The following is a 113,742-nucleotide window of genomic DNA, read 5'->3' as shown; positions in this document are numbered from 1 at the left end:
AGCAGCAACACCTCGGCATGCTCCACGGCGCGGCCGGCGCGGCCGACCTGCTGGTAGTACGCGATCGGCGAGGGCGGTGCGCCGAGGTGGACGACGAAGCCCAGGTCGGGTTTGTCGAAGCCCATGCCGAGCGCGCTGGTGGCGACCAGCGCCTTGATCTTGTTGTCGAGCAGGTCCTGCTCGGCGGCCCGCCGGTCGGCGTCCTCCACCTGCCCGGTGTACGACGCCACCGGGTAGCCGCGCGAGCGCAGGAACTCGGCAGTCTCCCCCGCTGCCGCCACGGTGAGCGTGTAGACGATGCCCGAGCCGGGCAACTGGTCCAGGTGGTCGGCGAGCCAGGCCAGCCGGTGCGCCGGGCTGGGCAGGTCGAGCACGCCGAGGCGCAGCGACTCGCGGTCCAGGGTGCCGCGCAGCACGAGGGCGTCACCCAACTGCTCGGCCACGTCCTGGGTGACCCGGGTGTTGGCGGTGGCGGTGGTGGCCAGCACGGGCGTGCGCTCGGGCAGCTCGGCGAGGAACGTGCGCAGCCGCCGGTAGTCCGGCCGGAAGTCGTGCCCCCAGTCGGAGACGCAGTGCGCCTCGTCGACCACGAGCAGCCCGGTGGTCGCGGCCAGCTTCGGCAGCACACCGTCGCGGAAGTCCGGGTTGTTGAGCCGCTCCGGGCTGATCAGCAGCACGTCCACCGCACCGGTCTGGATCTCCGCGGTGATCTCGTCCCACTCGTCGAGGTTCGCCGAGTTGATCGTGCGGGCCCGGATGCCGGCCCGGGCCGCCGCCTCGACCTGGTTGCGCATGAGCGCCAGCAGCGGAGACACGATGACGGTGGGGCCAGCCTGGTCGACCTGCCCGCTGTCGCGCAGCAGCGCGGTAGCCACGAAGTAGACAGCCGACTTGCCCCAACCGGTGCGCTGCACGCAGAGCACCCGACGCCGGTCGACGACCAGGGCTTCGATCGCCCGCCACTGATCCTCACGCAGCCGGGCATGGTCGCCGGCCAGCCGACGCAGCACCGCCTCGGCCCGCTCCCGTACCGCTGCTCGATCGTGGCTCATCCGACATTTCTACCAGCAACGGCAGACGTCCCGGCCCGTCGCGGTCGGTGCCGATTGCCTCACTCGACCCGGCCGGGTGCGGCTGCGGGTGGGGCGGGCACGGCCGGTGGGGGTAGGAAGATGAGCCGCTCGCGCAGGGCATCAGTGAGCACCGGCGGGAGGAGGCACCGGGCGGCCAGGTCCTCCATCGAGCCGAACGGCCCACGGAGCCACCGGTCCATCACCACCTGGCGTGCCTGCCCGGCGGTGATCCCGGGCAGCTCGGCGATCGTCCGCTCCTGGACCGCGTTGACATCCACCAGGCCACCGTCATCGAAGGTGCGGGGCAGGTCGGGCCGGCCGATGTGCAACTCATGCCGCGCCGCCGGGTAGTGATAGAGCAGGTAGCGGGCCTGTTCACGACGAACCCGACGGTCGTCGACGGTCGTCTCGGACGTGCCAGCGGTCCGGTGGGTGAGGGCCGACCAGATCGCGCCGTTGAGCAGGATCGTGTGCAGCACGCCGAGCAGCCAGCCGAGCAGCCAGGCCACGATCAGGACACCTTCGGCGTCCGTCACCTCCTCCGTGTCGCCGCTACCGAGCACCGCGATGAACGCGACAGACAGCGACAGGTAACCCACTGCGGCCAGCCCGGTGCGCCAACTCCGTCGCCAACTGGCGTAGAGCAGCACCACCAGCCAGGTGAGCAGACCGAACGAGAGCATCGCGGTAAGCGTGCCGACGACAGTCGCGCTGATGCTCAGCCAGCGCGGCACTGCGTGCGCCCGGATGTCCCGCGCCGAATGCCGGTCCGGGGGCGTGCCCCAGACCGGGAACGGGACGGGCTGCGGGGTGGCCGCCACGCCAATCGGCCCGATCGGCGTAGGCGGCGCGGGCGGACCTGTCGGGGCGGGCGGGCCTGTCGGCGCGGGCGGCGCGGGCGGGCCTGTCGGGGCGGGCGGGCCTGTCGGCGCGGGCGGACCTGTCGGGGCGGGCGGTACGCGAGGGTTGGGGGCCGGTGTGGGGTGGGGCGGTTGCGGCTCGGTCGGCTCTGCCAGAGCGAGCGTCGGGTCGGAGCAGAGGATGCGCCGGTGCAGCTCCTGAAGCACCTCGCCCGGGCCGATGCCGTACTCCTCCCGGAGCAGGTCACCGAACTCCCGGTAGGCCGCGAGCGCCTCCGCCTGCCGCCCACTGCGGTAGAGCGCCAGCATGAGCTGGTGCCGTAGCCGTTCCCGGACCGGGAACTCGGCCACCAACTCCACAAGCTCCCCGACCATCTCCCGGTGCCGGCCGAGGTCCAGCATCAGATCGGCCCGGGTCTCCAACGCCACGGCCCGCAGCTCGACCAACCGTTGCCGGGCGGCCTCCAGGAACGGCCCGGTGAAGCCGGTGAACGGCTCGCCCTGCCAGAGCGCCAGGGCGGTGGCCAGCTCGGTAAGCGCCTCGGCGGCCCGACCCTCGGCCCGCCGCTGCCGGGCGCGGTGGATGCCCCGTTGGAAGCGGACCGCGTCGAGCGCGTCCGGATCGACGCGGAGCAGGTAGCCGGCATCGGTGAGGCTCAACACCTGCCCCGGCGTACGCGGCGACCGGTCCGGCTCCAGCACCCGGCGCAACCCGGCTACGTACTTCTGCACCACGTTGGGGCCGTTCGCGGGCGGATCCTCCGGCCAGACCGCCTCGACGATCTGCCCGGTGGACACCGGTCGGCCCGCCGAGAGCAGCAGCACCGTAAGCACAGCACGCTGTTTGCCGGGACCAATGTCGATCTCGCGGTCGCCGTACCAGGCCCGCTGAGGCCCGAGGATCTCGAAACGCAGCGTTGCTGACATGCGAATTCCCGCTCCTGACACCTGCGGCAGCGCCGGACGGCAGTGCCCGGCAGCCGGACGGCAGCATATCGGCAGCCGAACCGCCGTGCCCGCCGACAACATGGTCACCGGCACCAGCCACACAGCGAGAAAGAGAAATGCGATGACACAGGCAACGGGCAGCGCGAGCACCACCCGACGTACGGCCGGCGTGATCGCGGCCCTGCTGGCCACGACCAGCCTGCTCGCGGGTTGCGGGTCGAAGGACGAGCCCGCCGCGGCGCCGCAGGACAGCCCGGCCGCCAGCCCGAGCGTCAGTCCGAAGGACGCGCTCCTGGACGCCGTACCGGACGGCTCCGAGGGGGCGTTCCGGTTCAGCGGCAAGGACGCGACGAGCACGATCGACGGTCGGATCGACCCAACGGCGAAGGCAGTCGAACTCAACCTGGACATGCCGCCCAACGACGGCGTCGTGGTGAAGATGTCGTTCCTGGTGATCGACGAGCAGAACTGGGTGAAGGCGAAGTTCAGCGGCCGTCCCGGTCTGCCGAAGCTCCCCGACAAGTGGATGAAGTTGGACCCCACGAAGCTGACCGATGCCGCGGGCATCCCGACCTACGACGGCGCGGACCAGGGCAACGCCGGTCCGCTGATCCAGGCGGCCACCTCGGTGGAGGAGAAGATCCCCGGTCAGTACGTCGGGTTCATCGACGTGAGCGCCGGGGAGGCGGCGGAGGCGCTGGAGGAGGGTGAGGCGGCGGCCCTCGGGGAGGCAGCCAAGAAGGTGCCGTTCACCGCGGTCGTCGGCGCGGACAAGCACCTGGCCTCGCTGACGTTGAAGATGCCGGCCGCCGGCAAGGCGAAGGCGTACGACTACGTCGTCAACTACGCCGACTACGGCAGCGCGCCGACGATCAGCGTGCCGACCGGCGCCGCCGCGACGAACGCGCCGAAGACGGTGTACGAGCTGTTGAACGGCTGACCCACGACGTAGGAGGGCGGCGGCCACACGGGGGGCCGCCGCCCTTGCGTCGTTCATCGGCGTGTGGATGGTCAGCGGCCGAGGACCGAGCCTCCGTTGACGCCGAGGACCTGGCCCGTCACGTAACCGGCGGCGGGGCTGGCGAGATAACGGACCGCCTCGGCGATGTCGTCGGGTACCCCGGCCCGCCCGACCAGGGTCGCCGCGACCCGCTGCGCGTGCCCCTCGGCGGTCATCCGGTCGCCGAAGAACTCGGTCTCGGCAACGTAGCCAGGGCTCACCACGTTGACAGTGATCTGCTCCGGGCCGAGCTGAGCCGCCAGGTCGTACGCCCAGCCGTGCAGGGCCGCCTTCGCCGCCGAGTACGGCCCGCCGCCGCCGCGCTGGGCGGCGACCGAGCTGACCAGGATCACCCGCCCGCCGGGGCGACGCAGTGCCGGCCGCAACGCCTCGGTCAGCAGGACGGCGGTGAGCACGTTGGCGTCCAGGTTGGCCCGCCAGTGCGCGGCGGTCCCGGCCAGGGTGCCGGTGTCCCCACCCAGGTAGCCGCCGGCGTTGTTGACGACCACGTCGACCGGCCGGTCACCGACCGCTGAGAGGACCGCGTCGACCTGCTCCGGGTCGGTCAGGTCGGCGGTCACCGCGTTGGCCGCGTCCGGTCGCCCGCAGTCGGCGGAGATCCGTTCTGCGGCGGCCGTCAACACGTCCACCCGCCGCCCGACGATCAGCACGTCGTACCCGTCCCGGGCGAGCGCCCCCGCAACGGCCGCCCCAATCCCGGTCCCACCCCCACTGACAACCGCAACCCGCTGCCCCATCTGCCTGCCTCCCCATCCACAGAACCCCGTCGATCATGAAGTTATCGCCATCCGCCACGGCGTGTCGTGGCAATAACTTCATGATCGACGGGGTCAACCCCCGGGGGGTCAGCGTGGGGGGCGGGGGCGGAGGGATCGGGTTAGAGCGGTTAGGCGGGGGGCGAGGCTTGTCAGGCCTCCGGGGAAGAAGTAGACGGCCAGGATGAACACCGTGCCCAGGACGAAGAGGGGCTGGCTCAGCGGGTGGCTGAGGACGGCCGGCAGGTTGTCTACCGCGTCGCTCGTGCCGAAAGCGGTGAGCCGGTGGTCCAGGTACATGTAGAGGACGCCGCCGAGCACCGGCCCCCAGCGGGTGCCTGGGCCGCCGAGCACCACCATGACCAGCAGCGACAGGGTCAGCTCGGAGGACGTGATGTGCGGCGACGCACCGCCGACGATCAGGACGTAGACCACCCCACCGGCCGAGGCCAGCCCGCCGGCCAGGGTGAACGCCACAAGCTTGTAGCGGTACGGGTCCAGCCCGAGCACGCCGATCCGCCGCTCGTCGTCGCGCAGCCCGGCGAGCACCCGCCCGGTCGGCGACCCGCTGACCCGGTGCACCACGAAGACCACCACGGTCAGGTACGCCAGCGCCAGCCAGTACAGGTTGACGGTGTTGGTCACCCCGACCAGCCCGGCGGGCAGCCCGGACACGTCAAGCGGCAGGCCCTCCTCGCCACCGGTGAGCCCGCCGAAGTCCCGGGCCACCAGGATCGCCCCGACCTGCGCGAAAGCGAGGGTCACCATGGCGAACGCGATGCCCACGGTCCGCAGCGCCACAGCGCCGAGCAGCGCCGCGAGGATCGTGCCGCCGGTGACGGTCAACAGGGCTGCCTGCCACAGCGGCAGACCGGCCCGGGTGATCAGGATGTCGGTGCCGTAGACCCCGGCGGCGAAGTACAGGGCGTGCCCGAAGGAGAGCATCCCGGTCCGGCCGAAGAGCAGGTCGTACCCGGCGGCCAGGCCGCCGAAGATCAGGCAGATGGCGAGCAGTTGCAGGGTGCCCGGCGAGTTGACCGGCCCCTCGAAGATCCCCGGCAGGGAGACCGTCGAGTACGGCAGGATCGCCAGCACGACGAGCGCGACAAGCGGCAGGAACGGGCGTACCCGGTGCCACCGCCCGCGCTGCGGGGTCAGCTCGTCGGGCACCTGCGCGGGAGGAGCGTCGATCACCGTCATGCCGTTGCCACCTTTCCGGCGATGCCCTGCGGGCGCAGCAGCAGCACCACGGCCAGCAGCCCGACCACGCAGATGTCGCCCAGCCCGGACGTGCCGTAGTAGTTGACGAACTGCTGCACCAGCCCGACCACGACCGCCGCGTACGCGGAGCCGACCACCGAACCCATCCCACCGATCACCACCACGATGAACGCGAAGATCAGCAGTGAGCTGCCCTGACCGGGCGAGACGGTGCCGAAGTAGACCCCGCCGAGCGCCCCGGCGAGCGCCGCAGCGGCCCCACCGATCGCGAAGACCAACGTGAACGCCTTGCGCACGTCGATGCCGAGCGCTGTCACCATCTCCCGGTTCTCCACCCCGGCCCGGATCACCAGGCCGTACCGGGTCCAGCGCAGGAACGCCAGGATCGCGCCGAGCACCAGCACCGCCGCGACGATCAGCAGCAGTCCCCCGTTCGGCACCTGCGCCCCGAGGATCCCGGTCACCTGCCGGGTCCACTCCGGACGCGGGAACGGCCGAGCGTCCGCGCCCCAGGTGGCCTGCAACAACGCCACGCCGGCCAGGGACAGGCCGACGGTGACGAGCACCTGCTCGATGGTGCGGGAGTAGAGCGGACGGATCAGCACCAGCTCGACCAGGATCGCGACAAGCGTGCCGGCGGCCACTCCGAAGGCGACAGCGAGCACGAAACCGAACCCGTCGGAGCCCGCGCCCGGCAGGTTGCCCGCCGCCCACCAGGTGCCGTACGCGCCGACGCCGAGGAACAGCCCGTGCGCGAAGTTGAGCACGTCGGCCAGGCCGAAGACCAGGGACAGGCCGGACGCGACGAGGAAGTACAGCGCCGCCAGGCCCAGCCCGGTCAACGTCAACAGGATCACGGTGCCCATCAGTGGTTCACCTCCGCCGAGCCGACACCGAGCAGCGACTTGGTGAGCGCCGTCTCCAACAACAGCTCGTGGGCGTCGCCGGTCCAGGCCACCTTGCCGGCGGCCAGCACCACAGCGTCGCGGGCCAGTCGGCGGACCACTGCCAGGTTCTGCTCGACGAGCAGCACCGGCACCGACTCCGCGACCCGTTCCAGCACCTCGGCCACCTCGGTCACCACCTTCGGCGCCAACCCCTTGGTCGGCTCGTCGATCAGCAGCAGCCGGTTGTCGTTGAGCAGCACCCGGCCGATCGCGAGCATCTGCTGCTGCCCGCCGGAGAGCGAGCCGGCCCGTTGCCGTCCGCGCCGGTCCAGCTCTGGGAAGAGCGCGAAAACCTTGTCGTACGCCGGGGTGGTGCCGCGCCGCTCGGCGAGCCGCAGGTTCTCGGCGACGGTGAGGCCGGCGAACACGCAGCGGTCCTCCGGCACGTAGCCGAGCCCACCGCGGACCAGCCGGTGCGTGGGCCGGGCCAGCAGGCTCTGCGCGCCCATCCGGATGCTGCCGCGGACCTCGCCGGCGGGCGGGGTGAGGCCGACGATCGCGCGCAGCGTGGTGGTCTTGCCGACGCCGTTGCGCCCGAGCAGGACTGTCACGCCGGTCGGCGCGACGGTGAAGGACACCCCTTGCAGGATGTGCAGCCCGGAGATCCGGACCGACAGGTCCTCCACACTGAGGATCGGTTCCATCAGAGCGACTCCCCCAGGTAGGCCTCTTGCACAGTGGGGTTCGCCATCACCGTCTCCGGGGTGTCGCAGGCCAGCAGCGCGCCGTGGTGCATGACGGCGATCCGGTCGGCCAGCTCCAGGATGACGTCCATGTGGTGTTCGACCATCAGCACCGCCCGGCCGCTGTCGCCGGTCAACGACTTGATGACGGCCACCAGTTCGGGCACGTCCTCGGCGCTGACCCCGGCCATCGGCTCGTCGAGCAGCATCACCCGCGGTTCACCGGCGAGCAGCAGCGCGATCTCCAACTTGCGCTTCTCCCCGTGGGCCAGGGTGCCGGCGAGTGCCGTACCCCGGTGGGCGAGGCCGACCCGGTCGAGCGCCGCGTCGGCGGCGGCGGCGACCTGCCGGTCGGCCGCCGCCCGCCGCCACAGTGCCATCGAGCCCCCGCGGTGCGCCTGCACGGCGAGCCGGACGTTCTCCCGCACGCTGAGCGAGCCGAAGACCGAGGAAGCCTGGAAGGTACGGCCCAGCCCGAGGCGGGCCCGCCGATGCGGCGGAAGCGCCCCGATGTCCTGCCCGTCCAGGACGACCCGGCCCTCCGTGGCCCGACGCAGGCCGGTGATCAGGTTGAACAGTGAGGTCTTGCCGGCGCCGTTCGGTCCGATCACGCCCAGGAACTCCCCGGGCGCGAGGTCGAGGTAGACGCTGTCGACGATGGCGACCTCACCGATCCGCCAGGTCAGACCGCGGGTGGCGAGCATCGGTCAGCCCTTCATCGCCACGGCCGGTGGCGCCGACTCGTCACCGGTGAGGCTCTTCTGTGCGGTCGCCGTGAACGCGGTGCCGCTGCCGGTCAGCTTTGCCTGGAACATCGGCTGGAGCAGTGCGTGGTCGGCGGCCCGGATGGTCATCTTGCCCTTGACCCCGTCGAAGCTCCAGCCCTCCAGTGCGGTGACCATCTTGTCGACGTCGTCCCCACCCTCCTGCACCGCGCGGACCACCATCTGGGCGGCGGCGAAGCCGTCCGGGTGGAACAGGTCGATGGTGCTGACCTTGGCCTTCAGCGCCTTGCTGGCCTCGGTGTCGGACGCACCGTCGAAGTAGTGCGACAGGAAGGAGATCTTCGTGCCGGCGGCACCGAAGGTCGGCCAGGACGAACGGATGTCCAGGCCCGTGACGACGGTGGTCGACGAGAGCACGCCCTGCTGGTCGAGGCTCTGCCACATGGCCGGGGCGGTGGTGCCCGCCCACGCCACGAAGAGCAGGTCCGGCTTGGCCGCCTTGATCTGGCTGGCGAACGGGGTGAACTCGGTGGCGCTGGCCGGGGCCCGGACGCTGCTCACCGTCGCGCCAGCTCCACCGATGACGGCTTTGACGGCGGCCTCGTTGGCGTCGCCGAACGCGCCGTCCTGGGCGAAGACCACCACCTTCTTGCCGGCCGGGTCGCCGATGAACGACTTGGCGGTCACCACGTCCTGGTAGGACTGCCGGCCGGAGCGGAACGTGTACTTGTTCGCGCCGGTCACCGCGTCGGTAGCAGCGGGTCCGCTGATGAACAGGACCTTGTTCTGCGCCGCGATCGGCGCGACCTGGAGCGCCACCCCGGAAGCGGTGGAACCGGCGATGATCTTCGTGCCCTTGCCGATCAGGTCCTTCGCGGCGGAGACCGCCTTGGCCGGGTCACCCGCGTCGTCGACCTCGGTCAGCTCGATCTTCCGGTCACCGACCTTGCCGGTGCCCTGGGTGGCGAAGTCCAACCCCGCCTTGAACCCTTCGATGTACTGCTTTCCGTAGCTGGCCAGGGCTCCCGACTGGGAGTACACCAGGCCGACCTTGACCGGCGCGGCCTTGTCGCCGCCGCCGGTGGCGGTGTCCTGCGGGCTACCACAGGCCGTGGCGGCCAACGCCGCAGCCATCATCGTGGCGGCGGAGAGGAACGCCCGCCGCGTGTGCCGGACCGTCATCGCGACTCCAGGTGAGGACAGGATGCTGTGTTGTCGGCTCACGCTAGAAGTGACGTCACCCACGGGCTATGTGGCCGAAACACACAAGTAACCGGAAGAGGGTGGCCCGGGGTTACAGCGGACCGCACTACCATCCTCTGCCCCGGCCTCCCGATGGCCGCAAGCGCCGCGGGTGGATCGACGGGTGTGTCGCCCTGAGCTATCCACCACCAGCAGCCGCAGGCCGTCGTGGTCCGCCGGCTGCGGGCACCGCCGCCGGCCCGCCGCCCCTCGCGGGTCGAGCAGGCGAAGATCGTCGCAACTTCCCTGATGGTGCTGCCTCGAGCCGCGCTTCGCCCCGTCGAGATCGTGCTCGATCGTGGATGTAGTGGCCTCCGGGGCGCGGCGAGGCCACTACTTCCTTGATCCAGCACGATCTTGCGGGTGGTCCCGTGGGGAGGGGGGCGGTCCGGCCCCAGCGTCGCAGACGCCGCTGGCCCGGCGTCCGGGGTGACGGACGCCGGGCCAGCGTGTGGGCCGGGCGTGATCGGCCCGGTGGGTCGACTCGGAGCGGGTCAGCTCCGCATCGCCGTCTCCTGTCGTCGGGGGAAAGCCGCTTCAGCGGACCGCCCCGGGTTGACCGGCAGTTGGTCGATGGCTGGCCGGGAGGTGAATCTCCGGAATGCGCGTTCCCCCTCCAGTGGGCGGGCGGAAAAGGAAGATTGTCTGGTGCGCCGGTTCTTCCGCAACCCCGTGCGGCTGGTGCCGTTCGCCTTCCTGGTGCCGATCCTGCTGGGCACCGGGCTGCTGATGACCCGCTGGTCGACCGTGGAGTACCAGCGCCCACCGCTGGTCGCGGCGCTCTTCACCGCCACCTCGGCCGTGTCGGTCACCGGTATGGCCGTCACCGACACCCCCAACTACTGGTCCGGCTGGGGCCTGCTGGTGATCACCCTGCTCACCCAGCTCGGCGGTCTCGGCATCCTCAGCGTCGCGGCGCTCGTCATCCTCGTGGTCTCGCGTCAGCTGGGGCTGCGCAACCGGCTGCTGGTGCAGGCCGAGACGGCGGAGTTCGGTGTCGGTGACGTGGCCCGGCTGCTACGCCGGATCGCCATCACCGTCTTCGCCTGCGAGGCGGTGATGACCGCGATTGTCGCCGGCCGGCTCTGGTGGGCGTACGACTACCCACCCGGCCGGGCGCTCTGGTCGGGCGTGTTCCATGCCATCCAGGCGTTCAACAACGGCGGTTTCGCGCTCTACACGGACGGGTTGCTCGCCTTCGACCGCGACCCGTGGGTGTCGCTGCCGCTGGCGTTCGGTGCCATCGTCGGCGGACTGGGGTTTCCCGCCCTGTTCGAGGCCGTGCGGGAGTGGCGCCGGCCGACGGGGTGGACGGTGGCCACCAAGCTGACCATCTGGGGCAGCGTCGCCCTGCTGCTGCTCGGCTTCGTCGGCCTGCTCGCCGCCGAGTGGACGAACGTCAGCACCATCGGCTCGTACGACCCGGGCGGCAAAATGCTCGCGTCGTTCACCCAGATCGCGTTGAGCCGTACCGGTGGCTTCAGCGTCCTGAACGTCGCCGACCTGCAGGAGGAGAGCTACCCGCTGTTGATCGTGTTGATGTTCATCGGCGGCGGCAGCGCCAGCACGGCCGGTGGGATCAAGGTGTCCACGTTCTTCCTGCTGGGGTTCACCATCTGGGCCGAACTGCGCGGCGAGCCCGACGTGACGGTCGGGCACCGCCGGGTGGCCACCGCCAGCCAGCGGCAGGCCGTCACCGTGGCGCTGCTCAGCGTCGCGCTGGTCACCGCCGGGACGATGCTCCTGCTGCTGCTCACCGAGGGCGTCCGGTTCGTCGCGGTCCTGTTCGAGGTGACATCCGCGTTCAGCACCACCGGGCTGACCATCGGTCTGGCCGGCGAACTGCCGGCCAGCGGCCAGGTGGTGCTGACGGTGCTGATGTTCATCGGCCGGGTCGGACCGCTCACCCTCGGGTCGGCGATCGCCCTGAACACCCGACACCGGCTCTACCGCTACCCGCAGGAACAACCAATTGTCGGCTGACGAGAAGGAGGGCCGAGGTGTCGGCGAAACGATCGGACGGCAGCGGCGTCGTGGTGATCGGACTGGGCCGGTTCGGCTGCCACCTGGCCGATGCTCTCACCCGGATGGACCGCGAGGTGTTGGCCATCGACCGCAACCCGGATCAGGTGCAGCGCTTCTCGGCCCAGCTCGACCGGGTGGTCCAGGCCGACGCGACCGAGGAGGGGTCGTTACGGCAACTCGGGATCACCGGCTTCGGGCGGGCGGTGGTGGCCATCGGAGCGTCGGTGGAGGCGAGCGTCCTCACCGTGCTGGCGTTGGTCGAGCTGGGGGTGCCGCAGATCTGGGCCCGGGCCACCTCGCAGAAACACGCCAAGATCCTGTCGTCGGTGGGGGCGCACCACGTGATCTTTCCCGAGGCGGAGGCCGGCGACCGGGTGGCGCACCTGATCGTCAGCCGGCTGCTCGACTTCATCGAGTTCGACGACGACTTCGCGATCGCCACCGTCCGGGTGCCGGAGTCGTTCGTCGGCCGCACCCTGCGCGACCTGCGCCCAGACGAGCGGGAGGGGGTCCGGGTGATCGGGGCGAAGGTGCCCGGCGAGCGGTTCCGGTACGCCTCGGACGACACCGCGCTGGCCGAGGGTGGGCTGCTGGTGGTGGAGGGTGGCATCAACCAGGTGCAACGGTTCGCGGGACGACGCTGACAGTCATCTCCTCGGCCCACCGTGGCGCGCCGCGGGGGCCGTCACCCTTTTCCCGGACCACCCGGCCCCTTGGCCTGGCCGGGCTTCGCGGGGCCCTTCGGCGGCTTCGGGGGCTTAGCCTTCGGTGCGCCACCGCCGGAGCCGCCGGGTGCTGTCGCCTTCTTCGGCGGGGTCTTCGTCGTGGTGGCCGCCGCCGTGCTCGGCGGGGCCGCGGCCGGCGTGCTGCCGGCGACCCCGGAGACCCGCACCCCGCAGGTCGCCTCGCCGAGCCGGAACTCCACAGGCAGCGGGTTCGCCCCGCTGTACGTCCCGCTGAGGGTGAGCTTCTCGACGGCACCGGGTGCCAGCACGGTGCCCTGCGCCACCGGCCGGATCACCACTGTGCTGCCCTGCTGGTACACCGGCGCGGGTTCCGACTTCGTCACCGTCTGCTGACCCGGGAAGCTGAAGCTCATCGCCCAGTCCCGCAACTCCCGGTCACCGGTGTTGGTGAGCGTGAGGTCCGCGGCGAAGTCGGTGCCGGAGTCCGTGCGCAGCGCGTACGCCACCTCGCACGGCACCTTCGTCGGCAGACCCATCCGCGCCTCGGTGGTCGGCCGGCCCTCGCCGCTGGCCGGCGTACGTGAGGTGAACCCCCACATGGCCCCGGTGACCGCGATCAGCCCCACGGCGGCCACCCCGGCCTCCACGCGCCGACGCCGGGTCACCCGCTGCCGGGCTCGCCGGTCCCGATTGCGGGTACGCGACAACGGCAACGCGTCGGTCGCCGCCGACCAGGGCAGGATGGTGGTCCGCGCACTGCCCAGCAGGGCCGGGTCCAGCGGTCCACCGGCCGGAGAAACCGGCACCGGCGCGAGCAGGCCGGCCGCGTCGGCGAGGATCCGGGTCAGCTCGGCGGTGGCCGGTCGGTCGGCGGGCCGCTTCGCCAGGCAGCGCCCCACCAGGTCGGTCACCTCGTCGGGCAGCCCTGCGACGGTGGGCATCGGCTCCGGTTCGTTGTACATGTGTGCGCGCAGCATCTGGGTGGTCGTGGTGGCCCGCCACGGCAGCCGGCCGGTGAGCATCCGGTAGAGCAGCAGCCCGACGGCGTACACGTCGGTGGCCGGGGACACCTGGCCGTTGTCCAACCGTTCCGGGGCGAGGTACGCGGGGGTGCCCAACAGCGCACCGTCCGGCCCCTTCTCGCTCTCCCCCACCAGCGCGGAGATGCCGAAGTCGACCACCTTGACCCCGGTGGACGTGAGCATGACGTTGCCCGGGGTCACGTCGCGGTGCACCACGCCCCGGGCGTGCGCGGTGGTGAGCGCCGAGCTGACCTCCGCGCCGATCGTCACCGCCTCCCGCCAGGGCAGCTGGCTCTCCCGGCCCAGTCGACTGGCCAGCGAGGTGCCGTCGACAAGCTCCATCACCACGTACGGCACGGTCAGCCCTACCTGCTCGGACTCGCCGTAGTCGTACACGTTGGTGATGTTGGGATGGCAGAGCCGGGCGGCGGCCTGCGCCTCGATCCGGATCCGGTGGCGGAACGCCCGGTCGCTGGCCAGCCTGGAGGCCAGCACCTTCACCGCGACCTGACGGCCGAGCACCTCGTCGTAGCCGCGCCACACCACCGACATGCCGCCCGCGCCGAGCTGCTCGATCAGTCGGTACCGCTCATCGAGGAGCTGCGCGCCGTTTCGGTCCCCACCACCCATGGTGACCGTTGTTGCCCAGGATCAACCGCCCTACACCTCAACGATCGGAATCGGTCAGGGCAGTCACCCGTTCAGGCGGTGGCCAGCAGTTGGTCCACCGGGGCGTAGTCGTCGGTGAGTATCAGGGCCGTGCCGACGAAGTCCGTCAACGCCGCGCCGGACAGCAGGCTGACCTTGGGATCCACCTCGCCCAGCCGGGTCCGGACCGCGTCCAGCGGCAGCGGCGCGTCGGAGCCGACGATGAGGAAGTTGGAGCCCTGCTCCTCGGCGAGCGCCTCCGGCGGCGCGATCAACGCGACGTACCGGAACTCGGCGGCCACGGTGGCCAGCTCGGCGCGGATGAACCGCAGCGGCGGGTAGTCGATGACGTTCTGCACGTACACCCCGCCGGGGCGGGTGACCCGGCGGACCTCGGCCACCATCTCCCGGGTGGCCAGGTGCCAGGGCACCACCAGGTGACCGAACGCGTCACCGACCACCAGGTCACGGCTGTCCGTCGGCTCGCCGCCGACGAGCATCCGGGCGTCGCCCACCACCGCCCGCAGCTCCGGCCCGGTCCGTACGCCCAGCTCCTTCTCGCCCAGCTCGACAAGCCCGCCGTCGATCTCGAACACCACGTTGTCGGTGCCCGGCCGGGTGGCGGTCAGGTAACGCGGCACGGTGAACCCGCCGCCGCCCAGGTGTAGTGCGTCGAGCCGTTGACCGGCCGGCGCGGCGACGTCGGCGACCGCGCCGATCCACTTCGTGTACGCGTACTCCAGGTGTTTCGGGTCGGCGAGGTCCACGTACGAGTGATGGGCCGAGTTGAGCAGCAGCGACCGGCCGGTGGGCCGGGCCGGATCGGTGGTGACCCGGGCGCAGTGGTACGCGGTTTCGATGTCGCACGGGTTCGGGGCAACGGTGCTGAGGCCGGCGCCGACCAGGCCGAGGACGGCCAGCGCGGCCCGGGTCCGGGCCGGACCGGGCAGTTCGGCGGGCTCCTGCCGGCGCAGGTACCAACCCAGACCGATGCCGACCAACCCGAGCGCCACCGCCAGGGCCAGCAGGATGACAGTGGTGCGCAGCGCGGCGACCAGCACGAAGCCGGTGAGCAGGGTGGCGGTGATGCCGCCCAGGGTGCCGATGCTGGAGAGCCGACCGACCACCTGGCCGGTGCGCCGCAGGTCGGCCAACTGGAGCTTCATCACCAACGGGGTGACCGCTGCCAACAGCGCGGCCGGTACGAACACGGCAAGCGCCACCAGCAGCAGGATCCCGCTGGCCGCGCCACCGCGCAGCACCTCACCGGCGTACCGGACGACGGGCAGGGTGACGGCGGTGGCGATGCCGGCCAGCACCAACGCCGGGGCCAGCAGGCCGCGCGGGTTACGCCGGTCGGCCAGCCAGCCGCCGGTCCACGCCCCGTAGGCGATAGCGGCGAGCGCGACACCGATCACCGAGCTGGTCACCTGGAGCGTCACCCCGACGTACGGGCCGACCAGGCGCAGCGCGACGGTCTCCAGCACCAGCACGGCACCACTGGAGAAGAAGACAAGGAAGGCGGCCAGGCCGTTGGGCAGCGCCCGGCCGGTGACCGGCACGGGCGGGGTCGCGGCGGCCGGCGGGGCAGCGACGTCGGGCGTTGGGGAACTCATCGTCGCGATGGTACGCAGCGAAGCTGGTGCCGAGGGTCAGTACAGCGATAGATGAACATGGTTCGTGTGGGACGCGGCCGGACTGCCGCTGCCGCTGTACGAACGCCACCCGGTGCCGGGATGCCAGATCTGCCGGTACCAGATCACGTAGAGCACGCCCAGCCGGTCGGCGTTGCGCACGTGCCAGGCGGCCAGGCTGTCGCCGTACGCCTTGTCGCCGCCTGTCGCGTTGCGATCCTCGAAGCCGTTGGTGGCCGCGGCGAAGTCGCAGGCCCGGCCCTTCGGGTGCTCGCCACCGCCACCCTCGCGCTTGCAGGAGACGTGCCGCTTGTAGCCGGCCGCCTGGGTCTGCTTGAGCGCGTTGAGGGTGCGCGGGGTGATGCAGCCGGAGGTGGTCGGGTCCTTCACTGAGCAGGACTCCGACGGCCAGGATCCGTCGGAGTTACGCGGGGCGGGCTTCGCCGAGGCGGAACTGCCCCCGCTGAAACCGTTGCTGCTGCCCGAGCTGACCTCGGCGAGCGCCGCCTCGGCCTCCTTCTTCTTCTTCGCCATCACGGCGAGCTGCTTCTGCTGCTCGCGGACCTCGGTGTCGATTGCCACCTTGGCCTGTTGGGCCTGCTGCCGGGCTTCGACGAGATCGCGCAACCGCTTGCTGTCCCGCTGGGCCATCAGGTCGAGGTCGCTTGCGCGTTCCAGGAACGCCTGCGGCGTGGCGGTGTTGAGCAGCATCGACGCCGGGCCGAGCCGGCCGATCCGGTAGGACTGTGCGGCGACCTCGCCAACCTGGGCGGTGAGCCCACCCAGGCGACCCTCGATCGCCGTCAACTCGCCGGTCAACGCGGTCTGGCGGCGCTTGGAGTTGTCGAGTTTTGCCTTGGCCTCGATGTGCCCCTTGGCTGTCGACTCCAACGCGTCCTGCAGCTTCTTGCTGCCACCCTCACCGGGCTCGGCGTACGCGGGCACTGCGGCACCGCCGAGCACCAGGGCGACGGCGGCGAGCAGAGTGAGCAGGGTGCGGCGACCGAGCCGCAGGTCGAGTCTGGTGCTGGGCACGAAAGCGTCCTTCCGTCGACCGCCGGCCCCCGCTTGACAACTGTGCGGCGGCGTCCCCGCCGGCGCCGGTCGGCGGCCTGCTGGCGGAGACCGCCGTCACGATACCGGACTGCGCGCCGGTGACCAGCCCTCTGCGACCCGGGACGCCCGGATGTCGACGGAGCGTCCCGGCACCGTCGCACAACGCCTGGATCAGGGGGCCAGCAGGGCGTCCCGCACCTCGGTCCAGACCTGCTCGTTCGCCGCGACGAGCAGCCCGCGGCCGTCGTCGGCGGGGTGGTAGTCGACGCCGTCGAAGCGGCGGGCGACGCCACCGGCCGCCCGGACCAGCACGCTGCCCGGGGCATGATCCCAGGGCAGGGTGCGCCAGAAGAGGGCGAACTGCTGCTCACCGGTGAGGATGTCCAGATATTCCCGACCGGCGCAGTGCTGACCGGGTAGCAACTCGCCGATCCGCCGACCACCGGCGCGGACCTGGTCGCGGGTTTCCGGTGGCAGGAACCGGGTCATCGCCGCGCCGCGTAGCCCGCCGCGCGGCGGCACCGGGATGGTGCCGTCCACCGGCTGGCCGTTGAGCAGGGTGCCGTCGTCCGCCCAGCCCGCGGCGAGGGTGTCGGCGAGCGGGTCGAGGATCCAGCCGGCTACCTGTCGTCCGTCGGTCAGCAACGACACCATCAGGGCGAACGGCCGGCGACCCGCGGCGAAGTTGGCGGTGCCGTCGACCGGGTCGACGAGCCAGACGTCACCGGCGTCGCGCAGGTGCCGCAGCAAGCCGGGGTCGTCGGCGACCCCCTCCTCACCTACCACCTCTGAGCCGGGTCGCAGTCGGCGCAACCCGGCCGAGAGCAGCTCCTCGGCCCGGCGGTCGGCGACGGTGACCACCTCACCGGGCGCCTTCTCCGACACGTCGGCGTCGTCGAGCTTGCGGAACAACGGCAGCACGACCTGGTCGGCGGCCTCCCGCAGCAGGTCGCCGACATCGTCGAGCAGGGTGTCAGCCACGCGGCGGCAGCTTGACCACGCTGACGAAGAACTCGTCGATCTGGCGGACCACCGAGATGAACCGCTCGAAGTCCACCGGCTTGGTCACGTAGGCGTTGGCGTGCAGCTGGTAGCTGCGCAGGATGTCCTCGTCAGCCTGCGAGGTGGTGAGCACCACCACCGGGATCCGGCGCAGCTCCGGGTCGTTCTTTATCTCCTCGAGCACCTCCCGGCCGTCGCGCCGGGGCAGGTTGAGGTCGAGCAGGATCAGGTCGGGCACCACCGCGTCCGCGTACTGGCCCTCCCGCCGCAGGTAGGCGAGCGCCTCGGCGCCGTCGGAGACGACGGTCAGCCGGTTGCGCAGCTTGTGCTCCTCGAACGCCTCCTGGGTCATCAGCACATCACCCGGATCGTCCTCGACCAGCAGGACCTCGATCGGGCTCTTGCCATCCGCAGGCGCGGTCATCCCACCGTCTCCCTCATGTCACCCGTTCTACCGCTTTCCGGCGACTCGTCGGCCCGGTCCGGCCGGTCCGACCCGTCGGACTGCTCGGCCGGCGCTGCCGCGGTCTCGTTCGAGGGCGTGGCGTCGCCCGCCGGCAGGTCCGGCGGCTGCTCCGACGAGTCGACGGCGGCAGTCGCCTCCAGGTCCGCCGGAAGCGCCGGCAGGGTGAACCGGATCGCCGTGCCCTCCGGCACGTCGGTGTCCACCCAGACCCGGCCCCCGTGATATTCGACGATCTTCTTGACGATTGCCAACCCGATGCCGGTGCCCGGGTACGCGTCCTTCGAGTGCAGCCGCTGGAAGATCACGAAGATCTTGTCGGCGAACTCCGGTTCGATTCCGATGCCGTTGTCCTGGCAGGTGATCTCCCACTCGCCGTCCACCAACCGGGCCGAGACGTGCACCTTGGGCGGCACCTCCGCCCGCCGGAACTTGATCGAGTTGCTGACCAGGTTGGCCAGCAGGTTGGTGAGCAGCGGTTCCTCACCGGAGATCACCGGCAGATCGGTCCAGGTCAGCTCGGCGTCGGCGTACTGCCGGGCGGCCTCGGTCTGGCCGGCCACGTCGCTCATCACCTTGTTGAGGTCGACCTCGACGAAGCCGGTGGTGAGCCGGCCGATCCGGGAGAACGCGAGCAGGTCGTTGATCAGACGTTGCATCCGCTGTGCGCCGTCCACCGCGAAGGCGATGTACTGGTCGGCCCGCTCGTCGAGCTGCCCGGCGTAGCGACGCTGGAGCAACTGGCAGAAGCTCGCCACCTTGCGCAACGGCTCCTGCAGGTCGTGCGAGGCCACGTACGCGAACTGCTCCAGATCCCGGTTGGACCGGGTCAACTCCTCGGCCTGCTTCTGCAACTGGCTGTTGACCCACTCGATCCGCTCGCGGGCAGCCCGCACCTCGGCCAGGTCGGCGGCGATCTTCTGGCGCATCGCGTCCACGTCGTCGCCGAGCTGGATGAACTCCGGCGGGCCGGTGGTGGCGATGCGGTGCTGGTAGTCACCCTCGGCGACCTCGCGAACCTGGACGGCCAGGCCGGTAAGCGGTCGGACCACCATCCGGTCCAGCGAGAGCAGCAGCACCGCGCCGGCCACGACCACCACCAGGGCGGCGACGATCAGCAGCACGACAAGCACGTTGCTGCTGGTGCGCACGTTGTCGGCGGTCTGCTCCCGGGCGGCCAGGACCTCCTCCTGGAGATCGTTCACCGCCATCCGCACCTCGTCGAACTGCTGCCGGGCCTGCTCGGTGACGAGTGCCTGGCCGGCGCTGGTGCCGTTGCGCTCGGTGGTGGTGATCACCGGCTCGGCCACCGACTGCCGCCACTGCGTGATGCGCTCCTCGACGGTCCGCAGCTCCTGGCTGATCTGTGGATAGTCGCCGAGCAGCGCCCGCATCGAGACGATGACGCTCTGTTCCTGGGCGAGCCCCTCCCGATAGGGGTTCAGGTCGTCCTGGTCACCGCTCACCGCGTACCCACGGATCGCCGTCTCCTGGTCAAGCAGCGCGTTGAGCAGCTCCTGGGACTGCACCCGCAGGGGGCCGGTCTCGTTCAGGACGGCGTCGATCTGGGTGCGGTTGCGGGCGGCCATCGCCGCCTCCGCGCCGGCCAGGGCGATCAGCAGCACCCCCACGACGGTGAGCAGCGTGATGACCCGGCGGCGCAGACTCCAGCCGCCGGCCACCGGCTTCACCGGCCACCACCCCGGCTCACCAGCAGCATGGCCACGTCGTCGGCCAGTGGACCACCGTTGAGCCGTTCGGCCCGGCCGACCAGCCAGGCCGGCAGCTCGGGCAGCGCCACCGAACGGTTGGCCGGCTCGTCGAGCAGGCCACTGAGCCCCGGCACGTCGAGGCGGTCGTTGCCCGCGTCCACCCGCCCCTCGATGAGGCCGTCGGTATACATCAGCAGGGACCAGTCATCGGTGTCGAACTCCAGGTCGTAGGCGATCGGCCGGCGGGGTCGTACGCCCAGCAGTCGGCCGCCGGGCGCGGGCACCGGGACGACCCGGCCGCCGGCGAGCAGCAGTGGTGGCGGGTGCCCGGCGAGTCGGACGGTGGCGCGGTTGGCGTCCAGGTCGAGCCTGGTGGTGGCCACCGTCGCGAAGATCTCCTGCAGGCGGCGCTCACTCATCAGCACCTGCTCGAGCGCGGGCAGCACCTCGTCGTCCGGCACTCCGGCGAGCACCAGGGCCCGCCAGGCCACCCGCAGCTCGACGCCGAGCGCGGCCTCGTCCACCCCGTGCCCGCAGACGTCGCCGACGATCAGGTCGAGACGGTCCGGACGGGTCTGCACGACGTCGAAGAAATCCCCGCCGATAAGCGCGGCGTGCCGGCCGGGCCGGTAGAAGGTGTGCACCGCCACCTGGTCGGTGGTCATCAGCGGTTGGGGCAGCAGGCCGCGCTCGAGGCGGGCCGACTCGGCCTGGCGCAGCTCGACCTCCCGCAGCCGGCGCGCGTTCTCGTCGGCGCGCTTGCGCTCCACCGCGTACCGCAGCGCCCGGGTCAGCAGCACCCCGTCGACCTGGCCCTTGACCAGGTAGTCCTGTGCGCCCTCGGCGACCGCCACGACACCCAGGTGCTCATCCGAGCGGCCGGTGAGCACGCACACCGCGGCGCCGCTGGACATCTCCAGCACCTGACGCAGCCCGTCCAGCCCCTGCGCGTCGGGCAGGCCCAGGTCGAGCAGGACGCAGTCGACGTCGTTGATCCGCTGCCGCGCCTCGCGCAGGCTGGTGGCGACCAGCAGGTCGATCATCGAGTTGGTCTCGGCGAGCAGCTCACCGACCAGGAAGGCGTCGCCCTCGTCGTCCTCCACCAGCAGCACCCGCAACCGTTCGCCAGGTGGCAGGTTGGCGTGCCGCGCCAGGCCACCGTGCGGGTACGGCACAACTGGGGATCCGGCCGAGCCGGACCCCCGGTGCGGCCGGGTCACCGCCGCGAGGCGCGGGAGTTCGCTGGTGATGTCGGCCTCCTTCCGAGTGCCCTGCTGATCCTGTATTAGACAACGGTCGCACACAACACGATGCCCACGGCACGGGCGGGCATGGGCCGCATCACTGCCCGCCCCGGGACAGACCAGGTGGGTGATCGACACCGGGCCGTACCGGCCATGCCGGCCGGGACGGCTGGGGGGCAGGATGATGCCACCCCAGGCCCCACCACCCCGAGGAGTTCCCGTGGGCGCACCCCCCACCCCGGCCACGACGGGCACACCGCCCCGTCCGACTCCCGGCGTACCCCCCGCGGATCGTGCGCTGACCCGGCCGCACCGGCGGCTCGTGGCCGCCGCGGCGGCGCTTGTGGCGCTTGCCGCCGTCGGCGCCGGCAGCCTGCTCGACCTGCGCACCCCGACACCGAAGCCGGCTGACTCGCCGGCGGGTGAGTTCAGCGCCGGCCGGGCGTACGAGGACGTCCAGATTATCGCCGCCCGGTCGCACGTCGCCGGCAGCGCGGCAAACGACCAGGTTCGCGCGCACCTTGAGCAGCAGTTGCGCGGGTTGGGCCTGGAGACCGAGGTGCAGGACACCGTGGCGCCGGAGGCCGGTCAGCTCAGCGGCGCGGCGGGCGGGGCGACACTGGCCCGCGTCCGCAACGTGGTGGCCCGGCTGCCCGGCACCGACTCGACCGGCCGGGTCTTCCTGGTCGCCCATTACGACTCGGTGCAGACCGGGCCGGGCGGCAACGACGACGCGGCCGGCACCTCGACCATCCTCGAGGTGGCCCGCGCGCTGACCACCGGCCCACGGCCCCGCAACGACATCGTCTTCGTGCTCACCGACGCGGAGGAGGCGTGCCTCTGCGGCGCGTCCGCGTTCGCCGCCAGCCATCCGCTGGCCGCCGACGGCGGGGTGGTGCTCAACCTGGAGGCGCGGGGCTCCACCGGCCCGGTGATCATGTTTGAGACGTCCCGGAACAACGCGAAGCTCGTGGACGTCTTCGGCCGGGCCGCGCCGCACCCGGTCGGCACCTCGTTCGCTGTGGAGATCTACCGGGCACTGCCCAACGACACCGACTTCACCGCGTTCCTGGACCAGAAGTTCGTCGGGCTGAACTCGGCGTACATCGACGGCGGGGCGATCTACCACACGCCGTTGGACACGCCTTCGGCGATGGACCGGGGCAGCCTCCAGCAGCACGGGGACAACGCGCTGGGCCTGGCCCGGGAGTTCGGCCGCACCGACCTGACCGACCTGCGTTCGGGGCACGACGCTACCTACTTCCCGGTCCCCGGCGGCCTGGTCCGCTACCCGGGCACGCTCACCCTGCCGCTGGCCCTGCTCGCGGTGGCCGCGGTGGTCGCGCTGGGCTGGCTGGTCCGTCGGCGGGGTCGGGCCAGCACCGGCCGGCTGGCCGCCGGCTTCGGGCTGGCCCTGCTGCCGATCGTGGTCGCGCCGGTCGCCGCGCAACTGCTCTGGCTGGCGATCACCACGATCCGACCGGGGTACGCGGAACTACTCGACCCGTACCGGCCGGTCTGGTACCGGTTGGCCATCGTGGCGCTGGCCGCTGCCGTCGTATTCGCCTGGTACGCGCTGCTGCGCCGCCGGATCGGCCCGGCCGCGCTGGCCGTGGGCGGGTTGGCCTGGCTGGCGCTGCTCGGGGTGCTGCTGGCCGTGGCGGTGCCCGGCGGGGCGTACCTCACCACGGTGCCGGCGCTCGCCGGCGCCCTCGGTGGGCTGGTCGCGCTGCGGACCCGGCAGACCGGGCCGTGGCCGGTGGTGGCGGTGACCGCCGCCGCGGCGGTCGGCGTGGTCATCCTCCTCCCCACTGTGGTGCTGCTCTTCCCCGCGCTGGGCATGGGCATGGGTGGGGTGGCCGCGCTCGTCGCGGTGCTGCTCGGGCTGACCGCGCTGCCGGTGGTCGACCTGCTGCACCCGCAGGCCGGCGGCCAGCGCGGCCTGCGGGCGTTGCGGGCCCGCCGGCTCGGCGTGCTGCCGGCGGCAGCCGCCGCCGTGGCGACGGTGGTGCTCGCCGGGGTCGGGCTGGGCGTCGACCGGTTCGACGCCGCCCATCCCGCGCCCACCCACCTGATGTACGCCCTGGACACCGACACGGGCGACGCGCAGTGGGTCACCCACGAGGAGAAGCTGCAACCGTGGACGGCCGAGCACGTCGACCCGGTCGCGCGGGAGTCGCTCCGCGAGCGGTTCCCCGTCCTGGGCGACGAGTCACTGCGGGTCGGCACGGCCCCGAACGCCAACCTGCCGGCACCGACAGTGCAACTGGTGTCGGACAGCACCTCCGGCGGTGAGCGCACGCTGCGGGTCCGGGTGGTGCCGCAGCGGACGGTACGCCTCGTGTCGTTGCACGTGGACGCGAAGACCGCCGAGGTGAAGCGGGCGGAGGTCGCCGGTCGGGCCGTACCGGTGGAGCGGCAGCCGACGGTCGAGGAGGCCGCGCTGGACCGGTGGGGGTTCGGGGTGGTCTTCCACGCCCCACCGCCCGAGGGCATCGAGGTGACCCTGACCGTGGTACCGCGGGCACCTCAGGTGTCGCTGCGGGTGCTGGACGCCAGCGACGGGCTGGACGGGTTGCCCGGATTCCGCCCCCGGCCGCCGGGCGTCGGTGTCGTCGGGTCGCACAGTTCCGAGATGCTCGCTGTCGCCCGCACGTATCCCTTCTGACCGGCCGGATGCTGGTTCGGCGGAGTGATTCCTCCGCCGAACCGGTCAGGTACGCAGAGATGTGCAAGCCGGTGCGGGATGGATACCCTTGCGCGTGACGTGGTGCGGGAACGATCCCTCCGACTGATGCCGAAACGACAGGAAGCTTCCGCAGGCCACCGCGATTTCGCCACCGAAGGGGGACCGCATTGACTGCGGACGCTCCACCCGAGGATGCCGGCGGACCCTGGCCACCCGCGTACGACCGGCCGGGTCGCGTCTCTGTCGACCCACCGCTCGGCCGGCTCGACAGCCCACTGCGCGGGCGTGACGACCTGCTCGACGAACTCATGCGGGCACCCGGAGCCGGTGCGGACCGGGCCTCGGTGCACGTGCTGTGGGGCATGGGTGGCTCCGGCAAGAGCCGGGTCGCGCTGGAGATCGCCCGCCGGGCCCGGGCTGACGGCCGGATGGTCTGGTGGGTGCCGGCGGGCCGGCTCAACTCCGGGATGCGGGAGGTGGCCAGCCAACTCGGCGCGTCGGAGACTCAGATCGACCGGGCCTGGGCCGGGATGTCAAGCGCGCCCGACCTGGTGTGGCGCTACCTCGACCAGGCCAGGCAACCCTGGTTGTTGATCCTCGACAGTGCGGATGAGCCGGCCACACTGGGGCCCGCCGACGGAGTGCTCGCCGACGGCACCGGCTGGCTGCGCCGCCCCGCGACCGAGGACGGCATGGTCGTCGTGACCACCCGGGACGGCAACCCGGCCACCTGGGGCACCTGGTCGACGCTGCACCAGGTGGCCGCGCTCGACGACGAGGCCGGCGCGCAGGTGTTGCTCGACCGGGCCGGGACGCCGGCCGGTGACCTGACCGACGCCCGGGAACTGGCCCGGAAACTGGGCGGGCTGCCGCTGGCGTTGCGGGCCGCCGGCGACTACCTGCGGTGGGTGCACGCCAGCCCGGTCTGGCGCGGCTCGTCCGCCATCACCACCTTCGCTGAGTACGGGGCCGCTGTGCGGCGGCCGCTGCTCGCCCCACTCGACGCCACCGACGTCGATCTCGACGAGTTGCTCGGCCTGGAGATCGTCCGCAACAACTACGACATCTCACTCGATCTGTTGGCTCGCCACGGCCTACACCACAGCCGGCCGCTGCTCAACGTGTTGGCCTGCCTGAGCCTCTCCCCGGTGCCCTACGAGGCGGTGCGCAAGCCGGCCATCCTGGCCGGGTCGCCGCTGTTCAAGGGGTTCACCGCTCCCGAGTCGGTCAAGACGCTGGAGGGCTTCGGCGACCTCGCCCTTGTCGACTTCGACGTCCGGCAGGACGTCCGCGACCCGACCTTCGCGCACGTGCTGTCGATGCAACCCATGGTGCGCGCCATGGTCCGCGACCGCGACGAGTTCCGTGAGCAGATCGCCGAGTACCACGGCCTGGTCGTGAAGCTGCTGCTCGCCGCCACCGAGGGGCAGGACCCGGACGACGGGGAGAGCTGGCCCAACTGGAACGTGCTGGCGCCACACGTGGTCGAGGTCGTCCGGGGATACCTGGTGCCACAGCGACACAAACACGACCCCGAGACGGTACGCCGCGCACTGGAGTTGACCCGGCTCGCCGCCCGCTACCTCATCGCGAACGGCCTCCCCGGATCCGCCTTCGACCTCCTGGAACCGGTGGTGCGGGATTGTGCCGCGTACGACCACGACCGGGACCATCCACAGGTGTTGGCGCTGCGCCACGAGTTGGGTCGTACCTGGCTGGAACGCAACCAGTCGGAGATGGCCGACCGGATGCTCAGCGACGTGATCACGGCCCGCACCCGGGTGCTGGGCAGTGGCGACGCCGACACCCTCGACAGCCGGCACCGGTTCGCAACGGCGATCTTGGCACAGCGGCGGTGGTCGGAGGCCGAGGCGGAGTTGCGGCAGATCGTCGCCGCTGAGGACCAGGTCCGCGGTCCGGAACACTGGGACACCATGTTCATGCGGCACAGCCTGGCGCTCGCGGTGCTCGCTCAGGACCGGGTGCCCGAGGCCGAGGCGATGATGCACACCCTCCTGGAGGTCTACTACCGGCGCTGGCCGCTCAACCAACCCGAAACCTGGCAGGCCCGGCACACGCTGGCCCGCTGCATGCAGGCGCAGGGCCGGCTCGTCGAGGCGGAAGCGGAACTGCGGGCCACCCTGGCCACCGTCGAGCCCCGGTACGCCGACCGCAACGAAGTGCTCGCCATCCGGGCCACCCTGGCCGTGGTGCTCCTGCTCGACGGACGGGTCGACCCGGCGATCGAGGCGTTCGACGAACTGCTGGCCGACCGACGACGGCTGCTCGGGGACACCCACCTGGACACCCTCCAGATCGAACACGCGCTGCGCCGGCTGCGCAGCGGCTGACGGGTAGGTGCGCTCCGCCGAGGAGCGATCGAGCGTCCTGGCGGCCAGAGTCTGAGTACCGGGACGGATGCGCGCCTGCGGGATCGACGATGTGCTTGCCGCATGCCGCGACACACAATCGACAGGCGACGGGCGCCCGATCCGGCCCGCTGGGGTCGGACAGGCATCAGGGCACTGCTTACCTGCCTCGCCGTGCTGCCTTGCACGGGATGCGCCCTCTCGGGCCACGAGAGAGCTCGGGATTCGGTAGTGGCGAGGGCCGAACAGATCGCCCACGAGACCGAGCCGTGGGCGACCGACTCACTCGGTCTGAGGGGCTGGAAAAGCAATCAGTCGGTGCTCGACCGCCTCGTCGCCGAAAGCGGAGGCGAACGGCTCACCGCCTCGGTGCACGATCCGGATGAGCACGGGGTGGGTCTGCTGGCCACGGTAGAGGTCACGATGGTGGGCCGCGCATCCGACGGCTGGCTGGCCGACGAAGAGATGTCCTACCAGATCTGCGTACGCTTCGAAGTTCGCCGGGAGACCAGTGGCCCCCGTGAGATCACTCCCACGCCCATCGACTGCCCAGCCGGGGTTCGATAAGCCCCGTCAACTCACGAAGGCGGGATTCGCCAAAGGGTCCAGGAGAGGGACCCATTCCGGATGTCGGCGGTGAACACGTCAGTTGCGACACCGAACACGGCCGCTGGCGACACCCGCGTTGTCGACACCTCCACGTCGCTCGTTTCAGCGGGCGGGTTCAGGCTGACCCATGCCACCGGGCTGAGCTCGCCGGAGCACAGCAACAGCCCGTGTTCGTAGGTGTCGAGCAGCACCCGCCGGTCGCTCAGGAAACATCCGTACAGGGTGAACGCGAAGTCGTCGATTGCCAGATCGTCAGCGTGCAGCCGAGCAAGGGGACGCTGGCTCGGCCATTCCAGGATGGATATCTCATTATCGAAACTGGGGTGAGGCATGAGCAGCAGGCGATCTCCGGACGGTGCGAAGCTCGCCGCGACCACGTTCTCGGCGACCGGCTCCACCTTGATCCTGTCCTCGAGCACCCGGACGACACAGATCAACGAGCCATCCTGACCCATCGCGGCATCCAGGACCACCGACCCGTCGTGCGGATGAGGCACAGTGGTCATGCTGGCGTCCACCGCATCGAGAACGGCCTGGTCCAGGACTTGTCCCGAACCTGGATCCACCAGGAACACCAGGTGTTCGCCCTTGATGTCGTACTCGCGGCCCTTGTATTCGAGCCGTTCGAGTGCCGGCGCGGTGACCAGCAAACGGCCGCCCGGCAGCAGCGTCGCGGTATCGGCTGCCGCGATCTCGACCGGGATTGGCCGGCCCGCCGCCATGATGATGACCCGACGGGTGTCGGTCACGACGACGGTTGCCAGGTCCGGACTAGCGGCAAGAAGCTTCGCTGTGGGTGGCACGTCCACGAACAGCTGCCGGATCGGCTGCAACTGCTCGTCCAGCACACTTACCGTTCGGTCGAGTAGGTGATATCTGACTACCGGCTCCAGCGAACATGGCGCAAGAACACGATCCAGTTGTAGATCCGGCAGTCGACGTACCCATTCCGCTTCGATCCGATGCACTAGATCATCCTGCCAACATCGGGGCAGGCTGTCATCCCGGCGTGATCATGGTTCGCCGATCTTGGCCGAGCCCTGAGACGCAGGTCAGGGCCTGGGCTGTCGCTATTTCCAGCGGAAGTGGACGAAGAGGCGGCCGAAGTTCTTCGAGTCCTTTTCCACGCGGTGGTAGAGCTGCTTGACGTCCTTCTGGTCGAGGAACCGCAGCACCCGCTTCTTGAGCTGCCCGGACCCCTTGCCAGGGATGATCTCGACGAGGGTGGCCTTCTTCGCCACCGCCTCGTCCATGATCCCGCGCAACGCCCTGTCGATGTCCTGCCCCTTGTTGAAGATCTCGTGCAGGTCCAGCTTGAGCTTCATGCCACAGCCCCCGCCCGGTCAGGTCCCATGCCCGCCATCCTAGGCACGCCCGGCGGCCCGCCCGCCCGACGACGAGGGGCGGCCCCGCAGGACCGCCCCTCGTCACGTCACCGGTGCACGCTCAGCGCGTGCCGCTGACCCGGGTCTCCACCCGATCCAGCGCGATCCGGTAGTCGTCGTTTGTCGCGTACATGGCGGCGGCGATCCGCAGGTGCCGCAGCGCGTCGGTGTGCCGGTTCAGCCGCTCAAGCGTCCGACCGAGCACGTGGTGCGCGTAGTGGTCGCTCGGGTCCCGGTCGACCAACTCCCGCAGGTGCTCCTCGGCCCGGCTGAGCTGGGCCGACTGGAAGTACGCGCGAGCCAGCAGCTGTCGAACCGCCGCGTTGCCGGGTTCGGCGTCGACGATCGGCTCCAGCAGTCGGGCCGCCGCGCTCGGGTCACCGGTTTCGAAGAACATGGTCGCCCGCCGGTAGTCCGCCAGAAGATCCATCTGCCCACCTCCTCGGGTCGCACCGTCACCTGTTCCGACGCTGGCACAACGTCAGGCGTTTGGCGACTGTTCCCGTCGTCGAAACCGGGTCAGGTTCGCGCGTCGCGGCGGATGGCGGCCAACTCCCAGGCGCGGACGCCACCGACGATTCCCGCCGTGTTCGGCACCACCACCACGTCGTCGCCCATCCTGGCCAGCTGCTCGGGCCGGATCAGTCGGGAGTTGCCGCCGCCCAGGTAGAGCCGGTCCCAGCGGAACACCGGGCGGAGCCCGTCGACCACCTGCCGGATCCGCCGGGACCAGAAGGCGTCGCCGAGCCGCCGCCGTTCCGGCTCGCCCACGTACGTGTCGTAGGTGGTGCCCCAGCGCACCGGCGCGTGCGACAGCTCCAGGTGCGGTGCGAGCACCCCGCCGTCGTAGAGGGCGCTGCCCAGCCCCGTCCCCAGGGTCAGCACCAGCTCGCAGCCGGTGCCGGCGACCACCCCGGCACCGTGCACCTCGGCGTCGTTGAGCACGAGCGCCGGCACCCCGAACGCGTCGGCAAGCGCGCCTCGCGCGTCCCAGCCGGACCACTCGGCGAGCAGATCCGGGTCGACCCGGCTGCGCGGCCCGCTGCGGGTCACGTAGTGGGGTGTGGCCACCACCACCCCGTGCCGGATCATCCCGGGTACGCCGACGGTCAGCCGGTCCGCCGCCGGCAGCCGCCCGCCCAGATCCAGCAGGGTCTGGACGAAGAGCGCGGGCGGCAACGGGTACGGCGTCGGCACCCGCAAGGGTCGGGCCCGCATCGTCCCCGCCTCGTCCAGCACGGACGCCTTGATGCCTCCGCCGCCGCAGTCGATCGCCAGTGTGGTCACCACGCCGTTGAGTCTGCCCGCTCCCGTCGGATCGTATGCCGGCAGCCGGATAGGCTCCCGTTCTGATGAGCGCCACGATGATCGTCAAGGACCTGGCCGCCGGGCACGGCGACCGCCCACTCTTCGCCGGGCTGGACCTGGTGGTGGCCCCCGGTGACGTGGTCGGCCTGGTCGGGCCGAACGGGGCCGGCAAGTCGACGCTGCTGCGTACCCTCGCCGGGTTGCTGCCGGTCGAGGCCGGCAGCGTGCGACTCAGCCCGCCCACGGCGAGCGTCGGGCACCTGCCGCAGGAGCCGGAGCGGCGGCCGGGCGAGACGGTACGCGACTTCCTGGCCCGCCGGACCGGGGTGACCGCCGCGCAGGCGGCGTTGGACGCGGCGACCGAGGCGCTGACCGCCGGGGCGGCGGGCGCCGACGACGCGTACGGCGACGCGCTTGAGCGCTGGCTCGCCCTCGGCGGCGCGGACCTGGACGAACGCGCCGAGCAGGTGAGCGCGGACCTGGGCCTGGCGGTGGACCTGGACCACCCGATGACCGGTTTGTCCGGCGGTCAGGCGGCTCGCGCCGGGCTGGCGTCGCTGCTGCTCAGCCGGTACGACGTGTTCCTGCTCGACGAGCCGACGAACGACCTGGACCTGGCGGGGTTGGAGCGGCTGGAGGAGTTCGTCACCGGGTTGCGCGCCGGCACGGTGCTGGTCAGCCACGACCGGGAGTTCCTCCTCCGCACGGTGACCCGGGTGCTGGAGCTGGACCTGCCGCAGCAGCAGGTCAACCACTACGGCGGCGGTTACGCCGCGTACCTGGAGGAGCGTGAGGTCGCGCGCCGACACGCCCGCGCCGACTTCGAGGAGTACGCCGACACCAAGGCCGGACTGGAGGCGCGGGCCCGCACCCAGCGCGGCTGGATGGAGAAGGGCGTGAAGAACGCCCGCCGCAAGGCCACCGACAACGACAAGATCGGTCGCAAGTTCCGCAGCGAGGCGAGCGAGAAGCAGGCCGCCAAGGCGAAGCAGACCGAACGGCTTATCGAACGGCTCGAGGTGGTCGAGGAGCCCCGCAAGGAGTGGGAGCTGCGGATGGAGATCGCCGCCGCGCCCCGCGCCGGCGCCGTGGTGGCCACGCTGCGCGGAGCTGTGGTACGCCGGGGCGACTTCACCCTCGGCCCGGTCGACCTCCAGATCGACTGGGCGGACCGGGTCGCGGTGACCGGGGCGAACGGCTCGGGCAAGTCGACGCTGCTGGCCGCGCTGCTCGGGCGGCTGCCGTTGGACGCCGGCACCGCCTCGCTCGGCCCCGGGGTGGTGGTCGGCGAGGTCGACCAGGCGCGCGGGCTGTTCCTCGGCGACGCGCCGCTTATCGACGCGTTCCACGCTGCCGTACCCCACATGTCGCCCGCCGACGCGCGGACACTGTTGGCGAAGTTCGGGCTGCGTGCGGCGCACGTGCCCCGACCGGCGGCCACGCTGTCCCCCGGTGAGCGCACCCGGGCCGCGCTGGCGCTGCTCCAGGGCCGCGGGGTCAACCTGCTGGTGCTCGACGAGCCCACGAACCACCTGGACCTGCCCGCCATCGAACAGCTCGAATCGGCACTGGCCAGCTACCCCGGAACGCTGCTGCTGGTCACGCACGACCGGCGGATGCTGGCCGCCATCGAGACCAACAGGCGACTGCGGGTCGACGGCGGGCGGATCGCCGAGGATTGATCCGTGCCCGTGGGCCGGCGCGGGGTGAGAATGACGCCATGCTCAAGTGGGAGTACGCCCTGCTGGTCCGCCGCCGCCAGGCGGCGACAAACGACCTCGGCTGGGAGGTCGTGTTCGTCTGGTACGGCCCGGACGGCTCGATGGTCGACGTGACGCCCTACGGTGACACCTCGCTGGCCCACCTCAACCGGGCCGGCGACCAGGGCTGGGAGTTGGTCGCGATGAGCGAGGACCCGTCCCTGCCCGGCAACCACGAGTTGCACCGCTACCACCTGAAGCGGCCGAAGCCGGCCGACCCGCCGCCCCGCCAGCGAATGCGTGGGGGCCGCCGTACCCTCTCCGGCTGACGTGCCGCCGCCGGGCCCCGGCGTGCCCTGTGCGCGCGGGGCCCAGCGGCGCGCCCTCCGGCTGGCCGCCCGCCGCCGCTGGGCCCCGGCATGTCCCTGATGAGCGCGATTCCGCTGTGGCATCTAGATGCCACAGCGGAATCAGCCTCGTTCTAGTCCTGGCCCCGCCGGGACCGGCGGTGCACGGCGACACACCGCACCGACACCGACCTGCCCGGGACGGCGCGACGGATCGCTCCGGAGATCGGGGCATACCGGGCGCGATTGCGGGTATCGCGCGGCGGGAGGTGGCCCGAATGGTCGCTTTGGCACAAACTCCGCCCTCGGCCGACCGGCTGCGGGCGATCGACGAATCCCTCGCCCAGGCATGGGCGGACCAGGTTCGGCACGACGACCGGCTGCGGGGGCTGGCGGTCGAGGTGCGGTTCGACCGAGGGGTGGCCCACCTCAGCGGGGACGTCGCCGAGCCCGCCGAGCTGCGGCTGGTTCGGGACCTGGTGGGACGGCTGGCCGGCGTCTACGGCGTCTGGTGCCGGGTCGGTGTCGGCGGACGGGCACCGGTGGTGGTGGACCTCGGGTGCGGTCCGAGCAAGCAGTGGTCGGGCAACCTGGGGCTGGACATCTACCCGGCGCCGGGGGTGGACGCCGTCGCGGACCTGTCCGGCTCGCTACCGCTCGCCGACAATTCGGTGGATGTCTTCTTCGCGGTGCACATCCTGGAGCACCTGATCGACTTTCTGCCGCTGGTTGACGAGTGCCACCGGGTGTTGCGTCCGGGTGGCGTGCTGCACGTGATGAGCCCCTGGTGGGGGCACGTCAACGCGGTGGCCGACCCGACCCACGTCCGGCTGATGGACGTACAGACGTTCAAGGGGATCTGTCAGGGTCGACCGCCGGGCACGCCGCGGTGGTACCCGCTGCACGCGGGCTGCGACGGCGCCTCGATCTTCGCTGACCTGACCCCACTCCCCCCGGACGCCGACCTCGTGCCGAAACCCCATCTGGCCCGCTTCTTCGACTAAGCCCTGGTGGACTCGCGCAGTTCCAGGCGGTAGGGGGCGGAGAGTTCCTTCGCGGGGGCGGCCCGGTCGCCGTCCAGGCGGTTGGCCAGGAGTTCGACGGCCAGTTGGGCGATCCGCTCCTTGTCCGGGGCGACAGTGCTGAGGGTGGGGATGGAGAACCGGCCGTCCTCGATGTCGTCGAAGCCGACCACCGCCACGTCCTCGGGCACCCGCAGGCCGGCCTCGTGCAGGGCGCGCAGGGCACCGAGGGCGAGCGTGTCGTTGAAGCAGAAGACGGCGTCGGGGCGTACACCGGAGGTAAGCAGGCCCCGCATGGCGGCCGCGCCGTCGGCGCGATGCCAGGCCGACGCGGACGCCACCAGGGTTTCGTCGTAGTCGAGCCCGGCGGCACGCAGCGCGTCGGTGTAGCCGGCCAGCCGGAGCCGGGCGCTGGCACCCTCGTCGGTGCGCTGGGGGCCGATGGCCGCGACCCGGCGGTGGCCGAGTGTGAGCAGGTGCTCGGTGATCTCCCGGGCCGCGGTCACGTTGTCGATCACCACGCGGTCCACGGGGCCGTGCTCGACCCGCTCACCGAGCAGCACCATGGGGGTGCCGTCCAGGCCGGCCAGGTCCGCGGCGGTGAGCGCCAACGGGCTGAAGATGAGCCCGTCGATCAGGTGGTCGGTGATGCCGGAGGCGACCACCCGTTCCTGTTCGTGCCGGCCGCCGGTCTGGTCGATGAGCACCGTCCAGCCGCACGCGGCGGCGGCGGTGACCACGTGGCGGGCCAACTCGGCGAAGTACGGGATGTCCAGTTCCGGAATGGCGAGGGCGATCACGCCGGTGCGGCCTTTGCGCAGGTGACGGGCCGAGAGGTTGGGCCGGTAGTTGAGTTCGGCGATCGCCTCCTCGACGCGGGCACGGGTGTCCGGCCGGACGTGCACGTAGCCGTTGACGACGTTGGAGACGGTTTTGACCGACACCCCGGCGCGCTCGGCCACGTCCTTGAGCCTGTGTCGCATTCCGCAACCTCCCCGAGGTGACCCAGCGCACAATATGCCTCGCCCCGGAGCTGGTGACACGGAAGGGCCCCCGAGCGGGGGCCCTTCCGGCGTTCGGAGCTCAGGCGGTGGGTTCGCGGGGGGTTGGGGCAACTGCCGGTTCGTGCTGGGCCAGTCGGTTGCGGCGGTAGCCGTAACCGAAGTAGATGATCGCGCCGAGCAGCATCCAGGCCAGGAACCGCAGCCAGGTCTCCACCGACAGGTTGAGCATCAGGTAGAAGCAGGCAAGCGCGGAGACGATCGGCAGCACCGGGGAGAACGGCACCCGGAACGGCCGCTCCAGGTCCGGCCGCTTGCGGCGCAGGATCGGCACGGCGATCGACACCAGCACGAACGCGCAGAGCGCGCCGATGCTGACCAGGTCGGCAAGCGCGGACAGCGGCAGGAAGCCGGCCAGCAGCGCGACCGCCAGCGTCATGATCGCCGAGATCCGGTACGGGGTGCCCCAGCGCGGATGCACCTTGGCGATCGACGGCGGGATCAGCCCGTCCCGGGCGATGGCGAAGCCGATCCGGCCCATCGCCACCAGGTCGACCAGGATGACGCTGGTCAGGCCCGCGACCGCGGCGATGGAAACCAGCACCGCCGCCCACCCCGCGCCGACCGCCTCGAAGGCCGACGCGATCGGGGCACCCCTGTCGATCTCGGTGTACGGCACCATCCCGACCACCACGAGCGAGACGCCGATGTAGAGCACTGTGGAGATCAGCAGCGTGCCGAGCAGACCCAGGGTGAGGTCCCGCTTGGGCTTGCGCGTCTCCTCGCCCAGGTTGGCGACGGCCTCGAAGCCGGTGTACGCGAAGAAGACCACTGCTGCGGCGCTGAGCACCCCGACGAAGCCGAAGACCGACGGTTCCAGCCCGAAGAGGGCCTGGGTGACCGGCTGCTTGATGCCGTCGTCGCCGCTGCCCGCGGGCTCGGCCGGCGGAATGAACGGGGTGAGGTTGGTGGCCTTGACGAAGAACAGACCGGCCACCACCACGAATACGCAGATGGCCACCTTGACCAGCACCAGCAGGTTGGTGATCCGGGCGGACTCCCGGATGCCGACGATCGCCACGACGCCGAGGATCAGCACGATGGCGATGGCGCCGAGGTTGACAGTGCTGCCCTCCTCGCCGAACCACCGGGTCGGCAGGTCGAGCAGTTCGGCGAGGTAGCCGGACCAGCCTCGGGCCACCACTGCGGCGCCGAGTGCGAACTCCAGCAGCAGGTCCCAGCCGATGATCCAGGCGACGATCTCGCCCATCGTGGCGTACGCGTAGGTGTAGGCGCTGCCGGCGGTCGGCACGCTGGAGGCCAGTTCGGCGTAGCAGAGCGCGGCGAGCAAAGCGACCACTCCGGCGATGGCGAAGGAGATCACCACGCCCGGTCCGGCGCTGTCGCGGGCCTCGATACCGGTGAGGGTGAAGATGCCGGTGCCGATCACGATGCCGATGCCGAAGCCGGTGAGGTCGACAGCGCCGAGCCGTCTCTTCAGTCCGAGCTGGCCATCGCTGCCGTCCGCCTCACCCTGGGCTATCACGTCCTTGATCGGTTTTGTGCGCAGCACCGACATGCGCTCACCCCTCCCACCACGCGACCACCGCTCGTGGCGGCCGGTGACCGGCGTTGCTACCCAGCGACGCGAACTGTCAACCACGAACCCTTGCGGTTCTGAGCCGGGTGTGAAAATTTCCTACCAGCGATACATATGCATCGGCAGATCTTGCCGATTGTCGCGCTGATCACACGGGAGCCCCACCGAAGGGACACACCGCATGAAGGCAATTCGTCTCGGCGCGGCCGGACTGGCCGCCGCCCTGCTCGGCACCCTGGTCACCATCACCCCCGCGAGCGCCACCCCCGACGCGGCCGGCACCACCACCGCCACCTGCGCCACCGACCCGGCCACCCCGAAACGGCAGTTCCGGGCCATGTGGATCTCGTCGGTGGTCAACATCGACTGGCCCAGCAAGGCGTCCCAGAGCAGCCCGGACCGGATCGCGGCACAGCAGGCCGAGTACCGCGAACTGCTCGACCTGGCCGGGCGGCTCAACCACAACGCCGTCGTGGTGCAGGTCCGGCCCACCGCCGACGCGCTCTGGCCCTCACCGTACGAGCCCTGGTCGGAATACCTGACCGGGGTACGCGGCCAGGACCCGGGCTGGGACCCGCTGGCCTTCCTGGTCGACGAGTCACACAAGCGGAACCTGGAGTTCCACGCCTGGTTCAACCCGTACCGCGTGTCCATGCCGGCCCCCGGCGGCGCCGGCGCGGACCTCGCCCAACTCGCCCCCGGCCACCCGGCCCAGCAGCACCCCGACTGGACCTTCGCCTACCCGCCAGCCGGCGTGGCCGGCAGCCGGCTCTACTACAACCCCGGCATTCCCGAGGTCCGCGAGTTCGTCCAGACCGCCATGATGGACGCGGTCAAGCGGTACGACATCGACGGTGTCCACTTCGACGACTACTTCTACCCCTACCCCAGCGGCACCTACCAGGTGCCCGACGACGCCGCCTTCGCCGCGTACAACCGGGGCTTCACCGACCGGGCCGACTGGCGGCGGGACAACATCAACCTGCTGATCCAGGAGATGAACGGCAAGATCAAGGCGGCGAAGCCGTGGGTGAAGTTCGGCGTCAGCCCGTTCGGCATCTGGCGCAACAAGACCGCCGACCCGCTCGGCTCGGACACCACCGGCAGCCAGTCGTACGACATCATCTCCGCCGACACCCGCAAGTGGATCAAGCAGGAGTGGATCGACTACGTGGTGCCGCAGCTCTACTGGTACATCGGCCAGTACCCGGCGGCCGACTACGCGCGGCTCGTGCCGTGGTGGGCCGAGACGGTGCGCGGCACCCGGGTGCAGCTCTACATCGGGCAGGCCGACTACAAGAGCGGCGACCCGGCGTACGGGCCGTACTGGCAGAACCCGCGTGAGCTGTCCGACCACCTGACGCTCAACCGGTCGTACCCGGAGGTGCAGGGCAACGTGCACTTCTCCGCCGTCCAGGTGCGGGCCAACCGGCTCGGCGCCACCGACATCTACGCGGGTGAGCACTACTCCCGCCCGGCGCTGGTGCCGGCCATGCCCCACCTGCCGGCCCGGCCACTGCTCTTCCCGGTGGTCACCAAGGCGACCCGGCAGGCCGACGGGGTCCGGCTCACCTGGCGGCAGCCCGCTGACGGCGTCGGCCCGCTCGGCACCGCCACCTCGTACGCGATCTACCGCTTCGACGGCACCACGCTGCCCGGCCGGTGCGCCACCGCCGACGCCGCGCACCTGGTCGGCACCGTCCGGGCCACCCGCGGCGGCGCCCAGTCCTGGGTGGACACCTCGGCCGAGCCCGGCCGGCGCTACACCTACCAGCTGACCGCGCTGGACCGGTCGGCAAACGAGAGCCCCACGAGCCCGCCGGCATTCGTGCTGCACTGACCGCCGCTCGGCATGCCCCGGACGCCTCGCGCGTCCGGGGCATTCGGGCTCCCTGGGCCGATTACAACTTCAACTGGTCCACCGACGTCCCCGCCCCCGCCCCCCGCCCCCCGCCCCCGCCCCTGTTGATCATGAAGTTATTGCCACTCGCCTCGGCGTGTCGCAGCAATAACTTCATGATCGACAGCGGGGGACGGCGGGCCGGCCGGGCCCTGGGGGTGGGGGGTGGGGTCAGGGTCCGGGGGGTTAGGCGCGTTCGGTTCGGGTGGCGGGATGGCGGTCGGGGTCGGCGGGGCGGCGGGGGGCGGGCTGGGACAGGCCGGTGCTGAAGCGGGTGGAATCGGCCGCCAGGTCGGGGTGTTCCACGTCCAGGGCCAGCGCCGCGGCCTCGTCCAACCCCAACTCGGCGCCCTCGCCGTACGCGTCGTCGAACACCGCGTCGCCCAACTGCGCGCGTAATTCGGCCTGCTGGTCGGCCCAGTAGCCGCCGTAGATCCCCGGGGTGGCGCGCATGCTCGCCCGGGTGGCCTGCGCCGCCCCGAACAGGCGGGCCGCGGTCAACCGGTCCCCACCGATCGCGCAGCGCACCGCTACCGCGTTCAACGTGTCACACGCCCGACCGTGGTAGCCGTGGCCCATCCGCGAACGCAGCGCCACCAGCAGATGCTCATGCGCGGCGATCACATCACCCCGGGCCAGCGCGACCATCCCGAGCAGCATGTCCACCGACCGCCGACCCCGCTCCACCGGGCGGGCCGCCTCCACCGGACGGACCGCTCCCAGCAGGTCCGCCGCCTCCGACAGGGCACCCCGCAGCCAGAGCAGCTCGGCCAGACTGAACACCGCCAACAGTGCTTCACCGATCACGTCCTGCCCGTGCGCCCAGTCGATGACCTCCCGGCACACCCGCTCGGCCTCGACGAACTGCCCCATGTCCACGAGCGGTGCCGCCCGACCGGCGAGCACCCGGGCCAGCAGCCCGGCATCGCCGGCCTGCCGGGCAGCCGCCTCCGCCCGCTGGGAGTAGCGCAGTTCCTCGGCGAACTCACCGTCCGCGCCGGCGTGCAGCGAATGCATGTGGTAGACCGCCGCCAGCTCCGCCTCCGGGATCCGTTCACCCGTCTCGGCGATCCGCCCGTACAACCGGAACAGCCACAGCCGCCCCTCCCGGGCCAGGCCCCGCTCAAGCCACCACTGGTCCAGGCCGCCGGCCAGACCGAGACCGGCGCGGGCGCTGCCGCCGGTGGCGCACCAGCGCAACGCGGCGCGTACCTCCCCGGCCAACGGGTCGAGGGCATACAGCGACAGCGTCACCGGACGGCCGTCCTGACCCAGGTGGGCCCGGTCCACCGCATGGGCCGACCAGGCCACATGCCGATTCCGGGCGGCCTGCTCCTCACCCGCCTCAGCCAGCCGCCGCGCCGCGTACGCCCGGATCGGGTCGAGCATCCGGTAGGTGCTGCCGGTGGCGCGCGGCTCGGCCAACACCATCGATTTGTCCACAAGCACCGAGAGAGGGTCCAGCGGGTCGTCACCGAGCAGCCACTCCACCGTCGCCAGGTCCACCGGCCCGGCGAAGACCGACAGCCACCGCAGCAGGCGCGCGGCCCGAGGGCCCAGCGTCCGGTACGACCAGGTGACGGTGGCCTGCATGGTCAGGTGCCGTTCCGTGGCCGACCGCTGCACCGCCCTGCTCGCCGCGGTGGGCGGCGACGCCCCGGACGCCGCGGCGACCAGGTCCACGGTGTCCTGCTGGTTGCCGGACCAACCGCGCTCCACCGGCGGCGGGTCCGGGTCCTCCCGACCCGCGTCAAGGGTGCCGAGCACATCGTCCAGACGCTCCGCGAGCTGCCCGACGGAGAGCACCCGCAGCCGGGCGGCGGCCAGCTCGATGGCGAGCGGTAACCCGTCCAGCCGCTGCACCACCCGGCGGAGGTCGGCCGACTCGGCCGGGTCGGGTCGTCGGCCGCCACGCGCCGCCGCCGTACGGTCCAGCAGGAGCGCCACCGCGTCGCTCTCCGCACCGTCCGCCTGCGGGTCGACCGAGAGCGGCGGGATCCGCCACACCACCTCGCCGGGCAGGCTGAACGACTCGCGGCTGGTCGCCAGCACCCGCACGCCACTCCCGCCGGACAACAGCCGCGCGATCACCTCCGCGCAGGCGGCCGGCTGGGTGTCACAGGTGTCCAGCACGACAAGCATGCGGCGGCCCGCCGCGTACTCGACGAGGGTGTCAAGCATCGGCCGGCCCGGCTCGGGTCGCAGGCCGAGCACCGCGGCGATCGCGAACGCCACCAACCCCGGGTCGGTCACCGCGGCGATGTCGACGAACCACACCCCATCCGGGTACGCCTCGACGACTCCGCTGGCCAACTCCACAGCGAGCCGGGTCTTGCCCGCCCCGCCCGCGCCGAGCACCGTGATCAGGCGGTGTTGCCGCACCAGCAGGCCCAACTCGACGCGCTCGCTCTGCCGACCGACGAACGACGTCACCTGGGTCGGCAGATTGTGCGCCACCGCGTCGGCGGTGCGGGGGCGCGGGAACTGCCGCTCCAGGCCCGGCGCGACCAGTTGGAACAGCCGTTCCCGGTCGTCGAAGCCGCGCAGCCGGTGCAGGCCGAGGTCGAGCAGGGTCGCACCGGGTGGCAACGGTTCGGCCCGACGGGCGGTCGACGCCGAACAGAGCACCTGCCCGCCGTGCGCCGCGGCGGCCACCCGGGCGGCCCGGTGCACCTCGGGGCTGGCGTAGTCGCCGTCGCGCGGCTCGGCGTAGCCGGTGTGCAGGCCCATCCGCACCCGGGGTGCGGCCTCGGCGGTCGGCCAGTCGTGGTTGGACAGCGCCCGCTGGGCGGTCAGACAGGCGGTCAGCGCCGCTGCCGCGTCCTCGAAGGCCAGGAAGAACGAATCGCCCTCGGTCAGCAGCTCCGCGCCACCCGTGCTGGCCAATGTCCGGCGCAGCAGCCGGCGGTGCTCGGCGAGCACCGGGCGGTAGTCCGGACCGAGCAGCTGGGCCAGCCGGGTCGAGCCCTCGATATCGGTGAACACGAAGGTCACCCAACCGCTCGGGAGCTGGATCCGTGGCGACATGCGTGGAACCTCCGCCCGTGACGTCGGGTTCATGCTGCCTGAGTCCGAGCGGTAACGCATCGTGAGAACGGTCGGGCAGATGCCGCCTCAAAGTGCCACTCGGGCCCGTTCCCGGCAAGGACAGCCCACCAGGTGGCGGCGAATTGCTCCGATCAGCAGCCGCAGCTGCCCCCGCAGCACCCACCACCGGCGGATGGCGGGGCGCCACCGGCGACCCCACCGCGGCCGGTCACCGCGACCGCGGAGAGCAGCTTGACCGTGTCGGCGTGTCCCTGGGGGCAGGCGGCCGGGTCAGCGGCCGCCGCCATCGGACGGTTGACCTCGAATGTGTCGCCGCACGCGCGGCAGCGGAACTCGTACCGGGGCATGCAGCCAGGGTACGGGGAACTGACGTCCGGCGGACGATGGGTGATACTCGACGGGTGGTGGACGGCGAGGACGACACGCGTGTGCAACCGTTACGACCGGCCGCGCCGCTGGACGGGCCACTCGAGGGCTCGGGGGCCGCGCCCGACCCGGTGCGGGCGGTGCCCCGCCCCCGCCGGCCCTGGCTGAGCAGCCGGACCACGAGTACGCCTACCACACCCGCCACCACGTCCGGCCCGACCGACACCACCGCGTCCGGCCCGACCGACGCCACAGCGTCCGGCCCGACCGACACCACCGCTTCCGGCCCGACCGACGCCACCAGGTCCGGCTCGGACGCGGGTGCGGCCGGCGCCGACACGAAGGGCCCGGGCAAGCCCGCGCCGGTCGCCGAGGGCAGTGCCGACACGCAGGTGTCGGCCCCCGGGACCGCCGCACCCACCGACAACACGAAACCCAGCGCACCCGTTGACGATGCGAAACCCAGCGGGCCTGCCGACGGCACGAAAGCCGACGCACCCGCCGACGACGCGAAGACCGGCACCGTGGGCGTCGCGGAGCTGGCGAAGACCAGTGTGGACGAACTGTCCGCCGTGCCGGCATCCGATCCCGCCCGGCGGCGGCGGGTGCCGTTCGCGCACGCGGTACGGCTACCGCCGCGTCAGGTGGCCGCCTCGGCCGTCCGCGCGACTCGGGCCTGGTCCCGCCGACCGAGTGGTCGGCTCACCCTGCCCGGCCTCTTCCTGCTGGCGCTGGTGGCCACAACCGGTGCGGCGGGCGCCCTGCTCGTGCCGGCCACGATCCGCGCACCCCACCCGGTCGCTGCCGATGCCTCCGGCACGCCCACCGTGCCGCCCGGGGTGCCGCCCCGCCTGCCCAGCGGCCCGGTGCCCAGCGGCGGACCACCGGGTGGCGGGCTACCCAGCGGCGGGCTACCCACCGGCCCGTTGCCCAGCGGTGGACTACCGAGCGGCGGGTTGCCCGGTAGCGGACTGCCCAGCAGCCCCGGCATCGGGCCGGGGGGCGGCGGGCGGCCGTCGGACGCCCTGGCCGGCTGGGCCCAGCAGGTTGGCGCCAAGGTGAACATTCCGGCCGTCGCCATGCAGGCGTACGGCTACGCCGAGCTGATGCTCGCCCAGACCAACCGCAGTTGCGCGCTGAGCTGGACCACGCTGGCCGCGATCGGGCAGGTCGAATCGGGGCACGGCTCCGCCAACGGCGCGCGCCTGGGACAGGACGGCAAGGCGCTCCCGAAGATCATCGGCTTGCCGCTGGACGGCAAGGACGGCCGGATGCGGATCATCGACACCGACCGTGGGGTGCTCGACGGTGACCTGACCCTCGACCGGGCGATCGGGCCGATGCAGTTCATCCCGACCACCTGGCAGGAGATCGGCGCGGACGCCGACAACGACGGGGTCAAGGACCCGCACGACCTGGACGACGCCGCCCTGGCCGCGGGCAACTACCTCTGCAAGGGTGGTCGCAACCTGAGCATCCCGACCGACTGGTGGAACGCGATCCTGTCCTACAACGATGTACGCCGGTACGCCCAGGACGTCTACGACACCGCCAACCGGTACGGACGGGCCAGTCGCCCGTGAAGTGATCGTCTCGATACGTTGGAGAACTGGACACTTCCCCCGGGCCTCTGTTAGCGGCAAGCTAGACGGGTGATGGTGCGCGAGTGGGACCCCAGGACCGCGTCGTCCGCCGAGATCGCGTCGCTGCTTGTCACGCTGAACGCGGTGCTGGCGGCCGATCTGCCGCAGGATCCGCCGTGGCGGGAGACCTCACTGCGCGAATACCTCGCCGAGGTGATGCCCGGCGAACGGCGGATCTCGTGGATCGCCCAAGCCGAGCCGACCGGTCCCGGTGATCCGGGCGCGGTGCTCGGCCAGGTTCACGTGCTGCTCCTCGGTGACATCGGCGTACTCGAGGTGCTTGTGCACCCGTCGGTCCGGCGCGGCGGTCTCGGTCGTGACCTGGTGTTGCGCGCCGCCCGCCGGGTCTACCAGGAGGGCTTCCAGTCGATCGGGGTGGAGGTGGTCGGCGACACGCCGGCGGTGGCCTTCTACGAGTCGCTCGGCTTCATCAGGGAGTACGTGGAGACGCGCAGCGTGCTCGACCTGACCGCTGTCGACTGGGCCGAGCTGACGCAGATGGCCACCGGCATCGCGGCGGGCTACCACCTGGAGTTCTTCCCCGGCGGGCCGCCGGACGACCTGATCGAGGCGTACGCGCGGGCGAAGGCCGAGGTGCGTGACGTCGACGACGGGGAGCTCCGGCCCAGCTCCTACGAGCCGGAGCGGCTGCGCGACAGCCTCGACACCCTGCACCGGCGGGGGATGAAACCGTACATCGTGCTCGCCCGACACGAGCAGAGCGGCGAGGTGGCCGGCCTGACCGAGGTGGTGGTGCCCGCGCAGCACCCGACCCGCGCCGACCAGTACGACACGATCGTCGCGCAGGACCACCGGGGCTACGGCATCGATCGGGCCATCAAGGCCCGGATGCTGCTTGAGCTGCGCTCCGCCGAGCCGGAGCTGATCGAGGTGCAGACCTGGAACGCGCAGGCCAACGAGGCGATGCTGAAGGTCAACGCCGAGTTGGGCTACCGACCGGACCGCGAGTGGTGCGAATACAGCGTCGACGTCGCTGAGCTGGTGCACCGACTCGATCCGCCCCGCTGAGGGAATTCACCAAACTGTCCACTAGGGGATGGACGGTGGCCCATCGGGCACCTTAACGTGCGTTGACCCCCATCCACCCATCGTGGAGGCCCCATGCGTCAGCGCCGCTCAATCGCCGCGCTCGCGACCGCCACCGCCGCCGTGACCATCACGGCGCTCGGCGTCGCACCCACCGCGGCCAGCGCCGCGCCCACCGACCTGTTCATCTCCGAGTACGTCGAGGGTTCGTCGAACAACAAGGCGATCGAGCTGTTCAACGGCACCGGCACCCCGGTCGACCTCACCGCCGGCGGTTACCGCCTCCAGCTCTACTTCAACGGTTCGACCACGGCCACCACCATCGCGTTGACCGGGACCGTGTCCGCCGGTGACGTGTTCGTGTTCGCCAGCGCCTCGGCCGGGGCCGCCATCCTCGCCCAGGCCGACCAGACCACCGGGGCCAGCCTGTTCAACGGTGACGACGCGGTAGTGCTGCTCCGGGGCAGCACGGTCCTCGACTCGATCGGGCAGGTCGGCGTCGACCCGGGCACCGAGTGGGGCGCGGGCGTCACCAGCACCGCTGACAACACCCTGCGCCGGCTGCCGGCCGTGACCAGCGGCGACACCGATCCGACTGACGCGTTCGACACCGCCGCACAGTGGGCCGGTTTCCCGGTCGACACCCTCGACGGCCTCGGCGCGCACACCGTGGACGGCGGCGGCCCGGTCGACGTCCCGGCGACGCTCACCTGCGGCGGCCCGCTCGTCACGAGCGCCGGCACGGCGGCGAGCCGGGAGGTCACCGGCACCGACCCCGACGACACGATTGTCGACCTGGCGGTGACCTCGGTCAGCCCGACCCCGTCCGCCGGCTCGGTCACCCGCACCGCGTTCACCCCGGCCGAGGGCGTCGGAGGCACCGCCCGTGCCACCATCGGCGCGAGCGCCGACCTCGCCGCCGGGGCGTACACCGTCATCCTCACCACCACCGACGCGGACGCCGGCACGGCCACCTGCGCACTCACCGTGCAGGTGACCCGGGAGCTGACCGTCGGCGAGGTGCAGGGTCCGACCACCGACACCGAGTCCGGCCCCGCCGACCGGTCGCCGCTCGCACCAGCGAGCGGCAACGGCACCAGCAGCACGCTGTACGACGTGCGGGGCGTCATCACCCAGTTGACGCTGGCCCGCACGTCGGCCGGCGCGGATCAGCACGGCTTCTTCCTGCAAAGTCGGACCGGCGACACCGACGACGACCCGACAAGTTCCGACGGGATCTTCGTGTTCATGGGCGGGTTCACCTCGCTGGTCGGCGGCTACGTCCCGACCGTCGGCGACGAGGTGGTGCTCCGCGCCCGGGTGTCCGAGTACTACAACTTCACCCAACTCTCCGGCGCGTCGCTGGTCCGCCGGATCGCCACCGGTCTGAACGTGGACTCGACGGTCGCGGTGACCGACGCGGTGCCGCCGGCCGAGCTGACCGCCGCGCTGCGCTTCTGGGAGCGGCACGAGGGCGCCCGGATGCGGGTACGCGCGGGCAGCGGCGCGGTGAGCGGGCGGGACGTCTTCTCCTCCACCGCCGACGCCGAGCTGTGGGTGGTCGACCGGGACGACCCGCTGCTGGACCGCGCCGACCCGTACGCCCGGCGGGTCTTCCGGGACTCGCACCCGCTCGACAACGACCCGACCCGCCGCTTCGATGACGGCAACGGTCACCGGACGCTGCTCGGCAGCATGGGCGTGAAGGCCACCGCCGGGGACAGCGCCGCGCTGCTGCCGCCCGCGCACACCTTCGACACGCTCGGTGCGGACGCGGTGGGCGGGGTCTACTACTCGTTCGAGAAGTACGGCGTCCAGGTCGAGCGGGCCGAGTTCGCCGCCGGGGCCGATCCGTCGAAGAACAACCCGCCGAAGCCCGCCGACCGGTCGCAGGAGGTGGCCGTCGCCACCTACAACGTGGAGAACCTGTACGACTACCGCGACGACCCGTTCGACGGCTGTGACTTCACAGGTAACGCCGGTTGCCCGGGTGTGGACCCGCCGTTCGACTACGTACCGAGCAGCGAGGCGGAGTACCAGCAACAGCTCGGCGCACTCGCCGACCAGATCGTCAAGGATCTGCACGCGCCCGATCTGATCCTGGTGCAGGAGGCCGAGGACCAGGACATCTGCACGGTCTCCGGTGCTGCGTTGGCCTGCGGCGACACCAACAACGCAGACGGCGCTCCGGACAGCATCCAGGAGTTGGCGCTCAGGGTGGCGGCGACCGGCGGGCCGGCGTACGCCGCCGCCTATGACCGGACCGGCGCGGACGCCCGCGGGATCACCGCAGCGTTCCTGTACCGCACCGACCGGTTGTCGTTGGCGGCCGCGACGGCGAGCGACCCGCTGCTGGGCGCGACGCCGACCGTGCAGTACCGCGCCGCAGGTCTGCCAGGCAACGCCGACGTGCAGAACCCCAAGGCCCTCAACGCGGTGCTGCCGGCCGACGTGGACACGTCTACCGGCAAGGACGGGAACAACGTCTTCACCCGGGCACCCCAGCTGGGCAAGTTCAGCGTGGCCGCGGCACCCGGTTCGACCGAGCGGTTCACCCTGTACGCGCTGAGCAACCACTACTCCTCCGGTCCGGACGGTCGGATCGGGCAGCGGCGGGAGCAGGCACGCTACGGCGCGGCGATCGTCACCGCGATCGAGGCGGCCGACCAGGACGCCCGGGTGGTCTACGGCGGGGACCTGAACGTCTTCCCCCGCCCGGACGATCCCATCGCCACCGGCGCGCAACCCACGCCATCGGACCAGCTCGCGCCGCTCTACGAGGCGGGTCTGCACAACCTGTGGGACAACCTGGTCGCGGAGGTGCCCGCGTCGGCGTACTCGTACAGCTTCGAGGGGCAGGCCCAGACACTCGATCACCTGTTCGTCAACGACGCGTTCTACGGCGATCTGGTGCAGGTGCGGGCGGCGCACATCAACGCCGACTGGCCGGCCGAGTTCACCGGTGACGGGTCGCGGGGTTCCAGCGACCACGACCCGCAGGTGGCCCGGTTCCGGTCCCGGGCATCGTTGACAGTCGCCGACACGTCGGTGGTCGAGGGCGATCAGGGCACCCGTCAGCTCACCTTCACCGCGACCGTGTCCCGGCCGCTGTCGCAGCCGGTGCTGCTCTGCGCCGCGACCGTCGGTCTCACGGCGCAGGCCGGCTCGGACTTCGAGCCGTACGCCGGCTGTCGGGTGCTGGCCGCCGGCCAGACGTCGGTCGCCTTCCCGGTGACCGTGCGCGGTGACCGGAAGCGGGAATCGGACGAGAAACTGACGTTGCTGGTGGCCGGCGTGCCCGGCCTGCGGCTTGCCGACCCGCTCGCGGTCGGCACCATCACCAACGACGACTGAACGACGGCGCTGACGGCCCACCGTCCGGTTTCCCCGGAGGGTGGGCCGTTCGCGATGTCAGTAGTATTCGTCGATGATCGGGGGCGGCGGCAGGTGCCGATGCTGCGCGACCCGCACCTCCCACTGGCTGCGTCGGCGCCGCGCCTCGCGGTCCGCCGAGTTGCGGTGGTAAGTCTCCGGTGGCCGTGCCAGACCGTAGATGTCCCCCCACCACTCCCCCGGCTCAGGATCGAGGATGGTATCGAGGTGGGCGGGGTAGCGGCGTCCGGCGCCGTCGTGAACGTCGTCGCGGTCGGCCATCGGTCGAATCACCCGGCCCTCCTGGTCCACCACCACCAGATAGAGCCCGGCCGCACCGAGTAGGCGCTCCAGCACCGCCAGACTCGGTGTCAGACTGCCGGCCTCGACCTTGCCCACTGTCGACGGTGAGACCTTGGCGAAGCGGGCCATCTGGCGTTGACCCAACCCCTTCATCCGGCGGGCCCGCCGAACCAGGCCGGTGATGGGAAACCGCCCGACGGTCGGGCCGGATGGCGGAGGAGGAACGAGTGCGGAAGCCATCCGACAACCATTCTCGGTCGAGACCCGCCTCTCAACCCCTGTGGATAACCCTGTGGAAAACTGGCCGGCTCAGGGGCTCGCCGCACCCCCGACGCATCCTTTGCTCTGCTTCAACGGAGGCGACAGCGTGAGGCTCTTAGCGTTGCCTCCGCTGAAGCAGAGCAAAGGACGTCAGGGTGGCCCTCGGCCCTCGGCCCTCGGGCCTTGGGCGGGCCTTGGGCGGGCCTTGGGCGGGCCTTGGGCCTGGGCCTGGGCCTGGGTCAGTGAGCTGCTTGCCGCAGTCATCCGGATGGCCGTGGTCGACCAGCCGGGGCAGCTGCCCTGACCGTCGGGGCGCGAGCGGCGGTCGACGATTCGCGGACGGGCGGGGTCAGAGGTCGCAGAGCCGGCGACCGGAGCCGATGTCGTCAAGTGCCGCGTGCAGGTCGCGGATGCGCCGCTCGGCCTCGGCGGTCAGCCGATCGTGCAGGCCCTGCCAGTCGGCCAGTTGAGGGTCGGGTGGCAGGGCCGCGAGCAGGTCGCGGATCTCGTTGACGGTCAGGCCGACGCGCTGGGCCACCCGGGCCACCCTGATCCGGCAGGCCGCGTCGGCGTCGAACCGCCGCTGGTTGCCGCCGGTGCGGGCCGCCGCGATCAGGCCCTGCCGCTCGTAGAACCGCACGGCGGAGCCGCTCACCCCGCTCTCCCGGGCCACCTCGCCGACCGTCAACGTGCCCATCGCCACTTCCCCGCAGCCATTGACTTCACCATTTGTTCAAGTCCTAGCGTGCGAGGCATGACTACGCAAGAGGACACCGTTCCGCCGACAGTCGCCGTGCTCGTCGGGAGCGTCCGGCAGCCTCGGGTGGGCCGCTCGATCGCCGACTGGTTCGTCGCCCACGCCAGCCGCCGCGCGGACCTCGACCTGGACCTCGTCGACCTCGCCGAGGTGCCGCTGCCGTTCGCCGACACCCCTCCCGGGGGCAACTCGGCAAGCCCGATCAGCGCCCGGTTGGCCGCCGCCGACGCGTTCGTGGTGGTGACACCCGAATACAACCACAGCTTCCCGGCCGCCCTGAAGAACGCCATCGACTGGCACTACCGGGAGTGGGCCCGCAAGCCGGTGGCCTTCGTGTCGTACGGCGCCGGCTCCGGCGGCATCCGCGCTGTCGAGCAGCTCCGGCTGGTCTTCGCCGAGGTGCAGGCCGCCACGACCCGCTCCGGGGTGGTGCTCCGGTCACCGTGGGAGCGACTCGACGCCGCCGGCCGGCTCGTCGACGACGAGCCGCTGCGGCAGGCCGCCGACGCCACGCTCAGCGAGCTGGCCTGGTGGGCCGAGGCGCTGCGCACCGCCCGCCGGATTCGGGCCTGAGCCGCGACATGGACGCGTCCGCACGACGGCTCGGCTGGTACCTGACCCTTGGTGGGCTGCTCGCGGTGATCGACACCACGGTCACCGTGGTGGCCCTGCCCAGGCTGATCGACGACCTCGACACCAACCTCACCACGATCGGCTGGGTCACCAGCGGCTATGCGCTGGCCCTGGTCGCGGTGATGCCCACCGCCGCCTGGGCGATCGGCCGCTTCGGCGCCCGCCGCACCTACCTGACCGCGCTGCTGCTGTTCACCGCCGGCTCGGTCCTGGCCGGGGCCGCCTGGAGCGTCGGGTCGCTCATCGCGTTCCGGGTGCTCCAAGGGCTGGGTGGCGGACTGCTCAACCCGGTCGGGATGGCCGTCGCGCTCGCCGCGGTGCCACCGGGACGGCGCGGACGGATGATGAGCCTGCTCGGCCTTCCGGTGCTGGTCGGGCCCCTGATCGGGCCGGTGCTGGGTGGGCTGCTGCTCGATCACGCGTCCTGGCGGTGGATCTTCTGGATCAACCTCCCGGTGGGGCTGTTGGCGCTGCTGCTCGGCCGGTCGGTGCTGCCGGTCGCCGACCCGCGACGACCACCGGTCCGGCTGGACGTCGTCGGGCTGCTGCTGCTCTGCCCCGGCCTGGCACTTGCGGTGTACGGGCTCAGCGTCACCGGCGAGCGGGGCGAGGTCGTCACCGTGTCCGTGCTGCTGCCGTTCGTGCTCGGCGTCCTACTGGTGGTCACCTTCGCCTGGCGGTCCGGCCGGGTGCGGCAGCCACTGCTGCGCCTGGCCGTGCTGCGCGCGCCGGGGATGACTCCCGGCGCGGCGACAGTGGCGTTCTTCGCCGCCGGGTACTTCGGCTCGTTCCTGATCATTCCGGCCTACGTGCAGGTGGTACGCGGTGACTCGGCCACCCTGGCCGGGGTGATCGGCATTCCGCAGGCGCTGACCACCGGGTTGATGCTCCAGGTCGCGACCCGGCTCGTCGATCGCGTCTCGGCGCGGCGGGTGGTCGGGTTGGGCATCGCCACCGCGGTGGCCGGCACGGTGGCCCGGGTGCTGGTGCTCGACGCCGACACGTCGTACCCGCTGCTGGCCACGCTTGGTGCGGTCATCGGCCTGGGCATGGGCGCGACGCTGATGCCGACGATGACAGCGGCCAGCCGGTCACTTCCGCCCGACGACCTGCCGTCCGGCTCCACGCTGCTGACCACCGTGTCGCACACCTCGGTCGCGGCCGGCACGGCGCTGATCGCCGCCACCCTGACCTGGCTGGCGGACCGGCTCGCCCCGAGCCTGGGCGGCGGGGGCATCACTGCCGCCAACCGGCTCGACCCGGCCAGCCGGCTCGGCTTCGCGCCGGAACTGGCGCAGGCCACCCGACTCGCGCTTGCGGTGTCGGCAGTGCTGTTGGCGCTCGCCTGGCTGACCAGCCGGAGGCTCCCGGCCGCCGTCGCGTCTGCCGACGAGGCGGCCACCCCGGCGGAACCGGCGGAATCGGTCAGTAGCGCTGGCGGAGCAGACCGGCGGCTTCGACCGCCCAGTAGGTGAGGATGATCTGCGCGCCGGCCCGCTTGATCGAGGTGAGCGTCTCCAGCATCACGCGTTCCCGGTCGATCCAGCCGTTCGCGGCGGCGGCCTCTACCATCGCGTACTCACCGGAGACCTGGTAGGCGGCGACCGGGACGTCCACCGCGGCCCGGACCGCCGACACCACGTCGAGGTAGGGCAGCGCCGGCTTGACCATCACCAGGTCGGCACCCTCGGCGACGTCGAGCGCGACCTCGCGCAGCGACTCGCGCAGGTTGGCCGGATCCTGCTGGTAGGTGCGTCGGTCGCCCTCAAGCGCCGACTCCACCGCCTCCCGGAACGGGCCGTAGAAGGCGGAGGCGTACTTCACGGCGTACGCCAGCACCGAGACGTCCTGGTGTCCGGCGGCGTCGAGCGCCTTGCGTACCACACCGACCTGGCCGTCCATCATCCCGGACGGCCCGACCATGCCGACCCCGGCGGCGGCCTGGGCCACCGCCATCTCGGCGTACGCGGCGAGGGTGGCGTCGTTGTCGACCTCACCGTCGGGGGTGAGGACCCCGCAGTGCCCGTGCGAGGTGAACTCGTCAAGGCACAGGTCACTCATCACGACAGTGCTGTCGCCCACCTCGGAGACCACGTCACGGATGGCGACGTTGAGAATGCCGTTCGGGTCGATGCCGCCGGAGCCGGTCGGGTCCCGCCGTTCCGGCACCCCGAAGAGCATGATCCCGCCGACGCCGGCCTGGACGGCCTCGGCCGCCGCCTTGCGCAGCGAGTCCCGGGAGTGCTGGAGCACTCCCGGGAGCGACCCGATGGCGCGGGGCTCGGTGAGCCCCTCCTTGACGAACATCGGCACGACCAGCTCGGCCGGGTCGACCCGGGTCTCGGACACCAGCCGGCGGATCGCCGGGGTGCGGCGCAGCCGGCGGGGCCGGGTCTCGGGGTACGACATGGCAGGCCCTCCTCGAACGACTACCGGAAGCGCAGGGCGGTCGGGCCCTGCACCTTCGAGCCACGGCGCTGCTTGGCCGGCATGGCGGCCAGCTTCTCGCGCAGCTCGACGGCGTAGGCGGCGAGCGCCTCCACCAGGTCGGGCACCGAGGCGTGCGGCGGCTGGACGTCGACCCGCAGGCCGAACTCCGTAGCGGTCTCCGCCGTCTTGGGCCCGATGACGGCAACAACGGTCCGGGCGTGCGGCTTCCCGGCGATGCCGACCAGGTTGCGCACGGTGGAGGACGAGGTGAAGAGCACCGCGTCGAACCCGCCCGACTTGATCGCGTCGCGGATCTCGGCGGGCGGCGGCGCGGCCCGCACCGTCCGGTACGCGGTCACGTCGTCGACCTCCCAGCCCCGCTCGGTGAGCCCGGCGGCGAGCGTCTCGGTGGCGATGTCGGCGCGCGGCAGCAGCACCCGGCCCACCGGGTCGAGGATCTCGTCGTGCGGCGAGAACTCGGCGAGCAGCCCCTCGGAGGACTGCTCCCCGGCGGGGATCAGCTCCGGCTGGATGCCGAACGCGCGGACCGCGTCCGCGGTCGCCTCACCGATGCAGGCGATCTTGACGCCGCCGAAGTGCCGGGCGTCCAGGCCGTGCTCGGCGAACTTCTCCCAGACCGCGCGGACCGCGTTCACCGACGTGAAGATCACCCAGGCGTACCGGCCGTCGACAAGGCCCTTGACCGCCCGCTCCATCTGCGCCGGGGTACGCGGCGGCTCGACCGCGATGGTCGGCACCTCACAGGGGATCGCACCGTACGCGCGCAGCCGGGCGCTCATCGCGCCGGCCTGCTCCTTGGTCCGGGGTACGAGCACCTTCCAGCCGTACAGCGGGCGGTTCTCCCACCAGCTCAGCTTGTCGCGCTGACCCACCCCGACACCGACGGTGAGCACCACCCGGCCGGTGAAGCCGAGCGCGGCGGCCACGAAGCTGTCCACCGTCGACGTGGTCGTGTACTGGGTCTCGCCGGTGCCGTCGCCGGTCACCCCGACGCCTGTGGTGCCGTCGACCCCGGCGGAGAGCAGCCCGTCCCGGACGGCGGCGAGGTCACCGGCGTCCACCGCCAGCGCGAGCGAACCCCGGCCGACGGCCGCGGCCAGTGCCTCGAAGTCGAGTGCGCTGACGTCCTCGACGTCGGCGGCGGTACGCACACCCGGCAGCGGAACACCCGCGTAGGTGGCCACACCCTCGGCCTGACCGACGCCGGGCACCACCTCGAAGTGGGCGGCGGTGCGGGCCACCGCCTGCACCTCCTTGACCACCGAGTCGTGGCCGAACGGGTCGCCGGCGACCAGGTGCACCGCGTTCAACCCGGAACGGGCCGCGGAGATCAGCACCTTCGCCACGTCCCCCGGCGCACCTTCGGCGGGGGTGAACTCGGCGTCGTCCCTGGCTTCGGCGCGTACGACGGCGAGCAACGACTCCGGGACTCCCCGGTCGTAGATCACCTGGTCGGCGTCGACCAGGGCGTCGTGCGCCCGACGGGTCAGCAGACCTGGGTCACCGGGGCCGGCCCCGACGAACGCGATACGGCCGACAGGCTTACGGGTGCGGGTCATTCTGTGCTCCCAAATTGCTGGGTCCCCGGGCCGGTGTGTCCTTCGTGGCCGAGGATCGAGTCGGCGCCGAGGTCGAGGAGTTCGGCGGCGAGTGCCTTACCGATCTCCGCCGCGTCGGCGGGCGTTCCGGTGCGGGACAGCCGGAGGTCACGAGTGCCGTCCGGGCTGATCACCGCCCCGCGCAGGTAGATCTCATCGCCGTCGTCACCTTCGGCGAGTTCGGCGTAGGCGGCGACGGGTGCACTGCACCCGGCCTCCAGGGTCGCCAGCAACGCGCGTTCCGCGGTGACCGCGGCGCGCGACGGTGCGTGGTCGAGCAGCGCGAGCAGCTCGACCAGGTCCTGGTCGTCGACCCGGCACTCCACTGCCAGGGCGCCCTGGGCGGGCGCGGGCAGCATGAGCATCGGGTCGAGCGTCTCGGTGATCGCGTCGGTGCGACCGATCCGGGCCAGCCCGGCCCGGGCCAGCACCACCGCGTCGAGGTCGGCTTCGGGGCCGAGCACCCGCGCCAGGCGGGTGTCGATGTTGCCGCGGATCGGGGTGACCTCCAGTTGCAGCCCCAGGGCGTGCAACTGGGCGATGCGGCGCAGCGCGCCGGTGCCCACAGTGGCGCCGGGCGGCAGCTCGGCGAGCGTCCGCCCGCCCTGGGCGATCAGCGCGTCACGCGGGTCCTGCCGCGCCGGCACCGCCGCGATGTGCAGCCCGGCCGTGCCGGCAGTGGGCAGATCCTTGTAGGAGTGCACCGCGAAGTCGATCGTCCGGGCGGTCAGCGCGTCGCGCAGCGCGGAGACGAACACCCCGACGCCGAGCCGGTGTACCGGCGCGTTGGAACGGTCGCCGGCGGTGACCACCTCGACCAGCTCGACCGGGCGGCCGGTGGCGGCGGTGAGCGCCTCGGCGATCTGACCGGACTGGGCCATCGCCAGGGCGCTGCCCCGGGTACCGAGGCGCAGGGGGGCGGTCATCGCGCACCTCCGGTGGGTGGGGTGGGCTCGGTGGCGTCGGCTGCGGGCACCGGGTCGATGCCGGGCAGTGCCATGCCGAGGTCGGGGGTCAGCACGTCCGGGACGGTGTCCACCGGGGAGGTCTGCGGCACCTCGAGGTCGAACAGCTCACGCAGCAGGGCCGCGTACTGGTCGCCGCCGGGCTCCGCGGCCAACTGGCGGACCTTGACGGTGGGCTGGTGCAGCAGCCGTTGCACGACCCGGTGCACCGTACGGGCAACCTCGGCGCGCAGGTCGTCGCCGAGGTCGGGGCGACGCTGAGCGAGCCGGCGCAGCTCGGCGGTGACCACGTCGTCGGCCCGGCCGCGCAGCGCGGCCACGGTCGGTGCGACGTCGGCGCCGCGCAGCCAGGTGAGGAAGCTCTCCACCTCGCCGAGCACGATCCGTTCGACGGCGGCGGCGTCCGCGGCGGCCGGACCGTCGGCGAGCAACGCCGCCATCCGGTCGATGTCGATCACCTCGACGCCGGGCAGTTCGGCGACCCCGTCCCCGACGTCGCGCGGGACGGCCAGGTCGAGCAGGACCAGCGGGCCCCGGAGCGGGTCCCGTTCGGCGAGCGCCGCGCTGACCACCGCCCGGGTGAGGACCGGTTCGGTGGACGCGGTGGCGGCCACTACGATGTCCACTGTGGAGAGGGTGTCGGTCAGCTGGGCCATCGGCGCGGCGGACGCCCCGTACGACTCGGCGAGCCGGACGGCCCGGTCGGCGCCCCGGTTGCTGACGGTGAGCGGGCCGGCGCCCAGCCGGGACAGCGTGGCCACCCCGAGCGAGCCCATCGCGCCGGCGCCGACCACCAGGGCCGGGTGGCCGGCGAGATCGCCGTCGAGGTGCCCGGCGGCCAACTCCAACGCGGCGGTGACGACGCTCTGGCCGGCGCGGTCGATGCCGGTCTCGGCGTGGGCCCGCTTGCCGACCCGCAGCGCCTGCTGCATCAGCTCGTGCAGCAGGCGGCCGGCCGAGTCGGCGCCGGTGGCCCAGTGGTACGCGTCACGCAACTGGCCGAGGATCTGCGCCTCGCCGACCACCATCGAGTCCAGACCGGTGGCGACCCGGAACACGTGCTCCACGGCAGCGGTGTCGTAGTGCACGTACAGGTGGCTGGCGAGCGCCGTCGGCGAGCTGCCGGCCTGCTCGGCCAGGATGGCGCAGACGTCGCCGAGCCCGCCGTGGAAACCGGACACGGCGGCGTAGACCTCCACCCGGTTGCAGGTGGAGACGATCACCGCCTCGGCCACGTAGGGCTGGGCGATCAGGCGATCAAGGGTGCGGGTGAGGTCGGCGGGAGGCACGGCCAGTTGTTCAAGCGTGGCGACCGGGGCGGTCCGGTAGGACGCGCCGACGACGAGCAGTTTCACGTGCCGATCGCCTCCTGGGTGTCGGTGGCCGCGAACCCGCCCGGCAGGGCCGTGAGAGCGGACCCGCCGGTGGCGGGCAGCGCGGTCAGCGATGCCTTGCGGTGCTCGTGGAAGGACAGAATCTGCAGCTCGATGGCGAGATCGACCTTGCGCACGTCGACCCCCTCCGGAACCGAGAGTACGCACGGCGCGAAGTTGAGGATGCTCGTCACGCCCACGGCGACCAGCTGGTCGGCGACCTGCTGGGCGGCGGCGGCCGGAGTGGCGATCACGCCGATCGCGAGGGATTCCTCCGCGGCGACCGTCGCCAGCTCGTCGACATGCCTGACCACCAGCCCGTTGATCTCTTCGCCGACCCGGGAGGGATCGGCGTCGAGCAGTGCGGCGATCCGGAAGCCCCGGCCGGCGAAGCCGTCGTACCCGGCCAGAGCGTGACCGAGATTACCCACGCCGACCAGGGCGACCGCCCGCCGTTGGGTGAGCCCGAGCACATTCTCGATCTGCTCGATCAGCAGCGCGACGTCGTAGCCGACGCCACGGGTGCCGTACGAGCCGAGGTGGGAGAGGTCCTTGCGAAGCTTCGCGGAGTTGACGCCGGCGGCCGCGGAGAGGCCCTCGCTGGAGACCGTCTCGTGCCCGGTGTCGGCGAGGTTGTGCAGCGCGCGCAGGTATTCCGGGAGCCGAGCGACGGTGGCCTCGGGCAGATCCGGGAGCGCTGGTACGGCACCGGCGCGGCCGGGCGCGCCTGGGTGACGGTGCTGACTCATGAGACTCCGTGCGGTGCGATCCTCGGCCAACTCCGCTGGTCGGCCGCTTGTGGACTCCCGCTGGCGACCGAGGATGCCGGCTGTGCTAGCAGGGCGCGTCGGAGTCACAGCGTAGGCGCTTGTGAAGACGTGCACAAATCGCGATCTTGTCGCTGCGCGCCGCGACGCCACCAGCTCCTCCATTCCGCAAGATCGATTTAGCGACTTTCGCCCGCGCCGCCCGGCCGATTATTGCGCAATCCCGACTTCTCTGACCAATCCCGCGCCGGGCCGGATCGGGGCGGCTCCGCAGGTGGTAGGGGCAGCACTACGGGGGAGAGGCAGGGCTTCGGGATGGGGACCGGAACCCGGCATGCCTAGCCTTTTCGCATGACCGCCGTTGCCGCCACCACCGACCAGCCGACACTGGCACCGAGCATTCCCCGCCAACTCTTCGTCGACTCCGGCTACGTACTGCTCGGCCTGCCCCTGGCGGTGGCCAGCTTCGTCGTCCTCATCGTCGGCCTCTCGGTGAGCATCGGCCTGGTCGTCACAGTGATCGGCCTACCGATCCTCAGCGGCACCCTGTACGCCGCCCGCGGCCTGGCCGACATCGAGCGGCTACGGATGGCCGCGGTGCTCCGGCAGCCCCGGATCCGGCCCAACTACCGACTGCCCGAGGCGGGCGCGAACGCCTGGCGCCGGATCTTCGTGCCGATCCGGGACGCCCAGTCGTGGCTCGACCTGGCCCACGGCATCCTGCGCCTGATCGCGGCGATCGGCACCTTCGTGGTGACCCTGGCCTGGTGGGCCGCCGCGATAGCCGGCTCGCTCTACTGGGCCTACGACTGGGCGCTCCCCCGCTCGTCCGGGGATGGCGACCAGGACCTGGCACAACTGCTCGGCCTGGGCGACTCCACCACCGCCCGGATCGGCCTGAACACCGCGCTCGGGGTGTTCTTCCTGATCACCTTGCCGATCGTGGTCCGGGGCTGCGCGCTGTTGCAGGCCAGCTTCGCCAAGGCCATGTTGACCGGGGTGGCCGAGATGCGCGACCGGATCACAGTGCTCGAGGAGCAGAAGCGGGCCGCCGTGTCCGCCGAGGCGTCCGCGCTGCGCAGGCTGGAACGCGACATCCACGACGGCCCGCAGCAGCGCCTGGTCCGCCTGGCCATGGACCTCAGCCGGGCCCGGATGCAGCTCGCCTCCGACCCGGAGGCGGCCGGTCGGACCATCGACGAGGCGGTCACCCAGACCCGGGACACGCTGGCCGAACTGCGGGCGCTGTCCCGGGGCATCGCCCCGCCGATCCTGGTCGACAGGGGTCTGCCCAGCGCCCTGGCCGCCATCGCCGCCCGCGGGCTGATCCCGATCGAGCTCCAGGTCGATCCACAGCTCGGCACCCCGGCCGGTCGACTCGACCCGGCTGTGGAGAACACGGCGTACTTCGTGGTGGCCGAGGCGCTGACCAACGTCGCCAAGCACGCGCGGGCCACCGAGGCCACGGTGTCCGTCGCCCGGCACGGCGCCCACCTCCAGGTGGGGGTCGGCGACGACGGGCAGGGCGGCGCCCACCTCGCCAAGGGTCACGGTCTGGCCGGGATCGCCGACCGGGTCCGGGCCGCCGGCGGTGAGCTGGTGGTGGTCAGCCCGCCCGGCGGCCCCACCGAGATCCGGGCCGAGCTTCCGCTGTGACCAGCCCCGCGCCACACCCGCACGGCGGGCCGGACGTGGTAGACAACACAGCCATGCGCATCGTGATCGCGGACGACGCCGTCCTGCTCCGGGAGGGGCTGGTCCGGTTGCTCACCGAGAGTGGGCACCAGGTGGTGGCCGCCGTCGGGGACGGCGACGCACTTGTCGAGGCGGTGGTGGCGCACCAGCCGGACGTGTCGATCGTCGACGTCCGGATGCCGCCGTCCCACACCGATGAGGGACTCCGGGCGGCGGTGGAGGCACGCCGCCTGGTGCCGCGTACCCCGATCCTGGTGCTCTCCCAGTACGTCGAGGTCTCGTACGCCGATGATCTGCTCGCCACCACTGGTGGCTCCGGCGGCGGGATCGGCTACCTGCTCAAGGACCGGGTGGCCGCGATCGACGAGTTCCTGGACGCGCTACGCCGGGTGGCGGCCGGCGGCACGGTGCTCGACCCGGAGGTGGTCGGCCAGCTCTTCGCCCGACGTCGCCGCGACGACCCGCTGCGCGAGCTGACCCCCCGCGAGCGTGAGGTGCTCGCGCTGATGGCCGAGGGGCGTTCGAACACCGCCATCGCCCGCGCCCTGGTGGTCAGCGACGGGGCGGTGGAGAAGCACGTACGCAACATCTTCACCAAGCTCACCCTGCCGCCGGACACCGAGCAGCACCGTCGGGTGCTGGCCGTCCTCACCTACCTGCGGAACTGACCTGTCGGGCAAGTGTCACAGCGTCGGTGAGGGTGTCGGCCACCGGGTGACCGGAGGCGCGCAGCCGGGCCGGGTCGGTGAACCCGCCGGTGTAGAGCACGGCGCGGCCACCCACAGCTGTCGCCGCGTCCGCGTCGTCGATGGAGTCACCGATCAGCACCACCGAGGTGCCGTCCACGCCCAGCTCGGCCAGGTGCAGTTTGAGCGACTCGGCCTTGCGGTCGCCGCCGACAGTGGCCCGCAGCCCGTCGACCCGGGTGAAGTGGCCGGTCAACCCGTACGTGTGCACTGTCGGCACCAACTCCTCGTGGAACCACATGGAGAGCAGACTCTGACTGCCCGGCCAGGCGGCCATCGCGGTGCGCGCGTCGGCGGCCAGCTCGCAGGTGGTCAGGCCGGTGCGGTACGCGTCGTGGAAGATCCGGTCCAGGCGGCCGAACTCGTCGTCGTCGACGGCCTGACCGAGCACGTCGGCGTAGTACTCGGCGATCGGGCGGCGGAACCGCACCCGGTGCTCATCGGGGGTGACGGTCGGCCCGCCGAGGCTGGCGAACACCACGTTGGTGGCCGACACCACGAGGCTGAGGTCGTTGAGCAGGGTGCCGTTCCAGTCCCAGACGAGGTGCGGGTGCGCAGGGGTCATCAGTGCACCCTAGGCACTTCTCAGAGCTGTGGTGTGGTCAGGTCCCGCAGCAGCCGGTCCTCCTCGACACGCCAGTAGCCGTGCTCCTTGCCGTCGAGCAGCACCACCGGCAGTCGGTCGCCGTACTCCCGTTCCAGCCCCTCGTCGTCGGTGACGTCCCACTCGACCCACTTGTCGCCGGTGACCGCCACCACCCGGTCGAGTGCCGCCTTGGCGTCGTCGCACAGGTGGCAGCCGGGTCGGGTGATCAGGGCGAGCCGGGCGTCACTTGCCATCGGTTACCTCCGTAGGGGTTTCGGCGTTCGCCGGCAGCTCGGTAGGCAGGTGTCGCGCCGAGGCCGCCAGCACGTACGCCCGCACAGTCTGGCCGCTTCGCGGGTGCGGCACACCCGGTACCGCGGACTCGGCCGGCGCGGTGATCAAGTTTGCCACAGCGGCCGGCGACCGACGGCGTGAGCGGTACTCGGGCGGGCCGCCCGAACCGTCCCGCGCACGGGACACTCCGGTGTGCCATCGGCGGTCCGATCAAGTCCCGCCGATGGGATGGGTGGCGCCGTTCGCAGGCGTGCCGGTGCGCCCGTGCGGCCACCGGCGGCGACCGGGTCAACCGACCGGGTGACCCACCCCGACCAGGGAATCCATCCAGGAACACCGGGTCGACGGAAAGTCAATCGCACACGACGGACAACCGGTCCGGCACGGGTGCGACGGAGCGGGAAATACTTCCGCCTTGTGTAACGGACTTGCCACGCGCGGGTGACGTTGGCCCTATCATCACTCGGGTCGGCTCACCCCATTTGCCGTGAGTCGACACCCCTCAGCCCGAGGAGGCCCCCGTGCCTGTTAGCGCATTGGACCAGCACCTCCAGGGGATTTGCCGTCCTTCGGCAAGCCCCGCGACCGTCCTGCCCGGCCGGCTCCCCGGTCGGTCCGCCCCGACCACGCACAGACCGGCCCATTCGGCGACCGACGGGACGGGGGCAACACGGTGACCACCTTCGGTTACGCGGAACGCCCAGTCGGCCTGACCGGCCAGCCAGCGCGCGCACACGTCAACGAGAGACCGGCGGCTCGGACCCCGCTCGACGAACCGCACGGCGGCACCGTGCGGGGCGACGGCGCGGCCCCACGCACCCGCAGCCGGCCACACCACAACGAGCCGCCGCCGCGGCCCGTGGTGCCCGGCGGGAACGCGCGGCCGACCGGCGGCCGGGTCGCCGTTCCGGCCCGACCGACAATGCCGTCGCAGGGCCGACGGGTCAGCGACACACCGACGGTGACCACCGATCCGGCGGCGGGCGAGACGGCGGTGATCCCGGCGGTGCCGGCCACCACCCCCACGACCCCTACCGGTTTTCCGAGCCGCCCGGACCCGTCCGACCCGGCCACCGAGGTCTGGACGCTCATCGAACGCGCCCAGGCCGGCGAGTCCGAGGCGTTCGGTCTGATCTATGACCGGTACGTGGACACCGTGTTCCGGTTCATCTACTTCAGGGTCGGCAACCGCCAACTCGCCGAGGATCTCACCTCGGACACCTTCCTGCGGGCGCTCAAGCGGATCGGCAGCTTCACCTGGCAGGGCCGCGATCTCGGCGCCTGGCTGGTGACCATCGCCCGCAACCTGGTCGCGGACCACTTCAAGTCCGGCCGGTACCGGCTGGAGGTCACCACTGGTGACGTGCTCGACGCCGATCGGGAGGACCGGGGCCCCGAGGGCAGCCCGGAGGCGGCGGTGGTGGAACACATCACGAACGTCGCGCTGCTCACCGCCGTGAAGCAGCTCAACCCGGAGCAGCAGGAGTGCATCGTGCTCCGTTTCCTCCAGGGCTTCTCCGTCGCCGAGACGGCCCGGGCGATGGGCAAGAACGAGGGTGCCATCAAAGCCCTTCAGTACCGGGCCGTGCGCGCCCTGGCCCGGCTGCTCCCGGACGGCTTCCAGCCGTAGTTTCTCCCGGCGGGACCGATGGACGTCGATCGACGTCCGGGCAGCTCGCTGTCGGTCCCGCCCGGTGATGACGATCACTTTCTGTAATTTCCGCTCCGCCCGGCCCGTAACCCGTGCCCGGTCCGCCGCGTTTCTTCGGGTGCGACCGGTGGTTGTCCCGGCAGGCCGGGTCACCGAGGTCCGACCGGCGAGCCGGCGGCACCTCACCTCCGTGGTGTCACACTGCCGCCCGGTCCCCGGCAACGACGGCGGCCGACCGGCCGTGACCAGCGAGAGGAGGTGCCTGCGGTGGACGACATCCTCTTCTCCCGCCGGCGCGCCGAGCGCTTCGCGCAGCTTCTCGACGAGGCCAACGGCGCTCGGCGACACCACGTACGAGCCCGGGTGGACGGTCAACTCGCGCCCCTCGTCGCGGTGGGCCAACGGATCAGCACCGACCCCCCGACCGTCGAGGTGGACCAGGACTTCCGGACCGGTCTGCGGGCGATGCTGCTCGCCACCGCCGAACGGGACGGACTGGGCAGCACACCGGCGGCCAGCGAACCGGACACCACGCGTCCGGCCACGACCACCCGGGGGCGGCTGCTGCCGGCGGCCACCGCCCGGCGGGCCCGAGCCCGGGGCGCGATCCTGGTCGGCGTCGCCGCCGGCGCCATCGCGGTCTCCGGAATCTCCGCCGCAAGCGAGAACGCAGTGCCCGGCGACGCGCTGTACGGGATGAAGCGCTCGACCGAACGGGCGCAACTCGCCCTGGCCAGCTCCGACATCAGCCGCGGTCAACTCTTCCTGGACTTCGCCCGGACCCGGCTCGGCGAGGCCGCCGAGCTCCGCGGCGACCGGATCGGCTACAGCGCGGTCCTCGACGACATGGACGCCGACACCCGGCAGGGTGTTCGCCTGCTGACCACCGCCGCGGCACAGCGGGCCGATCCGGGCAGCCTGGACACGCTCAACACGTTCGTCACCGGCCAACGCCGGGCGGTGAGCGGCCTGCTCGACGGGACCACCCGCATCGACCGGGAACGGACCCAGCGGTCACTGCGCCTCCTGGACAGCATCCGGGAGCGCTCGGACACGCTGCGGGCGGCAATCGCCTGCGGCCTGCCGGCCCCGACCGCCAGCGACACCCTCGGCCCGGATCCGAGCGCCTGCCCCGAGGCTCGCTGACGCCCACCCCCTATACCGCACGTCCGACCGACCTCGCCACAGTTCGTGCTGTGCCAGGCCGGTCGACAGTGCGCGGCGGCTACCCTCGCCTGAGGCATCCGTCGTACCGGTGAGGAAGGGAGTCGCGTGGCGCGCAGCCGGAAGGTGACGGTAAGCACCGACGCCGCGGGGCACACCGCGGGCTGGGCGGAGACCGACCTGACCCCGGCCGTCGCCCCCGTACCGGACCCGACAGCCGCGGCCTTCTTCGACGTGGACAACACGATGATGCAGGGCGCGTCGATCTACTGGTTCGCCCGTGGGCTCGCCTCCCGCAACTACTTCACCACCGCCGACCTGGCCCGCTTCGCCTGGCAGCAGCTGCGGTTCCGACTGTTGGCCCGGGAGCACGCCGGTGACATGTCCCTGGCCAAGGAGGCCGCACTGGCCTTCGTCCAGGGCTGGCGGGTCGACGACGTGGAGCACCTCGCGGAGGAGATCTTCGACGAGATGATGGCACCCCGGATCTGGGCCGGCACCCACCAACTCGCGCAACGGCACCTGGCGGCCGGCCAACGGGTCTGGCTGGTCAGCGCCGCCCCGGTCGAGATCGGCCGGGTGATCGCCGCCCGGCTCGGCCTGACCGGTGCCATCGGCACGGTGGCCGAGGTGGTGGACGGGGCGTACACCGGGCGGTTGGTGGGCGACCTGATGCACGGGCCGGCGAAGGCCGAGGCGGTCACCCAGCTCGCCGCGGTGGAAGGGCTCGACCTGGTCCGCTGCGCGGCGTACAGCGATTCGGCGAACGATCTGCCGCTGCTCTCCGCGGTGGGCCGGGCGGTGGCGGTCAACCCCGACGCCGCCCTGCTGCGGCAGGCCCGCCAGCACGGCTGGGAGGTGCGGGACTTCCGCACGGGCCGGCGGGCCGTCAAGATCGCCGTACCGTCCACCGCGGCGGCCGGGCTGGTGGTCGGCGCGGTCACCGCCGGGCTGGCGTTGCAGCGCCGCCGCCGCGCCGGCTGAGCCAGGTCAGGGACCGAACGGGTCGGGCCGTCGCTCCAGCAGGGCGTGCAGGGTCTGCTGGATCGTCTCCCGCACCTGGTCGGCGAGGTTGAAGACCACAAGCGGGTCGTCCGCCGCGTCGGTCAGGTGGGCGGTCGGGATCGGCGGACAGAACTCGATGAGCCACTTGCTGGGCAGCGGCACCATGCCCAACGGCCCGAGCCACGGGAAGGTCGGCGTGACCGGGAAGTAGGGCAACTTGAGCAGCCGTGCCAGGGGCTTGATGTCGGCGAGCATCGGGTAGATCTCCTCGCCACCGACGATGGCTACCGGCACGATCGGGGTGCCGGTGCGCAGCGCCGCCGAGACGAACCCGCCCCGCCCGAACCGTTGCAGCTTGTACCGGTCCGCGTAGAGCTTGCCGATCCCCTTGAAGCCCTCGGGGAACACACCGACCAGGTCACCCCCGCCGAGCAGCCGCTCCGCGTCCGGGTTGCAGGCCACCGTGCCGCCGGTCTTGCGGGCGAGCTCCGAGACCACCGGCATCCGGAAGACCAGGTCGGCGCCGAGCAGCCGAAGGTAGCGGTGGGCGGGATGCTTGTCGTGCAGCGCCGCCGAGAGGATCAACGCGTCAAGCGCCACCGTCCCCGAGTGGTTGCCGACCACCAGGGCCGGTCCGTCGACGGGCACGTGCTCGACGCCGCTGACCTCGGTGCGGAACCAGTCCCGGTAGAGCAGCCGCAGCAGCGGGTGGAAGACCGCGTCGGTCAACTCGGAGTCGAAGCCGAACTCGTCGACCTCGTAGTCGCCGGCGAGCCGGCGGCGCAGGAAGGCCAGCCCGTTCGCGACCTTGCGGTCCCAGTGGTCCCCCGGCCGGTCCGGCACCACCGGTTCGGTGCCGCCCGTGGGCGGGGCGTCGACGAGGTCACCGGCGGGCCGGTAGCTGGCCGCGGTGTCGGGCCCGTCGGTAGGTGTCGACGCGACCTGGTCGGCCGGTCGATGCCCGTTACGCCGCGCCGGGTCCGCGTCCGCAGCGGTCGGCTGGGGTACGTCGAAACGCCCGACCCCCCGCGGCTCGCGCCCCTCCCCCGGCCCGGTCACGATGCCCCCGGCCCGCTCACGACGAGCGCTCCCGCACCGCGGAGCGGACCTGCCGGATGCCGTCCAGGACCAGTTGCTCGGCGGCGGCCAACTGCTCGCGGGTGACCACCACCCCGCCGTGGTGGGCGCGAATGAAATCCTCGAACGCCTCGGCGGTGGAGCGGGGGGTGAAGTCGTACTCCTGCTCAAGTCGGCTGGTGTCGACGACCCGGCCGTGCACGAAGAGGTCGACCTGGTCCAGGCCGTAACGACCGAAGCCCATGTTGCGGGCCAGCGCGGCGGCACCGGAGAGACCCGGTTCCAGCACCGGGACGGCGACCCGACCGGCCCGCCGGATCGCCTGCGACAGCGAGAGCACCCCCGGACCTGCGACGTTGTACGTGCCGGGGTGGTCCTCCACGATCGACCGGTGCAGCACCTCCAACGCGTCGTCGAAGTGCAGGAACTGCAACCGGGGGTCACGGCCGAAGACGGTCGGCACGAACGGCTGCGCGAAGTAGCGGGTCAACGTGGTGTCGGCGGTCGAGCCGATGAACGGGGCGAAACGCAGCACCGTCGCGGTGACGTCGGACCGGCGGCGGCGGAAGCCGCGGACGTACCCCTCGAGGTCGAGAATGTCGCGGCCGAACCCGCCGCGCGGCACCTCACGGGGCTCGGTCTCCTCGGTGAAGACCGCCGGGTCCCGGAACGACACCCCGTACGCGGCGGTCGAGGAACGGACCACGAGCTTGCGCAGCCGGGGTGCCCGTTGGCAGGCGGCGAGCAGCTGCATGGTGCCGATGACGTTCTGGTCCTTCATCGCCGACCGACCACCGTGCTGCGGGTCGGGGGAGCTGACCAGGGCCAGGTGCACGACGGCGTCGACGTCCAGGTCGGCGAGGAGGCCCCCGAGTGAGCCGGGGTCGACGCGGAGTCGTTCGACCCGGTCCAGCAGGTCGGTGAACTCGGTGCCGGAGTCCGGTGCGTCGACACCGATGACCCGCTCGATGCGCGGGTCGGCGGCCAGCCGGGCCGCCACGTGGGCACCGAGGTAGCGGCCGACCCCGGTGACGAGGACGACCCCCGGAGCACCTGTGGTGCCACCGGGGGTCATCTGACGCACCTACCCCGGCAGGAAGGACCGAGCCGGGACGACCACGGCCTGATCACCTGAGCCTCCGGGGGTCGACAGTTTGGCAAGTGCCGCCGGACGCCGGGCGGTCGGACGGGCCGGGCGCGCTTCGGCGCAGCATGCGCCGCCGGCCTGTCCGTCGAGCCCGGCGGCGATCACTTGCCGAGACGGCGACGCTGGACGCGGGTCTTACGCAGCAGCTTGCGGTGCTTCTTCTTAGCCATGCGCTTACGGCGCTTCTTGACCACCGAGCCCATACGACAGCCTTTCGATACAACGTGCGGGGCGGACCGGATGACACCACCCAGGTGGCGACGGCGACCGCGTGCGGACAACGGACCGGACCAGTCTGGGCGGCGGGGCGCACCGGTGGGGTCTCGGTCGGGCTCCAGGGTAGCCGGAGGGCCTCAGCCGGACCAACGCGCCCCCGTCGATGCCGGTTGGCCGGCACCAGCAGGGGCGCAGCGGTGGCTCAGGCGGTCTCTTGGAAAGCGCCCCGGAGATATTCGTGCACCGCATGCTCCGGCACCCGGAACGACCTGCCGACCCGGACGGCGGTGAGCTCACCGCTGTGCACCAGGCGATAGACAGTCATCTTCGAGACCCGCATGACCGTCGCCACCTCCGCGACGGTCAGGAACCTGACCTCCGACAGCCGCCCGTCGGACTGTGACCCGGCCATGGCTCACCAACCCATCCCATGCCCGGCGCGGGCCAACCCGACGGATGCTCCGGGCCGGGCGGCGACGCGCGTGTTACCAGTACGGTAGCGGGGCGGCTGTGACCGGCGCGATCCCTTCGTACAACTGATCATGCTTCTTCTCGCCGTTCACCCGATCCACGCTCCCGGAATCGCCCCGCCCGCGCCCGACGTCCCGGTTGTTCCCGCCCTGGTCATTCGGCACGTAGCGCGACCACCGGGTCGAGTCGGCCGGCGCGCTGCGCCGGAACGACCCCGAAGACGATGCCCACCACCGCGGACACGCCGAAGGCGAGCGCCAACGACCACCAGGTGATCGCGGCCGGGATCGGTGACAGCCCGTCGACGAGCAGGGCGGTGCCCACGCCCAGCGCCATCCCGGTCACCCCACCGATAGTGGTGAGCAGCACCGCCTCCAGCAGGAACTGCACACCGATGTCGCGGGGCCGGGCCCCGACGGCCTTGCGCAGCCCGATCTCCCGGGTCCGCTCCCGAACGCTCACCAGCATGATGTTGGAGACCCCGACACCGCCGACGAGCAGGGAGATGCCGGCGATGGCCGCCAGTACGCCGGTGAGAACGCCGAGGATGTCGCCGAGCACACCGAGGATCTGCTGCTGGGTGACCGCGCTGAACTCGGTGTCCGGGTGCCGACGGTTCAGCTCGGCGACGATGCGTTCGCCCAGCTCGTCGATCCGTTCCCGGTCCGGGGCCTTCACCGCGATGCCGTCCACCCGCTGGGTGCCCCAGAGCCGCTGCGCGGCGGTGACCGGCACGTGCACCTCGTCGTCCCGGTCGACGCCGAGACTCTGCCCGAGTGGTGCGAAGACGCCGATCACCCGGAACCGCACCCCGGCCAGCGTCACCTGCTGGCCGAGCGGGTCCCGGTCGGGGAAGAGCGTGCGGGCCACCGAGTCGCCGAGCACCGCCACCCGCCGGCTGGTGTCCACGTCGGTGCCGGTCAGATAGCGGCCCCGGGCCAGCGACCTGGTGAACACCGTCGGGGTGGTCTCCAGCACGCCCTGCACTGTGGTGAAGTCGGAACGGGCACCGGCCCGCGCGGTCGCCCCGGAGGCGACGGTTACCGCCACCCGATCGGGGTCGCCGACCACCCGGCTGACGGCGTCGACGTCCTTCAGGGTCAGCGGCGAGACCACCGGCGCGTTGCCCACCTCGATCCGGCCGGGGACAACCAGCAGCAGGTTGGAGCCGAGGCCCTCGACCTGCTGTTCGACCTTCTGTTTGGTGCCGGTGCCGATGGCCACCAGCAGGACCACCGAGGCGACCCCGATGATCACCCCGAGCATGGTCAGCGCGCTGCGCAGCCGGTTGGCCCGTAGGGCGTCGAGCGCCACCCGCCACGCCTCGGCGACCCTCACGCCGCGCCCTCCGGCGGGTCGAGCGCGGGCCGGCCCGGGTCGGCCTCCCGCGGAAGGCGCCCGGTGGCTCCGGCGGCGCCACCGGAGCCACCGGGCGGGTGCCCCGGGCCGCTTCCGGACGCGGACCGGGGCTCCGCGCTGGGAGCGGGGACCAGTGTCGCAGGTCGGCCGGGATCGACGGACGGCGGTCGATCATGAAGGTCGGCGCTGTCCGCCACGACCACCCCGTCGCGCATCGTGATCCGCCGCCGGGCTCGGGCGGCCACCTCCTGATCGTGGGTGACCATCACCAACGCCACCCCGGACTCCACGTTCAACTGTTCCAACAGCTCCAGCACCGCCGTGCCGGTGACGCTGTCCAGGTTGCCGGTGGGCTCGTCGGCCAGCAGCACCGTCGGCTCGGTGACCAGCGCACGGGCGATCGCGACCCGTTGCTGCTCACCGCCGGACATCTGGTTGGGCCGGTGGTCCAGTCGGTGCCCGAGGCCGACCCGGCCGAGCATCGCCGCCGCCCGCTCCCGGCGCTGCCGGGCCGACACACCCCGGTAGACAAGCGGCAGGGCCACGTTCTCCACCGCCGAGGTACGCGGCAGCAGGTGGAACGCCTGGAAGACGAAACCGATCGTCTCGTTGCGCAGGGCCGCCATCTCCGGCGGCGCGAGGGCGTTGACGTCCCGCCCACCGATCACCAGGCGGCCACCGGTCGGCCGGTCCAGCCCACCGAGGAGATGCATGAGGGTGGACTTGCCCGAGCCGGATGGACCGACCAGGGCCACATAGTCACCCGGCCGCACGACGAGCGACACCCCACGCAACGCCTCGACGGACACCCCGTCCAGTTGGTACGTCCGGGACACCTGCACCGCCTCTATCGCCGGCGGGGCGTCGGTCACCGCACCTCCTGGCCGTCGCGCACCTGGTCGGTGCCGCGCACCACGATCCGGTCGCCGGGCTGCACGCCGTTGAGGATCTGCACCAGATCCGACCCCTGTACGCCCACCGTGACCGCCGCCCGACCAGCCCGGCCGTCGCGGACCACCCAGACCGCGTCCCGGCCGTCGGCGGAGAACACCGCGGAGGCCGGTACGGTCACCGCGTCGGCGGCCTCCCGGACCCGCAGGTGCACTATCGCGTTCATGCCCGGGCGGGGCGTCGGGGCCGGCTCGTCCTCGGCCAGCTTTCCGGCACCGAGCGCGAGACGCACCCGGTAGGTCACCCCGCCCTGAGCGGAGTTGGTGGGCAGCACGTCCACCGAGCGGACCGTCGCCTCGTAGCTGGCCCCGCTGACGGCGTCCAACTCGACGGTGGCGGTCACCCCGGCCTTGACCAGCAGCACGTCTGTCTCGTCCACCTCGGCGAGCAACCCCAACTGCCCGGTGTCCACAACGGTCAGCACCGGTGTGCCGGCGGTGACCTGGCCGCCGACCGCGACAGCGTCGTCCACCCCGGCGGGCGGCCCGCCCTGGCCGGACGTGAACGCGGACGGGTCGACGCTGGCCGCCTGGGGGCCACCGGCCTGCGCCAACAGCCCAGCGAGGCCACCGGTCGAACCACCGCCGGCCCGGGTGCCGCCCGGCTGCACGATGCCGGCGATCGGGGCGCGCAGGGTGAGCGCGTCGACGCTCGCCTTCGCCAGGTCGTACGCCTGCTGGGCCTGGAGCCGTTGCGCCGCGGAGAGCGCGCCGACGGCCGAGCTCAGCCCGTTGATCCCGCGCTGCACCTCGCGAACGGCCTGGTCGGCGCTGCGCGCGGCGGCGGCGTACTGCCGTTGCGCGGAGGTCACCTGGGTCGACAGGGCGTCCCGCAACTGCGGGTCGGCGATCTTGTCGGCGGCGTGCCGGGCCGCGTCGAACGCCTCGTCGGCGGCCTTGTCGGTGCCCCGTCGGCTGCTTGTCAGGTTGCCCGTGGAGACACCCCGACCGGCGCGCTTCGCCGCGTCCAACGCCTCCTTCGCCTGACGCAGCCGCTGCCGGGCCGCCGGCGAGTCGACAACGGCGAGGACCTGACCGGCCCTGACCTGCTGTCCGGGCTGGACCCGCAGGCTCACCACTGTGCCGTCGGCAGGCGCGGTGAGGGTCGCGGCGGCGCGGGCGGTGACGGTCGCCGGGGCATCGATGACCTCGCTCACCGGGTTACGGGCCGCCGACGCGAGCGCGAGGTCGGGGCTGTCGTCACCGCACGACGCGGCGGTGGTGGCGGTGAGGACGGCGACGGCGGTCAGGGCGATGAGCAGGCGGGGCCGGACGGTGCTGCCCGGCCGAGCTGACTGGGGGCGGCGCACCCATCGATGGTACGGCGCACCGTCTCGCCACCCGCGAGCACGTCAGGCAGCGGCGCTGCGGACGTACGCCACGCACTCGTCGTGCAACGTCGACCACTGCTCGCCGAACGCCTCCTCGGCGGCCACGTCGAGGGTCTTGCGCTCGTGCACAACCGCCTTGAAGAAGGTGAGCAACCGCTGCGGCCCGTACCTGTCGACGAGGTGCCGGACGGCCAGGTAGCCGACGCCGTAGCTGCCGGCTACCTGCTCGGCGGAGGCGTCGTCGGCCGGGTTGACACCCGACAACTGGCCGTCCCACCTGGCCCGGACCAGTTTGCGCACCTCGGCGAGCCCCTCGTACCTGTCGACCGCCTGGCCGCCGGTACCGGCGAACTCGGCCAGCCCCTCCACCAGCCACCAGGTGGTCTTGCCGGGGTAGCCGCGATCCGGCAGGGAGGCAGCGTGGGTCAACTCGTGCCGGAGCAGGTCGTCGGTGCCGCTGCTGGGCAGCCCCTCGGCGTTGAGCACCACCTCGTGGTGGCCGCCGCCCACGGTCACCGCGTACCCGCCGGTCCACTCCGGCCGGTCCCCGCCGTACCAGCGCTTCCACTCGGCGCGGCCGGCGTAGAAGACCCGGTAGCGGTCCACCGGCGAGCCGGTGACCACGTACCCGTCGGCCACCTTGGCCGCCGCCTCGGCCTGGGCGAGCAGGCTGGGCAGCTTGCCCCGCAGCGCCGGGGTGGTGGCGACGATGGTCCGCGCGCCGATCGCCACGGCCAGCTCGCTCACCTCCCACGGCCGGGTACCGGTCTCCACCGACTTCGACTCCTCGACGGCGATCAACCGGGGTTGGTCGCCGTACTCCCGCCAGCGGGTGCCGATCAGCACCGGGCTGGGCCGGCAGTTCGGGGCGACGAAGCAGTACTGGAAGCGCACCAGGAGCCGCCACTCCCCCGGCTTGCCGACGATCGGCGCGGGCAGGCCGCTCGGCTCGGCCCGCCAGACGGTCACCTTCAGCTCGCGCAGTGCGGCGAAGCGGCGACGCAGCTCGGCGTGCACCGCGGGTTCGGCGATCGCGAGGTAACCCGCGCGGTCACCGGCGAGCAGCGCGGTGGACTGCCGGTCGAGCTGTGCGGTCATCCGGTCGCTGAGCTCTCGGGCCGCCACGGTGGCGGGATCGTCGGCAGTCGACACACCGGCCCGGCTGATCGTGGCCCGGGCACCACTCTCCCGGATCACTCCGACGACGAGCAGCGCCGGCAGGCCGCAGCCCAGCAGCAGGACGACCACCATGAGCACCGTCCACAGCGGCCAGAGCCGCCGTGGTGCTGGCTGCTGCACCCCGTCAGTCACCCGCCGAAGGGTACGACCATTCGCTGGCTGTGGCGAAGCCGCCCCGGCCGACCCGGAGGAACTACTTCTTGGAGATCAGGGCACGGCCGAAGAAGACCAGGTTGGCCGGGCGCTCGGCGAGCCGGCGCATCAGGTAGCCGTACCACTCGTCGCCGTACGGGACGTAGGTGCGCACCGTGTAGCCCTCGCCGGCCAGGCGGGCCTGCTCCTCCGGGCGGATGCCGTAGAGCATCTGGAACTCGAAGCGCTCCGGCCCCCGGTCGAACCAGCGGGCCCGGTCCTCGCCGATGGCGATCATCCGAGGGTCGTGGGTGGCGAGCATCGGGTAGCCGGCACCGGACATCAGGATGTTCATGCAGCGCACGTACGACTTGTCCACCTCACGGGCCGACTGGTACGCCACCGACTCCGGCTCCTTGTACGCGCCCTTGCACAGCCGCACCCGCGACCCGGCCGAGGAGAGCTCCCGGCAGTCCGACTCGGTCCGGCGCAGGTACGCCTGGAGCACCGCACCGGTCGACGGGAAGTCCTTGCGCAGCCGGCTCAGCACCTCCAACGTCGAGTCGGTGGTGGTGTGGTCCTCCATGTCCAGGGTGACGGTGGTGCCCGCCGCGTCCGCCGCCGCGCAGATCGCCCGCGCGTTGTCGTACGCCAACTGCTCGTCGAACATCTGGCCGAGAGCGGAGAGCTTCACGCTCACCTCGGCGGCCGGGGTCAGCCCGGCACCGCCGAGCATCTTCAGCAGCCTCAGGTATTCGTCGCGGGTGGCGATGGCCTGCTCGGGGGTGACGGTGTCCTCACCGAGGTGATCGAGGGTGACCGCGAGACCGTCGTCGACGAGCCCGCGGGTCGCGCGCAACGCGTCGTCGGTGCTGGCGCCGGCGACGAACCGGCGGACGACGTCCCGGGTGTACGGGGCGGTCGCGACGAGCCGCTCGACCTGGGATGACCGGGAGGCGGCGAGAATGACGGAACGGAGCATGAGCCGAGCGTATCGCCCCTGCCAGGGCCCCCGCCGAGGGGCGGCCGTACCACCCGTCCCGACCGCGGGGAAGGGCCCCGGTACAACAAAACCGACAACAAGGGGCCTCGCCTGCCCGGGGCTGCGGTGGTGGCGCGCATGGGCTACAACGATGCCGTGGACCAACGCCCCCGCCGCCGGCTACGGTCGGCCTCCGTGCAGCTCGGCGCGCTCACCGCTCTCGCGCTCGCCCTCTCCGGCTGCAACATGCCCGCCGACGACGACGATGACGACGACTGCGCCCTCGGGCCGGTCGGCGGCGGCGACACCGTCGCGTTGGCGATGCGGGTTCCCGACCCGGCCACCGGCCGTGCCGCACCGCAGCCGGCAACGGCCGCCGTGCCCGACCGGGGCGGGTTCGGCACCCACCTCGCCTCCTGCGGCGGCTGAGGTGCGCCGCGAGACGGTCACCCCCCGACCCGACTGGGACGCCACCATCCGGGAGCAGGGGCTGGTCTACGTCGACACCGAGCTGCCCGACGGCGGGATCACGTCGTACTGGGACGAGACCGGTGCGTACGCCTTCGACCTCGACGAGGTGCTGCGGCTGGAGGAGGCCACCGAGGAGCTGCACCGGATGTCGGTGGCCGCCGCCGAACACGTGGTGGCCCACCACCGGTACGCCGAGTTCGGCATCCCGCAGTGGGCGGCCGAAGCCGTGGCCCGGTCGCTACGGGAGGCACCACCCACCCTCTACGGCCGCTTCGACCTGGCGTACGACGGCACCTGGCCGCCGAAGATGCTCGAGTACAACGCGGACACCCCGACCGCGCTCGTCGAGGCGAGCATCATCCAGTGGTACTGGCTGGAGCAGACCCGACCGGAGCTGGACCAGTGGAACAGCCTGCACGAACGGCTGGTCGCCGCGTGGGCCAAGATCGGGGCTGGGCTGCACGATCCCCGGGTGCACGTGCTCTGGTCGAACGAGGAGGAGTCCGGCGAGGATCACATGACCGCCGGCTACCTGGCCGAGACCGCCCGACAGGCCGGCCTGGACGTCGAGTTGCAGCCCATCCAGAAGATCGGCTGGGACGGCCGGCGCTTCGTCGACGCCGCCGACCGCCCGGTGACCACCTGCTTCAAGCTCTACCCGTGGGAATGGATGCTGGCCGAGCCGTACGGGCCGGCGGCGTTGGCCCCGGGCACCCCGACCACCTGGATCGAGCCCGCCTGGAAGCTGCTGCTGTCCAACAAGGCGCTGCTCGCCGTCCTCTGGGAGCTGTACCCCGACCACGACTACCTGCTCCCGGCGTACCTCGACTCGCCGCGCGGCATGCCGGAGTACGTGGCCAAGCCGCTGCTCGGCCGGGAGGGCGGTTCGGTCCGCGTCGTCACCGCCGAGCAGGAGATCACCAACCCGGGGATCTACGGCGACGAGGGCTGGTGCTACCAGGAGTTCCGGGCGTTGCCGCAGTTCGCCGGCAACCGGATGGTGCTGGGCAGCTGGATCGTCGACGGTGAGTCGGCCGGGGTGGGGGTGCGGGAGAGCGCCAGTCTGATCACCGACGGCTACGCGCGGTTCCTGCCGCACTACATCGACGCGCCGCGCAGCGCATGAGTCGTCTACCGTTGGGGGCGTGAACTTCGACGCGTACGCCCGGACCGGCGTTGACCTGGTCAACGCCCGCCTGGACGACCTCGACGACCTGCGGGCCCTCTTCCCCGACGACAACGCCTGGATGCGCGACGAGGTCGCGGACCGGGACGTCGCGATCTTCCGGCGGGCCCAGAAACGGTTGCGCGACGTCTTCGAGTACGGCACCTCGGGGCGTGACGGCCAGGCGGTCACCGAGCTGAACGCGCTGCTGGAGGCGTTCCCGGTGCAGCCGCGCATCTCCGGGCACGACTCCAGCGACTGGCACATGCACGTGACCAGCCGGGGCGCCTCGGTCAGTGCGGAATACCTGGCCGGCGCGGTCTGGGGGTTGTCGGTCTGGCTCTGCGAGTACGGCAGTGCCCGGTTCGGGGTCTGTGCCGACGAGCGCTGCGGCAACGTCTATCTGGACACGTCGTCCAACTGCTGCCGGCGGTTCTGCTCGGAGCGCTGCGCCACCCGCTCGCACGTGGCGGCGCACCGGGCCCGCAAGCGGGCGGCGGTCGGTGAGCAGGTGACTGTCGCCGCCCAGCCGACGAGCGCCGTGGACTCGCTCTCACCGGTCAGCTGACACACCGCCCGGCGCGGGCGGGCGTGGTCAGGCGTCGACCGGGGACGACGCGGTCAGGTGCTGACGGGCGAACTCCAGCGCGGCACGCAGGTCCGCCTCGCGTACCGCGCGGCTCTTCGCACCCCGGGTGGCGACCTCCACCGCCACCGACCCGGTGAAGCCCCGCCCGGCCAGCGAGGAGAGCAGCTCACCGCAGGGCTGGGTGCCGCGCCCGGGGACCAGGTGCTCGTCGCGGCCCTCGCCGGTGCCGTCGCCCAGGTGCACGTGCGCCAGCCCGGCACCCATCCGGTCGGCCATCTCCAGCGGGTCGCTGTGCGAGGCCGCGCAGTGCGACAGATCCAGGGTGTACGACGGGTAGCCGGTGTCGGTGGGATCCCATCCCGGCACATACGGGACGAACTGCCGACCTGCCATCCGCACCGGGTACATGTTCTCCACAGCGAACCGCAGCCCGCTGAACCGGTCCGCGACGCCTGCCAACCCCTCGGCGAAGTTGCGCGCGTAGTCACGTTGCCAGGTGAACGGCGGATGCACCACGACCGTCGGCGCCTCGAGCGTCTCGGCCAACTCGGCGGCCCGGCGCAGCCGCTCCCACGGGTCCGGGCTCCACACCCGCTGGGTGACAAGCAGGCACGGCGCGTGCACCGAGCGCACCGGCACGCCGTAGTGCGCGGACAGGCCGCGCAGCGCGCCCGCGTCCTGGCTGACCACGTCGGTCCAGACCATCACCTCGACCCCGTCGTAGCCGAGCGCCGCGGCCAGTTGGAAGGCCGCCGCGGTCGGTTCGGGAAAGACCGACGAGCTGGACAGGAGGACCGGAACGCGGAAAGTCACATCAGTCAGCGTAGCCCGCCAGCGCCCTCAGATCGGTTCGAGTTGATCGAGCCGGCGGAGGATGACGCCCTCACGCAGCGCCCAGGGGCAGATGTCAAGCGAGTCCAGATCCAGGCGGCGCATCACCGCCTCGGCGACCACGGCACCCGCCAGCAGCTGATGGGCCCGACCCGTGCTGACCCCCTCAAGCTCCATCAACTGCGCCGGTGGGATGTGCCGGATGAAGCCGATGACCTGCCGCAGACCGGCCTGGGTCAGGCTGCGTCGCGCCCACAGCCCGGCACCGGAGGGCGCGGCGCCGGCCAGTCGGGCCAGCGTGCGGAACGTCTTCGAGGTGGCCACCGTCCGGTCCCAGCCGACCTGGGTGATCTGGTCGACGACCTTGTCCAGCCGACCGTCCACGTACTCCCGGAGCTTTTCGACCGCCTCCGCCGACGGCGGGACCGCGCTGGCCGGATCGACCCGCAGCCGCTCCCGGGTCAGCCGACCGGCGCCGAGCGGCAGCGAGACCGCGACCTCCGGGTCCTCGTCGATGCCGGCGGCGATCTCCAAGGAGCCGCCCCCGATGTCCAGCACCAGCAGCCGCCCCGCGGACCAGCCGAACCAGCGCCGGACGGCCAGGAACGTCGACCGCGCCTCGTCCGCCCCGGAGAGCACCGCCAGACGTACGCCAGTCTCGTCGCGGACCCGGGCCAGCACCTCTGCCGCGTTCGTGGCGTCGCGCACGGCGGACGTGGCGAAGGCGATCAGGTCGTCGGTCGCCAACCCCTCCGCCGCCGTCTTGGCCATGCCCACAGCCTTGACCAGGCCGTCCGCGCCCGCCGCGGTGAGCGCGCCGTCCGGGCCGATCTGCTCGGCCAACCGGAGTACGACCTTCTCGGAGTGCGCCGGCCACGGGTGCGCGCCGTGGTGCGCGTCCACCACCAGAAGGTGCACCGTGTTGGATCCGACGTCGAGGACACCCAGTCGCATGATGAAGACCCTAGGTGCAACACGTTTGCGCGGCTCACCGGCCTGCGTGCGCCACCGCGCGTACGCTGGGCCGGGTGACGATGGAGCTCCGTGTGCTGGTGGACGACCCAGGCGACCCGCGCAGCCGCGAGGTGCCGCTGGACTTCCCGCGGGAGTGGATCGAGTTCACCGACCCGGCCGACGAGACGCACCTGATCCGCGCCGACCTGACCTGGCTGCTCTCCCGCTGGACCTGCATCTTCGGCAAGGGCTGCCACGGCATCATCGCCGGCCGGGCGGCCGACGGCTGCTGCTCGCACGGGGCGTTCTTCACCGACTCGGACGACGAGAAGCGGGTCCGCAACGCCGTCAAGCGGCTCACCCCGGAGAGCTGGCAGCACTTCCGGCGCGGGTTCAAGAACTGGACCGACGAGGACACCATCGACGGCAAGAACCCGGCCCGTCGCACCGCCACCCAGGGCGCGGACGGCCCGTGCGTATTCCTCAACGACGCCGACTTCCCCGGTGGGGGTGGCTGCGCCCTGCACGCCCAGGCGCTGCGCGACGGGGTGCACCCGCTGGAATACAAGCCGGACGTCTGTTGGCAGTTGCCGATCCGCCGGGACCAGGACTGGGTCAAACGGCCGGACAACTCCAAGGTGCTGGTCTCCACGCTGTCCGAGTTCGACAGGCGGGGCTGGGGCGCCGGTGGGCACGACCTGGACTGGTGGTGCACCTCCTCGACTGACGCGCACGTCGGTGCCGAGCCGATGTACCTGTCGTACGCCCCGGAGCTGACCGCGCTGATCGGCGCAGCCGCCTACGAGCGGCTGGCCGAGCTGTGCGCGGCCCGAACCAGGCAGGGCATGATCGCTCCCCACCCCGCCGACGAGATCTAGCGCAGCGCCTCGTCGACGAGCGTGCGTGCGCTGCGCCGCGCCGCGTCGGCGATCAGCGGGTCGCCGTCAAGCACACCGGCGGCGAGCCCGCCGTCCAGCAGCAGGGTGAGCTGGCGGGCGAGCAGCTCCGGCTCGGCCGCGCCGGCCTGACGGGCCAGCTCGGTCACCCAGGCCCGGACCACGGTCTTGTGCTCGACCGTCCGGACGTGCACCTCGCCACCGGCGGACGACTCGGCGGCGGTGTTGATGAACGCGCAGCCGTGGTAGCCGTCGCGGCGGCAGGCACCGGCCAGTGCGTCGAACATCCCGACCAGCTGGTCGCGCGGCGCGTGGCCGGCATCCCGGGCCGCAGACCGCAACGCGCCGAACCACGCCTGGTCGACCCGATCGAGGTACGCCAGCACGAGGTCGTCCTTGCGCGGAAAGTGCTTGTAGAGCGTCGCCTTGGCCACCCCCGACTCGGCGATCACCGTGTCCACCCCCACGCCGCGCGGTCCGTGCGCGTAGAAGAGCCGGAACGCGGTGTCCAGGATTCGTTCCCTGGCCGAGCCGGCCGGAGTGCGGGGCGCGGGCATGGGTGCTCCCTCGTTCTGCTGATGACAGCCCCGATCTTATAGACAGCTTTGTCTACGGAGGCAGCACCCGCCGCTTCGGCGACCCCCGCGAGGGCCGCGCGGACGAGGGGCGGGATGTGGGTTGACGGCGCTTTGGAGCTGAATCGCTTACGACATCGGCAGAAGACACCGGCCGGCGGCGACGGCGGGCGGCGACGGCTGGCGGCAGCGCGAGCACCGCCCGGCAGCGCGAGCACCGCCCGGCAGCGCGAGCACCAGGCGGCAGCGGCGGGCGGCAGGTGGCGGGCGGCGGCGTACGGATCGCGTACACCTCGAACCATGCAGCGAACGCGCCGATGCTGGCGATCAACGCCTGGCTCGGCTACCGCCCGAATGCAGCCCAATGGTCCTGCCTGACCGACCTGACCTGACCACGCACCGCCCCGCCCCGCCCCGCACCGCCCCGCACCGCCTCGCACCGCCTCGCACCGCCTCGCACCGCCTCGTCGATCATGGAGTTGTGGTGGGTGACGAAGCACTCCGCATCACGTAAATTCGGGCACCACTACTCCATGATCAACGAGGCTGGGCCGCGAGCACCTGGCGGGCCACCGCGTACGTGTCGGGGGCGAAGAGGACCAGGCGGGCCTCGGTGACTGCCGCGGGGGCGGCGGTGTTGAGCACCGCGAGGGCCTGGCCGACCGCGTCGTCGAACGGCCAGCCGTAGATTCCTGCGGAGATCAGCCGGAACGCCACTGTGGACGCACCCAACCCGTCGGCGACCCGCAGGCTGTTGGCGTAGCAGTCGCGCAGCAGCGCCGACCGGTCCTCGTCGGCCGACCAGACCGGCCCGACGGTGTGGATCACCCAGCGGGCCGGCACGTCGCCGGCAGCGGACCACGGACGACGGCGGGCGGCGGGGGACGCGCGGCGGGGGACGGGCGGCGGGGAACGGGCGGCGGGGAACGGGCGGCGGGCGGCGATTCGTTTGCCACATCAGGTCCAAGGGACGCCAACTGCACTGGTGCCCTCCGGACGTCGAGAACGGGCTGCGCGTCGACGCCTCTGCGACTCGACAGGGGCAGCAATAGACAGACCTGTCTGTTAGCCTGCTCGCAATCGGCACGAGCCGATTCGATATCCCGACGGAGGATCGATCGACATGCGTATCGCAGTTCTCGGCACCGGCTCGGTCGGTCGAACCATCGCCGCCCGCCTGGCGGAGTTGGGTCACCAGGTGACCATCGGCACCCGCGATGTCGCGGCCATCCGGGCCGGCGAACACGCCCACTGGGCGGCGCAGCACCCTGAGGTCGGCCTGGCGACCTTCGCCGACGCCGCGACCGGCGCCGAGCTGGTCGTCAACGCCACCAGCGGCACCGGGTCCCTGCCGGCGCTCACCGCGGCCGGCACGACGAACCTGGCCGGCAAGGTCCTGCTCGACATCGCCAACCCGCTCGACTTCAGCGCGGGCTTCCCGCCCACCCTGACGGTGCCCGACACCGACTCGCTTGCCGAACGGATCCAGCGGGAGTTCCCGCAGGCCAGAGTGGTCAAGTCGCTCAACACGATGACCGCCGAGCTGATGGTGCGCCCGCGCCAGCTCGCCGAGGGTGAGCACAGCGTCTTCGTCTCCGGCGACGACGCGGAGGCCAAGCGGATCGTCACCGGGCTGCTGGTCAGCTTCGGCCACACCGACGTGATCGACCTCGGTGACCTCTCCACCGCGCGGGGCACGGAGATGCTGATGCCGCTCTGGTTGCGGCTCTACGGCCGGCTCGGCACCGCCATCTTCAACATCAAGGTCGTCCGCTGACCGAGCGGAAACAGCCCGAAGGGGGCCTGCGCCGAGCGCAGACCCCCTTCGGGTACGCCGATCACGGCTCGAACTTGTAGCCCAGACCCCGGACGGTGACGATGAAGCGGGGCGCGGACGGCTCCGGCTCGATCTTGGAGCGCAGCCGCTTGACGTGCACGTCCAACGTCTTGGTGTCACCGACATAGTCGGCGCCCCAGACCCGGTCGATGAGCTGGCCGCGGGTGAGCACCCGGCCCGCGTTGCGCAACAGCAGTTCCAGCAATTCGAATTCCTTGAGCGGCAGCTGCACGGCCCCGCCCTCGACGGTCACCACGTGCCGCTCGATGTCCATCCGAACGGGTCCGGCGGCCAGCGTCGGCGCCCCCGTCTCGGCCACCTCCGGGCTCTGCCGGCGCAGCACCGCCCGGATCCGGGCGACAAGCTCGCGCGGCGAGTACGGCTTGGTGACGTAGTCGTCGGCGCCGATCTCCAGCCCGACCACCTTGTCGATCTCGCTGTCCCGTGCGGTGACCATGATGATCGGCACCGCCGAGCGCTGCCGCAGTTGTCGGCAGACCTCGGTCCCCGACATCTCGGGCAACATCAGGTCGAGCAGCACGATGTCGGCGCCGGTCCGGTCGAACTCGGTGAGGGCGTCGGTGCCGGTCGCCGCGACCGAGACCTCGAAGCCCTCCTTACGGAGCATGTACGACAAGGCGTCGGAGAACGACTCCTCGTCCTCGACCACCAGAACGCGGCTCAACGGGGATTTCCTTTCATTGCTGTCAGACCTGCCGTAGCCCAGCCGGACCGGACTCGATCCCAACCGGCGGCAGTGTCGCCAGCAGGTCGTCCGGTGGGCTGGCGGGCAGCCGGAGGGTGAACGTCGATCCACCACCAAGAGTGCTCGACACCTCGACCCGTCCGCCATGGTTGCTCGCGATGTGTTTCACGATCGCCAGGCCGAGTCCGGTGCCGCCGGTGGCACGCGAACGGGCCTGGTCGGCCCGGTAGAACCGCTCGAAGATCCGGTCCACGTCGGTGGGGGCTATGCCGATGCCCTGGTCGGCGACCGCGATCTCGACGTGCTCGTCGTCACCGCGGAGGGTGACCCGCACCGCGGTGTCCTCACCCGAGTAGTTGATGGCGTTCTCCACCAGATTCGCCACCGCCGTGGCGAGTTGCGAGTCGCTGCCGTACGCGGTGAGGCCGCGCTGCCCGTCCACTGTCACCTCGACACCACGGGCGGAAGCCGTGGTGCGGGTCCGGTCGACCACCTCGGCGATCACCCAGTCCAGCGCGACCGGCTCGGGTGGCGGTTGCGGTTCGGCGCCCTGCAACCGGGTCAGCTCCAGCAACTCCTGCACCAGCCGACCCAGCCGGGTCGACTCGTGTTGGATCCGCTCGGCGAACCGGCGCGCGGCCACCAGGTCCTCGGAGAGGTCGGGTGCCGCCGCGTCGGCCGGTTCGGTGGCGTCGAGCAACGCCTCGGCGAGCAGTTGAAGCGCGCCGATCGGGGTCTTCAACTCGTGACTCACATTGGCCACGAAGTCGCGTCGGACCCGGGTCAGCCGGTGCGATTCGGTCACGTCTACCGCTTCCACAGCGATGAAGCCGTTGCCGAGACCCATCGCCCGCAGGTGCACGCCGAGCGGGTTCTCCCCCGCGCTGTCGCGACCTCGGGGCAGGTCCAGCTCGATCTCGCGCCGCACCCCGGTGCGTCGCACCTGGCCGGCGAGGGTACGGATCAGCGGGTGCGCGGCGATGGAGCCGGGGGTGCTGCCGGTCCGGAGCAGCCCCATCGCGCGGGCGGCCGGATTGATCAGAACGGGGACGTCGTCGTTGTCCAGGACCACGACACCGGCCCGGAGCGAGTCGATCGTCCGGCGGCCGAGCCCCGCCTGCTGCTCGTCGGCTATCGCGGGCCTCCCCCTGCTCCAGCGGGAGCTGGCGCTCCCCGTCGACGTGGAACGAGCGTCCCGCCTGGGCAGGAACCGGGGCAGCAGGAGACCGGCGGCCAACCCGGCCACCAACGCCACGGCCACCACGACCGCCACCGTCCATTCCACCCGGCGATCGTAGGGTCATTGTTAACCTGGCTACCACACAGAACGGGACGAACCACCCGCACTTTCAGAAGTGTTCACCCCCGCGTCTGGCGTCGTTCACCGTGGTTCATCCGAGGTCCGCCCGCGCCCCATACCGTTGGCGTCGCACCTGCTCAACCCCCCTGCGCCGGCACCCGCCGGCGGCGACCGACCACAGGACGTGATGATGCGCGACGAGTTTCGGGCCGACCTCCAGATCGTCAGCCAACTGCTGGTGGACATGGCGGAGGGCGTCCGCGCCGCCATGCGCCAGGCCACCCGGGCCCTACTCACCGCCGACCGGGAGGCCGCCGAGACGGTCATCGAGCGGGACGGTGAGATCGACGACCTCTACCGACACGTCGAGGAGCGGGTCTGTGACCTGCTCGCCCGACAGGCGCCGGTCGCCTCCGACCTCCGGGCCATGATCACGGCGCTGCACGTGGCCGCTGATCTGGAGCGGATGGGCGACCTCGCCGACCACGTGGCGAAGACCGCGCTGCGCCGGCACCCCTCCCCCGCCGTCCCGGCCGAGCTGCGGACGGTCTTCACCGAGATGTCCGAGATCGCCGACCGGATGGCCGTGAAGATCGGCTCGGTGCTGGCGAAGCCCGACGTCGACCTGGCCGGCGAGCTGGACCGCGACGACGACGCCATGGACGAGCTGCACAAGAACCTGTTCGCGGTGCTGCTCGGCGACGACTGGCCGTACGGGGTGGAGACCGCGATCGACGCCACCCTGCTGGGCCGCTTCTACGAGCGCTTCGCCGACCACGCGGTGAACGCCGGCGAGCACGTGATCTACCTGATCACCGGGCAGAGCGCGCCCTCGGCGAGCTGATCCAGGCATGACGAAGGCCGCCGGTGTCCCCGGCGGCCTTCGTCGTCAGCTCAGCGGCCCTGGTTGGCGACCGCGGCGGCGGCTTCCTTCGCTGCCGTCGGGTCCAGGTAGGTGCCGCCCAGGGTGAGTGGGCGCAGCTGCGGGTCCAGGTCGTAGCGCAGCGGGATGCCGGTCGGGATGTTGAGCTTGGCGATCGCCTCGTCGGAGATCTGGTCGAGGTGCTTGACCAGGGCGCGCAGCGAGTTGCCGTGCGCCGCCACCAGCACCGTCCGGCCGGCCAGGATGTCCGGCACTATCGAGTCGTACCAGTAGGGCAGCATCCGCTCGACGACGTCCTTGAGGCACTCGGTACGCGGCATCAGCTCGGTCGGCAGTAGCGCGTAGCGGGGGTCACCCACCTGCGACCACTCGTCGTTGTCGTCGATCGGGGGCGGCGGGGTGTCGTACGAGCGGCGCCAGAGCATGAACTGCTCCTCGCCGTACTCATCAAGGGTCTGCTTCTTGTTCTTGCCCTGCAGGGCGCCGTAGTGCCGCTCGTTGAGCCGCCACGACCGGCGCACCGCGATCCAGTGCCGGTCGGCGGCGTTGAGCGCCAGCTCGGCGGTGCGGATCGCGCGCCGCATCACGCTGGTGTGCACGACATCCGGCAGCAGGCTGTGCTCGCGCAGCAGCTCGCCGCCGCGCCGCGCCTCGCCCTCGCCCTTCTCGGTCAGGTCGACGTCCACCCAGCCGGTGAAGAGGTTCTTGGCATTCCAGTCGCTCTCACCGTGTCGCAGCAGGACCAGCGTCCCGACGGTGGGCCCTTCGCTCGCAGTCATGCGGATCATCCTGCCTCAACCGCCGGGTGGACACGCGGGCACCCGTCGTGACGACCACCACGTGAAAATGCGGATGACCAGCGGCAGCGTCCGCCACTAGGGTTGTAAGGCGCGTTAGTCACATCGGTCATTACTTACAAGCGGGGCGCCATATGCGGACGATGCGGAGTTGGTTCCGGGACACCACCGGCGGCCTACCTACCACCTTCTGGTACCTCTGGTCCGGCACCCTGATCAACCGGCTCGGCTCGTTCGTCCTCGTCTTCCTCGCCATCTACCTCACCCAGGAACGCGGCTTCTCTGCCTCCCAGGCCGGCCTGGTGATCGGCCTCTGGGGCGTCGGCGGCGCGTTCGGCACCACCGCCGGTGGCACCCTCGCGGACCGGTGGGGTCGCCGGCCGACGCTGCTCACCGCCCACGTGGGTGCCGCGACGATGATGCTCGGCCTCGGCCTGGCCCGGGACCTCTGGGCGGTGGCGCTGGGCGCCCTGCTGCTCGGCATGTTCGCCGAGGCGGCCCGGCCCGCGTTCGGCGCGATGATGATCGACGTGGTGCCGGCGAAGGACCGACTGCGCGCCTTCTCACTCAACTACTGGGCCATCAACCTGGGCTTCGCGTGCGCCGCCGTCCTCGCCGGCCTCGCCGCGCAGGCGGACTACCTGCTGCTGTTCGTGGTGGACGCCGGCACCATGCTGATCACCGCGCTGATCATCTTCGTCAAGGTCCCGGAGACCGGGGGGAGCGCCGCGTCCGCCCCCGCCACGGCGGGAGTGTCGGGCGGCGCCCTGCGCACGATCCTCACCGACCGGGTCTACCTCGGCTTCGTGGCGCTCAACCTGTTCGCCGCACTGGTGTTCCTCCAGCACATCTCGATGCTGCCGATCGCCATGGGCGACAGCGGGCTGAGCCCTGCCACCTACGGCTCGGTCATCGCACTCAACGGCATCCTCATCGTGGTCGGCCAACTCTTCGTGCCCCGGCTGATCCGGGGGCGGAGTCGCTCGCACGTGCTGGCCCTGGCGTCAGTGGTGATGGGCCTCGGGTTCGGGCTTACCGCGTTCGCCGGCACCGCCTGGTTCTACGGGCTGACCGTGCTGATCTGGACGGTGGGCGAGATGCTCAACTCGCCGTCCAACTCCACGCTCATCGCCGAGCTCTCCCCGGCCGAGTTGCGCGGTCGCTACCAGGGCGTCTTCTCCCTGTCCTGGCAGATCGCCGGGGCCAGCGCGCCGATTCTCGGCGGTCTGGTGCGCGAGCACGCCGGCAACGACGCGCTCTGGTACGGCTGCGCCGCGCTCGGCGTCCTGACTGCCGTGGCCCACCTGGTGTCGGGGCCGGCCCGGGAGCGCCGCGCCGCCGCACTGCGCCACTCCGGCGCGACGCTGACACCTGTCGACACCAGCCGGACGTCGCAATCCGCCGAGGCGGTCGCCTGACCACTGGCGCCGGACGGTCCGAGTTTCTACGCTGCACTCGAAACAGTTAATAAACCAAACTGTATGGAGGATCGAGTGCACGCCCTGCGGCGCTGGTGGCACGACACCGCAGGCGGGCTCCCCGCCACCTTCTGGTACCTCTGGGCCGGCCTCCTGATCAACCGGGCCGGCGCGTTCGCCATGCTGTTCCTCTCGCTCTACCTCACCGACGTACGCGGAGCGAGCATCGGGCTGGCCGGCACAGTGGTCGGCGCGTACGGGGCCGGCGGAGCGGGCGGCGTACTGCTCGGTGGTGTCCTCGCCGACCGGTGGGGCCGCCGGAAGACGCTGCTCGCCGCGCACCTGAGCACGGCCGCCCTGATGGTGGCGCTCGCCTTCAGCCAGCACCTGCTCCTGATCGCGGTGCTCGCCGCGCTCGTCGGCGTGGTCCACTCGATGCCCAGTCCGGCGTTCGTCGCGGCCATCGTCGACGTGGTGCCCGCCGAACGTCGGTCGCGCGCGTTCAACCTCCAGTTCTGGGCGTTCAACCTGGGCATGGCGGTCGCCTCGCTGCTCGCCGGGGTGCTGGCCGAGGCGAGCTTCACCGCGCTGTTCCTCGTCGACGCCGGTGCCACCCTGACGGCAGCCGCCGTGATCGGCTGGAAGGTGCCGGAAACCCTACGGCTGGCCACCCCGCCGGCCGACGCCCCGCCGGCCACCCCCGCGTCGCTCCGGCCCCGTCGAGAGGGGCTGCACACCGCGCTCACCGACCGGACCTTCCTGGTCTTCGTCGGGCTCACCTTCGTGCTGGCCGTCCTCACCATGCAGACGTCGACGATCATGCCGCTGGCCATGCGCGCTGACGGTCTGGGTCCATCGGCGTACGGTCTGGTGGTCGCGCTCGGCGGCGCGCTGATCGTGACGGGGCAACTGTTCGTGCCGAGGCTGATCGACAGGCACCGCAAGGACGTCGTACTTGCCGCCTCCACCGCGCTGCTCGCGCTCGGCTTCGGGGTGCTCGTCGTCGCCGACGACCTGGCCGTCTACCTGGGTGCCGCGGCGGTCTGGACGATCGGTTCGATGCTCGCCGCCCCACCCAACGCCCAGATCAACGCCGACCTCGCACCGCCGCAGCTGCGCGCCCGGTACCAGGCGGTCTTCTACCTGACGTTCCCGGCTGCCGCGTTCGTCGCGCCCACCCTCGGCGGGGTGAGTCTGCAACACCTCGGCGACCGGCACTGGCTGCTGGTGGGTGGGCTGGGCCTGGCGGCGGCGGTCGGGCATCTGGTCGCCGGACCAGCCCGGGAACGGCATGTCGCCGCGCTGCGCCGGAAGCAGACGGCCTCCGCTGACCGGGCGCCGGTGGCCTGACCCCTGACACGGCAAAGCGCCCACCACGTCCCTGAGGTCGTAGTGGGCGCCCGCCGTGGGGCCGGCGGCGGCGGGCAACACTCACCCCCGTAAGCATCGCCCGCTCAGCCGCCGGTCCAAACAGGTGGGCACCGTCCCCCAACGGTTGATCCACCCGTCCCCTCGCGCCTCGCCTGGTGCGCGGATCTGATCGATCCGCCGCTCCCCCGAACGTTTCCAAGCGTGGCGCGGTGCAATAAAGTTAGTTCGCCCGGATTCTGGATTCAACCCAGAACGTCTGTCTCGCCGGTCACAACTGACGAGTATCCGTTTTTCGGGCCTCGATCTCTGGCAACAGCCGCGTACCCGTCAGGCATTCCCGCAAACACCTCAACCGTCCTCCCGATCGGGCGACTCGGTCCGGAAAAAGCTGCTCTGCCGCCCGTCGCGCAACTGTTCCTGGTAAATCAGGTTCAGCCGGCGCAGATCAAAGGTATAGAACCACTCATCCCAGGTGATCTCGCGAATTCGGCTACTTTCCCGGTAACCGGGGATGTTGAAGGTCAGAACGCCCGCCCGGCCGTCGCGCTCGGTGCCCGCGATGGTTGCCGGCCTGGCCCCACGCTCCTGGGCCCACCGTTTGATCACCTCGTGATTCGCGGTGATCAGACTTCGCCCGGGCCGCTCCGGCCGGTCCATGACCGACGAGATCACCTGCGAGCTACGGACCGACCGTCCGGTGCCTCGTCCGGTCCGGATCCCACCGGCCGACGTACTGCTGCTGGCCGACCGGGAGACCGTGCGCTTGGTCGGGGCCGCCCGCTTCGCCGCCGGCCGCGCCGGGGCCCGCTTCGCCGGCGCCTTACCCGCAGATGCGGTACGGGCCGTCGTCGACCTGCCCGCCGCTGTCGTCTTCTTGGCGGGAGCGGTCTTACCCGCCCTCGTCGACTTCCGCGCGGTGCTCGCCTTCTTCGCGGCAGTCGTCGCCTTCGCGGCGCTCGCCTTCTTCGCGGCGGTCGCCCTCTTCGCGGCGGTCGCCGTCTTCGCGGCGGTCGCCTTCTTCGCGGCAGTCGTCGCCTTCGCAGCGGTCGCCTTCTTCGCGGCGGTTGCCCTCTTCGCGGCAGTCGTCGTCCTCGCGGCGCTCGCCTTCTTCGCGGCGGCCCGCTTCGCGGGAGCGCTCTTGTTCGCCGGTGCGGCCTTCGCGCGACTCGGCGCGGCCCGCGACGCCGACTTCTTCGTGGCGGCGGCCCGACCGGCCGACGCTCTGGTGCCGGTGGCCCGACCTGTCGGGCCGGTGCTGCTGCGACCCGCGCCGGCCCGCATCGAGCGCACCAACTGTTTCACCAGGTCGGGCTTACGCAGCGCGGAGATCCCGGAAACCCCGCGTTTGCGCAGTTGTCCCCGGATGTCGTCCACCCGCATCCGGGAGATCTCCGACTCGGAGACTCCCGGGGTACCCGGTGTCTGGTTGCCGGCCTGTCGCTTCGTCCTGGTCGCAGTCGCGCCGCGACCTGAGCTGTTCCGCTGAGCCATGGGATGCTCCGCTCCTTGACACTCCGTCCTCGGCGCGCGGGGGTCCCTCGCCGCACCGCGCGGAGCGGCATACCCGTCAGGAGCGGTCCGAACCACGGCCAATCAGCCGTGTGGCGCGGGGAGCGGGCGCGAGGCGCGGTCAGGACTGGTCGGGGCCTGAGCCGGAGGGTTCGAAGAGATGGGCGAACGCGGCCAGGTTGGCGGTCGACTCGCCACGCTTGACCCGCCACTCGTACTCGCGGCGGATCGAACTTCCGAAGCCGATCTCCAGCATCGTGTCGAACGACTCGTCGGCGTACGTGAGCACGGAGCCGAGCAGCCGGTCCAACTCGTCGGCGTCCACGCCGGCCGGGTTGACCCGCCCGGTCAGGTACACGTCGCCGACGGCGTCGGTGGAGAAGGAGACGCCGTACATCCGGGCGTTGCGTTGCAACAGCCAGGCCCACAGCTCCTCGCGGCGCTCGTCCGGTTGGCGCATCACGAACGCCTCGACCCGCAGGGCGTGCTCGCCGATGATCAGGTTGCAGACCGTCTTGAGCTTGTGCGTGCCCGGCAGGGTCACCGCGTACGAGTCGGGGCCGGTCGACTCCCAGGCCAACTCCCGCTCCGCGCAGACCGACTCGATCAGGATGGCAAGATCACTCTTCGGGCTCACCGTGCCCACTCTACGACCGACCCGCCCGGCGCACCCGTCGACAGCGACGCCCGGCGGTCACCAGGAGCAGGAGAGCGCGGGGTCGGCCGCCAGGTCGGCCGCGAGTCGAGCGCGGTGAGCGGCGATCGCCTCGCCGTAGACGTCGAGCAGACCGGCGACCGTACGGTCCCAGGAGAAGTGCCGGGCGTGCTGCTCGGCCCCCCGGCCAAGTGCCGTCCGGAGGGCTCGGTCCGGCAGCAGCCAGCCCAGCGCCCGAGCCCAGTCGACCGGGTCGTGACCGTCTATCAGTACGCCGCTTACCTGATCCCGCACGGCGGTGACCAGCCCGCCGACGGCGGCGGCCAGCACCGGCGTACCGCTGGCCTGTGCCTCCAGGGCGACCAGCCCGAACGATTCGTTGTGGGACGGCACCGCGACCAGGTCGGCCGCCCGGTACAGGGCCGGCAGGTCGTCCCCGGTGAGCGGGGGCAGGAACCGCACCCCGTCGGTGACACCGAGCGTGGCGGCCAGCTCGATAAGCGCTGTGGGCCGGTCCAGCCCACTGCCGCTGGGTCCGCCGCAGATCACCACTGTCACCTGGTCGGCCAGCGCCGGGTCGCGTTCGCGCAGCGCGGCAATCGCGCGGATCAGCACGTCGGGGGCTTTGAGCGGCTGGATCCGGCCGACGAAGGCGACGACGTACCCGTTGGCCGGCAGCCCCAGCCGGCGGCGCGCCGCGCGGATGGCCGCGGCCCGGTTGCCCGGCGCGGGCCGGAACCGACGGAGGTCGACACCCGGCTGCACCACGCTCACCCGGCCCGGGTCGGCGTGGTAGCGGGTGAGGAGGTCGCTGGCCTCGACCCGGGTGTTGGCGACCAGCCGGTCCGCCTCGGCGACCACCTGTTCCTCGCCGATGACCCGCGCCTTGGGCTCCGGCCGGTCACCGGCCGCGAGTTGGGCGTTCTTGACCTTCGCCAGCGTGTGGGCGGTGTGGACCAGCGGCACCCCCCAACGCTCCTTGGCCAGCCAGCCGACCTGCCCGGAGAGCCAGTAGTGGGAGTGGATCAGGTCGTAGTGCCCGGGCGGGCGGGACGCCTCGGCGCGCAGCACCCCGGCGGTGAAGGCGCAGAGCTGGCCGGGCAGCTCTTCCTTGGTGAGGCCCTCCAGCGGGCCGGAGGTGATGTGCCGGACCTGCACGCCGGGCGCCATCTCGACGACCGGGGGCAGGTCGCCGGAGGTGGCCCGGGTGAAGATCTCCACCTCGACGTTGGCCTCGGCGAGTCGCCGGGCCACCTCGAGGATGTAGACGTTCATGCCACCGGCGTCGCCCGTGCCGGGCTGGTGCAGGGGTGAGGTGTGCACCGACAGGGTGGCGATGCGGCGCGGCCGGGGCCACGGTTGGGCACCTCGCTGACGCCCGACACCGGTGTGCATTTCCGCCACATCCGCTCCTTTGTCACGGTAGATGCCGTCCCGCACGACCGGCGCTTCTCGGTCAACCTGTACGCCAGGTGTCATCTTCCCCATCGGGCATCGGAAATTCCCCGGCGCGGCCCCCGGGGGTGACGGACCTCATCACCGCCCTCCGGACGACGGCCCGCCCCGCCCGGTCGGATCGGGCCCCACGGTCAGGGTGACAATGTCGGAATGACCTCTGTCGCCATCGTCACCGGAGCATCGAGCGGGATCGGCGCGGCCACCGCCCGCCGACTCGCCGCCGAGGGTTTCCACGTGCTCGCCGCCGCCCGCCGCGCCGAACGGCTCGCCGACCTGGTCGCCGAGATCACCTCCGCCGGCGGTCAGGCCACAGCGGTGACCTGCGACATCACCTCGGACGAGTCGGTGGCCGGGCTGGCCGAGGCCGCCGCCCGGGCACCGGGACCGGTCACCCTGCTTGTCAACAACGCCGGTGGAGCGCGCGGGCTGGACCCGGTGGAGTCCGGCTCGGTCGCCGACTGGCAGTGGATGTACGACGTCAACGTGCTCGGCACCCTGCGGGTCACCCAGGCGCTGCTGCCCGCGCTGGAGGCGTCCGGCGCCGGCACCATCGTGGTGGTCTCCTCCACCGCCGGTCTGACCGTGTACGAGGGCGGGGGCGGCTATACCGCCGCGAAGCACGCGCAGACCGCCATCGCCGGCACGCTGCGCCTGGAGCTGTGCGGCCGACCGCTGCGGGTGATCGAGATCGACCCGGGCATGGTGAAGACCGAGGAGTTCGGGCTGGTGCGCTTCGAGGGCGACGCGGAACGGGCGGCCGCCGTCTACGCCGGGGTGCCGGGGCCACTGGTCGCCGAGGACGTCGCCGACTGCATCGCCTGGTGCGCCACCCGTCCCGAGCACGTCAACATCGACCGGCTGGTGGTCCGGCCACGGGCACAGGCCGCCCAGCACAAGGTGCACCGAGTCTCCTGACATGAGCCCTGCGGCGCGACGGCGGCCGTTCGGCGTGGTCACCCGCGGCACGACGAACCCGAACCGGCTCCGCCGGGTGGACAACTGGATCGTCGCCACCTGCGCCGACCGGCTGCTGGCGGCGGACGACCCCCTGGTTGTCGACCTCGGCTACGGCGCCACCCCGGTGACCGCCGTGGAGTTGCGCGCTCGACTGGCGGCCGGGGTGCGTCCGGACGTACGGCTGGTCGGGTTGGAGATCGACGCCGCCCGGGTGGCCGCCGCGGCGCCGGCCGCCGACCCGCCCGGGCTGACGTTCGTCCGGGGTGGGTTCGAGTTGGCTGGACTCCGGCCGGTGCTGGTCCGCGCGTTCAACGTGCTGCGACAGTACGACGAGAGCGAGGTGGCCGGGGCCTGGCAGACGATGACCGCGGCGCTCGCCCCCGGCGGAGCACTGGTCGAGGGCACGTGTGACGAGTTGGGGCGGCTCGCCAGTTGGCTGCTGATCGACGCCGAGGGGCCCCGGACGCTGACCCTGGCCGCGAAGCTCACCACCCTGGGCAGCCCCGCCGAGTTGGCCGAGCGGCTGCCCAAGGCGCTGATCCACCGCAACGTTCCCGGCGAGCCGGTGCACGCGCTCATCCGCGCCCTGGACGACGCCTGGCAGGCCGCTGCCCCGTACGCCACCTTCGGCCCCCGCCAACGCTGGCTGCGCGCGGTGACCCGCCTGCGCGAAACCGGCTGGCCCGTCCTCGACCACCCCACCCGCTGGCGCCAAGGCGAACTAACCCTCCCCTGGCCCCTCCCCTAACCCCGCCCCAACCCGCCCCGCCCCGCCCCCGCCCCGCCCCGCCCCCCGCCCCGTCGATCATGGACTTGTGGTGGGTGTTTTAACCCCGGAAATCCCCTTTGCCCAGCACCACAACTCCATGATCGACGGGGGTGGGGGCGGGGCGGGGCGGGGGCGGGGTGGGGTGGGGTGGGGTGGGGTGGTTAGAGGGTGCAGTTGATTAGGACTGGTTCGGGGTGGAGGGTGACGCCGAAGCGGGCGTGGACCTGGTCGCGGATGTCGCGGGCGAGGGCCAGCAGGTCGGCGGTGCGGGCGGTGCCGCTGCGATTGGTAAGCGCCAGAGTGTGCTTGCTGGAGATGGCCACCCCGCCCGCGCCGGGGTGGCCCTTGGTGAAGCCGGCCTTGTCGATCAGCCAGGCGGCGCTCACCTTGACCAGACCGTCCGCCCCGGGCCAGGCGGGCGGGTCGCCCAGCTCGGCGCAGCGTTCCAGGAGTTGGTCGTAGGTGGCCCGGTCGAGCACCGGGTTGGTGAAGAACGAGCCGACCGAGCGAGTGTCCGGGTCGTTGGCGTCGAGCACCATCCCCTTGCCCGCACGCAGCCGCAGCACCGCCGCTCGGGCGTCCGCCAGCGGCACCTGGTCGCCCACCTCGACCCCGAGGGCCCTGGCCAGCTCGGCGTAGCGCACCGGCCCGGAGAGCGGAGACCGGGTGAGCCGGAAGTCGACCGAGAGCACCAGCCAGCGGTCCGCGTACTTGAAGATGCTGCCCCGGTAGGCGAAGCCGCAGTCGGCGGCCGGGATGACCTGGCGGGTGCCCTCGACCCGGTCGTACACCTCGACGCCGGTGATGGTCTCGGCGACCTCCTGGCCGTACGCGCCGACGTTCTGGATCGGGGTGGCGCCTGTCGAGCCGGGGATGCCGGAGAGGCACTCCAACCCAGCCCAGCCGTTGGCGACGGTCGCCGCGACCAGGTCGTCCCACGGTTCGCCGGCGTCGACCCGTACGGTGACCGAGGTGGGGTCTTCGGCGATGACGCGCACGCCACGGGAGCGCACCAGGACGACGGTGCCGGGGAACCCGGCGTCGCCGATCACCACGTTGCTGCCCCCGGCCAGGACCAGGACCGGCTCTGTCGCGGCCCGCACCGCGTGGACGAGTTCGTCGGCACTGCCGGCGGCCACGATCCGCTCGGCCGGCCCACCCGTTCGCAGGGTGGTGTGGCCGGCGAGTGGACCGGGGATGGCACGATCGGCGTCGGTTGTCGGCTGGGCGGAGGCGTCTGGCACGCCCTTCACCTTAGGCTGACAAGTAGCCGTGGCACCCACTGGTCGCCCGGCACCCCCGGGAGGATGGCGATGAGCAGACTGCAGGGCAGCAAGGATTTCTGGATCGGGGCGCTCCGGACGGAGGGCCCGGCTTTCGCGGCAGCTGTGGCCGAGGCGCCACCCGAGACACCGGTGCTGTCCTGTCCGGGCTGGACGGTCAACGACCTCACGCTGCACATGGCCGGCATCTACCACTGGGTGTCGTCGTTCGCCGGTTCCGGCCAGACCGGCAAACCGCCTCGACGGGAGAAGCTCGAGGCCGACTCGGGCGTGGACGCGCTCCAACTGTGGCGGCAGGGCTACGACCGGGTGATGACCGTCTTCGACGGGCTCGACCCGGAGGCGCCGGCGTGGAACTGGGCCCCGCAGCCGAAGAAGGCGGGCTTCTGGCCGCGTCGGATGGCGCACGAGACGGCTGTGCACCGCTGGGATGCCCAACTCGCCATCGCTGCCGGTGACCCGGTGGAGGCAAAGCTCGCGGCCGACGGGGTGAGCGAGGTGCTGGACACCTGGCTGCCCGCGGGTCGGCGGCAGGTGCCGGGTGACTGGCACGGTGTGGTGCAGCTCTGCGCGACGGACGCGGCCCAGGATTGGTATCTGCGGTTGCGCGGCGAGGGGGTGGCGCTGCTCGACACCGCGACCATCTTCGACCACGACGATCACCACGCCCGCGCCCAGGTCAGTGGCACCGCGAGCGACCTGCTGTTGGCGCTCTGGGGGCGGGTGAGCTTCGAGACGCTTGACGTCGCCGGCGACCGCATCCTGCTGGACGGCCTGCGCACCGGCTGACCGACCGGCCACGAACGAGGGCGTCACCCCTGCGGGGGTGGCGCCCTCGTCGATGTTGGGGCGTCCCCGCGTTACCGGGGCACGGCGACCGTTGATCACGGGAACGCAACGCTGAGAGAGCGCTCTCTTGACAGGTGGTCGGCCACCCACCAACCTGTCGGGAGAGCGCTCTCTGAGTCATTGCCAGCACCCCCACCCTCTGGAGAGAGGTCGAAACCCATGGCTGCCTTCCCGCGCCGCCGCCTCGCCGCGGTGGCCCTCGCCGCCGCCACCGCCGTGCTCGTCACCGCTGGCTGCGGCGGTGGCGATGAACCGGGCGACGGACCGATCACCCTTACCGTCGACGTCTTCGGCCAGTTCGGCTACGAGCAGCTCTATCAGGAGTACATGGCCGCGAACCCCGACGTGAAGATCGTTGAGCGCGGCACCGGCACCAACCTTGACGAGTACTCACCGAAGCTGACCCAGTGGCTCGCCGCCGGCCGGGGTGCCGGCGACGTGGTGGCCATCGAGGAGGGCCTGCTTGTCGAGTACAAGGCCAACCCCGGCAACTTCGTCAACCTGCTGGACCACGGCGCCGCCGACCTCAAGGGCAACTTCCTGGAGTGGAAGTGGAACGCCGGTCTGACCGCCGACGGCAAGCAGCTCATCGGCCTCGGCACCGACGTCGGCGGCATCGCCATGTGCTACCGCAAGGACCTCTTCCAGAAGGCCGGCCTGCCCACCGAGCGGGACGCGGTCTCCCAGCTCTGGCCGACCTGGCCGGACTACATCGCCACCGGCGAGAAGTTCGCCGCCGCCAAGACCGGCGCGTCCTTCCTCGACGCGGCCACAAACACCTTCAACACCATCCTGCTCCAGAACGCCGGCAACACCACCGGCTACAGCTACTACGACACCAGCGAGAAACTCGTCGTGGACAGCAACCCGGCGGTACGGCAGGCGTGGGACACCACGATGGACATCATCGACTCGGGCCTCTCCGGCAAGTACGGCTCCTGGTCCGAGGAGTGGGTGTCCGCCTTCAAGCAGTCGAAGTTCGCCACCATCGCCTGCCCCGCCTGGATGACCGGGGTCATCGAGCAGAACGCCGGCCCCACCGCCTCGGGCAAGTGGGACATCGCCCGGGTGCCCGGCAACGGCGGCAACTGGGGTGGGTCGCACCTCGCCGTGCCGAAGCAGAGCAAGCACCAGGCCGAGGCGATCGAGCTGGCAAAGTTCCTGACCAGCGCCAAGGGCCAGATCGGCGCGTTCAAGGCCAAGGGCCCGCTGCCCTCCTCGCCGCAGGCGCTCGACGACCCGGCGATCACCGGCGCGAAGAACGCGTACTTCTCCGAGGCGCCCGTCGGCTCGATCTTCGGCACCGGCGCGAAGAGCCTGAAGCCGGTCTACATGGGCCCGAAGAACCAGGCCGTCCGCACCGAGGTGGAGAACGCCGTACGGACCGTGGAGCTGGGTCAGCGTAACCCCGACCAGGGTTGGACGGACGCGGTGAACAACGCCAAGAAGGCCGCCGCCAAGTAGCCCGAGCGAGCGTGCGGGCGGGGCCTCGGCAGCCGGGGTCCCGCCCGCACGACGGAAAGGAGTTCTCGGGCATGACCGTCCAACTCGACGCCCGTCCACCGGTCCCGCCGGCAACCCGCAACAAACGCCAGCCCTCGGGTCGGCTCAGCCGGTTCGACACCCGCTTCTCGCCGTACCTCTACATCGCCCCGTTCTTCCTGATCTTCGGCGTCTTCGGGGCGTACCCGCTGGCGTACACCTTCTGGGTGTCGCTGCACGACTGGGACCTGCTCGGCACCGACCACCCGTTCGTCGGGGCGGAGAACTACACCCGACTGCTCGCCGACGCCGACTTCTGGCACGCGCTGGCCAACACGCTGGGCATCTTCGTGATCTCCACGGTGCCGCAACTGCTCGCCGCGCTCTGGCTGGCCAACCTCCTGAACCGGGGGCTGCGCGCCCGCACCGGCTGGCGGATGGCGGTGCTCGTCCCGAACGTCACCTCCACGGCCGCCGTGGCGATCGTCTTCGGGGTGCTCTTCGGCCGCGAGTTCGGGATGATCAACTGGTTGCTCGACCTGGTCGGGATGGACGCGATCGAGTGGAAGTCCAACCGGGTCGCCTCCTGGGTGGCGATCTCCGCCATGGTCGACTGGCGGTGGACCGGCTACAACGCGCTGATCCTGCTGGCCGCGATGCAGGCCATCCCCCGCGACCTGTACGAGGCGGCGGCAATCGACGGCGCCAGCCGGGCCCGGCAGTTCTGGAAGGTCACCGTGCCACTGCTCAAACCGACGATCATCTTCTGCGCCATCATCGCCACCATCGGTGGCCTGCAACTCTTCACCGAACCCCGAATGTTCAACTCCGGCACCAACCCGATCCGCGGCGGGCCGCTGCGCGAGTCGCAGACCCTGACCATGTACATGTTCGAGAACGCCTTCGCCCCGCACTACAACTTCGGGTACGGCTCGGCGGTTGCCTGGCTTCTCTTCGCGCTCATCGCGATCGTCGCAGCGGTGAACGTGCTGATCCTGCGCCGACTCGGCGGCGGAGAGCGCCGCAGCACCCGGAAGGAATCCACCCGATGAGCCGGCTCTGGCGGGCCACCCCGCTCACCTACCTGGCCCTGGTGTTCGCCGCCGCCCTGTCGATCTTCCCGATCTGGTGGATGTTCGTCGTCGCCAGTCGCAGCAACGACGCGATGGGCCAACTGCCACCTCCGGTCACCCCGGGCGGCAACCTGGGCGCGAACATCGCCCGACTGTTCGACAACACCGACGCGTACTTCCTGACCGGCCTGATCAACTCGGCGATCGTCGCGACGACGGTGACGGTCTCCGTGGTGTTCTTCTCCAGCCTGGCCGGGTTCGCCTTCGCCAAGCTGAGGTTCCGGGGCCGCAACGCCCTGCTGCTGCTGATCATCGCGACCATGATGGTGCCGACCCAGCTCGGCGTGATCCCGCTCTACCTGCTGATGAGCAGGCTGCACTGGAACGACAGGCTGCCCGCCGTGATCGTCCCGGTGCTGGTCACCGGGTTCGGGGTGTTCATGATGCGGCAGTACGCCGGCCAGGCCATCAGCGACGAACTGATCGAGGCCGCCCGGATGGACGGCTGTGGCACCGCCCGGATCTGGTGGCACGTCGTGCTGCCCGCCCTGCGTCCGGCCGCCGCAGTCCTCGGACTGCTCACCTTCATGACCACCTGGAACGACTTCCTCTGGCCGTACGCTGTGTTGAACGATCCGGCGAATCCGACGGTGCAGTTGTCCCTACGCGCACTGTCGGACGGGTATTACCAGGACATGTCGCAGGTGTTCACCGGGACGGCAATCGCGACACTGCCCCTGCTACTGGTCTTCGTGTTGTTCGGCCGGCAGATCATCGGCGGGATCATGGAAGGTGCGGTCAAGGCGTGAACGAGATCCGGTTTCCCGAGCACTTCCTCTGGGGGGCGGCCACCGCCGCGTACCAGATCGAGGGTGCGGCCCGCGACGACGGTCGCGGTCCGTCCATCTGGGACACCTTCAGCCGTACGCCAGGCAAGGTGTACCAGGGCCACACCGGCGACGTCGCCTGCGACCACTATCACAGGTACGCCGACGACGTGGCGCTGATGGCCGAGCTGGGCCTGCGGACGTACCGGTTCTCGGTCGCCTGGCCGCGGATCCAGCCCGACGGCACCGGCCCGGCCAATCCCCGTGGGCTGGACTTCTACGACCGGCTCACGGACACGCTGCTGGCTCGGGGCATCGACCCGATCGTCACCCTCTACCACTGGGACCTGCCGCAGTCCCTCGGTGACCGGGGCGGCTGGACCAACAGGGACACCGCCGAGCACTTCGCCACCTACGCCACAGCGGTGTACGCCCGCCTCGGCGACCGGATCGACGTGTGGACCACGCTCAACGAGCCGTGGTGCTCGGCCTACCTCGGTTACGGCAACGGGGTGCACGCGCCGGGTGAGCAGGATCCGGCGGCGGCCTTCACCGCCGTACACCATCTGCTGTTGGGGCACGGCCTGGCGGCGCGGGCGTTGCGGGCGGCCGGCGCGCGCAGCGTGGGCGTCACTGTCAACCCGGCCGACGTGCGCCCGGCCGACCCGCAGAGCGCTGCCGACGCCGCGGCGGTCCGCCTGGTCGACGGCCTGCACAACCGGATCTTCCTCGACCCGCTGCTGGCCGGCGGCTACCCGGACGACGTCCGCGAGCACGTGGCCCGGATCGTCGAGCCGACGTTCATCCGCGACGGCGACGAGAAGCTGATCGCCGCGCCGATCGACCTGCTCGGCATCAACTACTACGCCCCTACCTACGTGGCCGGTCGACCCGACGGCGCCGGCAACGGCGCCTATCCGGGCACCGAGGGCGCTGTGCACTTCCTGCCACCGGCCGGGCCGCTTACCGACATGGGTTGGATGATCGAGCCGGCCGGGCTCACCCGGTTGCTGGAGCGGATCGCGGCCGACTACCCCGGCGTGCCGCTGCTGATCACCGAGAACGGTGCGGCGTTCCCCGACAAACCCGGCGCCGACTCGCCCGACGGTCCGGCGCAGGTGATCGACAGCGATCGCATCGCCTACCTCGACGGGCACCTCCGCGCGGCGCACGAAGCGATCTCCCGGGGCGTCGACCTGCGCGGTTATCTCGTATGGTCATTACTTGACAACTTCGAGTGGGCGGAGGGCTACCGCAAGCGGTTCGGGATCGTGCACGTCGACTACCTGACCCAGCGGCGCACACCGAAGGCCAGCGCCCGGTGGTACCAGGAGGTGATCTCCCGGAACGGGCTGTGACGAGCGGGGGGGAAGGCGCGATGACGACGGCGCAGCGGCCGACGCTCGAGGCGGTGGCAGCGCGGGCCGGGGTGTCCCGCGCCACAGTGTCCCGGGTGGTCAACGGCTCCACCACCGTCGCCGAACCGATCCGCGAGGCGGTCACCCGGGCGGTCGCCGAGTTGGGGTACGTCCCCAACCTGGCCGCCCGCAGTCTGGTCACCCAACGCACCGACTCGATCGCCCTGGTCATGCCGGAGGCGGCCACCCGGGTCTTCTCCGACGACCAGGTCTTCCCCGGCATCATCCGGGGCGTCAGCCAGGAGTTGGAGGCGGCCGACAAGCAACTGGTGCTGATGCTCGCCGGCTCACCGGCCGGGCACCATCGGGTCGAGCGGTACACCACCGGCAGGCACGTCGACGGCGTGCTCTTCGCGTCACTGCACGGTGCCGACCCGCTGCCCGGCACGCTCGCCCGACTCGGCATCCCGGTGGTGGTCAGCGGCCGGCCACTCGGCGACGTGCCCGTCCCGTACGTCGACGTCGACCACGTGGCCGGTGTGACAGCAGCCGTCCGATACATGATCGACAGCGGTCGTCGGCGGATCGCGACGATCGCCGGGCCGCAGGACATGGTCGCCGGGATCGAGCGGCTCAGCGGTTACCGCAGCACGGTCGCCGACGCGGGGCTGCCCGAGCTGATCGCCATCGGTGACTTCACCCGGGAATCCGGGTCGGCGGCGATGCGCCGCCTGCTCACCGAACATCCCGACCTCGACGGTGTCTTCGCCGCCTCCGACCTGATGGCGCACGCCGCCCTGCGGACCCTGCGCGAGGCCGGTCGACGGGTGCCGGACGACGTGGCGGTGGTCGGCTTCGACGACATCGAGACCGCCGCGTACACCGAGCCGCCGCTGACCACCGTCCGGCAGCCGATCGTGGAACTCGGCCGCCGGATGACCCGCCAACTGCTCCGGCTGGCCGCCGGGGAGACCATCGAGCAGGCGGTCATGCTCCCCACCGAGCTGATCCGTCGCGCCTCCGCCTGACGCGCGTCGCCGCCCGGTACCGGCGGGCACGGCAGGATCCGCGCCACTTCAGGGAAATAGGCCCCTCAGGACGCCCCGAGGCGACTGTTTCCTTGAAGTTGTCGCCTCCGGCCGAGGTGGGTCGCGACGTTATTGCGTCGCCCGGGTCTGCGAACGTGGTTAGCCTCGCGGCATGCCGGAACCTGTCGCGCTGCTGCACGTCGCCGCCCTCTCCGACGTCGCCGAGTACGCCTACGCGGCCACCGTCGAGCCGCCCGCGCGGCTGGTCTTCACCGCCGGCGCGTGCCCGCTGGACGACGAGGGGCCTACTGTCGTGCCAGGCGACCACGATCCGCCCAGCACCCTGCTCGGGGTGGCAGTGCTCGGCTACACCGACCAGCTCGTCGAGGTCGAGGCCGTCGCCGCCGTACGGACGGGGGCCTGACATGCGGATCCGTACGGCGCGGCCGGACGACGCCCCGGGAGTGGTGGCGCTGCGGACGCTTGTCTACCCGTACCTGGTGCGCGGTGTCGAGTCGACCCGCAAGATGATCGCCGAACCGCCACCCGAGGAGGGCTGGACCGCCTTCGTCGCCGAAGTAGACGCCCAACTGGTCGGGTGGGTGTCGGCGCAGCGTGCCGGCTGGACCTCCACACCGGACTTCGGTGAACTGAACCTGCTGCACGTGCACCCGGAGCACCGGCGACGCGGCATCGGCACCGCCCTGCTGACCGCCGCCACCGACCACCTCCGCCCACTGGGGATCCGCCGCGTTCGCGGCACGGCACTGCCGGACGGGCTGCCGTTCGCGCGCCGGCACGGCTACGAGCCAAGCCGCGAGCTGCGATATTCGGCGCTCGACCTCAACCTGGTGCCCACGCTGCCCGACGCGCCCCCGGGCGTACGGCTGCTCCCGATCGCCGACCTGGACCCACACCTGCTGTACACGGCGGACATCGCTTCGGCTGCCGACGAGCCCGGCGACGTGCCGGTCGACGCGATCAGTTACGAGAGCTGGCGGTACGACGTCTGGGACAACGTCGGGTTGGACAAGACGGCCAGCACCGTCGTCGAGATCGACGGCGAGATCGTCGCGTTCAGTCTGGTGAAGCGGGACGGTGACCGGATGTGGTCGGATTTCACCGGCACCATTGCGGCGTACCGGGGACGCGGGCTGGCCCGACTGGCCAAGACGGCGGCGCTGCACCGGGCCGCCGCCAACGGTGTGCGCGTCGCGTACACCTCGAACGACGAGGCGAACGCACCGATGCTGGCGATCAACGCCCGGCTCGGCTACCGCCCGGTGGCATCCCAGTGGACCTGCCTGGCGGAGCTGGCCTGACAGGGGGCCGCAGCCTCAGCCGCTGTCGCGATCGAGGTACGGGCCGAGCAGTTCGCGACCGAGGCTGGTCGCCTCGTCCAGCGCGAGCCCTCCCTCGATCATTCGACTGAGGGCGTAGACGATCGACTGCACCAGCTCGGCCACCCGGACCGGGTCCGAGGAGCCGTGGTCGGTGAGCGCGGCGCGCAGCGGGGCTTCCAGCCGGTCGTGCATGAGTCGGCTGGAGCTGGCGAGCGTCTCGCTGCTGCCGGCTGACGCGAGCGCGCGGGCCAGGGCGTGGTCGCCTCGGGCAACCAGTTGTAGGTTGGAGTCCACGTACGCCTGGATCTTCTGTCCGGGCGTGCCGGCCGCGTCCATGCGCTTCTCGACGTAGGCCGACCAGCGGGGAAACGTCTCGGTGACGAGGGCGTCGAACATGTCGGCGCGGGACTTGAAGTACGAGTAGACGCTGGACCGGGCGAGACCTGCGTGCTGGGCGACCTCGGCCAGACCAGGGATCTGCTCGGGGTGTTCCGACAGCAGTGCGCGGGCCGCGTCGAGCAGCGCGGCACGTTGGGCTGCCCGGTGCTCGGCGACGGTCGCGGCCTGGATCTTCGGCACGCCGCCCCCCTCGTTCCGGACGGGCGTGGCCGGCCCGGCCCTGCGGCCGGGCCCGCCCCGTCGTCGCGTCAGCTGCTGGCCGCGAGCTTGCCGTCGACCATCTCGTAGACGGTGTCACAGTATTGCAGGACGTCGTGGTCGTGAGTGACCATAACCACCGCTACCGACCGCTGCCGGGCCTCGTGGGCCAGCAGCTGCACGATCTCGTGGCTGCGTGCCCGGTCCAGCGCCGCCGTCGGTTCGTCGACAAGCAGCACGCTGGGCTCGGTGACCAGCGCGCGGGCGATCCCGACGCGCTGACGTTCGCCGCCGGACAGCTGGTGGGGGCGGCGGTCGGCCTTGTCCGCCATGCCGACGTCCGCGAGCAGTTCCAGCGGGTCCCGGCCGGACCGCTGCGAGCGAGGCCCCAGCCGCAGGGGCAGCCGCAACTGGTCGACGGCGGTCAACGCCGGCAGCAGGTTGCCCGACTGGAACACGAACCCCACGTGCTGGCGGCGCAACTCGGTGCGCGTCCGGCGACTCGGGACCGTCATGTCCTGACCGGCCACGGTGACGGTGCCGTGGTCGGGCCGGGCCAGCCCGCCGGCGACGGCGAGCAGGCTGGACTTGCCCGCACCGGACGGGCCCACGACCGCGGCGAGTTCACCGGGTCGTACCGTCAGATCGACGTCGTCGAGCGCCTGCACGGTCTCGGCGGCGTTGCCGTGCCGCAGGGACACCGCACGCATCACCAGGCCGAGCCGCTCGGACGCGTCGTCGGCGGGTGTGGTCGAAGCGGTCGGAGCGGGACGGCTGCTCATCGGTTTCCTCCCAGAGCGGTGGCCGGGTCGACAGAGGTGATGCGGATGACCGCCGCGCCGGCGCCGACCAGACCGAGGACGACGAGGCCCACCCCGGCCGCGGAGATGCTCGGCATGCTCAGGGCGAACGGGATACCGCTGCCGGTGATGAGGGCACCGAGTGCGAGCCCGATCCCCACCCCGATGGCGACGGCAGCCGCCAACAGCACGAGTGCCTGGGTCAGCGCGTCCCGCAGCACCCAGCCGGTCGAGGCACCCAGCGCCCGCAGGACGGCCACCTCGGGCTTGCGCTGGATCGCCCACACCGCGAAGAACGCGCCGGCGACCAGCGCCGAGATCGCGTACAGGAATCCCTGGATCAGCCGCAGGGTCGTCGTCTCGGCGGTGTATCCCGGCGAGGCCCCGTAGGACTCCTTCAGGGTCAGGCTCTCGGTGCCGGCCGCGGTGTCCCCGGCGGCCAGGTCGACGGACTTCCCGTCGTCCGCGCGGATCGCCACCGCCGTGATCTCCGTTGCGGCGCGCTGCGGCAGCGCCGTGCCGGGGGCGGTGCCGGACTTGATGGCCTGCCACGCCGCCAGCGGCACGTACGCCACGTCCACGTGACCGAAGGTGTCCTGCTGCTCGGTGACGCCGACCACCCGCAGCCGCGTGCCCAGCCTGTCGATGGTGACCGTGTCGCCCAACTGCAGGCCCGCGTCCAGCGCCGTGGGGCTGACCACGATCCCGTCCTCGGTGCCCAGTCGCTCACCCTTACTGACCGCCGGCGACAGGAAGGAGTCGGACGGCACTCCGAACAGTGCCAGGTCGATCTCGGTTCCCCGGTCGGTACGCGTGTTCACGAGCGTGTTGCCGAACGGTGCCGCGTCGGCCACGCCGGGCTGGGCGGCCCACTCGTCCACCGCCGACAGGTCCACGACGCTGCGGGAGAACGCGGAGTCACGCTGGACGTCGTGCGCGAAGGCGAACGAGGTGACGGGCAGGTTCTGCAGCCCGGACACCCCGTCGCGGACCAGCCCGACCGACAGCCCCGACAGCATCACCATCAGCACGGCGATCAGCGCGATCACCGCGCCCATCAGCGCGAACCGCAGGCGGGCAAAGCTCAGCTCACGAATGGCGAGGAACATCAGCGCCCACCCACGTGGGTTATCGACATCATGTCGACATGTTATCAACATGGTGTTGGTAAAAGCCGGCGTGCTCCGCTGTCGACTCCGCCACAGCGCACGCTGCGCAAACAGCCCCTGGGCGAGCTCATCGCCCGGTAGTGATCAGGCGTCGCCGAAGACGCGGCGGGCGGTCGCGTAGGTGTCCGCCCCGAACAGCACCAGGCGGGCCTCGGTGACGGCGGTCGGGGTGGCCGAGCGCAGCACGGTGAGGGCCTGGCGGACCGCGTCGTCGGCCGGCCAGCCGTAGATGCCGGCGGAGATCAGCGGGAAGGCCACGGTGGTCGCGCCCAGTTCGTCGGCCACCCGCAGGCTGTTGGCGTAGCAGTCGCGCAACAGCGCCGAGCGGTCCTCGGTGCCGGACCAGACCGGCCCGACGGTGTGGATCACCCAGCGGGCCGGCAGCTCGCCGGCAGTCGTCGCCACCGCCTGCCCCGTCGGCAGGCCTCTGCCGTAGCGGGACGCCCGCAGCGCGCGGCACTCCGCCAGGATGGCGGGGCCGCCGCGCCGGTGGATGGCCCCGTCGACACCACCGCCGCCGAGCAGGGACGAGTTCGCCGCGTTCACTATGGCGTCCACGCGCTGGGCGGTGATGTCCCCCTCGACCACTGTGATCTCCACGGTCAGCTCCTCTCGACGGGCCGGCCGGCGGGCGGCGCGGACAGTGGACCGTCGATCGGCTGGCCGAGCGAGCGGCGGGCCAGCAGGGTGGCACCGGCGACCGCCGCCGGCATGATCAGCACTGCGCCGAGCGGAATCAGGAAGCAGAGGAAGACTGCCACCCCGAAGCCGAGCGCGGTGGGCCGGTCGGCCTTCAGGATCGTCCGACGCTGCGGCAGGCGCATCCCACGCCGGTAGAACGGCGCACCGACCAGCTCCACAGCCAGGAACCACCCACCCACGGCCGCCCCGATCACCGGGACGACGGTCTGGCCGACCACCGGGATGAAACCGGCAAGGAAGAGCGGGATGCCGACAAGCGCGGTGAGCGCCACCAGGCGTACGGAGTCGGCGAGGCTGCGGCGCAGCGACGACCAGAACGGCACGTCCACAGCGCCGGGGGTGCCGCCGTAGCGCAGCTCCACCTGCTCGGAGATCTTCTCGTAGAACGGGTCGCCGATGACCAGGGTCACCGCGGTGAAGGTGAGCACCCCGAGCAGCCCGCCGAGCCCCAGGAAGGCCAGCCCGGCGACCACCCGGACCAGGCTGCGGCCGGTCTTCGACCAGTCGTCGGCGAACGGGGTGACAAGCGCGGCGAGGTCGTCCACGAAGTACACGAGGGTGGCGAGCGCGGCCAGGAAGAGCGCGCCGGAGATCAGCGCCGGCACGATGCCGAGCAGCATCAACCCCGGGCTGCGGACGTAGAGACCCAGCCCGCGCAGGAGCAGCCCCGCCCCGGCGAGAAAACGGCCGACGACTCCGGTGACCGGGCTGGCGACTCTGCTGACATCCACGATCGAGCAGCCTATCGACAGGTCGACCGGTCCGCCGGGCGGAGCCCTAGCAGCGACTCCTCGCGTCCACATCAACCGGTTGACGGACGGCGGAGATCCACCGGGATCGCCGAGGTCCGTCGCCGACCGGTCGATTCGCCGCCGGGCCAGCCCGACGACCCTTGAGGGGTACGAAGTCAGCGGCGGCGGAAGGCGGCACGATGCCGGTCATCGAGGTGACCCACCTGAAGAAGCGGTACGGCGACCTGGTGGCGGTGGACGACGTGTCGCTCACCGTGGAGGCCGGGGAGATCTTCGGCGTTCTCGGTCCGAACGGCGCCGGCAAGACCACCACAGTGGAGTGTGTCGCCGGGCTGCGCGTCCCCGACGGGGGCGGGGTGTCGGTCCTCGGGCTCGACCCGCGCCGGGACGCGACCCAGCTCCGGCAGCGGGTCGGGGTGCAGCTCCAGGAGAGCCAACTGCCCGACCGGCTCCGGGTCGCCGAGGCCCTGGAGTTGTACGCCTCGTTCTACCGCAACCCGGCCGACCCGGCCGCGTTGATCGACAAGCTGGGCCTGGGCGAGAAGCGGAACACCGCGTACAAGAAGCTCTCCGGTGGGCAGAAGCAGCGGCTCTCCATCGCGCTGGCCCTGGTCGGCAACCCGGAGATCGCCATCCTCGACGAGCTGACCACCGGGCTGGACCCGCAGGCCCGCAGGGACACCTGGGGTCTCATCGAACAGGTCCGGGACAGCGGAGTGACGATCGTGCTGGTCACCCACTTCATGGAGGAGGCCGAACGCCTCTGCGACCGGGTCGCGGTGATCGACCGGGGCCGGGTGGTCGCGCTGGACACCCCGACAGGCCTGGTGTCGTCGGTGGCTCCCGAGCAGCGGATCCGGTTCCGGCCGTCGGTGCCGGTGGACGACCGGCTCCTCACCGATCTGCCCGAGGTCTCGGCCGTGCAGCGCACGGGCAGCCAGGTGGTGGTGACCGGCACCGGTGACCTGCTGCACGCAGTCACCTCGGTGCTCGCCCGCCACCAGATCATCGCGGCGGACCTGCGGCTGGAGCAGTCCACCCTCGACGACGCCTTCGTCGAGCTGACCGGGCACCGGCCCGTCGACTGAAAAGGGGCAAGCATGCACGCCTTCCGTCAGATCCTGAGGATCGAGGCGCGGCTCTACCTGCGGGACCTACCGACGCTGCTCACCATCGTCGGGCTGCCCACAATGATCCTGGTGGTGCTCGGGTTGATCCCCTCGCTCCGCGAGCCGGATCCGAACTTCGACGGGCAGAACTTCGTCAACTACTTCGCCCCGTCGCTGTTGGTGGTCACCCTGGCCATGGTGGGGGTGAACACGATGCCCATGGCGCTGGCGACCTACCGCGAACGCGGCGTGCTGCGTCGGCTGGCGACCACTCCTGCGCACCCGGGCGCTCTGCTCGCCGCCCAACTGGTGGTGGCCCTGGCCGCGATCCTGGCCAGCGCGCTGCTGCTCATCGTCGTCGGCCGCTTGGCGTTCGGGGTGCCACTCCCGGAGCACCCGCTCGGCTTCGTCCTGGCCTTCGTCCTCGGCACGGCGGCTCTGCTGGCGCTCGGGCTGCTGGTCGCCGCCGTGGCCCGGACGACGAAGGCGGCTCAGGCCCTGGCCGTGCCACTGTTCCTGCTCACCATGTTCTTCGGCGGGGTCTACCTGCCCCGGTTCCTGCTTCCGGACGCCGTGGCGAGGATCGGCGACTACACGCCGCCCGGGGTGCAGGCGCTCCTCGACGCCTGGACCGGCCCCTCGCCGCAGCCGCTGCACCTGGCGATAATGGCGGTGATCGCCGTGGCGGCCGGTGCTGGCGCGGCGAAACTGTTCCGCTGGGAGTGAGCGGGGATTCGATGACCAGCAACGGTGGGTACGACCGGCTGGCCAGCTGGCGAAAACGTGAGGCGAACGTCTATCGCGTGTTTCCCTACGGCGGGCTGGCTCTGGGCACCCTGCTGGCCCTCGTCGCACCGGCGCCCGGCAGCCCGGGGGCGGTGCTCACCGTCGCCGTCGCCGTGGCTGCCGGCTGCTGGGTCGCCTGGTTCGTCACAGTGCACCCCGACTGGCAGAGCCGGCGCAGGCTGATGGCGGTCTACTACCCCGGGCTGCTCACGTTCGCGGCCGCGCTGGTGGTCGTCAGCCCGTGGTACGGCTTCTTCGCCTGGATCGGTTACATCCACGCCTTCCCGGTGCTACCCCGGCGTTGGCGGGTCGCCGGAATGGTCACCACGGCCACCCTCGTCGCCACCTCTCAGGGCGGCGGTCTGCCCGTGGTGCTGTCGCACTGGCCACTCTGGCTGGTGCTGGTGCTCTTCAACCTGCTGGTGGCCGGCTCGGTGAGCTGGTTCGCGATGATGGCCGAGCAGGAGGACGCCAAACGCCGACGACTGATGGCGGAACTCGGCGAGGCCAACCGTCAACTCACCGAGACGGTCCGGGAGAACGCCGGGCTGCACGCCCAACTACTCACCCAGGCACGGGAGGCAGGTGTTCTGGACGAGCGCCAACGGATGGCGCGGGAGATCCACGACACCCTGGCCCAGGGGTTGACCGGGATCATCACGCAACTGGAGGCGGCCGAGCAGACCCGCGACCGCTCCGCCGACTGGCGCCGGCACGTCGACAACGCGCTCGCGCTGGCCCGGGAGAGCCTCACCGAGGCCCGCCGCTCGGTGCGGGCGATCCGCCCGGAGCCGCTGGAGACGGCCCGACTGCCGGACGCGCTCGTCGAGCTGGGCGGGCGCTGGGCGGCCCTGCACGGGGTACGGGCCGACGTCGCCACCACCGGTACGCCCCGCCCCCTGCACCCGGAGGTCGAAGTGACACTGCTGCGGGCCGCCCAGGAGGCACTGGCCAACGTGGCCCGGCACGCCGCCGCGTCACGGGTCGGACTGACCCTGTCGTACATGACGGACGTGGTCACCCTCGACGTCCGCGACGACGGAACGGGCTTCGACATCACCGGGCAGCCGGCGTCCCGCGAGCCGGGCAGCGGGTACGGGCTGACCGCGATGCGGCAGCGCGTGACCCGGGTCGGTGGCGAGTTGGCAGTCGAGTCCGAGCCGGGCAGCGGCACCGCCATCTCGGCGTCCGTCCCCGCGCTGCCCGGAGGTGCCGGTTGACCGCCCCGATCCGGCTGCTGATCGTCGACGACCATCCGGTGGTACGCGACGGGTTGCGGGGCATGTTCACCGGCGACCCGGGATTCGAGGTGGTCGGTGAGGCGGCCGACGGCTCGGAGGCGTTGACCCTGGTCGCGACGGTGCGGCCGGATGTGGTGCTGATGGACCTGCGGATGCCCGGCATGGACGGGGTGACAGCCATCGGCAGGTTGGCCCGTTCCGGGAGCACCGCCCGGGTGCTGGTGCTCACCACCTACGACACGGACGCGGACGTGCTGCCGGCGATCGAGGCCGGCGCCACCGGCTACCTGCTCAAGGACACGCCCCGCGAGGATCTGGTCCGCGCGGTGAGGGCCGCCGCCCGGGGTGAGTCGGTGCTCGCGCCGAGCGTCGCCGGCCGGCTGATGGTTCGGCTGCGCGCTCCCGCTGAAGAGCCGCTCAGCCAGCGTGAGCTGGAGGTGCTCACCCTGGTTGCCCGCGGTGCCTCCAATCGGGAGGCGGCGGCCCGGCTGTTCATCAGCGAGGCCACCGTCAAGACACATCTGCTGCACCTGTACGCCAAGCTCGGGGTCAACGACCGGGCCGCCGCGGTGGCCACCGCGTACGACAGAGGGTTGCTGACCCCCGGCGGGCAGTGAGCGGGGGCCGGGCAGGATGGGCTGGTGCGCGCGTGCCGACTGATCTCGTTGCTGTTGCTGTTGCAGTCGCGCGGGTCGATGACAGCTACCGAGCTGGCCCGGGAGCTTGAGGTTTCCGAGCGGACGGTCTACCGGGACGTCCTGGCCCTCTCCGCCGCCGGGGTGCCGGTCTACGCCGACCGGGGCCGGGCCGGCGGTTACCGGCTGCTCGGCGGCTACCGCACCCGACTGACCGGGCTGACCCGCGACGAGGCGGAGGCGCTGTTCCTCAGCGGACTGCCCGGACCGGCCGGCGAGATGGGTCTCGCCGACGCGGTCGCGTCCGCCGAGCTGAAGGTGCTCGCCGCGCTGCCACCCGCGCTGCGCGACGCACCGGCCCGGACCGGGCAGCGGTTCCACCTGGACGTACCGGGCTGGTTCCGGGAGACCGCGCCACCGCGCTGGCTGCCCGAGCTGGCCCGGGCGGTGTGGGCAGACCGGGTGGTGACGTTGCGCTACCGACGCGGAGACCGGGAGGTGAGCCGCCGGATCCAGCCGTACGGGCTGGTCCTCAAGAGCGGGGTCTGGTATCTGGTCGGCCGGGTCGGCGACGAGGCGCGCACCTACCGGGTGGACCGGGTCACCGGGGTCGAGGTGGATGCGGAGCAGTTCGACCGCGACGAGGGCTTCGACCTGGCCGGGCACTGGCGGAAGCAGGCCGGGTCGTTCCTGCGGACCATGCTGCGGGCCGAGGTCGCCGTCCGGCTCAGCCCCGCCGGCCTGCGCCGGCTCCGGCACCTGGTCGACGCCCCCTTCGTGTACGACGAACTGGTCGCCGCCGCCAGCGAACCCGACGGGCAGGGCTGGGTGAAGGCGCGGCTGCCCGTCGAGTCGGTCCAGGTGGCGTACCACCAACTGCTGGGGCTCGGCCCCGAGGTGGAGATCCTCGATCCACCCGAGCTGCGGCAGTTGTTCGCGGCGAGCGCCGACCGGCTCGCCGCGCTCTACCGGTAGCCGGTCACGTCCGCCGGTTTGCCCGCGTCGACCACGTCGGTGATGTAGCGGAAACCCTCCGGTTGGCTGCCGTCCAGGTCGGTGAAGCCGTACACCTTCGACAGCGTGCCGGCGTCGACGGACCTGCCGTTCCAGCGGGCCTTCTCCTCGTCGGCGGCGAGCGCGGCCACCGCGCGGCCGACGAAGGCAGGGGTCTCCGAGATGAGGAAGTTGGGGTCGGTGGCAGCGCCGTCGCGCCAGTTCTCCTCGGTCACGCCGAAGTGTTCGAGCATCGCCTCGGAACGGATCCAGCCGGGGGTCAGCGCCACCGCCGTGCCGCCGTGCGGTGTCAGCTCGTGCGCCTGGGAGAACGCGAGCCGGTTCACCGAGACCTTGGCCAGGTCGTAGAAGACCGACAGCCGGTAGTTCTCGTCGTTGTACGCCTTGGTGCCGTCGCCCATCTCCACCACCAGGCCACCGGGCTTGCGGATCAGCAGCGGCAGGGCGAAGTGGCTGGTGATGATGTGCGTGTCGACGGCCAGCCGCAGGGTGCGGAAGCCGGCGTCCAGCGGCTGCTCCCAGACCGGCTTGTGCCAGGTGACAAGCGGGTCGCCGCCCCAGATGTCGTTGACCAGCACGTCGAGGTGGCCCTGCTCGGCGTCGATCCGGGCGACCAGGTCGCGGACCTGCTCGGGCACCAGGTGGTCGACCTGCACGGCGATGCCGGTGCCGCCGGCCGCGCTTACCAGCTCGGCGGTCTCCTCGATGGTTTCCGGTCGGTCCATCTCGGAGCGGCCGGCCCGGGTGCTGCGACCGGTGGCGTAGACAGTGGCACCGGCCGCGCCGAGCTGAACGGCGATCTGCCGTCCGGCACCACGGGTGGCACCGGCGACGAGCGCGATCTTTCCGGTTAGCTGTTGCGTCATGCCTGCGACGTTGTCAGGAATACCTGACAACCGACGTCCGAATTCGTTACCCGACCTAATCCACGAGTCGGACCCGGACCCGGCGGTTGGCCCGGCCCTTGCTCTCCACCTTGACCACCTGCACCTTGCCGATCTGGGCGGTGGACGCGACGTGGGTCCCGCCGTCGGCCTGCACGTCCAGCCCGACGATGTCGACGATCCGGACCTCCTGCTCGTCCGGCGGAATGAGGTTGGACTGGGTACGGATGATGTCCGGCAGGGCCAGCGCCTCGGTGCGCGGCAGCACCCGCGTGGCGACCGACCGGTCGGCGGCCACCTCGGCGTTGACCAGCTCCTCGATCCGGCTCTTGAAGTCCGGGGGCACCTCGGGAAGGTTGAAGTCCATCCGAGCCTCACCCGGTTCCATGTTGCCGCCGGTGACCAGCGCGCCGAAGTCGCGGAACACCACACCGCAGAGCACGTGCAACCCGGAGTGGGTACGCATCAGTCGGGTGCGGCGCTCGTCCTCGAGCGCGCCGACGACCTCGCTGCCGGCCGGTGGCAACGGGTCACCCTCGGCGGGGATCAGGTAGAGGTCGTCGCCCTTGCGGGTGCCGACGATCCGGGTCTGCACGCCCTGCCACAGCAGCACCCCGTGGTCCGGTGGCTGGCCGCCGCCGCCCGGGTAGAACGCCGAGCGGTCCAGGACGATGCCCTGCTCGGGGTCGGCGTGCAGGACCGTGCAGGTCCACTCGCGCAGGGTCGGGTCGGCGAGGTCGAGCCGATGCGTGCGGCCATGTTGTGTGACGCCCATGACAGCGCAGATTACTCGTTGAGGAAGCCGGCGATGCGGTCCCGCAGGTCGGCGCGTTCCGTCCAGAGGACGCCGGGCCGGTCGTACACGTGCAGGGTGGCCTGGGGCAGGGCGGTGGCGAGCCGCTCGGCGACCTCGACCGGATGCAGGTCGTCGCCCGCGCAGCCGATGACAAGCGCTGGCGCGGTCACCGCCGCCAGGTCGCCGAGCTGGACCAGCGACGTCTGATCCGCCAGGGTGGCGAGGCCCTCGGCCAGGCCGTCGCGCAGCAGTTGGTCGAGCCGCTGCCGCAGGTACGCCCAGCCGGCCGGGGTGTTGCGCACCGCCGCGGGCAGCTCCAGCGCGACGACGTCGGCGACCGCCGAGGCCTCCCCGCTCTGCACCGCCTCCAGCAGCTCCGTGATCCGTCCGTGGGCGGCCGGCCCGCGCGGCTCGTCGAGCACCGCCGGCAGGAAGAAGACAAGCTTCTCGAAACGCTCCGGACTCTCCGCGAGCAGCCGGCAGAGGGCACCGGCGCCGAGGCTCGCGCCGAATGCCCGGCTGGCCCCGCCGAGGTCCGCTATCGCGCGCAGATCCCGGGCCAGGTCCAGGTAGGTCCACGGCCCGTCCGGGGCATCGGACCGACCGTGCCCACGGAACTGGAAGAACACCTTGCGGCCGGTCACCCCACTGCCGAACGGTCGGGTGGTGGCGATGCCGTTGCCCAGCCCGTGCGCGAAGACGGTGACCGGGTCACCGATGCCGGTGACCAGCCGTTCCAGCCGTACGCCGTGCGGGGTGGTTACCAGCTCGGTCTCCGGCTCCGGCAACGCCGGTCGGCCGGTGCGTGGTCCGCCCGGGCCGGGACCCCAGGTGCGGGGGCCACTGTCCGGTGGGGGTGGCCAGCGAAAACCTCTCACCAGAACCCTTTGCCGTCGCTCAGGTCGCGCAGCCCGACCCGAACGTCGAGGAGGTAGATCAGACCAGCGGCGATGCCGATCAGGCCGAAGAGGCTGATCGGGCCGAAGCCGAGCAGGGTCAACAGGAGGCAGACGGCGAGGATCGCGATCCAGCCACCCTTGGGCAGCGTCCCGATGGCGGGGAAGGCGTCGGAGCGCTGCGTGATCGCGTGCACCAGGGCGACGCCCTGGACGATCAGCGCGAAGACGAGCAGGATCAGCTGGATCACTTCACGGACGGCGAAGGCGAAGATCGGCGCGGCGTTGGCCATGCCGGCAAGCTTATGTCGAGGACCCCGGCTTCGTCCGACAAGGACGCCGCCGGGGTCGTCGACCTGGCGAACTACTCGGCCGCCGGGCGGGTCCGCTTGGTGCCGCCGGGGAGCTTCGCCGACGGGGTCGCGGCCGGCTTGGTGGCCTTCGGCGCCCGGGTGGCCTTCTTGACGGCGGCCGGCTTGGCCTCGGCGATCTCGGCCACGGCGGCCGGGGTCGGCACCTCGGCCGGGGTCTTCGCCGGGGCGTCGGTAACGGGTGCCACGGCCTCGGTCGCCTCGATGTCGGAGTTGACCGTCTCGGCGGCCTCCAGCACGCCGGCACCGACGACCCGCTCGCCACGGGCGACAAGTGCACCGTACGCGGCGTAGGCCCGCTCCTGGGCGGCCTGCGCGCCCGCGTACACCATCATGGCGTTGCGGGTCGCGGCGGCGCGCAGCTTGTCGAGGTCGGCGGCCTCGCGCAGCTTGGCCACGTCGGCCGACTCGCGGAGCTTGGCCAGGTCCAGTTCGGCCTGGGCCCGCTCGCGCAGCGTCCCGGCGGTCTCGTTCGCGGTACGCAGCGTCTCGGTGGCCTTCTGCCGCAACTCGAAGCCGGTGAGCACGGCCCGGCCGCCCAGGTCGGCGACGACCCGGGTGCCGAGGACGCCGACCACTGCCGGCAGCTTGCGCAGGTGCTCGATGGCCAACTCGCCGGCGCCGGCGGCGGCGTAGATCGGGGCGGGGATGCGGTTGGTCTTCGGCTCGCTCATGAGGTCTCCTCCTCGGCCACCGTGGCGGCCTCACGGGCCGCCGGACCGGCGGCCTTCTTCTCGGGGGTGCTGGTGCTGCCCGGGGCGGGGGCGGTGCCCGCCTCGGTGACGGCGACCGACTCGAGTACGGCTTCGGTCGGGGTGCCGGCCGGGGTGGTGGGGCCGGTGGCGGCCAGGTTGGCCACGTCGGCGGGCTGGTCGGCGACGTCGGTCGGGGTGGTCGTCGCTCCGGTCGCTCCGGTGCCCTCGGCGCTGGCCTGGGCCTCGGCCAGCCGGGTGTTCTCCCGGCGGAACGTCTCGTAGATCTGGCTGAGCGACTGCTTCTGGGCCATCGTCAGGTCGGTGTCCACCGCGATGGCGGCCAGCACGCCGTGGCCCTCCTTGTCGTCGAGCAGCCCGGCACGCAGGTACATCGCCGGGGTGGAGACCCGCAGCGCGCTCGCCAGTTGCTGAAGCACCTCGGCGCTCGGCTTGCGCAGGCCGCGTTCGACCTGGCTGAGGTACGGGTTGCTGACCCCCGCCTGCTCGGCGAGCTGCCGCAGCGAGATCTTGGCGTTGTGCCGCAGATCGCGGATGAACCCGCCGACGTCGGGAAGGTCCTTGGGTGTGGCCATGACAGCGACGCTAACCGGTCGCGCTAACTCTTGCAAGCAAAACGCTAGCCACAGTTAGCAAGGTCTCAACGTCCGTTTGCACACCGCTTCGCCGATCCGTACGGTCCGTTCGTGCACAAGATCACAGTCAATGGAGCAAGCATCGCGTACGACGAGGCCGGCACCGGCTCGCCGGTCGTACTGCTGCACGCCGGTATCGCCGACCGACGGATGTGGCGGGGACAGTTGCCGGCGCTCGCCACCCGGCACCGGGTGATCGTGCCGGACCTTCGCGGCTACGGAGACTCGGAACTGCCGCCGAGCCCGTTCGCGCACCACGACGACGTGGCCGGACTGCTGGACGCGCTCGACCTGCCCCGGGCCGCCCTGGTCGGCTGCTCCTTCGGTGGGTCGGTCGCCATCGACACCGCGCTGGCCCACCCCGACCGGGTGAGCGCGCTCGCGCTGTTCGACACCGCCGTCTCCGGCAACGAGTGGTCCGAGGAGGCGAACGACCTCTGGGACAACCTGGTCGGCGAGGTCGACCCCGACGACTTCGTCGCCGGAGCGGCAGGCGAGGTGCGGTTCTGGGTGGTCGGCCCGGCCCGCCAGCCGGCAGACGTCGCCCCCGAGCTGATCGCGTTCGCCCAGGAGATGGACCAGCGGGCCCTCGCCGCCGAACTGGCGCTCGGCGCGGTCGAGGTGGGTGAACTGACGCCGCCGGCCATCGGTCGTCTCGGCGAGCTGACGGTGCCGGTCCTGGTCACCGCCGGCGCCGCGGACGTGCCGGACATCAGGCGGCTCGCCGACCGGATCGCCGCCGAGGCACCCCACGGGGTACGGCTACCCGACGTGCCGGACGCTGGCCACCTG

At 71.7% G+C, this 113,742-nt stretch carries 107 protein-coding genes and 1 pseudogene (2 of these 108 cut by a window edge); 45 read left to right on the top strand and 63 right to left on the bottom strand.

Going from position 1 to position 113,742, the window contains the following annotated elements; translation table 11 throughout:
* Positions 1-1,052: the beginning of a DEAD/DEAH box helicase gene (locus AB0B86_RS17205; protein WP_357406588.1), read on the bottom strand. 1,078 nt of this gene lie to the left of the window's left edge; 1,052 of the gene's 2,130 nt are visible here — the first part of the coding sequence; the start codon lies at positions 1,050-1,052; its stop codon lies off the left edge, out of view.
* A gap of 59 nt (positions 1,053-1,111) precedes the next feature.
* Complete coding sequence (locus AB0B86_RS17200) at positions 1,112-2,860, bottom strand: BTAD domain-containing putative transcriptional regulator (protein WP_357406590.1); 1,749 nt, start codon at positions 2,858-2,860, stop codon at positions 1,112-1,114.
* Between the two features lie 142 nt (positions 2,861-3,002).
* Here AB0B86_RS17200 and AB0B86_RS17195 point away from each other — a divergent pair, with 142 nt between their 5' ends.
* The gene (locus AB0B86_RS17195) at positions 3,003-3,821 is read left to right on the top strand and encodes a hypothetical protein (RefSeq protein ID WP_357406592.1); all 819 of its coding nucleotides are present in this window, start codon (positions 3,003-3,005) and stop codon (positions 3,819-3,821) included.
* A gap of 71 nt (positions 3,822-3,892) precedes the next feature.
* Here AB0B86_RS17195 and AB0B86_RS17190 read toward each other — a convergent pair whose 3' ends face one another.
* The 6 genes from AB0B86_RS17190 to AB0B86_RS17165 all read right to left on the bottom strand — a co-directional run bounded on the left by AB0B86_RS17190 (position 3,893) and on the right by AB0B86_RS17165 (position 9,415).
* On the bottom strand, positions 3,893-4,639 hold the full coding sequence (locus AB0B86_RS17190) for an SDR family NAD(P)-dependent oxidoreductase (protein ID WP_357418533.1): 747 nt from the start codon (positions 4,637-4,639) through the stop codon (positions 3,893-3,895).
* A 108-nt stretch (positions 4,640-4,747) separates the two neighbouring features.
* Positions 4,748-5,857 (bottom strand): branched-chain amino acid ABC transporter permease, encoded by a 1,110-nt coding sequence (locus AB0B86_RS17185; protein WP_357406602.1) that lies wholly within the window; start codon positions 5,855-5,857, stop codon positions 4,748-4,750.
* The gene (locus tag AB0B86_RS17180; RefSeq protein WP_357406604.1) at positions 5,854-6,744 is read right to left on the bottom strand and encodes a branched-chain amino acid ABC transporter permease; all 891 of its coding nucleotides are present in this window, start codon (positions 6,742-6,744) and stop codon (positions 5,854-5,856) included. Before AB0B86_RS17180 ends, AB0B86_RS17185 begins: the two co-directional genes overlap by 4 nt.
* A complete protein-coding gene (locus AB0B86_RS17175) occupies positions 6,744-7,469 on the bottom strand; it encodes an ABC transporter ATP-binding protein (RefSeq protein ID WP_357406606.1) in 726 nt (241 codons plus the stop codon). The genes AB0B86_RS17180 and AB0B86_RS17175 overlap by 1 nt, the downstream gene beginning before the upstream one ends.
* Positions 7,469-8,212 carry an ABC transporter ATP-binding protein gene (locus AB0B86_RS17170; protein ID WP_357406608.1) on the bottom strand — a complete coding sequence of 248 codons (744 nt, stop codon included), beginning with the start codon at positions 8,210-8,212 and terminating at the stop codon, positions 7,469-7,471. The genes AB0B86_RS17175 and AB0B86_RS17170 overlap by 1 nt, the downstream gene beginning before the upstream one ends.
* A gap of 3 nt (positions 8,213-8,215) precedes the next feature.
* Positions 8,216-9,415, bottom strand: coding sequence for a substrate-binding domain-containing protein (locus AB0B86_RS17165; protein WP_357406610.1), 1,200 nt, complete (start codon positions 9,413-9,415; stop codon positions 8,216-8,218).
* A 708-nt stretch (positions 9,416-10,123) separates the two neighbouring features.
* On the opposite strand from AB0B86_RS17165, the gene AB0B86_RS17160 reads away from it, so the two are divergent.
* Together AB0B86_RS17160 and AB0B86_RS17155 are read left to right on the top strand one after the other, a co-directional pair.
* Positions 10,124-11,458: a potassium transporter TrkG gene (locus AB0B86_RS17160; protein WP_357406612.1), complete on the top strand. Its 1,335-nt coding sequence runs from the start codon at positions 10,124-10,126 to the stop codon at positions 11,456-11,458.
* A 17-nt stretch (positions 11,459-11,475) separates the two neighbouring features.
* The gene (locus AB0B86_RS17155; protein ID WP_357406614.1) at positions 11,476-12,144 is read left to right on the top strand and encodes a TrkA family potassium uptake protein; all 669 of its coding nucleotides are present in this window, start codon (positions 11,476-11,478) and stop codon (positions 12,142-12,144) included.
* A gap of 41 nt (positions 12,145-12,185) precedes the next feature.
* Here AB0B86_RS17155 and AB0B86_RS17150 read toward each other — a convergent pair whose 3' ends face one another.
* From AB0B86_RS17150 to AB0B86_RS17120, 7 genes are all read right to left on the bottom strand, one after another.
* Entirely contained in the window at positions 12,186-13,838 is a 1,653-nt protein-coding gene (locus AB0B86_RS17150; RefSeq protein WP_357406616.1) for a serine/threonine-protein kinase, read from the bottom strand.
* A gap of 71 nt (positions 13,839-13,909) precedes the next feature.
* A complete protein-coding gene (locus AB0B86_RS17145; protein WP_357406618.1) occupies positions 13,910-15,472 on the bottom strand; it encodes a fused MFS/spermidine synthase in 1,563 nt (520 codons plus the stop codon).
* 36 nt (positions 15,473-15,508) lie between these two features.
* A complete protein-coding gene (locus AB0B86_RS17140; RefSeq protein ID WP_357406620.1) occupies positions 15,509-16,525 on the bottom strand; it encodes a hypothetical protein in 1,017 nt (338 codons plus the stop codon).
* Positions 16,526-16,717: 192 nt separating this feature from the next.
* A complete protein-coding gene (locus AB0B86_RS17135) occupies positions 16,718-17,527 on the bottom strand; it encodes an inositol monophosphatase family protein (RefSeq protein WP_357406622.1) in 810 nt (269 codons plus the stop codon).
* On the bottom strand, positions 17,520-17,972 hold the full coding sequence (locus AB0B86_RS17130) for a response regulator (protein WP_357406624.1): 453 nt from the start codon (positions 17,970-17,972) through the stop codon (positions 17,520-17,522). The genes AB0B86_RS17135 and AB0B86_RS17130 overlap by 8 nt, the downstream gene beginning before the upstream one ends.
* Complete coding sequence (locus tag AB0B86_RS17125; RefSeq protein ID WP_357418530.1) at positions 17,969-19,702, bottom strand: ATP-binding protein; 1,734 nt, start codon at positions 19,700-19,702, stop codon at positions 17,969-17,971. Before AB0B86_RS17125 ends, AB0B86_RS17130 begins: the two co-directional genes overlap by 4 nt.
* The gene (locus AB0B86_RS17120; RefSeq protein ID WP_357406628.1) at positions 19,699-20,898 is read right to left on the bottom strand and encodes a fused response regulator/phosphatase; all 1,200 of its coding nucleotides are present in this window, start codon (positions 20,896-20,898) and stop codon (positions 19,699-19,701) included. Before AB0B86_RS17120 ends, AB0B86_RS17125 begins: the two co-directional genes overlap by 4 nt.
* Before the next feature lie 391 nt (positions 20,899-21,289).
* Here AB0B86_RS17120 and AB0B86_RS17115 point away from each other — a divergent pair, with 391 nt between their 5' ends.
* The 3 genes from AB0B86_RS17115 (at position 21,290) to AB0B86_RS17105 (ending at position 26,592) form a co-directional block, all read left to right on the top strand.
* Positions 21,290-23,635: a M28 family peptidase gene (locus AB0B86_RS17115; protein WP_357418607.1), complete on the top strand. Its 2,346-nt coding sequence runs from the start codon at positions 21,290-21,292 to the stop codon at positions 23,633-23,635.
* Positions 23,636-23,823: 188 nt separating this feature from the next.
* On the top strand, positions 23,824-26,007 hold the full coding sequence (locus AB0B86_RS17110; RefSeq protein WP_357418527.1) for a tetratricopeptide repeat protein: 2,184 nt from the start codon (positions 23,824-23,826) through the stop codon (positions 26,005-26,007).
* Between the two features lie 249 nt (positions 26,008-26,256).
* The gene (locus AB0B86_RS17105) at positions 26,257-26,592 is read left to right on the top strand and encodes a hypothetical protein (protein WP_357418525.1); all 336 of its coding nucleotides are present in this window, start codon (positions 26,257-26,259) and stop codon (positions 26,590-26,592) included.
* An 11-nt stretch (positions 26,593-26,603) separates the two neighbouring features.
* Here the strand turns inward: AB0B86_RS17105 and AB0B86_RS17100 are convergent, their stop codons facing one another.
* The 4 genes from AB0B86_RS17100 to AB0B86_RS17085 form a co-directional block, all read right to left on the bottom strand.
* Positions 26,604-27,482, bottom strand: a complete 879-nt coding sequence (locus AB0B86_RS17100) for a hypothetical protein (RefSeq protein ID WP_357418523.1) — start codon at positions 27,480-27,482, stop codon at positions 26,604-26,606.
* Between the two features lie 222 nt (positions 27,483-27,704).
* Positions 27,705-27,959, bottom strand: a complete 255-nt coding sequence (locus AB0B86_RS17095) for a Smr/MutS family protein (RefSeq protein WP_007465523.1) — start codon at positions 27,957-27,959, stop codon at positions 27,705-27,707.
* A gap of 121 nt (positions 27,960-28,080) precedes the next feature.
* Positions 28,081-28,449, bottom strand: coding sequence for a tetratricopeptide repeat protein (locus AB0B86_RS17090; protein WP_357406636.1), 369 nt, complete (start codon positions 28,447-28,449; stop codon positions 28,081-28,083).
* A gap of 89 nt (positions 28,450-28,538) precedes the next feature.
* Complete coding sequence (locus tag AB0B86_RS17085; RefSeq protein ID WP_357406638.1) at positions 28,539-29,309, bottom strand: ROK family protein; 771 nt, start codon at positions 29,307-29,309, stop codon at positions 28,539-28,541.
* 62 nt (positions 29,310-29,371) lie between these two features.
* On the opposite strand from AB0B86_RS17085, the gene AB0B86_RS17080 reads away from it, so the two are divergent.
* The 3 genes from AB0B86_RS17080 (at position 29,372) to AB0B86_RS17070 (ending at position 32,378) form a co-directional block, all read left to right on the top strand.
* Positions 29,372-31,009, top strand: coding sequence for an ABC-F family ATP-binding cassette domain-containing protein (locus tag AB0B86_RS17080; protein WP_357406640.1), 1,638 nt, complete (start codon positions 29,372-29,374; stop codon positions 31,007-31,009).
* 38 nt (positions 31,010-31,047) lie between these two features.
* Positions 31,048-31,356, top strand: coding sequence for a hypothetical protein (locus AB0B86_RS17075; RefSeq protein ID WP_124822832.1), 309 nt, complete (start codon positions 31,048-31,050; stop codon positions 31,354-31,356).
* Positions 31,357-31,652: 296 nt separating this feature from the next.
* Positions 31,653-32,378 (top strand): methyltransferase domain-containing protein, encoded by a 726-nt coding sequence (locus tag AB0B86_RS17070; protein ID WP_357418521.1) that lies wholly within the window; start codon positions 31,653-31,655, stop codon positions 32,376-32,378.
* Here AB0B86_RS17070 and AB0B86_RS17065 read toward each other — a convergent pair.
* Both AB0B86_RS17065 and AB0B86_RS17060 read right to left on the bottom strand, forming a co-directional pair.
* Positions 32,375-33,379 (bottom strand): LacI family DNA-binding transcriptional regulator, encoded by a 1,005-nt coding sequence (locus AB0B86_RS17065; protein ID WP_357406643.1) that lies wholly within the window; start codon positions 33,377-33,379, stop codon positions 32,375-32,377. The two genes, AB0B86_RS17070 and AB0B86_RS17065, sit on opposite strands and share 4 nt — an antisense overlap.
* Positions 33,380-33,479: 100 nt before the next feature.
* Positions 33,480-34,976, bottom strand: coding sequence for an amino acid permease (locus AB0B86_RS17060; protein ID WP_357406645.1), 1,497 nt, complete (start codon positions 34,974-34,976; stop codon positions 33,480-33,482).
* A gap of 202 nt (positions 34,977-35,178) precedes the next feature.
* On the opposite strand from AB0B86_RS17060, the gene AB0B86_RS17055 reads away from it, so the two are divergent.
* The gene (locus AB0B86_RS17055) at positions 35,179-36,837 is read left to right on the top strand and encodes a family 10 glycosylhydrolase (protein WP_357418518.1); all 1,659 of its coding nucleotides are present in this window, start codon (positions 35,179-35,181) and stop codon (positions 36,835-36,837) included.
* 246 nt (positions 36,838-37,083) lie between these two features.
* On the opposite strand, the gene AB0B86_RS17050 is transcribed toward AB0B86_RS17055, so the two are convergent.
* On the bottom strand, positions 37,084-39,924 hold the full coding sequence (locus AB0B86_RS17050) for an adenylate/guanylate cyclase domain-containing protein (protein WP_357418516.1): 2,841 nt from the start codon (positions 39,922-39,924) through the stop codon (positions 37,084-37,086).
* Positions 39,925-40,076: 152 nt separating this feature from the next.
* A complete protein-coding gene (locus AB0B86_RS17045) occupies positions 40,077-40,292 on the bottom strand; it encodes a zinc ribbon domain-containing protein (RefSeq protein WP_357406651.1) in 216 nt (71 codons plus the stop codon).
* Positions 40,293-40,346: 54 nt separating this feature from the next.
* On the opposite strand from AB0B86_RS17045, the gene AB0B86_RS17040 reads away from it, so the two are divergent.
* From AB0B86_RS17040 to AB0B86_RS17030, 3 genes are all read left to right on the top strand, one after another.
* Entirely contained in the window at positions 40,347-41,894 is a 1,548-nt protein-coding gene (locus tag AB0B86_RS17040) for a lytic murein transglycosylase (protein WP_357418514.1), read from the top strand.
* A gap of 72 nt (positions 41,895-41,966) precedes the next feature.
* Positions 41,967-42,983 carry a GNAT family N-acetyltransferase gene (locus AB0B86_RS17035; RefSeq protein WP_357406769.1) on the top strand — a complete coding sequence of 339 codons (1,017 nt, stop codon included), beginning with the start codon at positions 41,967-41,969 and terminating at the stop codon, positions 42,981-42,983.
* A 93-nt stretch (positions 42,984-43,076) separates the two neighbouring features.
* Positions 43,077-46,355 (top strand): lamin tail domain-containing protein, encoded by a 3,279-nt coding sequence (locus AB0B86_RS17030; protein WP_357418512.1) that lies wholly within the window; start codon positions 43,077-43,079, stop codon positions 46,353-46,355.
* A gap of 57 nt (positions 46,356-46,412) precedes the next feature.
* On the opposite strand, the gene AB0B86_RS17025 is transcribed toward AB0B86_RS17030, so the two are convergent.
* Together AB0B86_RS17025 and AB0B86_RS17020 are read right to left on the bottom strand one after the other, a co-directional pair.
* On the bottom strand, positions 46,413-46,916 hold the full coding sequence (locus AB0B86_RS17025) for a helix-turn-helix transcriptional regulator (RefSeq protein ID WP_357418510.1): 504 nt from the start codon (positions 46,914-46,916) through the stop codon (positions 46,413-46,415).
* Between the two features lie 370 nt (positions 46,917-47,286).
* Positions 47,287-47,634 (bottom strand): MerR family transcriptional regulator, encoded by a 348-nt coding sequence (locus tag AB0B86_RS17020; protein WP_357406658.1) that lies wholly within the window; start codon positions 47,632-47,634, stop codon positions 47,287-47,289.
* A gap of 57 nt (positions 47,635-47,691) precedes the next feature.
* Here AB0B86_RS17020 and AB0B86_RS17015 point away from each other — a divergent pair, with 57 nt between their 5' ends.
* Complete coding sequence (locus AB0B86_RS17015; protein WP_357406661.1) at positions 47,692-48,267, top strand: NAD(P)H-dependent oxidoreductase; 576 nt, start codon at positions 47,692-47,694, stop codon at positions 48,265-48,267.
* 8 nt (positions 48,268-48,275) lie between these two features.
* A complete protein-coding gene (locus tag AB0B86_RS17010; RefSeq protein WP_357418508.1) occupies positions 48,276-49,802 on the top strand; it encodes a DHA2 family efflux MFS transporter permease subunit in 1,527 nt (508 codons plus the stop codon).
* Here AB0B86_RS17010 and hemB read toward each other — a convergent pair.
* From hemB to AB0B86_RS16985, 5 genes are read right to left on the bottom strand one after another with little or no spacing between them, the layout of a single operon-like run.
* Entirely contained in the window at positions 49,753-50,736 is a 984-nt protein-coding gene (gene hemB / locus AB0B86_RS17005) for a porphobilinogen synthase (protein WP_357406665.1), read from the bottom strand. The two genes, AB0B86_RS17010 and hemB, sit on opposite strands and share 50 nt — an antisense overlap.
* Before the next feature lie 20 nt (positions 50,737-50,756).
* Positions 50,757-52,337: a uroporphyrinogen-III synthase gene (locus tag AB0B86_RS17000; protein WP_357253884.1), complete on the bottom strand. Its 1,581-nt coding sequence runs from the start codon at positions 52,335-52,337 to the stop codon at positions 50,757-50,759.
* Complete coding sequence (gene hemC / locus AB0B86_RS16995) at positions 52,334-53,302, bottom strand: hydroxymethylbilane synthase (protein ID WP_357406667.1); 969 nt, start codon at positions 53,300-53,302, stop codon at positions 52,334-52,336. Before hemC ends, AB0B86_RS17000 begins: the two co-directional genes overlap by 4 nt.
* Positions 53,299-54,696, bottom strand: coding sequence for a glutamyl-tRNA reductase (locus AB0B86_RS16990; protein ID WP_357406669.1), 1,398 nt, complete (start codon positions 54,694-54,696; stop codon positions 53,299-53,301). The genes hemC and AB0B86_RS16990 overlap by 4 nt, the downstream gene beginning before the upstream one ends.
* Positions 54,693-55,463, bottom strand: a complete 771-nt coding sequence (locus tag AB0B86_RS16985) for a redox-sensing transcriptional repressor Rex (protein WP_357406671.1) — start codon at positions 55,461-55,463, stop codon at positions 54,693-54,695. The genes AB0B86_RS16990 and AB0B86_RS16985 overlap by 4 nt, the downstream gene beginning before the upstream one ends.
* Before the next feature lie 369 nt (positions 55,464-55,832).
* Between AB0B86_RS16985 and AB0B86_RS16980 the strand changes: the two genes are divergently transcribed.
* Entirely contained in the window at positions 55,833-57,137 is a 1,305-nt protein-coding gene (locus AB0B86_RS16980) for a sensor domain-containing protein (RefSeq protein WP_357418505.1), read from the top strand.
* Positions 57,138-57,190: 53 nt separating this feature from the next.
* Positions 57,191-57,844 carry a response regulator transcription factor gene (locus AB0B86_RS16975; protein WP_357406676.1) on the top strand — a complete coding sequence of 218 codons (654 nt, stop codon included), beginning with the start codon at positions 57,191-57,193 and terminating at the stop codon, positions 57,842-57,844.
* On the opposite strand, the gene AB0B86_RS16970 is transcribed toward AB0B86_RS16975, so the two are convergent.
* Both AB0B86_RS16970 and AB0B86_RS16965 read right to left on the bottom strand, forming a co-directional pair.
* Complete coding sequence (locus AB0B86_RS16970; protein ID WP_357406678.1) at positions 57,825-58,487, bottom strand: HAD hydrolase-like protein; 663 nt, start codon at positions 58,485-58,487, stop codon at positions 57,825-57,827. The genes AB0B86_RS16975 and AB0B86_RS16970 overlap by 20 nt on opposite strands.
* 20 nt (positions 58,488-58,507) lie before the next feature.
* Complete coding sequence (locus AB0B86_RS16965; RefSeq protein WP_357406680.1) at positions 58,508-58,762, bottom strand: glutaredoxin family protein; 255 nt, start codon at positions 58,760-58,762, stop codon at positions 58,508-58,510.
* A gap of 713 nt (positions 58,763-59,475) precedes the next feature.
* On the opposite strand from AB0B86_RS16965, the gene AB0B86_RS16960 reads away from it, so the two are divergent.
* The 3 genes from AB0B86_RS16960 (at position 59,476) to AB0B86_RS16950 (ending at position 62,601) form a co-directional block, all read left to right on the top strand.
* A complete protein-coding gene (locus AB0B86_RS16960; RefSeq protein ID WP_357406682.1) occupies positions 59,476-60,432 on the top strand; it encodes an ECF subfamily RNA polymerase sigma factor, BldN family in 957 nt (318 codons plus the stop codon).
* A gap of 279 nt (positions 60,433-60,711) precedes the next feature.
* Positions 60,712-61,599 (top strand): DUF5667 domain-containing protein, encoded by an 888-nt coding sequence (locus AB0B86_RS16955; RefSeq protein ID WP_357406684.1) that lies wholly within the window; start codon positions 60,712-60,714, stop codon positions 61,597-61,599.
* 126 nt (positions 61,600-61,725) lie between these two features.
* Positions 61,726-62,601: an HAD-IB family hydrolase gene (locus tag AB0B86_RS16950; protein ID WP_357406686.1), complete on the top strand. Its 876-nt coding sequence runs from the start codon at positions 61,726-61,728 to the stop codon at positions 62,599-62,601.
* Between the two features lie 6 nt (positions 62,602-62,607).
* Here the strand turns inward: AB0B86_RS16950 and AB0B86_RS16945 are convergent, their stop codons facing one another.
* The 9 genes from AB0B86_RS16945 to AB0B86_RS16905 form a co-directional block, all read right to left on the bottom strand.
* Positions 62,608-63,468, bottom strand: a complete 861-nt coding sequence (locus AB0B86_RS16945) for a lysophospholipid acyltransferase family protein (protein WP_357406771.1) — start codon at positions 63,466-63,468, stop codon at positions 62,608-62,610.
* 229 nt (positions 63,469-63,697) lie between these two features.
* On the bottom strand, positions 63,698-64,774 hold the full coding sequence (locus tag AB0B86_RS16940; protein ID WP_357406688.1) for an NAD-dependent epimerase/dehydratase family protein: 1,077 nt from the start codon (positions 64,772-64,774) through the stop codon (positions 63,698-63,700).
* A 173-nt stretch (positions 64,775-64,947) separates the two neighbouring features.
* Entirely contained in the window at positions 64,948-65,049 is a 102-nt protein-coding gene (locus AB0B86_RS16935) for an AURKAIP1/COX24 domain-containing protein (protein WP_007465623.1), read from the bottom strand.
* Between the two features lie 215 nt (positions 65,050-65,264).
* Entirely contained in the window at positions 65,265-65,474 is a 210-nt protein-coding gene (locus AB0B86_RS16930; RefSeq protein ID WP_110563213.1) for a helix-turn-helix domain-containing protein, read from the bottom strand.
* Between the two features lie 212 nt (positions 65,475-65,686).
* Positions 65,687-66,871, bottom strand: a complete 1,185-nt coding sequence (locus tag AB0B86_RS16925) for an ABC transporter permease (RefSeq protein WP_357406690.1) — start codon at positions 66,869-66,871, stop codon at positions 65,687-65,689.
* Entirely contained in the window at positions 66,868-67,764 is an 897-nt protein-coding gene (locus AB0B86_RS16920; RefSeq protein WP_357418500.1) for an ABC transporter ATP-binding protein, read from the bottom strand. Before AB0B86_RS16920 ends, AB0B86_RS16925 begins: the two co-directional genes overlap by 4 nt.
* Positions 67,761-69,152, bottom strand: a complete 1,392-nt coding sequence (locus AB0B86_RS16915; RefSeq protein ID WP_357406694.1) for an efflux RND transporter periplasmic adaptor subunit — start codon at positions 69,150-69,152, stop codon at positions 67,761-67,763. The genes AB0B86_RS16920 and AB0B86_RS16915 overlap by 4 nt, the downstream gene beginning before the upstream one ends.
* A 42-nt stretch (positions 69,153-69,194) precedes the next feature.
* Positions 69,195-70,484 carry a hypothetical protein gene (locus tag AB0B86_RS16910; protein ID WP_357406696.1) on the bottom strand — a complete coding sequence of 430 codons (1,290 nt, stop codon included), beginning with the start codon at positions 70,482-70,484 and terminating at the stop codon, positions 69,195-69,197.
* A 61-nt stretch (positions 70,485-70,545) separates the two neighbouring features.
* Positions 70,546-71,466, bottom strand: coding sequence for a proline dehydrogenase family protein (locus tag AB0B86_RS16905; protein ID WP_357406698.1), 921 nt, complete (start codon positions 71,464-71,466; stop codon positions 70,546-70,548).
* Positions 71,467-71,604: 138 nt separating this feature from the next.
* Between AB0B86_RS16905 and AB0B86_RS16900 the strand changes: the two genes are divergently transcribed.
* Genes AB0B86_RS16900 through AB0B86_RS16890 form a run of 3 tightly spaced genes read left to right on the top strand, consistent with a single transcriptional unit; the run spans position 71,605 to position 73,670 of the window.
* Positions 71,605-71,895, top strand: a complete 291-nt coding sequence (locus AB0B86_RS16900) for a hypothetical protein (protein WP_357406700.1) — start codon at positions 71,605-71,607, stop codon at positions 71,893-71,895.
* A gap of 1 nt (position 71,896) precedes the next feature.
* Positions 71,897-73,063 carry a glutathionylspermidine synthase family protein gene (locus AB0B86_RS16895; protein ID WP_357406702.1) on the top strand — a complete coding sequence of 389 codons (1,167 nt, stop codon included), beginning with the start codon at positions 71,897-71,899 and terminating at the stop codon, positions 73,061-73,063.
* 19 nt (positions 73,064-73,082) lie between these two features.
* On the top strand, positions 73,083-73,670 hold the full coding sequence (locus AB0B86_RS16890) for a CGNR zinc finger domain-containing protein (protein ID WP_357406704.1): 588 nt from the start codon (positions 73,083-73,085) through the stop codon (positions 73,668-73,670).
* Positions 73,671-73,697: 27 nt separating this feature from the next.
* Here the strand turns inward: AB0B86_RS16890 and AB0B86_RS16885 are convergent, their stop codons facing one another.
* Together AB0B86_RS16885 and AB0B86_RS16880 are read right to left on the bottom strand one after the other, a co-directional pair.
* Complete coding sequence (locus AB0B86_RS16885; RefSeq protein ID WP_357406706.1) at positions 73,698-74,504, bottom strand: sugar phosphate isomerase/epimerase; 807 nt, start codon at positions 74,502-74,504, stop codon at positions 73,698-73,700.
* A gap of 27 nt (positions 74,505-74,531) precedes the next feature.
* Positions 74,532-75,476 (bottom strand): Ppx/GppA phosphatase family protein, encoded by a 945-nt coding sequence (locus tag AB0B86_RS16880; RefSeq protein WP_357406708.1) that lies wholly within the window; start codon positions 75,474-75,476, stop codon positions 74,532-74,534.
* An 80-nt stretch (positions 75,477-75,556) separates the two neighbouring features.
* Here AB0B86_RS16880 and AB0B86_RS16875 point away from each other — a divergent pair, with 80 nt between their 5' ends.
* Positions 75,557-76,354, top strand: coding sequence for a hypothetical protein (locus AB0B86_RS16875; RefSeq protein WP_357406773.1), 798 nt, complete (start codon positions 75,557-75,559; stop codon positions 76,352-76,354).
* On the opposite strand, the gene AB0B86_RS16870 is transcribed toward AB0B86_RS16875, so the two are convergent.
* Entirely contained in the window at positions 76,351-76,929 is a 579-nt protein-coding gene (locus tag AB0B86_RS16870; protein WP_357406711.1) for a TetR/AcrR family transcriptional regulator, read from the bottom strand. The genes AB0B86_RS16875 and AB0B86_RS16870 overlap by 4 nt on opposite strands.
* A 272-nt stretch (positions 76,930-77,201) precedes the next feature.
* On the opposite strand from AB0B86_RS16870, the pseudogene AB0B86_RS16865 reads away from it, so the two are divergent.
* Positions 77,202-77,339 (top strand): annotated as a pseudogene (locus AB0B86_RS16865) (GNAT family N-acetyltransferase); the annotation flags it as partial.
* Positions 77,340-77,484: 145 nt separating this feature from the next.
* Here the strand turns inward: AB0B86_RS16865 and AB0B86_RS16860 are convergent.
* The gene (locus AB0B86_RS16860; RefSeq protein WP_357406713.1) at positions 77,485-77,790 is read right to left on the bottom strand and encodes a macro domain-containing protein; all 306 of its coding nucleotides are present in this window, start codon (positions 77,788-77,790) and stop codon (positions 77,485-77,487) included.
* 280 nt (positions 77,791-78,070) lie between these two features.
* On the opposite strand from AB0B86_RS16860, the gene AB0B86_RS16855 reads away from it, so the two are divergent.
* Entirely contained in the window at positions 78,071-78,724 is a 654-nt protein-coding gene (locus AB0B86_RS16855) for an NAD(P)-binding domain-containing protein (RefSeq protein ID WP_357418498.1), read from the top strand.
* A gap of 61 nt (positions 78,725-78,785) precedes the next feature.
* On the opposite strand, the gene AB0B86_RS16850 is transcribed toward AB0B86_RS16855, so the two are convergent.
* Positions 78,786-79,469 carry a response regulator transcription factor gene (locus tag AB0B86_RS16850; protein ID WP_357406717.1) on the bottom strand — a complete coding sequence of 228 codons (684 nt, stop codon included), beginning with the start codon at positions 79,467-79,469 and terminating at the stop codon, positions 78,786-78,788.
* Between the two features lie 22 nt (positions 79,470-79,491).
* Complete coding sequence (locus tag AB0B86_RS16845) at positions 79,492-80,775, bottom strand: ATP-binding protein (RefSeq protein WP_357406719.1); 1,284 nt, start codon at positions 80,773-80,775, stop codon at positions 79,492-79,494.
* A 205-nt stretch (positions 80,776-80,980) separates the two neighbouring features.
* Between AB0B86_RS16845 and phoU the strand changes: the two genes are divergently transcribed.
* Positions 80,981-81,634, top strand: a complete 654-nt coding sequence (phoU, locus tag AB0B86_RS16840) for a phosphate signaling complex protein PhoU (RefSeq protein ID WP_357406721.1) — start codon at positions 80,981-80,983, stop codon at positions 81,632-81,634.
* A 50-nt stretch (positions 81,635-81,684) separates the two neighbouring features.
* On the opposite strand, the gene AB0B86_RS16835 is transcribed toward phoU, so the two are convergent.
* A complete protein-coding gene (locus AB0B86_RS16835; protein ID WP_110563229.1) occupies positions 81,685-82,452 on the bottom strand; it encodes a phosphoglyceromutase in 768 nt (255 codons plus the stop codon).
* 152 nt (positions 82,453-82,604) lie between these two features.
* Here AB0B86_RS16835 and AB0B86_RS16830 point away from each other — a divergent pair, with 152 nt between their 5' ends.
* The gene (locus tag AB0B86_RS16830) at positions 82,605-83,888 is read left to right on the top strand and encodes an MFS transporter (RefSeq protein WP_357406723.1); all 1,284 of its coding nucleotides are present in this window, start codon (positions 82,605-82,607) and stop codon (positions 83,886-83,888) included.
* 75 nt (positions 83,889-83,963) lie between these two features.
* A complete protein-coding gene (locus AB0B86_RS16825; protein ID WP_357406775.1) occupies positions 83,964-85,238 on the top strand; it encodes an MFS transporter in 1,275 nt (424 codons plus the stop codon).
* Between the two features lie 369 nt (positions 85,239-85,607).
* On the opposite strand, the gene AB0B86_RS16820 is transcribed toward AB0B86_RS16825, so the two are convergent.
* From AB0B86_RS16820 to mshA, 3 genes are all read right to left on the bottom strand, one after another.
* Positions 85,608-86,639, bottom strand: a complete 1,032-nt coding sequence (locus AB0B86_RS16820) for a hypothetical protein (protein WP_357418605.1) — start codon at positions 86,637-86,639, stop codon at positions 85,608-85,610.
* A gap of 250 nt (positions 86,640-86,889) precedes the next feature.
* Positions 86,890-87,405 (bottom strand): YbjN domain-containing protein, encoded by a 516-nt coding sequence (locus AB0B86_RS16815; protein ID WP_357418495.1) that lies wholly within the window; start codon positions 87,403-87,405, stop codon positions 86,890-86,892.
* A 57-nt stretch (positions 87,406-87,462) separates the two neighbouring features.
* Positions 87,463-88,827, bottom strand: coding sequence for a D-inositol-3-phosphate glycosyltransferase (mshA, locus tag AB0B86_RS16810; protein ID WP_357406727.1), 1,365 nt, complete (start codon positions 88,825-88,827; stop codon positions 87,463-87,465).
* Between the two features lie 204 nt (positions 88,828-89,031).
* Between mshA and AB0B86_RS16805 the strand changes: the two genes are divergently transcribed.
* Both AB0B86_RS16805 and AB0B86_RS16800 read left to right on the top strand, forming a co-directional pair.
* Positions 89,032-89,796 carry an SDR family oxidoreductase gene (locus tag AB0B86_RS16805; RefSeq protein ID WP_357406729.1) on the top strand — a complete coding sequence of 255 codons (765 nt, stop codon included), beginning with the start codon at positions 89,032-89,034 and terminating at the stop codon, positions 89,794-89,796.
* 1 nt (position 89,797) lies between these two features.
* Positions 89,798-90,586 (top strand): class I SAM-dependent methyltransferase, encoded by a 789-nt coding sequence (locus tag AB0B86_RS16800; RefSeq protein WP_357418493.1) that lies wholly within the window; start codon positions 89,798-89,800, stop codon positions 90,584-90,586.
* A 182-nt stretch (positions 90,587-90,768) separates the two neighbouring features.
* Here AB0B86_RS16800 and AB0B86_RS16795 read toward each other — a convergent pair whose 3' ends face one another.
* Positions 90,769-91,851, bottom strand: coding sequence for a UDP-N-acetylmuramate dehydrogenase (locus AB0B86_RS16795; protein WP_357406733.1), 1,083 nt, complete (start codon positions 91,849-91,851; stop codon positions 90,769-90,771).
* Positions 91,852-91,920: 69 nt separating this feature from the next.
* On the opposite strand from AB0B86_RS16795, the gene AB0B86_RS16790 reads away from it, so the two are divergent.
* The 8 genes from AB0B86_RS16790 to AB0B86_RS16755 all read left to right on the top strand — a co-directional run bounded on the left by AB0B86_RS16790 (position 91,921) and on the right by AB0B86_RS16755 (position 99,829).
* A complete protein-coding gene (locus tag AB0B86_RS16790; protein ID WP_357406735.1) occupies positions 91,921-92,679 on the top strand; it encodes a maleylpyruvate isomerase family mycothiol-dependent enzyme in 759 nt (252 codons plus the stop codon).
* 219 nt (positions 92,680-92,898) lie between these two features.
* Entirely contained in the window at positions 92,899-94,203 is a 1,305-nt protein-coding gene (locus AB0B86_RS16785) for an extracellular solute-binding protein (RefSeq protein WP_357406737.1), read from the top strand.
* Between the two features lie 71 nt (positions 94,204-94,274).
* Positions 94,275-95,273 carry a sugar ABC transporter permease gene (locus AB0B86_RS16780; RefSeq protein ID WP_357406739.1) on the top strand — a complete coding sequence of 333 codons (999 nt, stop codon included), beginning with the start codon at positions 94,275-94,277 and terminating at the stop codon, positions 95,271-95,273.
* Positions 95,270-96,103, top strand: a complete 834-nt coding sequence (locus AB0B86_RS16775) for a carbohydrate ABC transporter permease (protein WP_357406741.1) — start codon at positions 95,270-95,272, stop codon at positions 96,101-96,103. The genes AB0B86_RS16780 and AB0B86_RS16775 overlap by 4 nt, the downstream gene beginning before the upstream one ends.
* A complete protein-coding gene (locus AB0B86_RS16770) occupies positions 96,100-97,479 on the top strand; it encodes a GH1 family beta-glucosidase (RefSeq protein WP_357406743.1) in 1,380 nt (459 codons plus the stop codon). Before AB0B86_RS16775 ends, AB0B86_RS16770 begins: the two co-directional genes overlap by 4 nt.
* A gap of 20 nt (positions 97,480-97,499) precedes the next feature.
* The gene (locus AB0B86_RS16765) at positions 97,500-98,507 is read left to right on the top strand and encodes a LacI family DNA-binding transcriptional regulator (RefSeq protein WP_357406745.1); all 1,008 of its coding nucleotides are present in this window, start codon (positions 97,500-97,502) and stop codon (positions 98,505-98,507) included.
* A gap of 172 nt (positions 98,508-98,679) precedes the next feature.
* Positions 98,680-98,931, top strand: coding sequence for a hypothetical protein (locus AB0B86_RS16760; RefSeq protein WP_357406747.1), 252 nt, complete (start codon positions 98,680-98,682; stop codon positions 98,929-98,931).
* A gap of 1 nt (position 98,932) precedes the next feature.
* Positions 98,933-99,829, top strand: a complete 897-nt coding sequence (locus AB0B86_RS16755; protein WP_357418490.1) for a GNAT family N-acetyltransferase — start codon at positions 98,933-98,935, stop codon at positions 99,827-99,829.
* Between the two features lie 15 nt (positions 99,830-99,844).
* On the opposite strand, the gene AB0B86_RS16750 is transcribed toward AB0B86_RS16755, so the two are convergent.
* The 5 genes from AB0B86_RS16750 to AB0B86_RS16730 all read right to left on the bottom strand — a co-directional run bounded on the left by AB0B86_RS16750 (position 99,845) and on the right by AB0B86_RS16730 (position 103,849).
* A complete protein-coding gene (locus tag AB0B86_RS16750; protein WP_357406751.1) occupies positions 99,845-100,429 on the bottom strand; it encodes a TetR/AcrR family transcriptional regulator in 585 nt (194 codons plus the stop codon).
* Positions 100,430-100,497: 68 nt separating this feature from the next.
* Positions 100,498-101,229, bottom strand: a complete 732-nt coding sequence (locus tag AB0B86_RS16745; protein ID WP_357406753.1) for an ABC transporter ATP-binding protein — start codon at positions 101,227-101,229, stop codon at positions 100,498-100,500.
* Positions 101,226-102,356 (bottom strand): ABC transporter permease, encoded by a 1,131-nt coding sequence (locus tag AB0B86_RS16740; RefSeq protein WP_357406755.1) that lies wholly within the window; start codon positions 102,354-102,356, stop codon positions 101,226-101,228. Before AB0B86_RS16740 ends, AB0B86_RS16745 begins: the two co-directional genes overlap by 4 nt.
* A 144-nt stretch (positions 102,357-102,500) precedes the next feature.
* Complete coding sequence (locus AB0B86_RS16735; RefSeq protein ID WP_357406757.1) at positions 102,501-103,016, bottom strand: O-acetyl-ADP-ribose deacetylase; 516 nt, start codon at positions 103,014-103,016, stop codon at positions 102,501-102,503.
* Between the two features lie 2 nt (positions 103,017-103,018).
* A complete protein-coding gene (locus AB0B86_RS16730) occupies positions 103,019-103,849 on the bottom strand; it encodes an EI24 domain-containing protein (RefSeq protein WP_357406759.1) in 831 nt (276 codons plus the stop codon).
* Positions 103,850-104,049: 200 nt separating this feature from the next.
* On the opposite strand from AB0B86_RS16730, the gene AB0B86_RS16725 reads away from it, so the two are divergent.
* Genes AB0B86_RS16725 through AB0B86_RS16705 form a run of 5 tightly spaced genes read left to right on the top strand, consistent with a single transcriptional unit; the run spans position 104,050 to position 108,616 of the window.
* Positions 104,050-104,958, top strand: a complete 909-nt coding sequence (locus tag AB0B86_RS16725) for an ABC transporter ATP-binding protein (protein ID WP_357412876.1) — start codon at positions 104,050-104,052, stop codon at positions 104,956-104,958.
* A gap of 12 nt (positions 104,959-104,970) precedes the next feature.
* Complete coding sequence (locus AB0B86_RS16720) at positions 104,971-105,705, top strand: ABC transporter permease (protein WP_357412875.1); 735 nt, start codon at positions 104,971-104,973, stop codon at positions 105,703-105,705.
* A gap of 11 nt (positions 105,706-105,716) precedes the next feature.
* Positions 105,717-106,985: a sensor histidine kinase gene (locus tag AB0B86_RS16715; protein ID WP_357412873.1), complete on the top strand. Its 1,269-nt coding sequence runs from the start codon at positions 105,717-105,719 to the stop codon at positions 106,983-106,985.
* Positions 106,982-107,623: a response regulator transcription factor gene (locus AB0B86_RS16710; RefSeq protein WP_357412871.1), complete on the top strand. Its 642-nt coding sequence runs from the start codon at positions 106,982-106,984 to the stop codon at positions 107,621-107,623. Before AB0B86_RS16715 ends, AB0B86_RS16710 begins: the two co-directional genes overlap by 4 nt.
* Positions 107,624-107,647: 24 nt before the next feature.
* Entirely contained in the window at positions 107,648-108,616 is a 969-nt protein-coding gene (locus AB0B86_RS16705; protein ID WP_357418486.1) for a YafY family protein, read from the top strand.
* Here the strand turns inward: AB0B86_RS16705 and AB0B86_RS16700 are convergent.
* The 6 genes from AB0B86_RS16700 to AB0B86_RS16675 all read right to left on the bottom strand — a co-directional run bounded on the left by AB0B86_RS16700 (position 108,607) and on the right by AB0B86_RS16675 (position 112,890).
* Positions 108,607-109,521, bottom strand: a complete 915-nt coding sequence (locus AB0B86_RS16700; RefSeq protein WP_357418484.1) for an SDR family oxidoreductase — start codon at positions 109,519-109,521, stop codon at positions 108,607-108,609. The genes AB0B86_RS16705 and AB0B86_RS16700 overlap by 10 nt on opposite strands.
* A 55-nt stretch (positions 109,522-109,576) precedes the next feature.
* Positions 109,577-110,314, bottom strand: coding sequence for an alanyl-tRNA editing protein (locus AB0B86_RS16695; RefSeq protein ID WP_357412864.1), 738 nt, complete (start codon positions 110,312-110,314; stop codon positions 109,577-109,579).
* Positions 110,315-110,325: 11 nt separating this feature from the next.
* Positions 110,326-111,213 carry an alpha/beta hydrolase gene (locus AB0B86_RS16690; RefSeq protein ID WP_357412862.1) on the bottom strand — a complete coding sequence of 296 codons (888 nt, stop codon included), beginning with the start codon at positions 111,211-111,213 and terminating at the stop codon, positions 110,326-110,328.
* Entirely contained in the window at positions 111,210-111,524 is a 315-nt protein-coding gene (locus AB0B86_RS16685) for a DUF2516 family protein (protein WP_357412860.1), read from the bottom strand. The genes AB0B86_RS16690 and AB0B86_RS16685 overlap by 4 nt, the downstream gene beginning before the upstream one ends.
* A gap of 71 nt (positions 111,525-111,595) precedes the next feature.
* Positions 111,596-112,276 carry a hypothetical protein gene (locus AB0B86_RS16680; RefSeq protein WP_357412858.1) on the bottom strand — a complete coding sequence of 227 codons (681 nt, stop codon included), beginning with the start codon at positions 112,274-112,276 and terminating at the stop codon, positions 111,596-111,598.
* Positions 112,273-112,890, bottom strand: a complete 618-nt coding sequence (locus tag AB0B86_RS16675; protein ID WP_357412856.1) for a helix-turn-helix transcriptional regulator — start codon at positions 112,888-112,890, stop codon at positions 112,273-112,275. The genes AB0B86_RS16680 and AB0B86_RS16675 overlap by 4 nt, the downstream gene beginning before the upstream one ends.
* A 111-nt stretch (positions 112,891-113,001) precedes the next feature.
* Here AB0B86_RS16675 and AB0B86_RS16670 point away from each other — a divergent pair, with 111 nt between their 5' ends.
* A protein-coding gene (locus tag AB0B86_RS16670) for an alpha/beta hydrolase (protein ID WP_357412854.1) crosses the window boundary here: on the top strand, positions 113,002-113,742 show its 5' portion. 57 nt of this gene lie beyond the right edge of the window; 741 of the gene's 798 nt are visible here — the first part of the coding sequence; the start codon lies at positions 113,002-113,004; its stop codon lies off the right edge, out of view.

It is taken from the genome of Micromonospora sp. NPDC049047 (genome assembly GCF_040649135.1).
Taxonomy (GTDB): Bacteria; Actinomycetota; Actinomycetes; order Mycobacteriales; family Micromonosporaceae; genus Micromonospora.
The sequence above is the reverse complement of the archived record's forward strand: the minus strand, read 5'-3'. Positions and strand labels throughout refer to the sequence as shown.

Excerpts from the sequence above, each read along its gene's own strand:
- AB0B86_RS17045 (WP_357406651.1), bottom strand. The coding sequence starts at position 40,292 with ATGCCCCGGTACGAGTTCCGCTGCCGCGCGTGCGGCGACACATTCGAG.
- AB0B86_RS16785 (WP_357406737.1), top strand. The coding sequence starts at position 92,899 with ATGGCTGCCTTCCCGCGCCGCCGCCTCGCCGCGGTGGCCCTCGCCGCC.
- AB0B86_RS17150 (WP_357406616.1), bottom strand. The coding sequence starts at position 13,838 with ATGGGTGGTGGGGACCGAAACGGCGCGCAGCTCCTCGATGAGCGGTAC.
- AB0B86_RS16675 (WP_357412856.1), bottom strand. The coding sequence starts at position 112,890 with ATGGCCACACCCAAGGACCTTCCCGACGTCGGCGGGTTCATCCGCGAT.
- AB0B86_RS16880 (WP_357406708.1), bottom strand. The coding sequence starts at position 75,476 with ATGCGACTGGGTGTCCTCGACGTCGGATCCAACACGGTGCACCTTCTG.
- AB0B86_RS16685 (WP_357412860.1), bottom strand. The coding sequence starts at position 111,524 with ATGGCCAACGCCGCGCCGATCTTCGCCTTCGCCGTCCGTGAAGTGATC.
- AB0B86_RS16940 (WP_357406688.1), bottom strand. The coding sequence starts at position 64,774 with ATGACCCCCGGTGGCACCACAGGTGCTCCGGGGGTCGTCCTCGTCACC.
- AB0B86_RS17200 (WP_357406590.1), bottom strand. The coding sequence starts at position 2,860 with ATGTCAGCAACGCTGCGTTTCGAGATCCTCGGGCCTCAGCGGGCCTGG.
- AB0B86_RS16790 (WP_357406735.1), top strand. The coding sequence starts at position 91,921 with ATGAGCAGACTGCAGGGCAGCAAGGATTTCTGGATCGGGGCGCTCCGG.
- AB0B86_RS16780 (WP_357406739.1), top strand. The coding sequence starts at position 94,275 with ATGACCGTCCAACTCGACGCCCGTCCACCGGTCCCGCCGGCAACCCGC.
- hemC (WP_357406667.1), bottom strand. The coding sequence starts at position 53,302 with ATGACCGCCCCCCTGCGCCTCGGTACCCGGGGCAGCGCCCTGGCGATG.
- AB0B86_RS16830 (WP_357406723.1), top strand. The coding sequence starts at position 82,605 with ATGCGGACGATGCGGAGTTGGTTCCGGGACACCACCGGCGGCCTACCT.
- AB0B86_RS16835 (WP_110563229.1), bottom strand. The coding sequence starts at position 82,452 with ATGACTGCGAGCGAAGGGCCCACCGTCGGGACGCTGGTCCTGCTGCGA.
- AB0B86_RS17060 (WP_357406645.1), bottom strand. The coding sequence starts at position 34,976 with ATGTCGGTGCTGCGCACAAAACCGATCAAGGACGTGATAGCCCAGGGT.
- AB0B86_RS17080 (WP_357406640.1), top strand. The coding sequence starts at position 29,372 with ATGAGCGCCACGATGATCGTCAAGGACCTGGCCGCCGGGCACGGCGAC.
- AB0B86_RS16695 (WP_357412864.1), bottom strand. The coding sequence starts at position 110,314 with ATGGGCGTCACACAACATGGCCGCACGCATCGGCTCGACCTCGCCGAC.
- AB0B86_RS16905 (WP_357406698.1), bottom strand. The coding sequence starts at position 71,466 with ATGCTCCGTTCCGTCATTCTCGCCGCCTCCCGGTCATCCCAGGTCGAG.
- AB0B86_RS16715 (WP_357412873.1), top strand. The coding sequence starts at position 105,717 with ATGACCAGCAACGGTGGGTACGACCGGCTGGCCAGCTGGCGAAAACGT.
- AB0B86_RS17145 (WP_357406618.1), bottom strand. The coding sequence starts at position 15,472 with ATGAGTTCCCCAACGCCCGACGTCGCTGCCCCGCCGGCCGCCGCGACC.
- AB0B86_RS16875 (WP_357406773.1), top strand. The coding sequence starts at position 75,557 with ATGGAGCTCCGTGTGCTGGTGGACGACCCAGGCGACCCGCGCAGCCGC.
- AB0B86_RS17010 (WP_357418508.1), top strand. The coding sequence starts at position 48,276 with ATGGACGCGTCCGCACGACGGCTCGGCTGGTACCTGACCCTTGGTGGG.
- AB0B86_RS16985 (WP_357406671.1), bottom strand. The coding sequence starts at position 55,463 with ATGAGTCAGCACCGTCACCCAGGCGCGCCCGGCCGCGCCGGTGCCGTA.
- AB0B86_RS16975 (WP_357406676.1), top strand. The coding sequence starts at position 57,191 with ATGCGCATCGTGATCGCGGACGACGCCGTCCTGCTCCGGGAGGGGCTG.
- AB0B86_RS17185 (WP_357406602.1), bottom strand. The coding sequence starts at position 5,857 with ATGACGGTGATCGACGCTCCTCCCGCGCAGGTGCCCGACGAGCTGACC.
- AB0B86_RS17020 (WP_357406658.1), bottom strand. The coding sequence starts at position 47,634 with ATGGGCACGTTGACGGTCGGCGAGGTGGCCCGGGAGAGCGGGGTGAGC.
- AB0B86_RS17070 (WP_357418521.1), top strand. The coding sequence starts at position 31,653 with ATGGTCGCTTTGGCACAAACTCCGCCCTCGGCCGACCGGCTGCGGGCG.
- AB0B86_RS16700 (WP_357418484.1), bottom strand. The coding sequence starts at position 109,521 with ATGACGCAACAGCTAACCGGAAAGATCGCGCTCGTCGCCGGTGCCACC.
- AB0B86_RS16870 (WP_357406711.1), bottom strand. The coding sequence starts at position 76,929 with ATGCCCGCGCCCCGCACTCCGGCCGGCTCGGCCAGGGAACGAATCCTG.
- AB0B86_RS16930 (WP_110563213.1), bottom strand. The coding sequence starts at position 65,474 with ATGGCCGGGTCACAGTCCGACGGGCGGCTGTCGGAGGTCAGGTTCCTG.
- AB0B86_RS16820 (WP_357418605.1), bottom strand. The coding sequence starts at position 86,639 with ATGCGGGTGGACGACATCCGGGGACAACTGCGCAAACGCGGGGTTTCC.
- AB0B86_RS17170 (WP_357406608.1), bottom strand. The coding sequence starts at position 8,212 with ATGCTCGCCACCCGCGGTCTGACCTGGCGGATCGGTGAGGTCGCCATC.
- AB0B86_RS17175 (WP_357406606.1), bottom strand. The coding sequence starts at position 7,469 with ATGGAACCGATCCTCAGTGTGGAGGACCTGTCGGTCCGGATCTCCGGG.
- AB0B86_RS17000 (WP_357253884.1), bottom strand. The coding sequence starts at position 52,337 with ATGACCCGCACCCGTAAGCCTGTCGGCCGTATCGCGTTCGTCGGGGCC.
- AB0B86_RS17190 (WP_357418533.1), bottom strand. The coding sequence starts at position 4,639 with ATGGGGCAGCGGGTTGCGGTTGTCAGTGGGGGTGGGACCGGGATTGGG.
- AB0B86_RS16765 (WP_357406745.1), top strand. The coding sequence starts at position 97,500 with ATGACGACGGCGCAGCGGCCGACGCTCGAGGCGGTGGCAGCGCGGGCC.
- AB0B86_RS16800 (WP_357418493.1), top strand. The coding sequence starts at position 89,798 with ATGAGCCCTGCGGCGCGACGGCGGCCGTTCGGCGTGGTCACCCGCGGC.
- AB0B86_RS16855 (WP_357418498.1), top strand. The coding sequence starts at position 78,071 with ATGCGTATCGCAGTTCTCGGCACCGGCTCGGTCGGTCGAACCATCGCC.
- AB0B86_RS16980 (WP_357418505.1), top strand. The coding sequence starts at position 55,833 with ATGACCGCCGTTGCCGCCACCACCGACCAGCCGACACTGGCACCGAGC.
- AB0B86_RS16680 (WP_357412858.1), bottom strand. The coding sequence starts at position 112,276 with ATGAGCGAGCCGAAGACCAACCGCATCCCCGCCCCGATCTACGCCGCC.
- AB0B86_RS16760 (WP_357406747.1), top strand. The coding sequence starts at position 98,680 with ATGCCGGAACCTGTCGCGCTGCTGCACGTCGCCGCCCTCTCCGACGTC.
- AB0B86_RS16970 (WP_357406678.1), bottom strand. The coding sequence starts at position 58,487 with ATGACCCCTGCGCACCCGCACCTCGTCTGGGACTGGAACGGCACCCTG.
- AB0B86_RS16755 (WP_357418490.1), top strand. The coding sequence starts at position 98,933 with ATGCGGATCCGTACGGCGCGGCCGGACGACGCCCCGGGAGTGGTGGCG.
- AB0B86_RS16775 (WP_357406741.1), top strand. The coding sequence starts at position 95,270 with ATGAGCCGGCTCTGGCGGGCCACCCCGCTCACCTACCTGGCCCTGGTG.
- AB0B86_RS17180 (WP_357406604.1), bottom strand. The coding sequence starts at position 6,744 with ATGGGCACCGTGATCCTGTTGACGTTGACCGGGCTGGGCCTGGCGGCG.
- AB0B86_RS17015 (WP_357406661.1), top strand. The coding sequence starts at position 47,692 with ATGACTACGCAAGAGGACACCGTTCCGCCGACAGTCGCCGTGCTCGTC.
- AB0B86_RS17030 (WP_357418512.1), top strand. The coding sequence starts at position 43,077 with ATGCGTCAGCGCCGCTCAATCGCCGCGCTCGCGACCGCCACCGCCGCC.
- AB0B86_RS16965 (WP_357406680.1), bottom strand. The coding sequence starts at position 58,762 with ATGGCAAGTGACGCCCGGCTCGCCCTGATCACCCGACCCGGCTGCCAC.
- AB0B86_RS17065 (WP_357406643.1), bottom strand. The coding sequence starts at position 33,379 with ATGCGACACAGGCTCAAGGACGTGGCCGAGCGCGCCGGGGTGTCGGTC.
- AB0B86_RS17075 (WP_124822832.1), top strand. The coding sequence starts at position 31,048 with ATGCTCAAGTGGGAGTACGCCCTGCTGGTCCGCCGCCGCCAGGCGGCG.
- AB0B86_RS16720 (WP_357412875.1), top strand. The coding sequence starts at position 104,971 with ATGCACGCCTTCCGTCAGATCCTGAGGATCGAGGCGCGGCTCTACCTG.
- hemB (WP_357406665.1), bottom strand. The coding sequence starts at position 50,736 with ATGTCGTACCCCGAGACCCGGCCCCGCCGGCTGCGCCGCACCCCGGCG.
- AB0B86_RS16935 (WP_007465623.1), bottom strand. The coding sequence starts at position 65,049 with ATGGGCTCGGTGGTCAAGAAGCGCCGTAAGCGCATGGCTAAGAAGAAG.
- AB0B86_RS17055 (WP_357418518.1), top strand. The coding sequence starts at position 35,179 with ATGAAGGCAATTCGTCTCGGCGCGGCCGGACTGGCCGCCGCCCTGCTC.
- AB0B86_RS17195 (WP_357406592.1), top strand. The coding sequence starts at position 3,003 with ATGACACAGGCAACGGGCAGCGCGAGCACCACCCGACGTACGGCCGGC.
- phoU (WP_357406721.1), top strand. The coding sequence starts at position 80,981 with ATGCGCGACGAGTTTCGGGCCGACCTCCAGATCGTCAGCCAACTGCTG.
- AB0B86_RS17035 (WP_357406769.1), top strand. The coding sequence starts at position 41,967 with ATGGTGCGCGAGTGGGACCCCAGGACCGCGTCGTCCGCCGAGATCGCG.
- AB0B86_RS16745 (WP_357406753.1), bottom strand. The coding sequence starts at position 101,229 with ATGAGCAGCCGTCCCGCTCCGACCGCTTCGACCACACCCGCCGACGAC.
- AB0B86_RS16725 (WP_357412876.1), top strand. The coding sequence starts at position 104,050 with ATGCCGGTCATCGAGGTGACCCACCTGAAGAAGCGGTACGGCGACCTG.
- AB0B86_RS17090 (WP_357406636.1), bottom strand. The coding sequence starts at position 28,449 with ATGGATCTTCTGGCGGACTACCGGCGGGCGACCATGTTCTTCGAAACC.
- AB0B86_RS17165 (WP_357406610.1), bottom strand. The coding sequence starts at position 9,415 with ATGACGGTCCGGCACACGCGGCGGGCGTTCCTCTCCGCCGCCACGATG.
- AB0B86_RS16805 (WP_357406729.1), top strand. The coding sequence starts at position 89,032 with ATGACCTCTGTCGCCATCGTCACCGGAGCATCGAGCGGGATCGGCGCG.
- AB0B86_RS16740 (WP_357406755.1), bottom strand. The coding sequence starts at position 102,356 with ATGTTCCTCGCCATTCGTGAGCTGAGCTTTGCCCGCCTGCGGTTCGCG.
- AB0B86_RS16900 (WP_357406700.1), top strand. The coding sequence starts at position 71,605 with ATGGGCTACAACGATGCCGTGGACCAACGCCCCCGCCGCCGGCTACGG.
- AB0B86_RS17095 (WP_007465523.1), bottom strand. The coding sequence starts at position 27,959 with ATGAAGCTCAAGCTGGACCTGCACGAGATCTTCAACAAGGGGCAGGAC.
- AB0B86_RS17130 (WP_357406624.1), bottom strand. The coding sequence starts at position 17,972 with ATGACCGCGCCTGCGGATGGCAAGAGCCCGATCGAGGTCCTGCTGGTC.
- AB0B86_RS17025 (WP_357418510.1), bottom strand. The coding sequence starts at position 46,916 with ATGGCTTCCGCACTCGTTCCTCCTCCGCCATCCGGCCCGACCGTCGGG.
- AB0B86_RS17050 (WP_357418516.1), bottom strand. The coding sequence starts at position 39,924 with ATGTCGCCACGGATCCAGCTCCCGAGCGGTTGGGTGACCTTCGTGTTC.